Below are 81,625 nucleotides of genomic sequence, written 5' to 3' on the forward strand. Positions count from 1 at the left end.
GATATAGGTTTAATTTATTGACTGAGCAAATGGTTATCTTAGTTGCGATTTAACCATCCAATGAGAAAATTATGACAACGAAAATTTCATACCTTACCCTACTGGCACTGCTTTGCTCTCCCCTTACCAGTGCGCAGACAGAAAATAGTAACGCTGAGCAACCATCAAGCCATGTGACATGTCGCGCTCACAACCTGACTCTGAATTTAATCACCGATCAATATGCTTCTGAAACAAGTTGGGAAATAAAAAACAGCCTCTCACAGGTTATTTATGCGGGTAATAATTACTCAGACTCCACATCTTATAGCCAAGAAATATGCTTATCGGATGGTGAATATCAATTCACCATCCATGACAGTTATGGTGATGGTATTTGCTGTGGCTCTGGCAATGGTCTTTATTCCTTAGCCAAAGGCTCGGAAATACTGGCCTCTGGTGGAGAATTTCAATACAACCAATCAAACAGCTTATTACTTGGTGAATCAACACCTCCCGCTAACCATGACTATTATCAAGCCGCGATAGGAAAAACAGGTTTTGAACTAAAAACGGCCTTATACAACATCATAAAGAATCATAATAGCCGCGGTTATTCCGCAATTTGGACACTATTACAAAATGCAGACATAGATAACTACTATGAGAATGACGGTTCAATGTTAGATATCTATTCTGAGAAACCTGACAACAACGACAGTGTTAGTTTTACTAAAGTCAGCGATCAGTGTGGTCAGTATCGACGAGAAGGCGATTGTTACAATAGGGAACACTCATTTCCTAAAAGTTGGTTTGGGGGCAGCGTTGAGCCAATGAATTCCGACGGTCACCACTTGTTTGCCACTGATGGTTTTGTCAATGCAAAACGCAGTAACTGGCCATTTGGCGAAGTTGGTCATATCACTTATACCTCAAGTAATGGTTCAAAACTTGGCAGTGCAAGCAATACGCTAGGTTATAATGGCACCGTATTTGAGCCTATTGATGAATTTAAAGGCGATCTAGCGCGCGCCTATTTTTACATAGCAACCCGCTACGAGAACCGTATCGGCAGCTGGCAAGGAAATACTGACAACGCTGATGCCATACTTGATGGTACTAGTACCGTGGTTTTTGAAGCTTGGGCTCTGGCTATGCTAAAGCGTTGGCACCAAGAAGATCCTGTGAGTGCTAAAGAACGCCAGCGCAATGACGCCGTTTATCAATTTCAAGGTAACCGGAATCCCTATATCGATCATCCTGAATATGTAAGCCAAATTTGGGGTCATTAGGCTCTTTATATTGGGTAAGTAGATAGGCGCGATAGTAGTGCCTATCTACTTGTTATTTATTGTTTGTTGCTGGGAATGGGTCTGCTGGTATTAGCCTTTATAAATACAACCCGCCGTGCAGGTTTCTTTAATTTCAACTTTGCTGAGCAGTGGTAAGCTTGGCTTTAATTGTTGCCAAATCCATTTCGCAAGCACTTCACTGGTTGGGTTCTCTAACCCTTCAATGTCATTCAAGTAATAGTGATCTAAACGATCATAAATAGGTTTAAATATCGCTTTAATTTCAGAAAAATCAATCACCCAACCAGTATGAGGATCGACCTCACCTTCTACATACAGACGAACTAAAAAAGAGTGCCCATGTAAACGGCCGCACTTATGCCCTGCAGGTACATGAGGTAAACGATGCGCGGCTTCAAACATAAACTCTTTGTATAATTCTGTTTTCATCTTGGTTCTCAAGCTTTTAAAAGAGAGGCAATACTAAGGAATATAGACTCACGAAACAAGTTTCTAGACAGCTTTGTTTACATTGCAAGACAGATGAAGCAGTACAATTTATCACGGTGATACAACGGAAAATCCCACGCCTTTGAGTGATATTTTAAGCATTAATAGGGAATCATGACGTGCCACATCACATTTGTTAAACCTATAATATGTATAGGGTCACACTCCAAAGACTACAACTTTTGCACTAGTGCATATTAACGCTATATTTACACTGTCATCCTCTCAATAATAATAAAATTATCATGAACTCAACAATTACGTCTAAATTGCTACTTACGCTCATCACCGTTTTTGCTTTTGTATTAACGGTATCAACCAGCTATCAATATATACAACAACGTGACCTGCTCAATTCGGTGTTGAGCGAGCAGTTACACGATAAAGCGAGTAACTACTTTGATAGCCTCAATATGATGATGTTGACTGGTACCATGGCTCAGAAAGAGACCTTGCGCCAAAAGGCACTCGCGCAAGATGGTATTGAACAGGTGCGAGTGTTACGTTCAGAGGCGGTCAGTAAACTTTATGGTCCTGGAAAAGAAAATCAACAGCCAATGGACGAGATAGATAAACGCGCACTGGCCGGGGAAACCGTCATTGAACCATTCAATGCTTCCTGGGGGAAAGGATTGGTCGTCGCCTTACCGATGAAATCAAGCCTAGATTACCGAGGCACAAACTGCGTATCTTGTCATATGGCGGAAGAAGGAACCGTTTTAGGAGCTATTCGTCTTGAATATAACCTGAGCCATGTAAACCAAATGATCAGTACTCACACTGTCATTGCCGTTATTATTATGGCTTCCATTGCCTTTATCGGATTTATGATCACGCTTTTTTTGATCCGCAAGATGATTGTTCGCCCTATCCAGCATACGTCACGATTCATGTGTGAAATCAGTAAGAGCAAAGATTTATCAAAACGACTTATCAGCACCAAAAAAGATGAACTCGGACAACTCGCGGTCTCCATCAACTCTTTAATGGACACGGTTTCGGACAGTTTGGCAAAAGTGCAAGAGACCTCTCATTCGCTTGCCGATTCAGCAAACCAGTTAACCGACGTAGCACAAACAACTAACCAAGCGGCAAAAAATCAGCAGCGTGAAACCTCTGACGTCCAGCTAAATATTGAAGAGATGCAATCTCAACAACAGACGGTTAATCAAGCTACCGTTGATGCATCAAAGCTTATCAAACATACCGCTAACGTCGCTCAACAAAGTGCACAGCAAGCACATACAGCTAGCTCTGATATCAAAGGTTTAGTGAGCGATATCGAGTCCGTGAAAGATAAAATTTCTGAACTTAATAATCAGACAGGGCTGGTTTCCTCCATTCTTGAAACGATTAAAAGTATCGCCGAACAAACTAATTTGCTGGCTTTAAACGCGGCGATTGAAGCAGCACGAGCGGGTGAACAAGGAAGAGGCTTTGCGGTCGTGGCCGATGAAGTGCGAAAACTCGCCTCACGAACGGCAGAAGCGACTGGAAACATTGAGAAAATCATCGCTCAATTCCAACGTGACAGTTAAACATCGCTCACCTCAGTTGATTTGGTCTGCTCACATGCGCATCAACGTTCAAATGAAGTCGAAGTTTTATCTTCCGCAATGAGTAATGCCGTACAAGAGATGCAGCAGGTGCTTGATCATGCAAACAATATTCAAGATCAAACACGAACGACCACACAAGTCAGCCAAGAAATTCAAGGGAAGATCGAAGTCATTACTCGACATGCTGATGATACGTCTCAATCGGCAACGCAAACCCGAGAAATCAGCGTCAATTTAAAACAGCTATCGCAGCGCTTAGAAACATTGATGAATCAATTTACGCTTTCTGCTAAGAATTCGGCTACGAATCGACAATAAAGGTTGATGCGAACGAATTGACAGGTAATATGTGCCATTGAATTAAAAAGTAATAAGCAACCCAATGTTTCGCTTGTTTTTTGTCCACTTTATATAGTGAGAATACCTTTGAACATTGGGTTGAATTTTTACCTCAATGGAGACTATATCAAACATGACTTACGCGCCTGTAACAGACGTATTGAGCGGTAAGCTAGCCGTTGACAGTGAAGTGACTGTCCGAGGCTGGATTCGTTCTCGTCGTGATTCCAAAGCTGGGATCTCTTTTCTTGCCATTTATGACGGCTCTTGTTTCGACCCGATTCAGGCCGTGGTCCCTAATAATCTGAATAATTACAATGACGAAGTGCTAAAGCTCACTACTGGCTGCTCTGTCGAAGTAACAGGTAAGATTGTTGAGTCCCCTGCTTCTGGTCAAGCATTTGAACTTGCAGCAACTGAGGTGAAGGCTGTTGGCTGGGTTGAAGATGCTGAAACCTACCCAATGGCAAAAACTCGCCATTCAATTGAATATCTTCGTGAAGTGGCGCATCTTCGCCCACGTACCAACGTGATTGGCGCAGTGGCTCGTGTACGCAACTCCCTTTCTCAAGCCATCCACCGCTTTTACCACGAGCAAGGTTATTTCTGGATGTCAGCGCCGCTGATTACCGCTTCTGATGCAGAAGGTGCGGGTGAGATGTTCCGTGTTTCAACGCTGGATTTCGCTAACCTTCCTCGTACTGAGCAAGGCAATGTCGATTTCAATGAAGACTTCTTCGGCAAAGAGACATTTCTTACAGTTTCAGGACAGTTAAATGCCGAAGCGTATGCTTGTGCATTAAGCAAAGTGTACACTTTTGGCCCAACGTTCCGTGCTGAAAATTCAAACACGAGCCGCCACCTTGCAGAATTTTGGATGGTAGAGCCAGAAGTCGCGTTTGCTGATCTAAATGATGTCGCGAAACTGGCTGAAGATATGCTGAAGTATGTCTTCAAAGCCGTTCTTGAAGAACGTCGTGATGACCTTGAGTTTTTTGCTTCGCGTATCGACAAAGAGGCAATTACTCGTCTTGAGCAGTTCGTTAATTCAGATTTTGCGCAAGTAGACTATACCGATGCTGTGAAGATCCTAATCGATTCAGGCCGTAAGTTTGAATTTGATGTTGAATGGGGCATTGATCTTTCTTCTGAACACGAGCGCTTCCTTGCTGAAGAGCACTTCAAAGCGCCTGTGATCGTCAAGAACTACCCTAAAGACATTAAAGCATTTTACATGCGTCTAAACGACGATGGTAAAACTGTCGCTGCAATGGATGTTCTTGCCCCAGGTATTGGTGAAATCATCGGTGGCTCTCAACGTGAAGAACGTTTAGATGTTCTTGATGCTCGTATGATTGAAATGGGCATTGATCCTGAACACATGAGTTGGTATCGCGACTTACGTCGTTACGGTACTGTACCGCACGCGGGTTTCGGCCTTGGCTTTGAGCGCTTAGTATCCTATGTGACCGGTATGGGCAACGTGCGTGATGTGATTCCTTTCCCACGTACACCACGCTCTGCAAACTTCTAAAAATCAAACACGATTTTTGTAAAAACCACCGACGTTAAACTCGGTGGTTTTTTTATTTCCCCAACAATCAGTGTTCACTCTCAATAACAATAGAATGAATTTCAAATAAAAATGAGATCAAAATCACCTCAATTTCATCTTCCTTTGTTACATTTAGTTCAATTACATGATCATGTTCACTCTATTGTGCTATGCAACCGAGTTACATTAACCACGTATTCAGATCGATCCATGGCGAGAACTTATATGAAAAAAAATGATGTAGATAATTTGCAGTACAATGGTGAAACAAACGGTGTTCATGGCTGGATGACCCCTTCTGGTCAACCTTACTACTGGCATCCTGATTGGCTTCATATCGCAGAAGATGCTACTGGCTTAAAGCCTAAACAAGCGTTAGATGTGGCAGAAAATGAGCAAGCAACAAAAAAACATGCCGTGTCGGCTATTTTGAAGCATATCAATCAATGGGCTTCAGAAAAGCTCGCCGAACACCCTGAAATAGAAACCGAAGCCATCGAATCTCAAATTGGCTTAAAAAAGTAACTACTACGACTTGTGGGGAGCGTCTCAACAAGTCGGTTTCAACTAAAAATAAATGAAGATCTGATCTATAAGTGCCTTGATGAAGCTCGTTGCAATATTTCCTGCGCTATTTGATTGAGTGGTAGCACCGAACAAGCACCACCACGTTCGATTGCCTCTTTGGGCATACCAAAAACGATACAGCTTGCTTCATCTTGTGCAACTGTATAGGCACCGCTCTCTTTCAACTCATGCAAACCTCGTGCGCCATCATCTCCCATTCCCGTCAAAATAAAACCGACAGCGTTAGGGCCTACATGCTTTGCCGCTGAGCGAAAAAGTACATCGACTGATGGTTTATGCCTGTTAACTGCGGGGCCATCTTTGATTTCGACTTGATAATGCGCACCACTTCGATTCAGTTGCATGTGACGGCCACCTGGAGCGATCAATGCCAACCCCGGAAGAACTCGGTCGCCATTCTTTGCTTCCCTGACCTCTATTTGACAAAGCCCATTGAGCCGGTCAGCAAACATCGCGGTAAATTTTTCGGGCATATGTTGCACGATAACAATCCCCGGAGAGACTGCAGGCAATGCTGTTAAGATCGCTTCTAAAGCTTGTGTCCCACCTGTAGATGTGCCGATCACGACCACTTTTTGTGTGGTTTTCAATGTTAATGTCGAGTAATTCGGATTCGGCATTGTTTGCTGTACTTTCTTAAGTACATGAGGTTTGGGTTTAACAATATTTTCTAGCTTTGCTTGTGCAGCGGCGCGCACCGCACTTAACATTTCCTGCCGACTTTCTTGTAGAAAATCTTTCAACCCTGCTTTGGGTTTAGTGATAATCGTCAACGCACCCGCTTGCAATGCTTGCATAGTCACTTCCGCACCACGTTCCGTCAGTGTAGAACAAATGATGACAGGCGTCGGATGCTCCGCCATCAGTTGCTTAAGAAACGTAATACCATCCATACGAGGCATTTCTACATCTAAAATAATCACATCTGGCCATTGAACAGCCATTTTTTTTTGAGCGAATATGGGATCAGAAGCGGGAGTAAGCACTTCAATATCAGGTTCATTACTCAACAAAGCGCTGATCACTTGCCGAACAACCGCGGAGTCATCCACGATTAATACTTTTATTTTTTTCATGTAATGCCTCTATAAGTCGACACTCAATGGCTGATTAATAAGCTACCTCTCTTGCAGAAGATCGCCCATATTGAACCCAAACATCACCATTTTGGACATCAAAAAATACTTTACGATAACGCTTTCCACCCACATCATTGCGGCTTACTTGAAAACCGTGCTCTTTCAGTAACTGCATACCCAGTCGCACATTTTGTTGTGCAACATTTATCGAAGCGACTTTGCTGTAGTGACCTGCAAACATAGTGCTACCTCCAAATACTTTAACAACACATTCCTTAGGATTGATTTGATGTCGTCGACACTGAAGGGAAAAGTACGCCACAACATCGCTAGCATAATAGCCTTCAGGTTGTTTGGCCTCTTCACCTAGGGCGGATCGCTGGCTCAACAGATAATGGCACATACCCACTAACTGCGTTTTTGGATGCCATAACGTAATGGCAACGCACGAACCCAGCAGCGTATGAATCCAACCTCTGTTATGACCAAAGAATATCTCGCCAGGCATCAAGTTCAGAGCCTCTGTTTTAGGTAAAAATTCGTTCGCCATTAATCACGAATCCCTCGTTTTTGATAGATAGACGGCTGCAGTAATTGCAAGTCATCGCAGTTGAGTCCGTTTAATGTTTCAGAGTGGCCTATTAATAAAATACCGCCACTTTTTAATCGGTTCGTAACGTTACTGATGACTCTTTGTTTGGTATTTTGATCAAAATAAATCATAACATTACGTAAAAAAATAAGATCAAAGTGACCAAGTTCATCCAACTGATTTTGTAAGTTCGCTAATCCGAATTTTACTTTTTTCCTTAATGAATTAACAATTTTCAATGTGTCATGCTTGGTATCAATGCCTTTTCGGCAATACGTCTTGAGATAGGCTTTCGGTATATGTTCATGGCGTAGCATCGGATAAATACCCTGTGATGCAATTTGCAACACTTGACTATTGATATCGGTACCAACTATTTGCCATTCTCCTTGGTAACGGCTGTCTAATAACATTGCCAGAGAATAAGCCTCTTCACCTGTCGAGCTTGCTGCGCTCCAGCAACGGATCTGTTTTTTACCCCATACAGTGAAGAGATGGTGCTGGATATAAGCAAAATGGGCCTCTTCTCTGAAAAAGTACGTTTCATTGGTGGTCAGCAAATTGATGACTCGTTGCCGCTCAAGTTTGCGTACTTGCTGATCGCTAAATTTCGTCAAATACTCAAAATACTCCCGATATGAACTTATACCGAGCTCTCTTAAGCGCCCGCTTAAACGCCCAACCACTAACGCTTTCTTACTGGGTGTTAGTGCGATACCTGCAGATTGATATATCCAGCCACGATACAACTCAAAGTCTGCATCACTGATGATGGACATTTGCTCCATGGCTGAATTCCCAAGTTGCTGAGATTTGTGCTTAACTTGCAAGTTCATTCTGCTCTTTGACCTGTTCCATCATGGCCAACTCTTCAACAGATAGGACTTTATCCTCCGCTAAAATAATGACAAACTCTTCATCGAATTGAGCCATACCACAAATAAATTCGGTCCGGATCTTGGTACCAAAATTAGGGGCAGGTCTCATAAACTTACCTGATATTTCAATGACTTCAGAAACACTGTCAACCATAACACCTAGGTCTTGACGCTGTTCTTCATTCGTCACTTCGATAATGACAACACAAGTCTTTTTATTCACTTCTTGCGGTTTAAGATAAAAACGCCGAGCTAGATTGACGACAGGTACCACTTCACCACGCAAGTTAATAATGCCTTGAATGTAGTCAGGCATCATTGGCACCTGAGTTACTTTGCCATACTCTAATATTTCCTTAACATGCAAAATCGCAAAGGCGTACATTTCACCATTGAGCTGAAATGTTAAGTACTGTTGATCTTGTGCTAATTCTGTATTGGACTTAGCCAATATCATCGAGTTAGCCTCAACCGGGATAAGATTAGCCACATTCACCTCCAGCCACTAAAAGCGCACATACTCAGGTTCATCGTCCATAGAGACAAACTCAACATCTTTCTTCTGTTTAGGGCGTTGCTGCTCATGGTGAACTGAAGATTTATTTGCTGCTTCACGGCGATTATTTTCTGTTTTGAAGAAGGTCATTAGTTGCTGGAGCTGCTGTGCTTGGCTACTCATCTCTTCAGAGGTCGACGCAAGCTCTTCTGATGCGGAAGCACTTTGTTGCGTGATACTGTTGAGCTGTTCCATCGCTTGGTTAATTTGTGTTGCTCCGGTTGCTTGTTCCATTGAAGCTGCGTTGATCTCTTGTACTAAATCGGATGTTCTTTGAATAGAAGGCACCATTTCATCCAGCAGTTTTCCGGCTTGTTCCGCTAAACCAACGCTATTTTTAGCGACCTCACCAATTTCTTGAGAAGCAACCTGACTGCGCTCTGCCAATTTTCGGACTTCTGCAGCCACCACTGCAAAACCTTTACCATGCTCGCCAGCTCTAGCAGCTTCGATTGCGGCGTTGAGCGCAAGTAAGTTAGTTTGATAAGCGATATCATCAATAATACCAATTTTCTCAGCTATCGATTTCATCGCTAACACGGTTTTAGCTACCGCTTCTCCACCTTCTTTCGCTTCTTTAGCCGCTTTACCTGCCATGCTATCGGTCACTTTCGCATTTTCAGTGTTTTGCGCGATTGAGGCTGACATCTGCTCTACCGACGAGGTAGTCTGTTCAACACTGGCCGCTTGTTCACTCGCACCTTGACTTAAGTTCTGAGCGGTAGCTGAAACTTCTTCGGATGCCGAAGCCAATGCATTACTTGAGCTATTCACTTCACCTACGATGTCTGACAACTTGGCCACCATTTTTTGCATAGCTTCAAGCAAGCGACCCAATTCATCGCCTGACGTCGCTTCAATTTTACCTGTTAAATCACCCACAGCGAGTCGGTTAGCCAGCGACACTGCTTGCTCTAAAGGATTACAGATCCCGCGGATCAAGGTAACCGCAAATCCAATACCAAACAGTAGCCCCAATATAATTGATCCAATGGCTATCATTTGTAGGTTGTCATAAAGCTCAACCTCATGGTTATAAACATTCTGCGCTTCATTAGATTGCAGCTGAATTAATGCATTTACTGTTTTTTCAACGGGTGCATAGAGTGGGCGCACTTTATCAACCGCAAGGCGAGTCGCTTCATCAATGTCTAAACGTCGCAAAGCATCAATTGTTGGTTGCAGCGCTTGATCAACAAAGGCTTTGTTCTGTTCTTCAAACTGTTTGGCTAACTCAGCTTCCTCTTTAGTTAAGTTAGTTAATTTGTATTTGCTCCATTTTTCATCGATTACTTTGAGATGATTCTCGACGGTCTCGATTTGGGCACGAATAATATCCGCTTCTGGGTACAGTTGTGAGAAAGCCAGCGCTATACGATTGCTCAGAAGACGAGATTTAATGTCACCGATAGACAGTGCTGGTACGGTTCGGTCATAGTAGACCGTTTCTAGCCCATGCAGTGTTTTTTGCATGCCATAAAGCCCTAGTGATCCGACTACAATGAGTAACAAACTTAAGATACCAACTAGCATACTTAGTTTGAATTTAACTGAAATATTTTTAAACATAGCCTATTCCTTTCTGACGATGTAATTGAGCCAAGTTAGTGCATTGCCAATAAGCGATGCTTCGACTCTTCCTTCATAATATGTTGCGATAAACTGGCGATATCTAAGATAAGAGCAATATCCCCGCTGCCCAAAATAGTCGAACCGCTGATTCCTTTAACCCGTGAAAAAATCGGCCCAAGTGGCTTAATTACAGTTTGTAATTCCCCCAACAAATTATCCACGATCAAACCAGCACTTTGCCCTGCACTACTGACCACCACCACATTTTGGCGTTTTGAGCGACGCGCAGTGAGGTTAAATTGCACTCTTAAATCAATTAAAGGCAGCACTTGTCCCCTGAGATTAATATAAGGTTTGCCTTGGCCATCTTTGAGCCACTGGTCATCAAGTTCGACGCATTCTTGAACGGCATCCAATGGCACAACGAAGGTTTCGCTACTCACTTCAATTAGGAAACCATCAATGATCGCGAGTGTGAGCGGCAATACAATGCGGATAGTTGTTCCTCGATTAAGTAGGCTGTGAATCTCTACTCGACCTCGCAAATCAGTAATATTTCGCTTCACTACGTCCATACCGACACCGCGTCCTGAAATATTGGAAACCTGCTGGGCCGTTGAAAAGCCGGGCTCAAAAATGAGCTGAAAAATCTCGTCATCGCTCACGAGTTGGTTTTCATCAAGTAGCCCTTTTTCAATCGCTTTTGCGCGCAATTTTTCGCTGTTGAGCCCTTTCCCGTCATCGCTCACATCGATCACTATATTGCCTGAGTCATGGTAAGCATTGAGCGTGATGGTGCCGTGAGAAGGTTTACCATTTGCGACACGCTCTTCCTCTGTTTCAATGCCGTGGTCAATCGCATTGCGCACTAAATGCATTAAAGGATCGCCAATTTTTTCAATCACTGATTTATCTAATTCGGTATCCGCACCGGTAATCGTAAGATGAATACTTTTGTTTAGCTCCTTCGCCATATCACGAACAACGCGTTGAAAACGGGCAAATGTCGCACCGATAGCCACCATTCTAAGCTGTAGTGCCGCGTCTCTGACTTCTTCGAGAAGGCCATTGAGCCGTGCAACAGATTCAATCATTACATTTTCGCCAATTAGCTCCGCCTGTAATGCACTGCCGGCACCTGCGGTGACCAATTCCCCGACTAAATTAATTAAGGTATCTAACTTTTCAGCATCCACTCGCAAGCTTTTTTGCTCTTTGGTTAGCGCCTCTCGGGCTTTACTTTGTTTATCGACCGCCGCATTGAGTACGGGTGCTAATTGAGCATCAGCCTGAGTGATAATTTCGCCTATGGGTATCGCGTCCGAACTCGCTTCTCGCCGCTCACTTTGTTGCTGCAATGCACGCTTCAATTCAGTCTCAGTGAGCGCGCCACAACGAACTAATATTTCGCCAATTCTATAATTTTCATCGGGCATTGATTGAATGTGATCAATGAAGTCACCCACTTTGGCACTGGGTGGAAAGATGCGAACGTCACCTTCTTCACGAATGAATTCAAACACGTCTTCGATTTGTTGTTTAGATGCCGGCGAATAGAAACGCAGTTCAAAACCCAAATAACAACATTCCGGATCAAAGTTGTGCCAATCAGGTAATTTTCGGTCGACAGCCTCGATATAAATAACCTCTCCCAGCGTAGTTAAATAAGAAAGAAAAGAGAGCGGATCCATACCATCTTGGAATGCATGAAGCGGGAAAGTTAAAGAGATATGCCAGCAGAAATTGTCGAGTGCGGTGTGATCAGGTTCAGATTCCGTGGTTGGTGAATGACTTGCTGGTTCAGATTGACCTAAAAACTCAGACAATCGGGCTCCTAAGCGCTGTCCGGTAACGTCATCTTCTGATGACTCTTGCCCCGTTTGAGCATCATCAATCAAGCTCACCATGTGATCGCGGCACTCAAGCAACAAGGAAATATGTTTTTCATGCAACTTAAGTTGTTCTGAGCGCAATAAATCAAGCAAGCTTTCTACTTTATGAGTAAAACGAACGATCTCATTTAAGTTAAATATCCCTGCTGAGCCTTTTACAGTATGCGCTGCTCGGAAAATTGCGTTTAATCGCTCATTTAAGCCATCAAGATTCCCGCTATCCAGTTCAAGAAGGTCAGATTCCATCCCTTCAAGCAACTCCCTACTCTCATTAAAATAAGTTTGGAGCGCCGCAGCCATCATTTCGTCCATAGTATCTCCCTGGGGCTTCGTCATTAGCTTGTCACTTTGTCTTATTGTGAACTAGAAAGAACGATAGGGTCATGAAACCATCCCACTAGCCCCAGTTTACCCAGCACATCCACCACGACTTCACTGTGATGAATCAGTTCACATCCCTGTTCTATTCTTGCTTTTTTAAATGCCATCAATACTTGTACGCAACTGCTGTCCAGAGCAGTGACTTGGGAAAGTTCAATGGCGATCTTCTCGCTATGAGACACAAAAGGGGTCAGCTGCTCAAACAAATTTCGAGCCTCATAAATCGTCAGTTCACCGTCAAGTTTTAACATTAATTGCTCATCGGTTTGGTGTGGAGTCAGCATAATCCCCCCTTAGGCTTGGATCAGTTTTGCTACGGCGGCAAGCATCTGTTCAGGTGCAAACGGTTTTACAACCCAAGCTTTCGCACCCGCAGCACGACCCTGTTCTTTCTTCGATGCCTCAGATTCAGTTGTGAGCATAATCACCGGCGTAAATTTTGTGTCTGGCCTTTGCTTCAGCTCTTTAAGTAAGGTAATGCCATCCATATTCGGCATATTTACGTCGCTGATGACCAAATGAACACGATTCCCGGCCAATTTGGATAATGCATCTTTACCATCATGAGCTTCGATCGTCTGATAGCCTGCTCCTTTTAAGGTCATACTCACAACCTGCCGAATTGAAGCCGAATCATCTACAACAAGTACCGTTTTGTTCATCACAGAGTTCCTCATTTATTCATTTACGGTTCTCAAAAGAAAGTAATGTCCGTGCTAGTCACCTTGCTTTTCACCTCAGTAACCTTGCCTTTGTGGCTTTCATGTTGTTCTATCATGGTGTAGTTCTTGGTCATTTTTTCCAGCCATTTTTGCGGGGATAATTCGCCTGCGATCGCATGATTGCTATCTTGTTTGAGCAGCTCTAATGAGTCACTGAGTTCTTTGAGATTGGTGCTGATTTGCTCTAATATTTGGCTTACTCGGTCTTGAAATTGCAATTTCACAATCACACTACTGATTGTTTCCTTCACCGAAAATGCATCTTCTTTTAACCGCTCAGACTGTTGCTGTAAGGTTTGTGCCATATCTTGGAAGTGGTTAATGACATAATCGATACGCTGCTCGGTTTGTTCCATTTGTTCACTCTCAGCCGCAATAGCCATTTCAGCCGTCTTAAATGTAGTATTAATCGCATCACTGACAACGTTCACTTTCTCCGTCATGCTGCTAGCGATCTCCCTTGAACGCTGTGAAAGGTTACGCACTTCATCGGCCACCACTGCAAAACCTCGACCGGCCTCTCCTGCTCTGGCTGACTCAATGGCAGCATTAAGCGCTAATAAGTTGGTTTTTTCAGCAATGCCCACCACATCGGTTGCCATTTTTTTTAAATCGACTGTGTATTGATCAAGGCTGCGCATTTCATCAAGCATATGCTCTCTTGTCTTTTGGCTTTCTCTAAGCTCATCAACCGCTTTAGAAAGCATGGCTCGACAACGCTCAATTTCGCTCATTAAATTACGCTCATCTTTTAAGGTTGAGCCTTGCGAGAAGGAGAGTGCTTGTGAAAGCTGCGTGACAAGATCACCAAATTGCTGGCTCAGTTGAGTAACAGAATCGGTAAGTTGCACATTGGCTAAATCAATATGACGAGACCACACTGGCAGAGATTGAGCAAAGAGAGGCTCTAAAGAATGATATCCATCCAGTTGGATCTCTTGTGTTTGAGAAAGGTGTTCAATCGTCTTTTTTTGAGCTTTGACTTGGGAAATGAAGGATTCGTAATTCCAAATTGCATAGCTAACACTAGCAAAAGTAACAAATAATAGAGCCCAAACACCAAAATGTGTTGGCTGTGGCATAAGAGCAACTATCGACAATAGCACTAAGGGCACGTAAACACGTACCAGCCTAATGAGGAGCATGATTTATTATCCTTTAGCCATAAAACACTGACGAAAGCTATGACGTTATGTAAGAAGTTGTTATGCAACGCCTAGAGCTCATAACTAAAGATAGGAAAGCTTGGAGGAATCTGCAATGTAGTCGGTAGATGTAATTTTACTTTTGTTGTGTTAGGTAATTTTAAACAATCCACTCTTATCAGCCAGAGTAACGATTGACTTTCGTTAAGTTCGGCTCAGTTAGTAACTTGAACTAAATAATGGGTGTTCTATTTGCACGCTATTCCATTCGCAAACACTAGAACACCCGTTTAAATTTCACTTGATCTATACGTTGATTATTAGATACATCATAAAGTTACAGATTGCTTTTGGTGAAGTGCATTCATCACCAACGCTTTGTTTACTAAATAATCGTTTAAACCCGCTTTACGTAGCTCACATGATGGGCAATCGCCACAACCATCACCAATAATACCGTTATAACAAGTCAGTGTTTCGTGTCTTATGAGTTCGAGAGCATCATGTTGATCCGCCAATGCCCAAGTTTCTGCTTTGTTTAGCCACATTAAAGGAGTACGAATGTTGAATGGGCGACCCATCCCTTGCACCAAAGCACTGTTCATCGCTTTAACAAAGTCATTTCGGCAATCCGGATAACCAGAAAAATCGGTTTCACAAACACCGGTAATCACCTCATCTGCACCTATTTGATACGCGTAAATACCCGCAAGGGTCAAAAACAGAATGTTACGCCCCGGCACAAACGAGTTCGGTAACCCATTCTCTTGTAACTCATGTGATACTGGAATATCGTCACGAGTGAGTGAACTGATCGCCAACTCATTGAGTAAGCTGACATCCATGACTTTATGTGCAGCTACACCTAACTTTTTCGCTAAGGTGCTGGCAACCTCAATCTCGAGTTTATGGCGTTGGCCATAATCAAAGGTGATGGCGTGCACTTCATCAAACTCTTTTAATGCCTGAACCAAACAGGTTGTTGAATCTTGGCCACCACTAAATACCACAACGGCTTTTTTCATTTTCCTCTCCTCAGGCAATACTTAAATATTTATGCGTTTGAATCGATAAACGCCAGTTCCTCGCAATGCATGTTTCAATGCACAATTGGGTTGCCCGCTCTTTCTGACTTATAGGCTGTAAAGCAATCACTGTTGAATCAGGAACTTGCGCTCGCAGCAATAACGTATCTAGCTGTTCAATATCTTTAGCCGTTGCGACGGGGTGCTTGATCTCATTTGCTCTTAACAGAGCTGAATCGAGTACAGGCAGTTTGCCCTTCATTGCAATTTTTGGTGACACTGTCACCCATGTATTTGCTGAGGTTTGAACCGGGAATGTGCCGCTGGTTTCAATTTGAATGTGACATCCGATTGCCTCAAATGCTTGCGCAAGTGGACGCAGATCATAAATACACGGTTCACCGCCCGTAATTACAATATGTTTAGCATGATAACCCTGTGTTTTATAGAGCGACACCATCTCTTCTGCACTGACTGAGCACCAAGTTGGGCTATCTTGGGTTTTGGCTAGCACATCATTGATTGGGCGTTCATCTTGCGGCGTTGCATCCCACGTCTGCTTTGTATCGCACCAAGCGCATCCCACTGGGCATTCTTGCAAACGAATAAAAACCGCAGGAACGCCGGTATGCACGCCTTCACCTTGAATGGTCTCAAACATTTCATTAATTTTGTACAACGTAAACTCAGCCTAACTCAATATCAAAAAATGCAGGTCGCTGACCTTAATAGATGCCTTGCCTTAGGTCAAACTAAACCCATCACGTGCGTAAAAATTTGACTAAATCAGTGGCGATCACATCTCAACTTGCATAAGCTGCTGGCTTTCTTCTTCACTTAATTTAGGTAAGTCATGTATAAACTCATCGCTTTAGATATGGACGGTACTCTTCTCAATAGCCAAAAACAGATCACAGCCAGAACAAAACAGGCTATAGCCAAAGCTCGTGAAAAAGGAGTTAGAGTTGTGCTGGCGTCTGGACGTCCTATTGATGGCATGCGCGATAAGTTGCAAGAACTGCATTTAAACTCAAATGAGGATTTTGTCCTTTACTACAACGGCTCAATGGTTCAAAACATTGGCAGTGGTGAAATTATTCATCACAAAATTATCGATGGCCGCTCTGCAAAATTAGTCGCTAACCTTGCTAACCAACTTAACGTGAATACACACGCCTTTAGCCAAGTTCATGGTCTGATCACGCCTAAAATCAGTGAATATACCGAGCTTGAAGCAAGAATCAACGGACTGCCGATCACGGAAATGGATTTTGAACAGCTTGAAGATGATCATCCCATCATCAAAGCAATGATTGTGGCAGAGCCGAGCTTGCTACAAAAAGCCATTGAACAACTTCCTTCGGAACTCTATCAGCAGTTTACCATTGTACAAAGTGCACCATTCTTTCTTGAATTCTTAAACACACAGAGTAATAAAGGCGTCGGTGTCAAAGCGATTGCCGAGCACTTGGGGATCGAGGCTAAACACATTATTTGTATGGGAGATGCTGAAAATGATCATCACATGCTGCAATACGCAGGACTTGGAATTGCAATGGCAAATGCGATGGAACAAACTAAGCAGCTAGCCGACTATATTACACTCAGTAATGACAACGATGGTGTGGCAGTTGCTATAGAAAAATTTGTACTCGGTGAGTCTCACGAATAGGCATTAAAGACGCCTCAGTCGAGGCGTCTTTAATCGGAATGTTGACTAAACAACCAGGTTAAGCACGGCATTTTCGCATGAAGCATGCAAAGATGAGCATGAGTATTGGCAAGCGGAGCGTCTCAACCATTAAAGAGAAAATACTGCTGTATGAAACGAGCGTGGCACCAAATAACACCACTTGATTGAGTGCTAATAACAAAATGATCATCAGCCACATTCGTTGAAGAGTGATGTGTAGTGGTTCAGTGTTCTTTGTCATAACTAAAGCCGATGCCGTCAGCAAAATGGCTAACCAAGCGGTGAAACTAGGCAAGGGCCAGATCATAGCCAGCAGTGCAACCGTGATCGTTAAACCCCACCATACCCCACGCGAACCCAGCAGTGTCCTGACGTCGGTATAAGATTGTTCATCTAAACGAACAATATGCCACGCGACCAGAGCGCCCAACAATCCACCTATCACCATATCGCTGATGAAGGCTTCCCCAATATAGAATTTGGCCAACATTAATAGCCCCATCAACACGATAAAACCCACAAACATTCGGTTGAAATCGAGATGATCAAAAGCTCGCAATAGTGATATCCCTACACCAAACCAAACTGCAATCGGTAAACTTGGAAAACCGTACCCGTAACTTTGGCAAAGTTCCAACAATGGTATATAGGCATGGGGTCTTGGTAATGCAAATCCTTGCTGAGCCACCAATGACAATAATGAACTCACGGTAACCACAAAAAATATCTTATAAACAGATTCTTTACCTAGATAACAGGCAATCACTGGAAACAAAACTATCAGCAATAAAGGATCCGTCAATTTGGTGATCCATACTGCGATTTGATAAATCGACGAACTCAGCGCATACGGCCATTCCGCGACCGTATTCTGCAATTTCATCATCCAGCCTAATTCGATTTGGTGAAACCGAGGCGCAGCAGAAACCAGATTCTCTACATAAATCACGGGTTGACTATCCGCTTCTTGATACATGGTTTTGATCCGATCCCATTGCTCAGGGTAACGATACTGACTTGCATCAATACGATACGGATCGATCAGCATTGCGCTAGCAACCTCGACACCATAATGAGGAGCAAACCAAATAGGCAACTCATGTCCATTACGGCTATTTTTTGACTCAAAAGCAATCACATCGGAATCACTGCGACAGCTGTAAACGACAGCCGTATCCGTATACCCCAACGTGCGCCCTACCGTTACAACAAGGCCCGTTTCTTCCCATGTTTCTCTTTGCGCGGCCAATTCTGGAGATTCACCGGGAGATATCGTCCCTCCTGGCAATGAAATCTGCTTGGTGATCACCTCGTTAACGAGCACGATCTTATGATCGGCTTTAACTAGGCATAGGGCACCACGAATATTATCTGGTAGCGTTACCGGTTGTTGAGCAACACCAACACTTGACCAGAACAACGACAGCAAACAGACACTCAACAATGAAAACTGTTTTAACACATTAAAAATCCATGATTATTATTATCGAATTACTTGCTATCGATTGACTTTCTTAACCAATGTATATGCGATGAAAAACCAGAACGTTGATAAAAAGACTGCGCTCCTTGGTTAAAATCCCACACTTCGACAAAGACTTGGGTAATACCGTACTCTTTCAATGTCTGTTCCATTTTTTGAAACAGCTGCTGTGCGATATGCTGCTGACGATATTGTGGCTCAACGTAAAGCTCATCAATACTGCCCATTGGTACCGCTTTGCTCACGCTTGAAATTAACTCGCAAAAGTGACCCGATATAAATCCCACAATTTGACTGTCTATTTTGGCAACGTAAACCAAACATTCCGGATCATCTAAATAACGAGCAATACTTTTTTCTTGTTCAATCTCTTCTGCTGTTTTGAAATGCTCAGGGCAAGCAAGGTGATGCTCATGATGAAGGTCATACATCAACTGATTCAGTTGCGGTAAATCACGATCACAAGCAGGAGTTATGATAACTAACGACATATTTCGCGCTCTGAATGAATAAAGCTTTGGCCGTGATTCTATAAGATAGTGATTAAAAAATATATCTTCATGCGTAGCGTTTTTGGTCGATTGAGCGCTAATTTCGTCTTAGAACTAAGACAGATGAACTAAGAGAAACAAATAAAATGCGGATTGCAAATTGGCAATAAAAACGCCTCATTCATCTGAGGCGCCTCGATTAATCGTCAACTATAGGGTAGTCGCTAGTGATGGAGCGCTTTTTCTAACTCACTCAAGCTCATTGGGTCATCAATTGTTGAAGGGACAGCATACTCTTCTCCATCGGCAATTTGTCGAATGACTCGACGCAGAATTTTACCAGAGCGCGTTTTGGGTAAACGATCAACAATTAACGCATGCTTAAAGCACGCTACCGCACCAATTTCACTGCGCACTTTGTTAACAAGTTCTTGTTCCAACTCGCGCTCATCCACCTTAACGCCATCTTTAAGCACCACCAACCCTAGCGGCAACTGCCCTTTCAGCTCGTCATACACTCCGACGACAGCACATTCGGCAACCGCAGGATGAGCACCGACGATTTCTTCCATCTCCCCCGTAGATAAACGATGGCCTGCAACGTTTATCACATCATCAATTCGCCCCATGATGAAGAGATAACCTTCTTCATCCAAATAGCCACCATCACCAGAAACATAGTAACCGTCAAATTGAGCAAGGTAACCGGACTCAAATCGTTCGTGATCACGCCATACCGTCGCTAAACAACTTGGTGGTAAGGGGCGTTTCAACGCCACAAACCCTTGTTGATTGGCAGGCATCACTTCACCTAGCTCATTGAGAATCTCAACCTGATAGCCAGGAATCGGTTTCGTTGCTGACCCCGCTTTAATTGGCATAGACTCAAGCCCTATCGGATTACCAGCAATCGCCCAACCAGTTTCGGTTTGCCACCAATGGTCAACTACTGGCTTTTGAGTGTGCTGCTCTACCCATTCAAGTGTCGGCGGGTCAAGACGCTCTCCGGCCATAAAAATAGTGGTTAAAGTGGATAAATCATAATGTTTGAGTAGATCGCCATTGGGATCTTCTTTTTTGATGGCGCGAAAGGCGGTAGGCGCAGAAAAAAGTACGTCCACCTTATACTCTTGGCACACTCGCCAAAATGCAGCCGGATCGGGTGTGCGTACCGGTTTACCTTCATACAAAATAGTGGTGCAACCGTGAATCAAGGGCGCATAAACAATGTAAGAGTGACCGACTACCCACCCCACGTCCGACGCAGCCCAAAAAACACCTTGTTGAGGCATATTGTAGATGGTTGACATGGAGTACTTCATCGCGACTGCATGACCACCGTTGTCGCGCACCACCCCTTTGGGTTTGCCTGTCGTACCTGATGTGTAAAGAATATAAAGCGGATCGGTCGCCAAAACCGGCACACAATCATGCGACGGTGCTTCTTTAACGGCTCGATTCCACTCTAGATCTCGCTCATTATTTAAGTCAGCCACATGCTCCGAGCGTTGTAACACCACCACTTTTTCCGGCTTCCATTTGCTGTCTAAAATGGCACAGTCAACTAAGGGTTTGTAGGGTAAAATCTTATTGATTTCGATACCGCAAGATGCCGTCATAATCACTTTCGGTTCAGCATCTTCAATACGTACCGCTAATTCATTGGGTGCAAAACCGCCAAAAACGACAGAGTGAATCGCGCCAAGCCGTGCACAAGCGAGCATCGCCATCACTGCTTCCGGGATCATTGGCATATAAATGATCACCCGATCGCCTTTAGCAACACCTTGCATTGCCAGCATTCCCGCCACTTTCGCTACCTGCTCTCGTAATTGTGTATAGCTGTATTGACGCTTTCTTCCGGTCACTGGGGAATCATAAATCAGCGCGGTTTGTTCACCTCGCCCCTCTTCACAATGATAATCTAGCGCCAACCAACAGGTATTGAGTACACCATCGGTAAACCAGCGTTCAATGCCATGCTCATCTTTTTGTAAGATAGTTTGGGGAAACTCAAACCACTCAATCTGCCGAGCTTGAGCCTGCCAAAATGATTCAGGTTCAGATTGAGCCCATTGATATTCCTTTAAATATGCCGACATAACATTTCCCTTAACATGATTTGAGGCTTAACGATGGACTCGCACCCAACCTTCCATTAACACCCGCGCGCTGCGGCTCATACTAGCTTTCTCTATTCCCCAATGACCCTCTCGTAAAACGGCTTTAGCGCCCACTTTCAGCGTACCGGATGGATGACCAAAAGTGACCGATTCTTTTGCTCCACCGCTCGCCAACATATTCACTAACGTCCCAGGGACACTGGCCGCTGAAGCGATGGCCACGGCGGCCGTTCCCATCATCGCATGATGCAGTTTTCCCATAGACAGCGCGCGCACCACAATATCGACATCGTTCGCCGATACCGCTTTACCACTGGATGACAAATAGGATTGTGCTTTTGCCACAAACGCTACTTTAGGTGTATGTTGGCGCAGTTGGGCTTGTTCAATATGCTCAATCAAACCCATTTTCACAGCGCCATAAGCGCGAACCGCTTCAAACATCGCCAAGGCATGATCATCATTGTTGATCGCCTCTTGCAGCTCAGTACCTTGATAACCGATGTCGTGAGCATCGATAAAAATCGTCGGAATGCCCGCATTAATGAGCGTTGCATTCAAGGTTCCCACGCCGGGGATTTGCAGTTGGTCGAGCACATTTCCGGTTGGGAACATCACACCGCTATCATCGGCAGGATCGAGAAAATCAACCGCAATTTCAGCAGCGGGAAAGGTCACCCCATCAAGTTCGAAATCACCACACTCTTGCACTTCACCCTGCTCAATTGGCACATGGATGAGAATGGTTTTACCAATGTTGGCTTGCCAAACGCGAACCGCCACAACACCGTTATTAGGGATCCGTTCTGGGTCGATAAAACCGCTGTGAATCGCAAATGGCCCTACCGCCGCAGAAAGGTTACCGCAGTTGCCGCTCCAGTCTACAAACGCTTTGTCTATCGAAACTTGGCCGAACAAATAATCCACATCGTGATCGGCTTGCTCACTTTTGGAGAGAATCACGGCTTTGCTGGTGCTAGAACTTGCGCCGCCCATGCCATCAATTTGTTTGCCATAAGGATCGGGGCTACCAATGACTCGCAACAGCAGTTGATCTCGCGCCTCTCCCGCTTGCTGAGCCTCTTTGGGTAAATCTTCAAGCCGAAAAAACACGCCCTTACTGGTGCCGCCGCGCATATACATCGCCGGAATTTTTAATGAGTTACTCACGTGATACTCCTTTATCCTTAGCGTCATTGAGCCAGAAAATCTTGCGCAAAACGCTGCAATACGCCACCAGCCTGATACACACTGACTTCATCAGCCGTGTCTAAACGACAAGTCACCGTAACCTTCTGCTGTTCGCCCTTATTTGCGCCTTGCGTACGCGTGATCACCAAGGTTAAGTCGACGCTCGGCTTAATATCTCCCACCACATCATAAAGCTCAGTACCATCGAGTTGCAGTGTGTGGCGGTCTGTTCCCGTTTTAAATTGCAGTGGCAGAACACCCATCCCGACTAAATTCGTGCGATGGATCCGTTCAAACCCCTCGGCAACAATGGCTTCAACTCCCGCCAAACGTACACCTTTCGCCGCCCAATCACGTGACGAACCTTGCCCATAATCAGCCCCAGCAATAATGATCAATGGCTGCTTACGATCCATATAAGTCTCTATCACTTCCCACATGCGGGTAACCAAGCCTTCAGGTTCAATACGCGCTAACGAACCTTGCTTTACTTTGCCCTCCTCTTGCACCATCTCATTGAACAGTTTGGGGTTAGCAAAAGTGGCGCGTTGCGCGGTCAGATGGTCACCACGATGCGTGGCATAGGAGTTAAAATCTTGCTCCGGAACGCCCATTTTGAGCAAATATTCCCCAGCGGCACTGGTCGCTAAAATAGCGTTCGATGGCGATAAATGATCCGTAGTGATGTTGTCACCTAAAATCGCCAAAGGTCGCATGGCTGACAACCGACGTTCACCCGCTAACGCACCTTCCCAATAAGGCGGACGACGGATATAAGTGCTCATGGGGCGCCAATCATAAAGTGGCTTTTGTTTGGCCATGTGCTCATCTAATTTAAACATCTGAATGTAGATTTGTTTGAACTGTTCGGGCTTAACATGACGCGCCACCACATCATCGATCTCTTCATCGGTTGGCCATAAGTCATTGAGGTAAATCGGCTTGCCTTGCGCATCTATTCCCAACGCGTCTTTTTCAATATCAAAACGAATCGTACCCGCAAGTGCATACGCCACCACCAATGGCGGAGAGGCAAGAAAAGCCTGTTTCGCATAGGGATGAATGCGGCCATCAAAGTTTCGGTTACCTGATAGCACAGCCGTCGTATAGAGATCGCGTTCAATGATTTGCTGCTCAATCATTGGATCAAGCGCGCCACTCATACCATTACAGGTGGTGCATGCATAAGCGACGATGCCAAAACCGAGCTGTTCTAGTTCAGGCAGCAGGCCAGCTTCCTCTAAATAAAGTTTGGCTACTTTTGAGCCCGGTGCAAAGGAGGTTTTGACCCAAGGTTTGCGAACCAAACCCAATTGATTAGCCTTTTTCGCCAGCAACGCGGCGGCCACGACATTGCGCGGATTACTGGTATTGGTGCACGAAGTAATGGCGGCGATGATCACTGCGCCATCAGGTAATTCGCCTTCTTTGGTTTGCCACGCCCCCGCAATACCGCGCTCGGTCAGTTCGCTTGTCGGCAAGCGGCGATGAGGATTCGAAGGCCCGGCTAAATTGCGCTGTACACTTGAGAGATCAAACTCCAGCACCCGTTCGTATTGCGCTTCAATCAAATCATCGGCCCATAAGCCGGTTTGCTTAGCGTACTGTTCAACCAAGGCTACTTGCTGTCCGTCTCGACCCGTGAGTTTGAGATAGTTGATGGTTTGCTCATCAATATAGAACATGCCTGCGGTTGCACCATATTCAGGTGTCATATTGGAAAGCGTTGCGCGATCGCCAATCGTCAATGCGCGAGCGCCTTCTCCGAAAAACTCCAGATAACAAGACACCACGCGCTGATTTCGCAAGAACTCCGTAATGGCAAGCACAATGTCGGTCGCGGTGATCCCCGCTTGGCGTTGACCGGTTAGTTTAACGCCGACAATATCGGGCAGACGCATCATCGAAGGGCGACCTAACATCACTGTTTCGGCTTCTAACCCACCGACGCCAATCGCCAGCACGCCTAATGAATCGACATGAGGAGTATGGCTGTCAGTACCGACACAAGTATCTGGAAATGCTAAGCCGTTTTTCACTTGGATGACGGGCGACATTTTTTCTAAGTTAATCTGGTGCATGATGCCATTACCCGCCGGAATAACGCTGACATTTTCAAAGGCGGTTTTGCACCATTCGATAAAGTGAAAGCGATCTTCATTGCGGCGATCTTCAATCGCACGGTTTTTTTCAAACGCGTCAGCTTCGAAGCCGGCATGTTCAACCGCGAGTGAGTGATCGACAATCAGTTGCGTTTCCACCACAGGGTTTACTTTGGATGGATCACCGCCTTGCTGAGCGATCGCGTCTCTTAACCCCGCCAAGTCCACTAAAGCGGTTTGCCCTAAAATGTCGTGGCACACCACACGCGCCGGATACCACGGGAAGTCGAGATCGCGCTTACGCTCAATCAGCTGTTTCAGCGAATCAACCAATGTGTGCGGCTCACAGCGGCGGACTAAGTTTTCCGCCAGTATTCGTGAGGTATAAGGCAGCCGATCATACGCTCCGGCTTGGATATCATTGACCGCTTCTCGTGCATCAAAATACTCCAGCGCGGTCACTGGTAATACTTTTTTGTATTGGCTGTTGATCGTTTGATGACTCATCAATTCCACCCATAAAACTGTCTATTCGAAACATTGTCTATTCAAAACATCGTCTAGCGAGCTAGGTTTTACCTACCATCAAACCATACACCAAAGGAGCATGGCTTGATTTCATCCCATTAACGCTGCTCTATTGGTATCCACTCTTGATGTTCAGGGCCGTCATAATCGGCACTTGGGCGAATAATTCGGTTATTAGCGCGCTGCTCAAACACATGAGCGGCCCAGCCAGTTAATCGACTCATGACAAAAATAGGGGTAAATAATGGCGTAGGAATACCCATAAAATGGTAGGCCGAAGCGTGGAAGAAATCCGCATTACAAAATAGGCCTTTCTCACGTTTCATCACCGCTTCAACACGTTCTGATACCGCGTACAAATGCGTATCACCCACCGCTTCAGATAACGCTTTTGACCAACGTTTGATCAATGCGTTACGCGGGTCACTTTCACGATAAATGGCATGACCAAAGCCCATAATTTTGTCTTTATTAGCCAACATTTGCAGAATATTGGCCTCAGCTTCGTCCGGTGTTTGCCAGCGTTCGATCATCGCCATCGCCGCTTCATTGGCTCCACCATGCAACGGGCCACGCAGTGTGCCAATCGCCCCGGTTACGCAAGAGTGAATATCTGACAGCGTAGAAGCACAGACGCGCGCGGCAAACGTTGATGCATTAAACTCGTGCTCTGCGTACAGAATCAATGAGCAATGCATCACCTGCTTATGCAGCTCGCTCGGTGCTTTTCCTGTCAGCATTTTTAAGAAGTAGCCACCAATGCATGCTTCGCTTTGATCTTCAGTGTCAATCCGGATGCCTTGGTGGCTGAAACGATACCAATAACAGATAATAGCGGGGAAAAGTGCCAACATCCGTTCGGTCGCACTCAACTGCTCAGCAAAACTGTGCTCAGTTTCAAGGTTGCCTAAAACTGAACAGCCAGTGCGCATTACGTCCATTGGATGTGTACTGGCTGGCAGCAGCTCTAGCGCGGCTTTTAACGGCTGCGGTAAACCTCGTAATCCCATTAAGCGGGTTTTGTACTGGTCAAGTTCACTTTGATTAGGTAAATGGCCAATCAATAACAGATGAGCGACCTCTTCAAACTGTGCATGGTTGGCAAGATCGGTGATGTCATAACCTCGATAAGTTAGACCCGTCCCCGTTTTTCCGACAGTACATAAAGCGGTGACTCCCGCGCTTTGACCGCGCAGACCTGCGCCGCCCAGTGGTGCGTTTGACATGTTGAACTCCTTTTCCTTTGTTTTTATTATTCCTTTGATGAAAAAAGCTCGTCGAGCTTATCTTCGTAATCGTGGTAATTGAGATAGTCATACAGCTCGCTACGGGTTTGCATGCTATCGAGCAAAGCTTGTTGGTTGCCCTGCTCTAATAAATGACGATAGACATTCTCAGCCGCTTTATTCATCGCACGAAACGCACTCAATGGGTAAAGCACCATATCCACTTTCACTTGAGCAAGTTCTGCACATGGGTAGAGCGGCGTCTGCCCAAACTCAGTAATGTTGGCTAAAATCGGTACTGACTTACCACAAGCTGCGCTTAACGCGGTGGAGAAACGATCGTACTGCTCAAGAGTGGTCATCGCTTCGGGGAAAATCATATCGGCTCCGGCCTGCACGCAAGCAATGGCACGTTCAATGGCGCTATCAATGCCTTCCACCGCTAACGCATCGGTGCGCGCCATGATCACAAACTCTGGGTTCACTCGTGCATCTACCGCGGCTTTTACGCGATCAACCATCTCTTGCTGGCTGACGATCGCTTTATTAGGGCGATGCCCGCAGCGTTTCTGCGCAACTTGATCTTCCATATGCACGGCAGCAGCGCCCGCTTTTTCCATCGCTTTGATAGTGCGAGCAATGCTAAATGCGCCGCCAAAACCGGTATCAATATCCACCAACAAAGGCAAATCACACGCATTGGTGATGCGCTCAACATCCACCAGCACATCATTTAATGTGGTGATACCTAAATCGGGCAAACCATACGAAGCGTTAGCGATGCCACCACCCGACAGATAAATGGCTTGGTGGCCTAAACGTTTGGCCATCATTGCGCAATAGGGATTGATCGTGCCGACAATCTGCAGCGGATCATTTTGTTGAACAGCGAGTCTAAATTTCGCCCCCTGACTTAAGCTCATGAGATTCTCCTAATCAGTCGCTTGGTTATCGCCCTTATTCAAGGCCGCTTCTATGCGTGGTTCTTGGTTTGCTTCATTGCAGGCATGATTATTTTCTGCCCACCGCCCTGTGGCTTACTCTTTTACTATCTGCTGTTCAATCAAGATTCGACTGCCCGAAATATGGCGTCGCATCAACATCTCAGCCAGTTCTTCATCGCCGTTTTTGATCGCTTGTAGAATGTATTTGTGCTCATCCAACGCCTCCTTCGGGCGTGAATGTGAGCGTGGCGATTGATAACGATACATGCGCAGTAAGTGATAGAGCTCATCACACAATAAAGTCACTAATTTATGATTACGGCTGGCTTTGATGATGCGGTAATGAAAGTCAAAATCACCGTGTTGATGGAAATAGGAAGCCCCTTCGACTTGCTCAATATGATTCGAATGTGTCGACAATAATGCCTCTAGCCCTTGTAATTCAGAGGGCGAAATGTTGCGCGCCGCTAACCTTGCCGCCATACCCTCTAACGCTTCGCGTACTGCATAAAGCTCCACCAACTTAGCGGGTGACAACTCAATGACTCGCGCGCCCACATGTGAAACACGTTCGATCAACCCCAAGCCTTCCACACGCATTATCGCTTCACGCAGTGGCCCACGGCTGACTTGAAAACGTTTGGCGAGTTCGGGTTCTGAAATCTTGCTGCCCGGTGCTATACGCCCTTCAACAATCGCCTCAATCAGATACTCCGTAAGGTTTTCCGATTTGGTGTTCTCTTTTTCTCGTTCAACAGCGTGTGATTTTGTATCAGTACTGTTTAGTGTTAGTGCACTATTCATCTTGTTATCGCTCACAGGTTGGATTCATGCTGAGACGCAAAGCACTCACACACTTATATGTGTTAACAATTATTAAAACTTATTGTTAAAATAGACCATAAAACCATCGATAATCAATAAAATTGTCGACATATTAGACTAATGTATAAGAAACTTAATGATTAAATTTGAACCAGAAGAAGATAAAACTCTGTGAGCTTGAAAAGAGAAAAGTGTCGATTTCGCAGATAGAATAAGCAGTGCAACCCATTACCGATGACACGGCCGTCACTTATGAATCTTTGCAAGAGAATCACGCACTCTCCTTTTGGTTACGCTCTCGCCTGCTCGTTGCTCTTATCTGGATGCATTGCTTACAACAGTAAACCGAAAAATCCGCGCAGCTACCCACTACTGAGTGAGGCGATCTATTCTGAAGATGATCTTTCATTGGCAGACAACCCAAATATTATTCGCACGGCAATAGAGCAGAATCAATCGGTTACGATCAATGACCTCAACGCGCTAACAAGCCAGTTACCTATTGTTTTTCCTGAATTAAATTTACACCTTGAGCAAGAACACTCATTTGATGCTCGCTTATTTCAAAGCGCAGTACAGCAACTTGTTGCTCAATTTGCTTGTGAATTGTACAGCAGCCAGCAAATGCCCGATTCGGTTCAAATGTGTGCAAACGATGGCCGTGTAACACCGAACAACTTAGGTTATTTGCCTTTCCAGCAAGGCAAGTATTTGGGGGAGCGTTTAACGGTTCATCGACATTCTCAACCGCAAGGTTCTCAATCGCAAAGTGTAGCGGTTGATCTCTATCTTAAAAGCACATCGGAGCGACCACTGAGTTCAATATGGGGCTCGACGCATACTTTAGGGCGGTTCCATGGATCGCACTTTTCATCGGACAGTGTGGTACTCACCGTCTACTTCGAAGGGCATGTGTTAGATGAGCGCCATCAATGGCAAGCCCAATATCCCGAACCTTTGATCTTTTTCTTGCTGCTGCCCAGTATCACGACCTTACTTCAACAAGGTAATGACGCCTCAGCTGCGCAATTTGCAATGAATAACACCCGATTGCTGCTCGTAGATAGTGAGACAAGGCGCTAACGAAGACTCGTCACACAACGCAGCAAAATAACGCCGTGAACTTTATGAACAAAAACGTTTTTATGCCCTATATTGTTTTTATCTACGCATTAGAGACAAACCTGTAACAGGTTATTAACTTAACGTATCTGCATTGGATCATTGATGCAGTCATGATAACAATGATAAGCACCCTATCTCCGCCTGTAGCATTCAATCACAAACGCTCCAAGGTAAAGATGAAGATGCGCCCTACATAAGGAACGTGAATATGTTTAAGCAGTTCAAACCAACCCTCACTGCATCCATTCTGGCTGCAACCTTTTCTATTAGCAGCTTCGCCGCTGATATTGAGAAACTTCACATTTTAGTACCCGGTGGCGCGGGTGGTGGTTGGGACATGACGGCTCGTGGTACAGGTGATGTACTGATGAAAACCGACATTGTCGGCAATGTGTCTTACCAAAACTTATCCGGTGGTGGTGGTGGTAAAGCGATTGCACACCTAATTGAAACCGCAGACCGCCAAGAAGATACCTTGATGGTCAACTCTACACCGATTGTTGTTCGTTCTTTATCCGGTGTTTTTCCACAATCCTTCCGCGATTTAACACCGATTGCCGCCACCGTTTCTGATTATGGCGCTATCGTTGCTGCGGGCGATTCAAAATACAAAACGTGGGAAGATGCGGTTGCCGATTTCAAAGACAACCCGCGTAAAGTGAAAGTCGCTGGCGGTTCTGCTCGTGGCAGTATGGATCACTTAGTCGCCGCAGCCGCTTTCAAAGGGCAAGGGTTGGATCCAAAAGAAGTTCGCTACATCGCCTATGACGCGGGTGGCAAAGCCATGGCGGCACTACTTTCTGGTGAAACACAACTGCTTTCAACAGGCTTAGGTGAAGTGCTTGAAATGTCCAAGTCTGGCCAAGTGAAAATTTTGGCGATCACCGCCCCCAAACGTTTGGAATCTGCCCCGAATATTCCAACATTAACTGACTATGGCAACCCAACTGTATTTGCCAACTGGCGCGGCTTCTTCGCGGCCCCAGGGATCAGCCAAGAGAAGATTGATCAGTGGAACGCAGCATTAGCGAAAATGTACACCACCGATGAATGGAAAGTGGTACGCGACCGTAATGGTTGGATCGATAACTATCAAGCGGATAAAGAGTTTTACGCCTTCTTAGAAGCCCAAGAAAAAGAGATGGGTGATCTGATGCGTGAGCTCGGTTTCCTGAAGTAAGGTCGCTAAGGGGACAGTTCCTTGCCTTGTCCCCGCTAGCAACACTTTTGCCGTGTGCAGTTATGCTCAATACTCCTTTGTTTATCAGGCAAATATGGATAGGAAAACCTTCATATACCTATCCCTTTGCCCTTAGTTAATCAATTCATTAACTCGCTGCTACACGGCTCTTTTCTCCCCTATTTCTACCATGGAGTTGGATATGTCGGATCTGCCAACCAAATTTTTCAGCAAAGAATATTTACTGTGCCGCGATCGCGTTGGCGCGTTGATCTTCCTTGTTCTTAGCCTTTGCTACGGCTATCAAACGACTCAAATACCGATGTTTCCCGGTGATGAATATGAACCGTTTAACGCCCAAACCTTGCCGACTCTGCTGACTTACGCTGGAATTGGCCTCTCTTTGTTGATGCTGGTGTTAGGGCAGCCCGATAAACAAAGCGGCGCGGTATTGCACTTCAACTGGAAATTGTTGATTGGTTTTTTAGTATTGATGGCGCTGTATGGACTTGGTCTAACCTATTTAGGCTTCGTACTGGCCACCAGTTTCTTTCTACTCGCTGGCTTTTATATTTTGGGTGAAAGACGCAAATCAGTGTTATTTGGTGCTTCTTTTCCCTTTGTCATTGCGTTTTATCTGCTGCTTACTCAAGGTTTGGACATCTACCTTGAGCCCGGCGTTATTTTCACACTCTGGTAGGAACTGATTATGTTAGATGGAATTTTACAAGGGCTTTCTACCGCCATGATGCCAATGAACATCTTCATGGTGATTGTGGGCTGTTTCGTCGGTACTTTTATCGGCATGTTACCCGGGCTTGGCCCTATTTCGGCCATCGCGTTGATGATTCCGATCACCTATGGTCTTGAACCATCTTCAGGTTTGATTTTAATGGCTGGCGTTTATTACGGCGCTATTTTTGGCGGCTCCACTTCCTCCATTTTGATTAATGCTCCCGGATGCTCAGCAACCGTGGTCACCGCGTTTGATGGCTACCCCATGGCGCAAAAAGGCCAAGCTGGTAAAGCGTTAGCCATCGCCGCTTACGCCTCTTTTACAGGCGGAACCTTGTCAGCGATTATGCTCTTGGTCGCAGCGCCTGCACTGGCCAGCGTGTCACTGAGTTTTCAATCCTCCGACTATTTTGCGTTGATGCTACTCGGTCTATCGGCGGTCGCTGCCTTTGCTGGAAAAGGACAAGTCCTTAAAGCATGGATGATGGTTGTTCTTGGCTTGATGCTCTCTACTGTTGGTATTGATAAAGGCGTAGGCGTTGAACGTTTTACCTTTGGCTTAACTGATTTAATGGACGGTTTTAGCTTCCTCTTGCTAGCGATGGCGACATTTGCATTAGGCGAGACATTAATGGGAATTTTAAAACCCGATAGTGATACGCGCTCTGATGAACAAAATAAACTCAGTAATTTAGGCAGTATGAAAATCACCAAGGCAGAATTTAAAGAAGCGGCTCCCGTTTCAATTCGTGCTTCCATTTTAGGTTTTTTCACCGGCGTGTTGCCCGGCGCTGGCGCAACCATCGCCGCATTTTTGAGTTATGGTATGGAGCGCAGCTTAGCGCCCAAAGATAAAAAAGAAGAGTTCGGTAAAGGGTCTTTGCGTGGGCTTGTTGCACCAGAGTCTGCCAATAACGCCGCCTCTAGCGGATCTTTTGTTCCGCTGTTGACACTCGGCATTCCCGGCTCTGGCACCACAGCGATCATGCTTGGAGCCCTGCTCTCTTACGGCATTCAACCTGGCCCTCGTTTATTTGTTGATCATCCTGATGTCTTTTGGTCTGTTATCATCTCAATGTATCTCGGTAATATTGTACTGATCATCCTTAACTTACCGCTTATTCCTTATATTTCAAGGCTATTGGCGGTACCAAGAACCGTATTGCTGCCGATGATTTTGTTCTTCTCAATCACCGGTGTTTATTTGGTTTCGTTTAACACAATGGATGTTTACGTGATGCTGCTTGTCGCGATGGGAGCGATTGCTCTACGGTTAGCCAACTTCCCACTGGCACCACTGCTGCTTGGCTTTATTTTGGGTGGATTAATGGAAGAGAACCTTCGCCGCGCGTTGATGATCAGCGATGGGGAGTTAAGCTTCTTATGGGAACGTCCGATCACTTTCGTGTTTACCGTGCTTGCAGTGGTGATGTTGACTAGCCCACTTGTGGTGATGCTGGCGAACAAACTTCGCTCTTCACCGACCAAAGCCGTTGAATAACAAGAGATTGTATCAATAGAAACTCATCCAACCATACAAAGACCTAGCGAAAATGCTGGGTCTTTGCTTTACTATGCACTTCAAATTTTTCCAATGTCAGCGATTGTCATGTCGTTCATCGTACCTATCTAGGAGCCTCCATGACGGATAGACACTCTTTAATCATCGTTGAAGATGATCTAAAACTCAGAGAAATGTTAACAGAATACTTTGAAAGTCAAGATATTAGCGTCATTGCCCTTGCTGAAGGTGCCAAAGCGAGCGCGGTCATTTTAGAGCAACAACCAGATATCGTGTTACTGGATTTAATGCTACCCGGTGAAGATGGGCTGACAATTTGTAGACAGATCCGTCCTATGTACAACGGTAAGATATTGATGCTGACCGCCAGTGATGACGATTTTGATCACGTTGCAGCACTGGAAATTGGTGCCGATGATTTTGTGACAAAGCCGATTAAACCACGCGTCTTGCTTGCAAGAATGCGTATGCTACTGCGCAGAGTCGACAACGAGCCAATTCAAACCGCGAAAACCGTGCTTGAATTTGGGGCCTTGTCTCTCAATCAATCTCGACATCTTTGTGAAATGAATGGTGAGGCCGTAGCGATGACCGACAGCGAATTCGACTTGCTGTGGCTACTGGCATCAACACCAGATCAAGTCCTATCACGGGATGTATTAACCAAAGCGTTACGCGGGATTGAATACGATGGGCTTGATAGAACCGTCGATAACAAGATTGTCATTTTGCGTAAAAAACTCGGTGATGATTCTTCCACACCGAAACGCATTATTACGGTCCGAGGGAAAGGATACCTTTTTGTACCAGACACGTGGTAATGACCACGTATTTTAGAAGAAACCTGTATGCGTCGTATCTACGTTGAATCTTTTGTTGGTTTATTGCTCTTTTTTTTAGCGACACTCATTACCATTGAACTGGTCGTTTACCAGCTTGGTACTGACTACGATTACGTACTTGAAGATTATCAAGCTGAAGCATTTCATGACTTGGTCACTCGTATTTATCAGCATGAAGGTGAAGCCAACACCTTAAATGTACTAAAAGAATATGCCGATAAAACACGACAACTGATAGAGACGCATACTGAAAAGACCTTACCCTCAGATGTGCGAGCGTTTTTCTTTACCACCGCCCCCAGTGCCTACACCTACTACGATGATGACCGTTTTTTATGGCTGCGCCTTACGTCCACCTCACCAATTTACAGCTTTAAACCCGATGAAGAATCACCACTGAGGCAAGCCATTTTCTTCGCAGATAATCTCTCACTTTTGCTGCTTGTCGTTGGTTTTGCACTGTACTGTGTGTTGCTGATCTGGTTCATCAGTCGGCGAGTGCGTGAATTGGAAAAAGTGACCTTAGCCTTTGCCGCTGGTGATCTGACCGCTCGCGCCTCCATCAAAAGCGGCGATAAAGTCGGCTCTTTAAACAAAAGCTTTAACTACATGGCGAGCAAAATTTCCGCTTTGGTGCTCAGCAATAAAGCGCTGAGTAATGCCGTGGCTCATGAGTTACGCACTCCTATCTTTCGGATCCAATGGCAAGCAGAAATGTTGGCCGATGAATCTCTGACATCAAAACAAGCGGCGAAAGTCGCCAGTATCATCGAAGATACCGAAGAGATGGAAACGATGGTCGATGAACTTCTTTACTACGCGAAAGTTGAAAGGCCAGAAAACGAACTCAATATGCAGACAATTCAGCTCAATTACTGGCTCGAACCGATACTAGATAAATGGCGCAGCAACAGCGTAGTCGAGATCCAGTTGCTACCATTAGCACAAGTCGCCACTTTACAGGTCGATCCATACCTTCTCAAAAGAGCTCTGGATAATTTATTAGGTAATGCTCAGAAATACGCCAAAAGCAAAATAGCCGTTGAAACCTCCGTGATCAACGCAGGTCAAGCAGTGCAAATTGATATCCATGATGATGGAGAAGGGATTGACCCGCAGCACTGGCCATTCATTTTTGATGCTTTTTACAGCGCGGATCTCTCACGTGGAGAGCGACAATCAGGCTTCGGATTAGGCTTGGCCATCGTCAAACAGATCGTTTTACGCCACAGCGGCCAAGTATCGGTGGCTAAAAGTGTGTTCGGAGGCGCTTGCTTTACTCTTGTACTACCCGTGGTGGGCGTTTAAAATTCGGCCACTTAAGAGAATCCGTGAACCGACGTCATTGATTCTCTTTTTAACATGAGGGTGCGGGGCAAAGCTATTTTACGTCTACACGTAATTCACTCATGCCCATTGTCATAGTCATTCATTATTAGGTTGTTCATTTTATGAAACCAGGTCGTACGGGTATAAAGCGTCTGTTTTATGCCACAGGTTATTCAATACAAGGGCTGAAAGCCGCGTGGCTAAACGAAGCCGCTATTCGACAAGAAACTGTCACTTCAATTTTGTTGATTACCATTACTTTCTTTTTGCCTGTCACTAAAATTGAGCAAATCATGATGATTGGTTGCTTAGTCTTAGTTGTGATTGTGGAGTTGATGAATTCCGCCGTGGAAGCCGTGGTTGACCGCGTCGGTAGCGAATGGCACGAACTCAGTGGCCGCGCCAAAGACATCGGTTCAGCTGCCGTACTGATCGCGTTGATATTTTCAGCATTCACATGGATGTTTATTCTGTGGCCTTATTACTTTTAGCGTATCATTTTGGCGCGCGTTAATGGCTCATTGCTTTATAACGGCCAACCAGTTGTAAAAAAGCCAGCAGAATCATAGAACAAACGACTGCTGGCTATGTCGATTTAGGAATGGTTTGGATAATCTGTATATCCCTTAGTACCTCCACCAAATAAGCAACTTGGATCAAATGCCGATAATGTACGGTTCATTTTCAAACGCTCGACTAAGTCTGGATTCGCAATAAAGGGACGCCCAAATGCGACTAAGTCGGCGTAGCCATTTTCCAAGATTTGGTTTGCTCGCTCAACGTCATATCGGCCTGCAACAATAATGGTATTGGTGAACAGCTCACGTAAATGTCGGCGAAAATCTTCAGGGATTTGTGGAGCATCATCCCAATCAGCTTCTGACAAATGCAGATACGCAATACCGAGTTTCTGTAATTGCTCCGCCGCTTGTAAAATCGTTGGGACGATATCTGGGCAGTTCATATCTTTAAATGTGATGTAAGGCGCCAAGCGAACTCCAACTTTGTCAGCGCCAACCTTATCAATGATTGCACTCACAACTTCCATAAGAAAACGCAAGCGGTTTTCTCTGCTGCCACCATATTGATCAGTGCGATGATTCGAATTGGTTCGCAAAAACTGATCGATCAAATAGCCATTACCACCATGAATTTCGATGCCATCAAAGCCAGCCGCAATCGCATTGTGTGCAGCATTAGCAAAATCGCGTACCACTTGGTTAATCTCTTGCAATGTCATTGCTCTTGGTTCAACGCATTCCATCATCTCACCGGCACTCCCCGGCTGTGCAATCCAGACTTTGGTATCGACTGGAGCAATAGCTGAAGGAGCCATCGGCTTTTGACCTTGTTGAAAAACAGGATGCGATACTCGCCCTACATGCCATAGCTGATTCACTATTTTTCCTCCGCGATCATGCACGGCTTGAGTGACCTGCTGCCAACCCACTATTTGTTCTGGCGTGTATATGCCAGGAGTAAATGAGTATCCTTGGCTATCGTCTGATATTTGTGTTGCTTCAGTAATAATCAGACCAGCACTCGCTCGCTGAGCATAATATTGCGCCATGATGTCGTTGGGAACATTACCCGGTTGACTTGTCCGAGCCCGCGTCATCGGAGCCATTACCAGCCGGTTATTCAAAGAAAGTGGACCGATTTGTGTCGGGGAAAATAAGCTACTCATCATTCAATCGCTCTGTATTGGGTTGTTATCCATAGGCTATAACAAAAGAATCACTAAATAATCTAGCTATAATTAAAAAGAGTATTTAGGATTACTTAACAATAACTGCGATATAGAATCTTAATGAACAAATTATTGAACATGGAGGTCTTTGTTGCCATTGTTGAGCAACAAGGGTTGGCGGCCGCCGCAAAAGCCATCAATATGTCCGCCGCTTCAGTCACACTAAAACTGCAAGAGCTTGAACGCCACTATGGCGTGAAATTGCTGCAAAGAACCACACGTAAAATTGCATTGACGGAAGCCGGCGAACGTTTCTATCCATTATGTTTACAAACCTTAGCCAACATCACTGAAGTCGAGTCTTCGCTATTCGCCGAGAAAACACACTTGGAAGGCAATATAAAAATTTCGGCACCCAAAGATCTCGGGCGACAACATTTATTGCCACTGCTCGACTCCTTCTTAGCAAGGCATCCTAAAATTGTGCCTCAGATTACCTTTAGTGACAGTGTGTTAGGGATATATGAAACAAAACTTGATTTGGTATTGCGTTACGGCACACTCAAAGATAGTCAATTGGTTTCCAGAAAATTAGCAACAAGTCGCCGCGTTCTTTGTGCCTCACCCGCATATTTAGCGTGTCATGGTCAACCGACACACCCAGAGGATCTCAAACAGCATGCTTGCTTGGGTATGCTACGCAAAAGTGAATCATTAACGCGTTGGTCTTTTCTTAAAGGAGATGTCGTTCAAGATATCCTGATCAAACCATCACGTTTGTCTAATGATGGCGAAGTGATTCGTCAGTGGGCACTCGAAGGCGCAGGTATTGCACTCAAATCACAACTCGATATTCAACCCGACCTCAATGCTGGGAAACTCGTTCTTCTCTTGGAAGATTATCGGCAAAGTTTTAGTTCACACGATTTGGCCACAGGATCGGACTTGCATCTGCTCTATCCTAATCGTGATCACCAACCGTCACGTATCAAAATATTGATCGAGGAGATTGTGCGCTATTTTGAAAAACGTACGCTTCCTACTGGGCAATAGCAAAAGAGCACCGATAAAAGCGCTCTTTGTTTATTTTATTTCGACAATTTTCGGCGATTAAATGTCGAAAATTGTATTTCTGCTCTTAGGCGGCTATTTCTTATTCGCGTACTTCATTGAGTCCAACGCGACAGCGAAAATAATAATGCCGCCTTTAATGATGTACTGCCAGTAAGGGCTCACGCCAATGTAGGTCATACCATAGTTGATCACAGTGAAGATAAGCACACCCGTGACCACACCCGCAATGCTTCCGACACCGCCAGCAAATGACACGCCACCCACAACACAGGCTGCAATCGCATCCAACTCGTACAGGAAGCCAAGGTTATTGGTCGCACTGCCGATACGGCCAGCTTCCAACATACCGCCAAACGCATAGAACACACCCGATAAAGCATACACTTTCAGTAGCGTCAATGGCACATTAACACCAGAAACTTTTGCGGCTTCTGGGTTACCACCGACCGCGAAAATGTTCTTACCAAAAACGGTCTTATTCCACAAAATCCATGTAAAAATAATCGCGATAATGGCGTAGAAGGTTATGTACGAAAACCTAAAATCTCCAAATCGAATAAAACCTTGAGTGAATGAAGAGAAACGCTCATCAAAACCTGCAATTGGAGATGCACCCACCGAATCGTAGTAGAGAGAGTTAATCCCGTAGACGATGATCATGGTGCCTAATGTGGCGATAAACGGCGTTACTTTTAAATAAGCAACAATCACACCGTTCACTAAGCCGATGATCGCGCCGATCGCGCACACACAAAGAATCACAGCCACAATCGGTACGTCACCAATGCTGGGGAATACTTTGTTGACGTTATCAATTGATTGTAAAAGTGTTGCCGAAATTACAGCGGCTAAACCCACTTGACGCCCAGCAGAAAGGTCGGTTCCTTGCGTTACAATCAGCCCCGCCACACCCAATGCAATAATAACGCGTACTGAAGATTGCGTTAATATATTACTAAAGTTGCGTAAACTTAAAAATGATGGCTCCTGAATAATAATAATTGCCAGAAGAATAAATAGAACCGCATAGATCGCACCTTCCTTTAGGTGCTTCATTGCAAATGTTTTAACTGAATCCATAATAATTTCCCTAGAGGTAACGAGAGGCCAGCTCTAATATTTCATTCTGTGAAGTGTCTTTAGTATTAACGATTCCCGCAGCTCGGCCATTACTCATCACCAATATTCTGTCGGTAATGCCTAACAACTCTGGCATTTCGGAAGAGATAATAATAATCCCTTTATTCTTTTTCGCTAATTCCAATATCAATTGATAAATTTCAAACTTTGCTCCGACATCAATACCCCGAGTCGGCTCATCAAGCATTAATATTTCTGGCTGAGTTAACAACCAACGGCCAATAATGACTTTCTGCTGATTACCACCAGACAAAGAACCGATTGATGTTTCATGAGAAGGTGTTTTTACACTCATGGAGTCGATTACCCACTGTGTATCACTCCTCATTTTTTTATTACTCAGTAAACCTAATTTGGTTTTGTATTCATCCACATTGGCAACCAAAGAGTTAAAGGTAATATCTAAATTACTGTAAATGCCGGTTGAACGACGCTCTTCTGTCACCAACGCAAAACCACTATTGATCGCTTCATGTGCATCACGGTTTTTCATCTCTCGGCCATGTAACATAATGTGGCCGTTACTACGCTCACGAACCCCAAAAATGGTTTCCACAATATCAGTGCGTCTTGAACCGACGAGCCCAGCCACACCTAAGATTTCACCTTCTCTGAGATCAAACGAAATATCCTGAATAGAGGGTTGGTTCAGTGCTGTTAAATTTTTGATTTCGAGGATAATTTCTTTTGGCACATTGGTCTTTGTGGGAAAGCGCTGTGTTAATTCACGGCCAACCATCATCGAAATGATTTTGTCCATATCGAGCCCTTTCAACGGCCTCGTATCAACCCATTGCCCATCACGCAAGATGGTTATCTCATCACAAATAGTAAATATTTCTTCCATTTTGTGAGAGATGTACACCACGCCACAGCCTTTTTCTTTCAACTTGTTAATGATAGTAAAAAGATGCGATACCTCTTTTTCAGTCAAAGAGGACGTGGGTTCATCCATGATCACAATGCGCGCGTTATAAGAAAACGCTTTCGCTATTTCGACCATCTGCCTTTGTGATACCGATAATTTAGCCACTTTAATTTTCGGGTCTATATCAATATCGAGTTCATCAAAGATCTCTTTGGTATCGCGATACATTTTATCGTGATCGACAAAGAGTCCTTTCTTTGGGTAACGCCCTAGCCAAATATTATCCATTACAGAACATTGTAATACTTGGTTAAGCTCTTGGTGGACCATGGAAACACCCGCTTCCAAAGCTTGCTTAGACGATTGAAAATTCACATGTTCGCCTAAAAATATAATATCACCTTCGTTTTTATCATAAATTCCAAAAAGGCATTTTAATAGCGTCGACTTACCTGCACCATTCTCTCCCATTAACGCATGAATAGAGTGTGGTCGAACTTTCAAATTAACTTTATCTAATGCCTTAACCCCGGGAAACTCTTTACTCACTCCTGTCATTTCTAACAGAAATTCATGCTCTTGATTTACCATGGCATCACTTATTTATTCTTTGATTAATACCATTCAATATTAAATAAAATTTAATCAGCAATTATTTATTATTGATTGTATAAACACCCTATAAGTTAGGGAGTAAAGGGGGAATGACTTCCCCCTTGAACTTTAGGTTACTCGAGTGTCGATTTATCCACACCAACATAAGGAACACGAACAATCTTATTGGCCATTTCCCATTGAGTGCCTTCGGTTGCAGCTTTGCCGTTGGCTAAATTACGTGCAAGTTCAAATGTCGCTTTGGCTTGTGAATCTGCATCATTAAGCACAGTGCCTGCCATGTCGCCAGATTTAACTAATGCTAATGCTTCTGCTAACGCATCAACACCGAATACTGGTACTTTCGTACCCGCACCACGTAACGCTTCAATCGCACCCATCGCCATACCATCATTATTGGCAATCACAACTTCGATTTTGCTGCCGTTGGGGCCAGATAACCAAGCATCCATTTTATCTTTTGCCATGGCGGTATCCCACATACCAGTATCCATGTGTAGCTCTTCTGTTTTGATGCCATTTTCGTTAATCGTTTTCACAGAATAAGAAGTACGAGCTTCCGCATCTGGGTGACCTGGTTCGCCTTTCAGCATTACATATTGCAGTACACCGTCACCGTTTTTATCCCAAGCAGGATTGGCTTTCCAGTGTTGTGCAATGAGATCGCCTTGGATGATGCCCGACTCTTTTGAATCTGTACCCACATAATAGGCTTTGTCATATGAAGCGAGCGCTTTAGCACTCGGTTCTTTGTTGTAAAAAACGATAGGAACATCATCCATTTTCGCTTTTTGAATAATACTTGGTGCAGCTGCAGGGTCGACAAGGTTGATCGCCAGTGCTTTCACACCACGAGCCAACATGACATCCACTTGGTCATTTTGCATTGATTGGCTGTTTTGTGAGTCATTCATCAAAACCTTGGTGTTGCCGTCATTATTTGCCTGTTTTTCAATCGCTTGGCGAACAACTGACATAAAGTTATCATCGTACTTATAAACGGTCACACCGATCGTTGTGTCAGCCATGACTTGAGTGCCGAAACTCATACCAGCCGCAAGCATGGCTAAAGTAGTTAACTTTCTCATTGAACAAGTCCTATTTGTTAGTGTTGTTATTACGTTGTGTAGGGGGAGAAACGTTAACTCTGAGAAACAGCAGTGAAAACGTTTACCTTTCAAAGTATAGTAGTAAAACAAACAATTAATGTGAACCAGTTAAAATTTCAGTTTTGAAATCGCATTTTCATGCGGTTTCTTGTGAATAGTTTGATAACTATTGCAAAACTAAGTAATCATACGTAACGCAATGTAACATCGAGACCTATTTCTCTTTTTAAAAGTGCGATCCACCACGAAAGAGATCATACCTCTCAAAACACCAGATGTTAACGTTTACACTTGCGAGTTTCCAATATGCAATAGATTTAACTTTCATTTGACTGCTCACAAAGTGTAGATGAGGCTTGTTACATACGCCTGCAATTTATTCGCGTATTTTTACGCCATATCGGGTCTCGATTTACCAAACAGCACCACGACTTTTAATTAATGAACTCTTACATTGTCATTTTTATTATTGGCATATGCCAATAATAAGGTGTATTTTAAATACAAGAACCAGATAAACTTTAGGAGCCATGATGATTTATGCCATCCCTTGTGATCAAAACTCGCCTTTTAATCACTTTGCCAAAGCGCCTCAATTGATGATTGTGGACGATACCACCGCCACTAGCCAACGTATTGACGTTACTAAAACCGAGGGCAGTTGTGGCCACAAAAAACAGCTACTTGCACTGCTAAGAGAGAATAGAGTGGACGCTGTTATCGTCCGCAATATCGGACAAAATATGTTAGAAGCAATTTTAGAAAAGAAGATTGAGGTATATTACGCACCAAGAGGCAGCCAATTAACATCACTTCATCCAAACCATCTTCTGCCCGTCACCGACGTCTCTTTTGGCAAGCCTTCAGCCAATAAATCGAAGAAACGTTGTGCTAGTCAATGTGGATCGAAGAAAGTGGATAAACATAACAAACTGGCACCCAGAATGCTGTCACCAACTACCATAGAAGCGTTGAAGAAAGTGCTGAAAGTAAAAGCGATTGTCGAGGGAAAATAATGACTTATGTTATAACCTTTGCGTTTTTTATTGGCATTATTGTCTTGATGGCGATCGGTGTTTTGTTTCGCCGCCGCTCGCTGCAAGGCAGTTGTGGTGGGTTAGCAAATATCGATATTGAAAGAGAATGTAACTGCGTAGACGTTTGTGATGAGCATCAGAAGGTGTTGTATCAAATTCAAGAACCTGATCACGAGCGTTAGCGCTCAACCAACATCAACGCATGACCTTCCACCAAGCAAGTCGCGACTTTCGCTCTTGCTTGGTTAACGATATTACCAAAGGTTTGTCGCGATATGCCCATCTGCGTAGCCGCTTGTAATTGGCTAAGCCCCTCTTTATCAGCCAAACGCAACGCTTCAAGTTCTTCTGGCAGTAAATCTACTGTGTTCAATTCAGATAATTTGACACCGTTGGGTTTGAAGCATGCATACGCCACTTGACCACAAACACGACGAATTTTTTTGGGTCTTGCCATTTTCTTCTCCTAATCATTTAAAAACAGTTTGGTGAACTTATGAACATTCAGCCTCCCCTACAACATTGCCACTGCGCGGTGTGTTGTGCCCCGTTCTTTTCTGAAACGCACACACTGCAATTTAACCAAACAGAAACGGGGAGAGTATGCGCACAGATTGTAGCAACAGAAAAGATGCAAGGCTATCAAGGGGTCATGCAGGGTGGACTTATCAGCACCTTACATGATGCGGCCATGACACATTGTCTGTTTGCACAGTGCATTTATGCGATGACAGCAGAGCTAAACGTACGTTATCTGCACCCTATTCCACTGAATGTACCGTTGCAAGTCGAAGCGCATCTTATCAAACAAAAACGTCACATTTACTATCTGTGCAGCACCATTTTTTATGATGGGCTTCCCTATTCTACGGCCAGTGCAAAGTTTATGTGCAAAGCCGAGTAGCTTGAGTGCTACAGTCATTAGGGTGCTGGCTTAGCGTAAACTTCGGTTGAGTCACGCTTTCATCCTCCTTATACTCACTCATCATTTCTTTATTATCTTTCGTTATGAAAATTATCGCAGTAACTGCTTGTCCAACAGGCATCGCGCACACCTATATGGCCGCAGACGCACTCAAAAAAGAAGCGAATAAGCGTAATGTCTCAATTAAAGTCGAAACCCAAGGCGCAATGGGTGTCGAGAACCCACTGACAGTGGCAGATATTGTCAACGCGGATCTGATCCTCATCGCTTCAGATATCGACATTGAACAGCGTGAACGTTTTGTTGGTTGCAAAACGGTTCAGGTGTCCATTGAAGAAGTGTTGACGAACGTGCAATCTGTTTTAGATCGTTATTTGTAACCGCCGATGATCACAACGCGCATCACCTTTGTTTTAAAAGCAGGCGGTCTGGTCAGCTGGCAATTAAATGAATTGAAAGATCTCAACCGCCATTTTCGCTCGGTGGTGGTGCTGTTTAACATCACGCGTGACAACAAGGCAATGCTCAACCATATACTGCAAGTGTTAAGCCTTGGTTCAAACCCGGGAGATGTATGCCAAATTGCCATTGAAGGGCTCGACGCCGAGTTGGCCTGCATGGTGATGACAGAGTATTTGCGCGAGCACACACTGCTTATTTCAACATCGCACAAACAAAATGCCAAAGCGGAATTGGCGTTTGCCACCCACTCTGCTTTTCAACTGCCCTTTTCGCTACAGTGGCATTACGCCACATTAGGCTCAGTGGTTAGCAAATCAGAGGCACTCGACACGATTGCTAAGCAGATCATTCCCACGCATTGTCATGATATTTTGTATGCGCTGGAAAAAAGAGAAGCAATCTCTCCGACCATTATTGGCCGTGGAATAGCGCTACCCCATATCATTCACGCACGAGTTGCCCAGCCAACACTGGCGGTTCACTGGTTAACAAACCCGCTATCATGGTCAGAAAAATCCGGCGATGTGTCGCTGATCATCACCTTATTACTGCCGACATCAGCGCCGCGAACCGTAATTAAACCGGTCACGCAGTTAACTCGTTGGTTGCTGGAAGAGGAACATCGTCAATGGCTACTTACGGCAAAAAGAGAAGAAACCCTTAAAGCCATTTTGCTGCACGTGATGGCTAAGCCGTGCGACCCAATACAAAATGAATAGCTTTATTGCGACAGAGTTCGATATTCAGATGGAGTCATACCCGCTTTGCTTTTAAATACGCGGAAAAAATAATTCACATCTTGAAATCCACAGCGCGTGGCCACTTCGGCTAAACGAAAGGTGTATTTCTTCAACATAAATTTTGCCCGTTCAATTCTTACCCAAGTGATGTAATCAGCAAGAGTCATGTGTCCTTGTTGGCGAAACATGCGCGATAAATGGTTGGCAGAGATATTAAACCGCTGTGCGATGCTGTCACGGCAAATATTGCGATGAAAATTTTCTTGGATATAGATGCAGATGCCTTGATATAAATCTTCACTGCGCTTTTTAGGAGAAGCGGTCGGTTGATCAAGCATTGTGGCGCTGTAACTCAACAGAGCCAACAACAAATGTTCGTCCATTGGGCTTTTCTGAGGCTCACGTGCTAATGCATTTAGCCCTTCGAGCATGTGATCAATCGCGTGCCCAGTACGCGTTGGGATACTGTGTTTCTGAACATCATAAAAACCACTCTCGCCTTTGTGTTTACTGACCAAACTAAACCCCATTTGACGACGGCCAAATAGCAAACTCAAGACCGAACAGCTCTCTTGCCAATCGGGTTTATTCCAGCAGTTCGGGGGTATATAAAGCGCATCACCAGATAAGATGTTGACCTTACTAATACCGTGTTCAATCTCTTCGATTTCGTTGCTATACACGCCGCTTAAAACCAATTCTAGACGAGGGAAATTGACTTGGTAACTGAACGCTGGCGGCGTTATTTTGTCCCCAGCAAACCATATTCGATTAAAACTTTCTCGCTCCGAGAGCAGCACTTCAATCACATTTTTAAATACTGGGATCACAAAACTCACCCTATACCCATCAATAAAACGAGGCAACTATAATCCAATACTTCATGGATCACCAATTATTACGCATTCGATAACTCCGCTCGAAAAAGCAAAATAATCAATTTATCCAATTGAATTAAAATAAAAAATCAATCACAAATTAAAATTATCACCTTAAAACCAAAATAAGAGCCTGATCACGTTTGTAGCCACAGGTTACAATAATCCAGTAAATGCCAGTTTCGTACACTACCACTGTTCACCCGAGGCGCTCACAATATCTCCAACAAAAAGCGCGGTGCGCAATAACAATATCCCCAAACAGTTTGAAGTTGCAGCCAACATGGCTCAGTTCTAAGTGCGAAGGGGATAAAAACCATATAGGGGACGAAACATGATCACTCAACTCATTAATGAGAACTTGATCCGGCTTGATTTGAAAGCAACATCAAAAGATGGCGTTTTCTCAGAGCTGGTCGATGTACTGTTAGAACAAGGACGCATCAGCGATAAATCGCAGTTTTTAGCCGATATCTATGCTCGTGAAGAGCTTGGTAACACTGGATTTGAAGATGGTGTCGCACTGCCTCATGCCAAAAGTTCCGCCGTTATCTCGCCTGCAGTTGTGATAGGCATCAGCAAAAGCGGTATCGAATATGGCGCGGAAGATGGCTTGCCTTCTAAATTATTTTTCATGATAGCCTCTCCTGATGGTGGTTCAAATCATCATATTGAAGTGCTGGCAGAGCTCTCTTCCAAGCTGATTGAAGAAGGGTTCATTGAACGTTTCTTAGACGCAAAAACAGAGCAAGCAGCGCTAGATTTGTTGCTACAAAAAACCGAAAAAGCAACCGATGTTGAAGCCAATAAAGGCTTTTTGATTGGCGTAACGGGCTGCCCAGCCGGTGTTGCACACACTTATCTTGCCGCTGAAGCGCTGGAAAAAGGGGCCGCCGCGATGGGTTATCAAATTAAAGTCGAAACCAACGGTTCGATTGGGGTGAAAAATAGCCCAACGGATGAAGAGATCGCTAAAGCTGATGCGATCATCGTGGCTTGTGACAAGCAAGTTGACATGGTGCGCTTTGCGGGTAAAAAACTGATTGAAACTGGTGTTAAAGCGCCGATTCGTGATGCAAAAGGGTTGATTGAAAAAGCCCTCAGCGCACCAAAATATCAAGCCGATGCCAGTACCAAGACTTTAGATGGAAAAGGCAAAGCGGCGCAAGCTCGCTCCGATTTATACCGCTATTTGATGAATGGTGTATCGCATATGATCCCATTCGTTGTTACTGGCGGTTTGTTGATTGCTTTAGCACTCGCTATTGGCGGCGAGCCAACCGAAGCTGGTATGGCCATTCCTGACGGCAGTATGTGGAACCAAGTGCTGAACGTCGGTGTGGTTGCTTTTACGTTGATGATCCCCATTCTTGCAGGTTACATCGCGTATGCGATCGCCGATCGCCCCGCTCTGACTCCTGGCTTAATTGGTGGTTGGATCGCTAACAACGGGTCATTCTACGGCGCAGATGCCGGTACAGGTTTTATCGGTGCCATTATTGCAGGCCTTTTAGTCGGTTATTTCATCAAATGGTTAACAAGCATCCATTTTCACAAGTTTATTCAACCACTTGTGCCAATCATGATTGCACCCATCGCAGGCTCACTCTTTATCTCTGGGCTCTTTATTTTTGTCATCGGCGCGCCGATTGCAAGCTTGATGAATGGCTTAACCGCACTACTTACGAGCATGAGCTCAGGTAACGTGATACTGCTCGGTATTGTGCTCGGCGGCATGGCTGGCTTTGATATGGGTGGCCCATTTAACAAAGTGGCATTCCTCTTCTCTGTTGGTATGATTGCCAGCGGTCAAACTCAATTTATGGGTGCAATGGCGTGTGCCATTCCAGTCGCGCCACTCGGTATGGCTTTAGCAACCGTACTGGGCCGTAAACTGAACTTGTTTGAAGCCTCTGAAATTGAAGCAGGGAAAGCTTCCGGTGCAATGGGCTTGGTTGGTATCTCTGAAGGGGCGATTCCATTTGCCGCGCAAGATCCGATGTCAGTCATTCCAGCAAACATCTTGGGGTCGATGGTTGCAGCGGTTATGGCGTTCACTTTTGGCATTACAAACAGTGTTGCCCACGGCGGTCCTGTAGTAGCATTGCTCGGTGCCATGAATAAGCCTTTGCTAGCTTTGCTTTGCATGGCAACCGGTGCTGTAGTGACAGGTGTTGTTTGTATCACTCTGAAAAAAATGCGCCAAGCGAAATTACAACAAGCAACGGCTTAATGATCAAGCACTCTCCCCCGAGAGTGCTTAATGTTCATCAACGCTGAGCTTCTGACTTTATGTTGTACTCCCGCTTTAACTCGGGAGTTTTTTATTTCTCTTACTCTGTTTACTGCTACTTTGTTTTTATTTTGATTTTTTGTGAGATGTACTATGACCAATAACAAACAACCTTTCTTTTTGATGGACAATGTCATCCAAAACTATGCGTGGGGAAGCACGACTTCGATTCAGCACTTGTTTGATATTGCTAACCCAACCAAGGCTCCACAAGCAGAAATTTGGATGGGAGCACACCCAAATGGATGCTCACAAATTCATGTGAATGGAGAACCTGTTTCGTTGCTTGAGATAATCAACCAAGATAAAACAGCGTTTCTTTCTGCTGCTACTGCAACAACCTTTGGTGAGTTACCTTATCTTTTCAAAGTACTTGCCGCAGCGAATGCTCTTTCGATTCAAGTTCACCCAAGTAAGCAAGAAGCGGAAATTGGCTTTGAGAAAGAAAACCAAGCGGGGATCCCACTCAATGCCGGACATCGCAACTATAAAGATCCTAACCACAAGCCGGAATTGGTTTACGCCCTTACCCCTTATCAAGCGATGAATGGGTTTCGCCCAATCACAGAGATTGTTGAACAATTTCAAACGCTGAATATCAATGCGATTTCAACCCTAGTCGATGCTTTTGCACACAACCCAACATCACAAGGTTTAAAAACCTTTTTTAGTGCATTGCTATCATTAACTGGCGAGCAAAAAGAACATGCGGTGAATGCATTATTAGCGTATGCCCATCATCATTCAGATGATGATCTTTTTGGGCTCATTTTAGAGCTGGCACAACAGTACCCCGGTGATATCGGTCTATTTTCTCCATTAATGCTCAATGTACTCACTTTAGCTCCGGGTGAGGCCATGTTTTTAGACGCCAGAACGCCACACGCCTACTTGAAAGGTACCGGGCTTGAAATCATGGCCAATTCAGACAACGTGTTGCGCGCTGGCCTAACACCCAAACACATGGATATTGAAGAGCTCGCATCATGCACGCTATTTGAAGAAAAACCCGCTTCAAGCCTGTTATTGAAACCAATCGAAGAAAATGGAGCATTATTGTTCCCTGTCCCAGTCCGCGATTTTAAGTTTGCGATTTACCTCAATGCTGCGCAAGTTAACGTGAAAATCAACAGTGCCGAAATTATCTTTGCCGTTGATGCTGATGCAACCTTAACCCATGACAATGGTGAGTCTCTAACCGTGAAAAAAGGTCACTCAATCTTCATCCCCGCATACGCTGAACATTATCAACTGTCATCACTTGGACGTGTCGCACGCGCGTATAATTAACAGCCGACGTGATAAACAAAAAAAGCCAGCATCTGTTCTGCTGGCTTTTTATTTGGGATTATTACGAAAATTTGCGCTAATCAATTTGTGGGCAGTTAGATATTCTGCGACTGCTTCCAAACCGCCAGTTCAACCCACATTTGTTCGAGTTGTTGCAACTCTTCTTCTGTGAGCAGTGCTAAGGTCGTTTGAGATTCAGATGTCGGACCGTCTTTGAGAGAGCGAATCTGCGCATAAAAATCCTTCTTTAATTGCGATATCACAGGGTCCACAACCGATTCCTATAAAAATACTAAAATTCTCAAAAATAATACCATTTTTCATAGACATGTCTTATGTCGTGTTAAGTTATGGAATAGTTATCACATTTCTAATATCTAAGCCTAAAGTATCAAAATTACAATTTAAAATTGTTCACTAGGCTATCGAGTTGCTTAGAAACTTTTTTCAAATGTTCGCTACTGACAGTGAGCTCCTCAGCCACTGTTGTTGTTTCCATGGTGAGATGATTAATATCTTCAACGGTGCGGTTGATTTCACTGACCACACTTGATTGCTCTTCCGTTGCCGTCGCCACTTGAATGTTCTGATCACTAATATTCTCTATATAAACGCGGATCTGTTTTAGCGAGCTATTGGCATTTTCAGCTTGTTCAACCACCAACAAACTCTGCTCTCGGCCTTGGGACATTGCCCCAACCGCCCGTTTCGATTCTTCCTGTAAGTTATTAATGACTCTTTGAATTTCTTCGGTTGATGCAGCAGAACGGCTTGCTAAATTTCGCACCTCATCGGCAACGACCGCAAAGCCTCGACCTTGCTCTCCCGCTCGCGCCGCCTCAATCGCTGCGTTCAATGCAAGTAAGTTCGTTTGCTCGGAAATGCTACGAATAGTCTCAAGTATCGAGCTGATGTTAACCACTTGACCAGCCAAAGAGCCTACGACTTGTGCAGCTTGCTCTAATTCAGTGATCAAATCTGCAATTTGCACTTGTGCTTTCTCTACTACAGTGGTGCCATTTTCCGCCTGATGAGTGGCCTGTTTCGCAACGTCGGCAGCTTGAGCTGCGTTGTTTGCAATTTCGCCTACCGTTGCGCCTAATTCATGAATGGCAGTGGCCACTTGAACTGTTCTATCACGTTGCGAAGTGCAGTTGTTTTTGGTTAATAGTGCCCGAGCTGAAACTTGGTTAGCCGTATTCGCTAATTCATAAGAACTCGAAGCCACTTGCTTGATCGCTACATGTACTTTCTCAATGAAGTCGTTAAAACTGTCACTAATTTTCGATAACTCATCTTGACCACCTAAATCAATGCGAGCATCTAGCGCCATGTTTTCAGCTGCCAAAGCAATCGATTTTTGTAGGCTGGCCACTCTCGTTTTTAGGCCGATAACAATAAAGAATGAAGTGACAAACGAAATTAACACGCCAATACCAATAATGATAAACATGTGATTTTGCCCTTGGGCATAACTCTTTTGGCTATTGACGTTCTGCTGTTTGGCCTGCTCTAGTAGCGAATCGAGGATCACATTGGCTTTTTTACGCAGTTCACCATAGGTAACCGCATATTGATCTCGGTATATGTTGCGCGCCGTATCTAGATCGCCCTTTTCAAATGCCGCCAACATAGGATTAAGTTGAGTACTGACCATTTTTTCAAAGTCAGTCAACAGCTGCTGAACTTGTCTACGCTGTTCTGGATCCACTTGTGACTGAACTGCGTGCTCGACAGACTGCCTCATTTCAGGGATATCTTCGTCACGTGTCTCTTTCACGCGTGTGAGGACACCCTTTTTATCTCTTAACGACGTCTCTTGAAGTAACATCATATCGATACCAACCCGCATACGGGGAATTCGAGAGGCAACTTCAGCCATTGAACGCATTGGCGCGGCCGTATTGAGATAGAGCTGTTCTGCCTGTCGTTGAATCGTCGACATGCTATTGAAGCTCGCCATTCCAACAATAATCAACGCAACGCAAGGTAATAACACCGCAAAAATTAACCGCGATTGTAAGGTAAACCGATTAGCAAACATCTTTTATATCCTTTTTAGTTGTAGCGCCATTATGTTATGGGGACAGATCTTAACCAATGAATGGTTTCTTATTTATTAAAAAGTTATCTTTTCTAGAACGTTTAAAATTAAATTAATGACTTTTATGACGTTAACTCAATAGCTAAGTATAGGCAATTTTAGGTTGAATGAGAGATGTGGAGTCAGCCGTATTTGTGGCACAGATGATCTTTTCAAAAAGACCACCACGATTTCAACGCTGAATGGAAATCCTTCACTTGTTGGATGGGCTGCTCGCTAGAAGTAAAAAGCCGAAGCAATCAATGCTCCGGCTTTTATTCTTTATCACCTTAGAATAAAGGTGGATATGTGAAACGATTACTCGTCTTCAGAATCGCTGCTCGGTTCAGAGTCAGTCTCTTCGGCGTCACTTTGTACTTCTAAAATTGCAACGCTCGCTTCACCTTCTGGCAATTCCTCACCTTCTGGTAACTCAACATCTTCAATTTCTTCAATACGTTGTAAACCTACGACGTTTTCATCTTCAGCGGTGCGAATCAAGGTCACACCTTGAGTATTGCGTCCCACTTGGCTCACTTCCGCGACGCGAGTACGAACGAGCGTACCGGCATCGGTGATCATCATGAACTCATCGCCTTCTTCAGTTTGCACTGCGCCGACAACTTGACCATTACGCTCAGACACCTTGATTGAAACAACGCCTTGAGTTGCACGACCTTTAGTTGGATATTCCCCTAAGGTTGTACGTTTACCATAGCCGTTTTGTGTCACTGTTAAGATGTCGCCGTCATTTGAAGGAACAATCAGCGATACCACTTGGTCGCCTTCTGCTAGCTTCATACCACGAACACCGGACGCTGTGCGTCCCATGGCGCGAACACCTTTGAACTTAATTTCTGGCTGGCCATGTTCATCAAGAACAGGCTGACCATTTTCATCCAATACTGGCGTTTCTTCTGATTCTTTAAAGCGAACCACTTTACCAAATTTAGAAAACAGCATAATTTCACTGTTGCCATCGGTAATGTCCACACCAATCAAAGAGTCATCTTCACGCAAGTTAACCGCGATCAAACCGTTAGAACGCACGTTGGCAAAGCTTGAAAGTGATGTTTTCTTCACTGTACCATCACCGGTCGCCATAAAGATAAACTTATCATCACTAAACTCAGTGACTGGCAAAATCGCAGTAATACGTTCCCCTTCTTCCAGAGGAAGAATGTTAACGATAGGTTTACCACGCGCTGTACGGCTCGCTAGCGGTAATTGATAGACTTTCAAACGGTATGTCTTACCACGAGTCGAGAAGCAAAGAATATGGTCATGAGTATTCGCCACAAGAAGACGCTCAATGTAGTCTTCTTCTTTCATCTTCGTCGCGCTCTTACCTTTACCACCACGGCGTTGTGCTTCGTAATCGCTGAGGATCTGGTATTTCACATAACCTGCATGAGAAAGTGTAACTACCACATCTTCACGAGCAATCAGCTCTTCCATGTCGATATCGTGAGTTGCCGCGGTAATTTCAGTGCGTCGTGCGTCACCAAAAGCATCACGAACAGTTTCAAGCTCTTCGCGGATCACTTCCATCAAACGTTCAGTGCTGGCAAGGATATGCATCAGTTCAGCGATTTCTTCCAGAAGAGCTTTGTACTCATCAAGAATTTTTTCGTGCTCTAAACCTGTCAATCTGTGCAGACGAAGTTCAAGAATTGCTTGGGCTTGTTGCTCAGTTAAGAAATATTTGCCATCACGGATACCGTATTCTGGTTCAAGCCATTCAGGACGAGCGGCATCGGTTCCGGCACGTTCAAGCATTGACGCTACGTTGCCAAGATCCCAACCACGAGCAATCAAGCCTTCTTTTGCTTCTGCTGGCGTTGCTGCGCGGCGAATCAATTCAATGATTTCATCAATGTTGGCTAACGCAAGAGCAAGTGCTTCTAGAATGTGGGCACGATCACGAGCTTTACGCAGTTCAAAAATAGTACGACGCGTCACCACTTCACGGCGGTGATCAACAAAGCATTTCAACATTTCTTTCAAGTTGAATAGCTTAGGTTGACCATTATCCAGCGCAACCATGTTGATGCCGAATGTCGTTTGTAACTGTGTTTGAGCGTAAAGGTTGTTCAGTACTACTTCACCAACCGCATCACGTTTACATTCGATAACAATACGCATGCCGTCTTTATCAGACTCATCACGCAGTGCACTGATGCCTTCGACTTTTTTCTCTTTAACCAACTCAGCAATTTTTTCAATCAAGCGTGCTTTGTTCACTTGATAAGGGATTTCTCTGACGATAATGGTTTCTTTACCATTCTTCTCGACTTCGATATCCGCTTTAGAGCGCATGTAGACTTTACCGCGCCCTGTTTTATAAGCGTCGATAATTCCTTTGCGGCCACTGATTAATGCTGCTGTTGGGAAATCTGGGCCCGGAATGTAGTCCATCAACTCATCAATGGTGATGTCTTCATTATTTATATAGGCCAAGCAACCCTCAACCACTTCCGTTAGGTTATGGGGTGGAATGTTGGTTGCCATACCTACTGCAATACCGGATGAGCCATTCACCAGTAGGTTAGGAATTTTCGTAGGAAGAACCGCAGGGATCTGTTCTGTACCGTCATAGTTCGGTACATAATCGACCGTTTCTTTGTCGAGGTCGGCAAGCAGTTCGTGGGCAATTTTTGACATGCGCACTTCGGTGTAACGCATTGCTGCCGCAGAGTCACCATCGATCGAGCCAAAGTTACCTTGGCCATCGACCAACATGTAACGCAATGAGAACGGCTGCGCCATACGAACAATCGTATCGTATACAGCACTATCACCATGCGGGTGATATTTACCAATCACATCGCCCACAACACGGGCAGATTTTTTATATGGTTTATTCCAATCGTTACCAAGCACATTCATCGCGAATAGAACGCGACGGTGTACTGGTTTTAGGCCATCACGCACATCTGGAAGAGCACGACCCACGATAACGGACATCGCGTAGTCTAGGTATGAACCTCTTAGCTCATCTTCAATGTTTACGGGCGTGATCTCTCTAGCTAGATCGCTCATAGAGCCATTATCCCTCTATCTTTTGATCGTATATTCGATACGTACAAGGCCGAAAAATATAACACATAATTCACTACTTCGGCATCCCTTTCCCTTTCCTTTTATCAGGTTGTGACCTTTGTTGTGTATCAAGTGCCGAGAAATTGCACATTCATTCCATACCCGGCTGATTAATGGCTAAATTTTAGCCAAAAATTAATGAAATAAAGATAACCTGTAGCCTGTGATAATCAACTGGTTATAATACCCCACACAACTAAAGATGCCTATTTTGACAGCAAGAGCGAATCTAACATGACTAAAGCACAAAACGTTGATCTTAATGAAATTAAAAAGTTTGAAGAGATGGCGTCACGCTGGTGGGATCTGGATGGTGAATTTAAGCCACTGCATCAAATTAACCCGTTAAGATTGAACTATGTGTTGGTCAATGCCAACGGCCTATTTGGCAAGAAGGTGCTCGATGTTGGATGTGGTGGCGGAATTTTAGCCGAAAGCATGGCGCGAGAAGGTGCACAAGTGACTGGCTTAGACATGGGCAAAGAACCGCTTGAAGTCGCTCGTTTACATGCTTTAGAAACCGGAACAAAGCTCACTTATATTCAAAGTACGATTGAAGAGCACGCCGCTGACAACCCACACACATATGATGTTGTCACCTGCATGGAAATGCTTGAGCATGTTCCAGACCCATTGTCCGTTGTTCAAGCCTGCTCTGCGTTGGTCAAACCCGGCGGTCATGTTTTCTTTTCTACGCTCAATCGTAATTTTAAGTCTTACCTGTTTGCCATCGTGGGCGCAGAAAAGTTGCTACGCATTGTTCCAGAAGGCACACATGATCATGAAAAATTCATCCGCCCATCGGAACTGATTAAGATGATTGATAAAACAAACCTGCAAGAGCAAGGAATAACAGGCCTACTTTATAACCCGTTAACCGATACTTACCGTTTAGGGCGCAATGTTGATGTCAATTACATCGTTCATACTCAGCTTTTTTAAAGTCAGTGGTCATCTAATATGCCATTATCGATAGCGTATTGCTCACGTTAAAAATTAAGCCGAATAGCACATTTTTTCTCGGTTTCTAGGCTGTTTTTTGTGCTCTAGATTCCATTTTAACCACATCGAAAATCGCTCCCTTTTTTCCTCAAAGATCAAGAAGTTTTTTTTTGATTGTGGTTACATCTAAACCAAACTCAAAACGGTAATTTTCTACAATCAAATCGGCTCTTTGATCATCAGTAAGTGGGTACTAACTGTTTTTTTTATTTTTGCTAGTTATCCACAAGCTGTCCCAGATCTGTAACTTGAAATGAGCTTCAGATAGCACTATCTTGTAACTCGCAAAGCAAAGAACCCCTATATGTTGTGTTTGCACTACAATATATAGATAAATTCAGATCACAAAGCCGCGATGAAATTTACAACAATTCTACAAAAATACGGCCTTAATCAGTTTTGTTAGGGAAATGAAGCAGAATGAACCAAAAACTTACTGTCACCAAGCGTGATGGACGCAAAGAAACAATTGATCTTGAGAAAATCCACCGTGTAATCGCGTGGGCTGCGGAAGACCTGCACAATGTCTCTGTATCACAAGTAGAACTGAAAGCTCACATTCAGTTTTACGATGGTATTACGACCTCTGACATCCATGAGACTATCATCAAATCCGCTGCCGATTTGATTTCAGAAGAGACGCCAGATTACCAATATCTAGCTGCTCGTCTTTCGGTGTTCCATTTGCGTAAAAAAGCCTACGGACAATACGAGCCACCCACTTTGTACAACCATGTCTCTCGTTTGGTTGAAATGGGCAAATACGATAAGCACCTTATCGAAGATTATACTCGCGCAGAATTTGAAGAACTCGACACTTATATCGATCACGCACGTGACCTTAATTTTTCTTACGCCGCGGTAAAACAGCTTGAAGGTAAGTACTTCGTGCAAAACCGTGTGACGAAACAAATTTATGAGAGTGCCCAGTTCCTCTACATTTTGGTCGCCGCTTGCTTATTCGCGAAATATCCAAAAGAAAACCGTCTCGATTACATTAAGCGTTTTTACGACGCAACATCAATGTTCAAAATCTCGCTGCCAACGCCAATCATGTCGGGCGTGCGCACGCCTACCCGTCAATTTAGCTCATGTGTGTTGATTGAATGTGGTGACAGCTTAGATTCAATCAATGCCACAGCAAGCTCTATCGTACGTTATGTATCACAGCGTGCGGGTATTGGTATTAACGCGGGCCGCATTCGTGCATTAGGCTCGGAAATTCGCGGTGGTGAAGCATTCCACACGGGTTGTATTCCTTTTTATAAATATTTCCAAACCGCAGTGAAGTGCTGTTCTCAAGGTGGTGTACGTGGTGGCGCAGCCACTGTCTTCTACCCTTTGTGGCACGGTGAAGTGCAGTCGCTACTGGTATTGAAAAATAACCGCGGCGTTGAAGAGAACCGTGTTCGTCATATGGACTATGGTGTTCAGCTCAATAAGTTGATGTATTCTCGCTTAGTCCAAGGCGGTAATATTACCCTATTCTCCCCTTCTGATGTGCCTGGATTGTATGACGCATTCTTCGAAAACCAAGACGAATTCGAACGTTTGTATGTTCAATATGAGAATGACACTTCGATTAAAAAAGAGACGGTAAAAGCGGTAGAACTGTTCTCCCTATTGATGCAAGAACGTGCCTCTACTGGCCGTATCTACATCCAGAACGTTGACCACTGCAATACGCACAGCCCGTTTGATGCGTCTGTAGCGCCTGTTCGCCAATCCAATCTCTGTTTGGAGATCGCACTGCCGACGAAACCGCTGTCTAATGTTGAAGATAATGAAGGTGAGATTGCGCTATGTACGCTTTCGGCATTCAACTTAGGTTCAATTCAATCTCTGGATGATTTCGAAGAGTTGTCTGATCTTGTGGTTCGTGCGCTAGATGCACTGTTGGATTATCAAGATTACCCACTGCCTGCCGCTTATAAGTCAACCATGAATCGCCGTACATTGGGTGTGGGCGTGATTAACTACGCTTACTATCTGGCGAAAAATGGCGTGAAATATTCGGACGGTAGTGCAAATGGTTTGACACACCGCACTTTTGAAGCGATGCAATATTACCTGTTGAAGGCTTCAGTCGCGTTAGCCAAAGAACAAGGCCGATGCCCTCTATTCCATGAAACAAATTATGCCAAAGGCTTGCTGCCTATAGACACCTATAAAAAAGATGTCGACCAAATTTGCGCAGAACCTTTGCATTATGATTGGGATGCGCTGCGCGCAGAGATCATGGAATTTGGCTTACGTAACTCAACGTTAACAGCGTTAATGCCTTCAGAAACCTCTTCGCAAATTTCCAATGCCACCAACGGTATTGAGCCTCCTCGCGGTTATGTTTCAGTAAAAGCCTCAAAAGATGGCATCTTGAAACAAGTCGTGCCGGATTTCATTAATTTGAAAGAGAACTATGAGTTATTGTGGAATATTGGTTCTAACAACGGTTATCTGCACCTAGTCGGCATCATGCAGAAATTTGTTGACCAAGCGATTTCCGCTAATACCAACTACGACCCCAGCGCTTATGAAAGTGGCAAAGTGCCAATGAAACAGTTGCTACAAGATCTGCTGACGGCATATAAATTTGGTGTGAAAACCTTGTACTATCACAACACTCGTGATGGCGCGAAGGATGATCAAAAAGACGCAGTACAGGCACAAGATGATGATTGTGCGGGCGGCGGTTGTAAGATCTAACTCTATTTCACTCAACGTATTCAATAATGCTCCCCACGCAGGGGAGCTTAAAAGGGATTGAGGCATTTATGGCTTACAGTACTTTTTCTCAAAAAAAGAATGATCAACTCAAAGAACCGATGTTTCTTGGCCAATCGGTTAACGTGGCTCGTTACGACCAGCAAAAGTTTGAAATTTTTGAAAAACTGATAGAAAAACAGCTCTCGTTCTTCTGGCGTCCAGAAGAAGTCGACGTATCGAGTGATCGCATTGATTACAACAAGCTTCCAGATCATGAAAAGCACATTTTCATCTCGAACTTGAAATATCAAACGCTACTGGATTCAATCCAAGGTCGCAGCCCTAACGTGGCACTGCTACCGCTGGTTTCGCTTCCTGAAGTGGAAACATGGATTGAAACCTGGTCATTTTCAGAAACAATCCACTCACGCTCATACACTCATATTATTCGTAATATTGTGAATGATCCGGGTATTGTGTTTGATGACATCGTCGAAAATGAACACATATTGAAACGCGCAAAAGACATTGCACACTATTACGATGATCTGATCCAACTGTCTAATGACTACCACCGTTTTGGTGAAGGAACACATCAGATTAATGGTGAGAGCGTCAAAATTAGCTTGGGTGACCTGAAACGCAAACTTTATCTATGCTTGATGTCAGTCAATGCGTTGGAAGCGATTCGTTTCTATGTCAGCTTCGCCTGCTCATTTGCCTTTGCAGAGCGCGAATTGATGGAAGGCAACGCCAAAATCATCAAGTTGATTGCACGTGATGAAGCTTTGCACCTGACTGGTACACAGCATATGATCAACTTGCTGCGTAATGGACAAGACGATTTCGCTTTCTTACAAATCGCTGAAGAGTGCAAGCAAGAGTGTTTTGATTTGTTCAAAGCGGCTGCTGAACAAGAAAAAGAGTGGGCTGAATATCTGTTTAAAGATGGTTCGATGATTGGTTTAAACAAAGACATTCTGTGCCAATACGTTGAATACATCACCAACGTTCGTATGCAAGCGGTTGGTTTAGATATCGCCTACCCCGGCGCAACATCAAATCCAATTCCTTGGATTAATGCGTGGTTGTCTTCAGACAACGTACAAGTTGCACCTCAAGAAGCAGAAATCAGCTCCTACCTTGTAGGCCAAATTGACAATGAAGTTCGTGCCAATGACTTCGAGGACTTTGAGCTGTAATGGCGACCATTAAAATCAACAAAGTTACAACCATAGAATCAAACTCTTCCAATACTTTATTGGAAAGTATGGAGAGTGCGGGGCTAGAGCCAGAGTACAACTGTCGCGATGGTCACTGTGGTGCCTGTCGCTGCACGCTCGTTAAAGGCGAAGTGGAATACGTTGGTTTTGCGATGGCTTACACAGAGCGCAACGAAATATTGCCCTGTATTTGTAAAGCCAAAAGCCATGTGGAACTTGCTGGTGTTAATTATCGACCCAAAGCAAGGCGAGCCTAATCTCGATCTGCCAATAGTGCACTGTTAACGCATCACACATTGGCGCGTTAAAAAGGTAAAGCCAGAGCTATGCTCTGGCTTTATACATTCCTAGAAGAATGCCATCAGCCGTACCCATTGATACGGATTTGTTAGCGATTTCTCTGCCATCCCCATCAAACAATGAAAGTCTATATCCTTGATAGCTAGGCGTATCTAAGTCTGATGGAGCGTTGAGCCATAAAGAAACAACATCACTCATTTCATTACTCAATGCCTCACCTAAGATCACTTTTTGACTTGCAACTTTATACCAAACTAAAATTTTCGATTGGTTAAACATGTCAGCCTCCTGCTGAATTTCATCGAGCGGACTGACAGTGTACAGAGAAAAGATGTGTAAAAAAGACCCAATTTTGAAACAATTTTATCTGATGCGTGAAATCATGAGCTTAGTCTTTAGACGAAATAATCATAAGCTAAGCACCTCACCGAACCTACGGAATAAGCCAAAAAATCATGCAGTTACCACCCGATACAATTTAAATGCAAAGCACTTAATTATCAACAGCTTAGACTTAAAAATACGCTAACACATTGAGTTGATTAGCCAATGACGCTCGCAGGTAAAAACATCTCTTTGACGGAGATCAATGCCCCATACTGAGCAAAAATAGGCTTATTCGATAAATAGCGGCGTAACATATCAGCCGCGATGGTCCCCATTAACTCCCTCTGCTCATCGGCGCTGTAACGACGCTTGAATTTGAGGATCTGTCCCCACTCTCCCTGCGGAGCCGATAAAGCTAGGCTAAATTGATCATCATTTAATACACCAGTCACGAGCGATAACGAAGTAGAACACTTTTCCTTCGTTGCGCCAGCAAGCGCTAATGACGCCGCGAGTGGATCTTGATCGCCTAAGCCCGATTCAACGTTGCGGCTCAAAATCCAGCAGTGACCGCTCAACGCTTCCACTTGCTCGTTACTTAACAACCAACTGGCGAGCCAACCTTTGGTCGCTTGTTCTGCAATAGAGATCGATAATCCTTTGTCTTGCATTAAATGACCGATATGCGTGAGCATAGGTTCATCGACACTCACAACATATTGTTCCAAATGCTGGTAGATGATCTGTAGTAGTTTTACTCGGCGTTCTAAATCACTTTTCGGACCAAACAATTTCACCTCAATAAAAGGCAGATAAGAACGATACCCCAGCATATACCCTTCCGGTAAGACTAATTTATCCAACTTATCTGAAATGGCCGATTCCGATGAACCCAGAGTGAATAAACGGCTGCACTCTAATCCCGTTTGTTGTGGGTATGTCGCTAGCAAGTCAGGTAAAATCTGTTCAGAGACCATCAACTTAAACTCTTTGGGTACTCCGGGGGTGAAATAACAAACACAATCATTAATCTGAACTTTAAAGCCGCAAGCCGTCCCTATTGGGTTATCAATGATGTCAGAGAACTCCGGTAACATCGCTTGTTTGAGGTTACTTTCTGGCATCACAACACCACGCTGCGCAAAAAATTCGTCCAGTTTTTGCTTCCACAGCACAGACAACACCAACTTTTGGTCCGCCGCTTGAGCCGCCGCCGCCGCACTTAAATCATCAGACGTTGGGCCGAGCCCGCCATTCACGATCAATACATCATTATTGAAACTAAGCATCAGTAACTCTTCAACCAAGGCTTGCTGGCTATCGCCTACCGTTGATCGTTTTACTAACGAAAAACCCTGCTGGAAGAACTCACTGGATAACCAAGCAGCATTGGTATCGACAATATCGCCATGGAGCACTTCCTCACCCGTGCTTAACATTGCTATTTTCAACATATCATGGTGTCCTTTTGTGTACGCTTACAGGTGTGCTATCAATCAATACGGCAGAGAATAAAGTGCAATATATAACGCTTTGAATGCTATTTTTCTCATAAGTTTCCTTATTTACATAATTTGCTGTTTTCATCACCGCCGCTTTAATAGATAATTGTGATTCTGATCATTAAAAACAAAACTTTGGAGCCCTCCGTGTCAAAGAAAAGCATCATACCATTGATGTTATCGTTTTCGGCTTGTGCTAGTGCCACTGCATACGATTTCAACCAACACATTGAGTTTTCCTATACGGTCGACTGCAATCAAATTTCTTGTTTTAATGACGATCCGAATATTTACCAATCAAACTCTCCATTTTTAGCAAGCTTAGCAGAGTCGCAACCGCTAAACCTTGAAGAGCCCGCGCTGCCTAAGTATCTTACCGTGCAAGATACAAAAGACTGGGACTATCTCAAAGGCCAAACCTACACCATCTTAGGATTAAGCGTAGCAACCGTTGGTTTAATGACATTTTTGCCTGCATCCATTACCAAATGGGATGAAGAGGATCGCAGCATAAGCGGCATAGGCAGCAAATGGAAAGATAACGTATCATCCGGCCCCACTTGGGATAGAGATGAGCATTATCTCAACTACATTATGCACCCCTACTTTGGCGGCGTTTACTACACAGCCGCAAGACATGCTGGATTTAATGAGTTTGAATCTTTTCTTTACTCCGGTGTTATGTCGACTTTCTTTTGGGAATATGGCGTAGAATCGTTTGCCGAGATACCGTCATGGCAAGACTTGTTTATTACGCCCTTTTTCGGTGCGGTTGTCGGTGAGCTGATGTTTGAAGCGGAACAAGATATTGTTACCACAGGTGGTGAAGTGTTGGGTTCATCGACTCTGGGTGATGCCACACTTTTCTTCCTCAACCCTGTTGGACATATCCATGGCTGGGTATCAAATGCTTGGGGAGGCGATGCCGAAGTAGAATTTAATGGCACACCTTGGTTTGGCAACCAAGATGCCGCAAAGTTTGCTTTGGACTCAGGTGCTAGCTATGATTCGCAATTTTATGGCCTTAACCTCAAAGTCAGTTTCTAAAAAACAGGGCTAAACACAAGGCCAATACCTAAAGCCAAGGCTATTTTTGTGGCCCAAGTATGAATACTGACAAGCAAGAGACTGCGTAAATGTAAAAAATTGACTCTCATCAAGTCTTATCTAAGATAGGCCTCTACACTGAAGTGAAAGGAATTCAAGATCAACGATTTATCTTTCGTTAGCTTGCTATGGGAGGCCTATTATGAACAGTACTTTTATCGTCAATTTCGTCGGTAGTGCAACACCAGCCACAATTAAACATCTTGCCGCGATCACTCATGAAAATGGTGGAAAATGGTTAATAAGTAAAGTGAACTTTATTGAAAACCAAGTAGCTGCCGTCATTAAAATAGAGTTACCGACCTCAAATGCCGTTATCGTTCAACAAGCATTTAGAGAACAACCCGATCTTCTGGTGCAGATTGTTGATTCTGACGTACATCAACACGAAAAAGAAACGATTTACCAACTGCGGATTGATGCAAACGACCGTGCAGGCATCGTCAACGAAATCACCCATCTCCTTGATAATCAAGGTATCAATATTATAGATATGGATTGCCAACGCGTTTTTATTGCGGGTGGCGGTGGTGTCAGCTCAAGTTTATTTACCGCCAACCTAGCCATCAAGCTCCCTGCTGCGATACAAATTGAAGACGTAGCCGATGAGCTTGAAGCGCTCAGTGAAGATACGCGCGTGATATTAGAAGTGTAATCTCGTTTACGCCCCCGAAAAAAGGAAGCTGATGCTTCCTTTTTTATCGACCTCACTATCTATTAAGTAAGATTAAAGTTGTGATTCAGTTAACAAAATCAACTAATTGCATTCGCGAAATGACGACCATATTCCAATATTAAAGAGCGGGTAACCATAATTAATCTAAGCCTGCAAATCCTAGATGCCGAATAACTTGAAGACGCCGTCAGATGGATAAACGGATGATTACTAATGAGCATTAACAAACCTTGTGACTCTGGCAATCAACGTAACCAACATCACGGTAACCTCAAGTACAACAGGTAAACCAATATGCCCAGCAATAAGGTTGGGTTGTTTTAATGGTGGTAACGTCATGTTGAAGCTTGAAAATATTAAGGTCAGCTACAAGCTGACCGCTATTATCGCGGTTGCAATTGTTGGCTTATTGAGCTTACTGTTCATTGCAACTAGCGCGCTGAGAAGTAACTTAGTCGTAGAGCGTGAAGCGAGGTTGAACGCAGTTATCGATACTCTCCTCTCACAAATCTCACACCTTCAGAAAACACTCCCCGAAGACGAAGCTAAATCACAGGCGAAAATACTCATCAACAACACACGTTTTGACAGCAACAACTATCTTTTTGCTATCGATGAGTCTCGTTACACCATTGCCCATCCGATTCGCACTGATTTGGTTGGCAAACAGATGGGAAGCCCAGGAAAAGATACGCAAGGCGAGTTTTGGTTCACTATGGTTGAACTTGGCAAAAATGGTCAACAAGGCACGTTGACATATCCTTGGCAGACTAACAGTGGAACACCCGCAGAGAAATTATCGGCAGTCCAAGGGTTTGCGCCGTGGCATTGGATTATCGGCTCAGGCATGCTCATCAATGACATTGAAGAGGCGATCAACAAACAGATCCTCAAGATGGGAGGAGCGACATTGGCAGTTGTGTTTGTGATGGCAACGCTTGGGGTGGTCATCAGCCGAGCCATCATTATGCCGTTAGAGTCAATTAAAGAAGTCATGAAAAAAGTGGCAAGCGGCGATTTAACCGCACAAGTCCCAGTAATGGGAGAAGATGAGATTGGCATTGTGGCATGTCGTATCAATGACAGTGTAAGCGCAGTGCGTTTAGCATTAACCGAGTCGGTCACCTCAGCAAACCTGCTTGCAGAGGCCGCCATTCGCATCGCTTCTTCTGCGGAAGAAACTAGCCAAGCGGTGACCAGCCAACGTGACCAATTAAGCCAGCTCGCAACCGCGATGAATGAAATGAGTGCGACTGTTGCCGATGTTGCAGGCCATGCAGAAGAGACAGCAAGAGACACATTGGATGCCAGCAAAGAAGCCGGCTTAGGCGATAAAGACGTACATTCCAGTGTGGACAGCATTAAAGCGCTCTCAAAAGAGCTGGAAGTGGCCACTGAGCAAGTGCACAAACTCAAAGAAGGCGTGATGCAAATCAGTGAAGTTACCACAGTGATCAGCGGCATTTCTGAACAAACTAATTTACTTGCGCTAAATGCAGCGATTGAAGCCGCACGTGCTGGAGAACAAGGTAGAGGATTCGCAGTGGTCGCCGACGAGGTCAGAAATTTAGCTAGCCGTACTCATCATTCCACTGACCAAATCCAAACCACCATTAACCGCTTACAGCAACTGGCCGTTAGTACATCAAACGCGATGCAAAAAAGCCAAGATCTCGCTTATAACAGTGTGGAGCGGGCAGAAAATGCAGGCAGCGATCTTTCCTTGATCGTCAGTCATATTCAGCATGTGAGTGATAAAGCAATTCAAATCGCCACTGCGGCAGAAGAACAAAGTGCAGTGGCCGAAGAAATGAACCGTAACGTCAGTGGTATTAACGATTCGGCATTGGAGATGTCACAATCGGCAAACTATTTGGCAGAAGAGAGTGAAACCTTGGCCGCTCTTTCACGCCAATTAGACGAAAGAATGAAAAGCTTTAAACTCTAAGGTGTGATTTTACAAAAATAGGCCTCACCCACTGTATGGTGAGGCCTATTGTCATCAGTTTACCGACCATTGAGATAATGAACGTTTAAAGTCTTCATAGCCAAATTCATTCAGTTTCTGAAGCTCTCCTGTACTGCGTTGACAATACACGGAAGGCATTTTAAGGCCATTAAACCAATTCAATTTCACCATGGTATAGCCCGCGCTGTCCATGATATGCAACCGCTGGCCAATCGATAATGGCTGTTCAAATGAAGCCACACAAAATTGATCACCCGCTAAGCAAGAACACGAACCAATGACATACTCATGTTCACCGTCCGCACTCGCTTCTAAAATAGCCGCAGGCTCTTTGTAAATCAGTGTGTCTAAACGATGCGCTTCAGTTGCCGAATCAACAATCGCTGTTTTCATGCCATTTTCAACGATATCGACGACAGTCACCACTAAATCAGCCGTTTTCGTGATGATCGCCTCACCCGGTTCAAGATAAAGCTGAACCTGATGCTTTTCTGAAAAGGCCTTAAGCGCTAATGCTAATTTTTCTAGCGGATAACCAGGCCAAGTGAAGAACACACCACCGCCTAGGCTGACCCAATCTAACTTATCCAGATATTGGCCAAAACGCTCAGAGATCGAATCTAATAACGCAATGAACGCATCAGCATCTTTGTTCTCACAGTTCATATGGAACATCACGCCATTGATAGTATCGAACACTGAGTTATCAATGTGGTCTGTTTGAACACCTAAACGAGAAAACTGACGTGCGGGATTGGCAAGATCTTGCCCAGCGTAACTCACGCCGGGGTTTAAACGTAAACCCAATGACGCCTTGCCTTCAACTAAATGACGGTAAGCGGCCAACTGGGATTGCGAATTAAAAATCATTTTGTCGCAAATATCGGCCACTTCTTTAACATCAGCTTCACTGTAGCCAACGCTATAGGCGTGAGTTTCACCACCAAACGTTTCGTAACCTAATTTTACTTCAAATGGGCCACTGCTGGTGGTGCCATCTAAGTAAGGTTTGATGATGTCAAACACTCCCCAAGTAGAGAAGCATTTTAAAGCCAAGACGAGTTTGACGCCCGACATCTCTTTGAGCTGCTTCGCGATTTCTAGGTTCGCGATCAACTGTGATTCATCAATCATAAAATAGGGCGTTTGGAGTTCGCTTTTTTGCATCTATTTATCACTCTCAAATTGAAGAAAGCCGACACATCTGCATCGGCTTAACTATCGAAAACTCTTATTTTAGAATTTTAATCTCTGGTTGCCCGATATCGAGCTCTTGAACATGCCAATCCAAACCTAATTTCGGCATCGTTTCTAAAAACAGATCAGGGTCAAGCTGCTCTAGGTTAAACACGCCCGCTTGTGCCCAATGCCCTTGGAAATACTGCAATGCCGCAGTAATAGCAGGAACGCCCGTGGTGTAAGCGATGGCTTGGTGCTCTACATCATGGTATGCCACTTCATGGTCTGCATTGTTGTAGATAAAGACACTGCGCTGTTTACCGTCCTTCCAACCTTGCACCCAAGTACCAATACAAGTCAGGCCTTTGTAGCCTGGGGCCAAAGAGGTTGGGTCTGGCAGCATCGCTTTAAGCACTTGAAGTGGTTGAACCACAGTACCATCTTGCAGCGTCAATGGGTTTGGACTCAATAAACCAATATCACGCATGCAATTGAAATAGTTGAGATAACGATCGCCAAAACCCATCCAAAATTCAATACGTTTGGCCGGAATAAACTCTTTCATCGAACGCACTTCATCGTGCGACATGGAGTACACCTTGTGCTGGCCGCACTGAGGAAAATCAAATTCTAGCATTCGTGAATGGCAAGGAACACGCTGCCACTGCCCTTTTTCCCAATAGAAAGAGTCGCCTTGAATCTCTAACATATTGGTTTCTGGATCAAAGTTAGTCGCAAATTTCTTGCCGTGATCGCCTGCATTAATGTCCATCACATCAATACTGTCGATTTCGTCAAAGAGGTGCTTCACCGCATACGCGGCAAACACGCTAACCACGCCCGGATCAAAACCAGCACCGAGAATAGCGGTAATGCCTGCTTGCTTAAATTTTTCACGAAATGCCCATTGAGGATCATACGCTTCAGGCACTTGTTGACCTTCAGAGCAAAGGTCAACAGCAACCGATGTATCTAGATAGGAAACCTTGGCTTGATAACAGGCTTCCATGATTGGCACGTTTACCCAAGGAGGGCCAGCGTTGATCACAAGATCAGGCTGGACTTCTTTAATTAATGCAACTAACGAGGCTACGTCATCCGCCTTGACGGTGCGTGCCTCAAGTTTTTTAGTTGGATCTTTAAGGTTATTTTTTCCTTTGATCGATTCAATGATCTTCTCGCACTTTTCAAGAGTACGAGAAGCAAGAACAATATCACCGAGTATGTCGTTGTTTTGGGCCGCCTTATGTGCGACAACCCAGCCAACGCCTCCCGCGCCAATTTGTAAAATAGACATGGTTGTTTGTATTCCTTTATGCCTTGGCTAGCTCAGAGGCTAGTACTTCAATCTTATTAAGTAATGCTTTGAAATCTGACAGTTGTAAGCATGGGTTTAAAATGGTGAATTTAAGCGCTGTTTTGCCATCCACAATCGTCTCGCCCAACACCGCGACACCACGTGTCAATGCTTCTAAACGCAACGCTTTGTTCAACTCGTCAAAATCTACCGCTTGTTTATCCACGGAACGGAATAACACGGTGGAGAGAGCAGGCTCAGCCAAGAGTTCAAAAGCATCGTGATGCTGCACTAAATCTGCCACTTGCAGTGTTTGTTCTAGCAGATGATCGTACATTTCACCCAAAGCCTTAGGGCCTACGTTTTGCATTGTCATAAACACTTTCAATGCATCAAAACGCTTGGTCGTAGAAATAGATTTATCCACCAAGTTTGGCAGTTCATCATGTTCACGGTTAAGGTAATCCGCATGATGCAGTAGATACTTAAAGTGACTTTTATCTTTGAGCAACACCGCGCCACAACTGATCGTTTGGAAGAACAATTTATGGAAGTCGACGCTGACCGAGTGCGCACGCTCAACGCCTTGCAAACGTGCTTTATGGCTACTTAGAACCAATGCGCCGCCGTATGCTCCATCCACATGCATCCATAGATCATGTTGCTGTGCTACATCCGCGATCGTCGACAGATCATCAATCGCACCGTGATCCGTTGTGCCTGCCGTTCCAACAATAGCAAAAGGAATAAGACCTTCCGCTTTCGCTTGTGCAACAACCGCTTCCAGTTTGGTGACATCCATTGTGCCGTTTGGATTCGCATCAACCGCCAAAATGGCTTTCTCGCCCAACCCCATCCAAGAGGCCGATTTTTGCACGGTGAAATGCGATTTTTTCGAGCACACAATACGCAGCTTATCGGCATACTCAGGTAAGCCCAGCTTTTGAATAGAATGACCACTTAATTTATCGGCAATCCAGTCACGAGCTAACATTAAACCCATTTGGTTACTTTGCGTGCCACCACTGGTGAAAATACCATCCGCCTGAGCGCCGAGTTCGTATTTCTCACACATCCAATCAATCACTTTCTGTTCAACATAGGTAGCAGAAGACGATTGATCCCATGAGTCCATAGACTGGTTTAATGCACCAATCATCGCTTCAGCCACTACTGATGGCATCAAGGGTGGCGTGTGCAGGTGAGCAATACAATCTGGGTGTTGAACGATAATGGAATTTTTGGCTACCAGATCTGCCATTTCAGAGATCACATCCTTCAATGGCGCATTTTTGTTATCCAAATCTACTGCGTAAATCGCTTCTTCAAGCTGCTTTGGATCCAAACCTGAATAAGGCGCTTTGGCTTGTTCAAAAACAGCTTTCATCGCAGAAGTGGCATGGTTCATCACATCGGCAAATTCATTGCTGCCCATTTCACCGGTTTGGATAAAATGCTTCTTCCAGGCTTGATTTTCTGGCTCTGGATCTTTCTCGCCGCCACCTGCGGCTAAAATCGCCGCTTCAAGAGTGCGCAGAGCAAAATCGATCTGCTCGAATGAGATGATAATCGGTGGTAAGAAACGAATAACGGATCCTTCACGACCACCTTTTTCAACCATCAACCCACGCTCAAGTGCTGCGCGTTGGATAGCGAGTGTTAATTGACCATCGGCCATTGGCTCGCCAAATTTGTTCATTTCACCGTTTGGTTTACGAATCTCGAGGCCGAGCATCAAACCTTTGCCACGAACTTCAGCAATACAATTCACGCGGCGTTGAATGGCTTCAAGACCTTGGCGTAGGTACTGACCCGCGACATTAGCGTGTTCAACGAGGTTATCACGTAAAATAATTTCTAACGCTTTCGCACCAGAAACCATGGCCAATTGGTTACCACGGAACGTGCCTGTGTGCTCACCCGGTTTCCAAGTATCGATCTCTTTCTTGAACACAAGAATAGACATTGGTAGACCACCACCAATGGCTTTAGATAGGCAAAGAATATCAGGACAAATGCCAGACTCTTCAAATGCAAAGCGGTAACCCGATTTACCCACGCCACACTGAATTTCATCGAAAATTAATAAAATACCGTGTTCATCGCAGATACGGCGTAGTTCACGCAACCAGAATGCTGGAGCGGGAATGACGCCTCCTTCACCTTGAACAGGTTCAACAATAATGGCCGCCGGTTTCATGATACCAGCTTCGTCATCGTTCAGCAGACGTTCGATGTAGTGAATGCTCGCTTTGGCACCTTCATCGCCCCCTAAACCAAACGGGCAGCGCAAGTTGTATGGGAATGGCATAAAATGCACATCCGACATTAACCCTGTGCGACGAGCTTTAGTATTCAGGTTGCCCATCATGCCCATCGTTCCGTTGGTCATACCGTGGTAAGCACCGCGAAACGCAAACATAGTGTTACGACCCGTTGTCTGCTTCACCAGCTTGATAGCCGCTTCAACGGCATCCGCACCAGAAGGTCCACAAAATTGAATCGCGGAATTTTTTGCAAACTCTTCAGGCAAAAATGCTTTTACTTGCTTGATGAATTTGTCTTTAGCGTGCGTTGTCATATCCAATGTCTGATATGGCAGACCTGAATCTAACTGCTCTTTCAGTGCTTGATTGATCTCAGGATGGTTATACCCAAGCGCCAACGTTCCCGCGCCCGCTAAGCAGTCGAGGAAAATTTGTCCGCGCGTATCTTCTACTAACGCACCATAAGCTTGCTTGATGGCAATCGGTAGACGGCGTGGGTATGAACGAACTTCAGATTCATGCTCAATTTGATCGAGTAGAATTTGGTCCGGTGTGAGATCATAAATACCTTCAACAACAGGTACCTGAGATGAAAAAATGTTTGCGATAGTGTTATCGACTTCAAAGGCTGTGCTCATTTCCCTTCCCCTTGAATGTGAAAATTTCCGCCTATTTCCTTGGTTTGGTTTGAATATAAGGAAATATGACATAGCAATAAGCTCCGTATTAGCCAAAAGGCAAAAACGGAAATTGGTTCATCGTCTTCGATGAAAGATTACTAAATCAGAGAATCAAGGTTCGGTGATAGAACTGTCTTCAAGCACAGGGCATAGAGGAAGTACAAAGCTGATTAACGTCAGTGTGTTAAGTGATGATGAGTTCAATGTTGGGTTTCCCATTCACATGCAGCTCCCGCTGCAAGAGTATCCCGTCTATCAACAAAAGGACTTGCTGATACCTACCCTACGTAATGTCACAATCAGCCTGAATGGTCATTACGCGTGTCCCCCAGAAGCTACTGTCCGAGATTGGTGCGAAAAATATCAAAAAATAATTACGCTGGCAATAATTTTCAATAAATCGATAAAAACTTAAATTTTCTATTGATTAAGAATATTGATAAATCAAATGGTTAGTTTATAAAATGAATCGGCCCTCGTATTACGGAGGGCTGATTATTCTTATGCGTTTTTTGGCAAAGATAAACGAAGCAATATATAGCCTACAATCGCGGCAGTGGTTGAGCCCATTAATATACCGAGCCGTGCAAACGTATCAAATTCAGCATTGGTCGGTCCAAAAGCCAATGACGAGATAAAAATCGACATTGTAAAGCCAATACCACATAGCACTGACACGGCAAAAATATGCTTGAAATTGATCCCTTCAGGCAATTTAGCGACACCGAGTTTCACCGCAGCCCAACTGAAGGTAAAAATACCCAATGGCTTACCAATAAATAGGCCAAGAGCCACGCCCAAAGGCAACATTGACGTGAGGCTAGATACGGAGATCCCTTCCAGTGAAATCCCGGCATTGGCAAATGCGAACAATGGCAGAATACCAAAAGCGACATACGGGTGTAGCGCATGCTCAAGATGCTTTAGCGGAGAATATTCACCTTTATCACCTTTCAGCGGAATAGCAAAACCAATCACTACACCAGCCAAGGTTGCATGAACACCAGATTTGAGTACGGCAAACCATAAAATCGCACCGACAATTAAGTAAAGGCTGATTTTGGTAACATGCTTGTTGTTTAGTATAAAAAGCACACCAGTCATTAAGAAACCGACGGTTAACGCAATGGTAGAAAGATCACCGCTATAAAATAGCGCAATAATGACCACAACCCCTAAGTCATCAATAATCGCAAGCGCCAGCAAGAACACTTTTAAGCTGATCGGAACACGTTTACCCAATAACGCCATAATACCTAGCGCAAACGCAATATCAGTGGCCGCTGGGATCGCCCAACCTTGAATCGCTTGTGCATCACCAGCCGTAAACAGCACGTAAATTAATGCTGGAGCAAGCATGCCGCCGACGGCAGCAATGGCTGGGAAAATAGCCGTTTCTTTGGATTTAAGAGCACCTTCCAACAATTCACGTTTGACTTCTAAACCAATCAACAAAAAGAATACGGCCATTAAGCCATCATTGATCCAATGCGACACTGACATTCCAAACACGTAGGAATGTAAAAAAGATTGGTAAACATCATTTAGCGGTGAGTTAGCAATCATCATTGCAATTGCAGCAGCAATAACCAGCAAAATACCACCTGCTGATTCCATCTTGAAAAAGTCGCGAATCACATCACTCATGATATCGTCCTTATAGTTATGCATGTTAATAAACCATTAACAAATGAATATGACAGAGTTTATACAGTAGCTGATAGAAGTAAAAATCGCTTGTTCAGATATTAAGAATCGGAATTTCCGAGTCAAGCATAACAATACAACGTATATTCCTTGGTTTTTACTATTTTCCCATTGTTGATTAGTTTTCATGCGTAACAAATTTACAACAAAATAAAAAAGGTTCACAAAAACACAAAAGGCCAAGAACAACTTGACCTTTAGATTCCGCAAATATTTGAACTTAGTTGCTCGTTAGTTGCATGAAACCCGTCACCTTATGACTACCATCGGTGATAATGGGGCCTTCCCAATAAGGGATCAGAAAGGGTGACCACAGATCGCGATTCACCGCTTTCGTCACCAGATGAATATTATATTTAGGGATGTTTATCACCCATTGCAACGGGATGTCACGCTCATTCTCCGACGCGGCAGAAACGACAGGAACTAAATCAATTTCATCAGCAGATAGTGCGATCGTGGTGCCCGAATCTTTCACAATTGCCCCAAACAAATAGGGCTCTTGCTGAAAATAACGATAGCGATTAACCAATAAGGTTGTTTTGCTATCGAGTTTAACGAACAACTTATCCCATCCCTGTTTAGCGTTAGGCAGTAGATTATTACCCCACTCCTTGCTCAGCCATGCATTACCTGTGACTTGAATAGGTTGAGAGTTAACACCTAAGTTGAGCACACCTTTGACCTGCAAAAACGGTGCTTGGAGACTATATGAGGCTAAAGAAAGTGAATCATGCTTTTTTTGGTATCCCTGCTGACCAGGTAATACAAATAGCCCGGAAAGGTTATTTTTTAATGAGAGTGAAAACGTGTCCGTCGTTACATCTAATACTCCAGGAAATGGAGTCGTCCCCGGTGCGCGCCAGTTCCAATTATCAATCCACATTTTAAACGGTTTTAATTCTAAGCCGGCTTGACCAATTCCGCCCCGCGCAATCCGCTGTTCACGCCAGACTTCATTCTTTGAAGAGATCACCACATAAGCAAGATAAAGCTGAGGACTAAGCCATCCATTGGCATCTCGAGCTTCATTAGCGAGACGAAAATAACTCCACTGGATCCCATATTGCTGCCCATGTTCATCACTGACATTCGCAAAGTAATGCCACCACTCATGTTCAAAACCTTGATGAAAATTGAAATCTTGAGGAAGTCGTACCGAGCGATTAGGAAGCACGAACTCGAACGGGTGCTCTTTCGATATTGATGATGTATCCATTTGCTTAGAAGCTGTTTCAGAAACGGCATATTCTGAAATCGTTTGCTGTGCCTGCCAATACTGGTGCCACGAATAGAGGCTGAACAATACAGCAATCAACAAAGAGCACAAAAGTACGAGGTATCGTTTCATCATTTATAACGCGTCTCTAAATGAGCTAATCGGTGGCCTTCTGACCAAACGAATAACCGGGATTGCACCTGCGCACATCAAGGTCACCATCGCCCATGCTGCCGTTTTCAAATACTCCCCGGGGATCAACTGCAGTTGGATTGTCCAACCAAAGGATTGTTTAATCACGATGTCCACCACAAGACGAGCGAGTGCAAGCCCTAACGGCATTGCAATCACGAGCGCTATCGCCCCAAAAACACACAACTGCAAGCTGCCAATCACCACCAGCTCTTTACCAGAAACACCCAAACAACGCAGTAGCGAAACATGTCGCTGGCGGGAAACCTCTCCGGCTAACGTAGCAAAGAAAATACCACACACGGCAATCAACAAAGTAATACGCCCGAGCGTATCGGCGATGGCAAAGGTTCGGTCAAACACCCGCATCGCTTGAGTGTGGATGTGATTGTTATCAAAAATCCGCTCAGGGCCCAACCTAAATACCGATTCTAGTCGCTTCTTTAATCCTTGGTCATTCACACCTTCGTGCAAAACCACTCCTAGCGCCACATTTCCCGTACTGGCAAACGCAAATAACCAATTTTGGTGTGACAATAAGACTTGGTGGTAAGGGTTACCATAATCGTAATACACTCCCACGACTTGCCACTTTTGGCCCAAAGGCTCAGAAAGGTCAATAAAATCACCAGGCTTAATGCCTAATTTAAGCGCCATGGATTCACTGATCATCAAACTCTTTGAATGGTGTAAATCATACCAATAGTTAGGAACAGCGAGTTTAACCGTCAACGAGTCTAACTCACCATCGGAGATACCTGTGCTGACCACTTGCAATGCACCTTTGTCAGTGGCGAAATCTTTTTCCCAACGCCACCAAACATCATTGACCTCAGGCTGCGCTTTCAACCAACTGCTCATTCTTGATGCTGAACTATTGGTAGGATAGACATAAATATCGGCCGCTAAACGTTGGTTTAACCATTTTTCAGTAGTGTCTCTAAAGCTACCAACCATGGTTTCAATGCCAATATTCGCCGCCATAGCAATCATAAATGCCATAGTTGCAACACCGCGATAGCTCATACTGGCGGCTGCATCGGCAAAGAACCAACGCGCTTTTACCCAAGCGAGTGAGTAGGAAAAACTGTTGAACAGCGTCCAAATAAGATAAGGCGTAAACAGCGCAACACTGAGTAACATCAACGCAATAATTGCAAAACCAGAAAGTTGCGTTTGTGGAACTTGATACACGGCAATCGCCGCGACAGTCAATGCGCAAGCAACAAGGGCTTGCAGGCGAAATTCTGTGCCAGCAAATCGAAGCAAAGAGAGACGAGCCGAAAGACGAATAGGCTGCGATTTTAGCAACCGGACGAGGGGCCAAGCGCACGCCGCGAATGCACCAATCAACGCCATGGCTAAACTGTAACTACTCCACTGCCAATTCCAGCTAATCGATAAACCGACATTAGCATCATACAAGTCACCCAAACTGGCTGAAACCGCTGGAATAAGTTGATTGGCCAATAATAACCCCAATCCGTTACCGCATATCCAGCTAAGCAGGACCATGCCAAACAACTCAATCACCAATGCTTGGGTAAGCTGCCAGCCAGAAACGCCCGCTTGCCGTAATAACCCGACTAAAGGTTGGCGCTGGATTAAAGATAAAGACATGGCTTGGTAGAATATGAATAGCCCGACCAAAAATGCCAGCATACCCATTGCATTGAGATTGAGATGAAAAGCACGCGTGAGTGATTCCAGCTCAGTGCGAGAACTACGGACTAGCGTCAAACCATTAGGTAAATTATCTTTTAGTCTTTTCAGTTTCTCTGGCGGCATATCACCACAAGCAATAACAGATAAGCCCGAACTTTTCTTGAGTATACGCACCAAGGATAGATCCGCAATAACGCGTGTGCCGTTGATGAGATCTTGTTGATCGATCTGAATAGGACCTAACTTTGATTCATCATCAAGCACGATAAAATCACCCGTTTGCCAACCTTGGAGACGAGCGAGATCAACACTCACCAAAATAGGATACGGCGGATTCATCAATGATAATGTCGAAAATTCCGATAAAGGAAGGCCGCTATTGGTTGGCAACATCGCGACGGGATCAAGCCCAATCAGCGAAATATCCGTGCCATTTTTTGTCGTCAAACGATGGTTTTCAAAAGGAGCGCACTGAGAAAATCCATCACGGCGCAACTGAATATAGAAACCTTGGGGGATTTTATTGGCAATATGCTTGGAACGAATACGATAAGGTAATGGATTAGAAAACAGCTTTTCGCCATGTTCATAACTTTGACGAGCATGCTGGTTGATGGCCGTCACTCCCACCAACAATGAAACGCCAAGCGTTAAACCCAGCCATACTAGAATGATTTGTAAAGGATAACGCCGATAATGACCAAGTAGCGCCTTAACTACGGGCCATAACATGCAACAACCCTCCTTGTAAACGTACGCGACCATCCATATGCTGCGCGACTTTTTCACTGTGCGTCACCAATAATAACGTGCAATCCAGCTGGCGAGTTAAGGTCGTCAATAAACGCATCACCGCCTCGGCATTACGCTCATCAAGACTACCGGTTGGTTCATCTGCTAATAAAATCTTAGGCTCCATGTACAAGGAGCGCGCGATCGCAGCACGCTGCTGCTGCCCACCAGAAACCTCTTCAGGGTATCGGCCTAGCAACGGCATTAAATCAAGCGAAGAAAGAATTTGACGCAGTAAACCTTGGTCTTCCGGCATTCCTTTCAACTGACGACAAAAGCGAATATTATCCGCGAGATTGAGGGTGGGAAGAAGATTAAACTGCTGAAATATATGACCAATGTTATTTCGGCGATAAGCGGTACGCTTATTTTCTGACGTGTCATGCATGGCAAAACTTGGAAACCAAATTTCGCCAGAATCGACAATATCTAATCCAGCAATAAGGTTGAGTAATGTACTCTTACCCGAACCACTTTCACCCATCAATGCGATTTGGTCGCCTCGGTTTAATGTTAACTCTGCCCCCTGTAGCACGGGATGAAATTCATCGCCATCTAGATAGCCTTTACACAGGTTGGTCAGCTGTAACATCAAATCGCTCGCAATCGACTAAAATTGGATTGTGAATCTACACTAATTCTCCTGCAGTAGAAAGCATTTTGGATACCGGATCACATTATGTGCATCAAATTGCACCACCTAACTGCGTTGTGTCTAATTTTCAATCAAATTTCGCATCCACTTCTTGCTTTTCATTCGATAAAGAGAACCGCCCCATTTAATCAACTCTTCAACGAGAAACAATAAATAGATGGCTTCAGGCTTAGCCCCAAGCACAATCGCACAAAATGCGGCTAACGGAATACCGATCAGCCACTGCGCGACTAAATCTTGATAAAGACAAAACTTTACGTCACCGCCAGCTCGCAACACGCCAACAATCACCGTCATTGGAATGGAACGTAAAATGATGCCAAGGCTCAGTATCACGATAAACTCTTCAGATAAAGCACGGGTTTCATCCGTCAAGGCGGTGAAAGAGTTCAGGATAGGGATCTGCACCACATACAAAGCGGCAGCGACAACCACGCCCACAAGAAGGCTGATGATAGTTAGGCCCAAGGCTTGATAATAAACGGCATCGTACTGCTTAGCGCCAAGTTGGTTACCGACTAAAACCGCAGCCGCATTCGACATCCCAATCAGTAAACTCAATGAAATTGATTCTACTGGCGTCATCACCGATAACGCAGCTAAGCCTTGCACACCACTCTGCCCCATGATGGCATGATAGACAAATAAACCGCCTGCCCATGCTAGGAAATTAAAGGTAGTTGGCAACGAAAGCTTCAAAAAACGAGAAATGGTAGGCCATTCAATGATGGCTCGGATATCGTCAATTCCAAACGCTAACAGATGTTTCTTGGCATAGAGGTAACCGTATAAACACGCGACTTCAATAAAACCACTGAGCACGGTAGCAATCGCCGCACCTTCGATTCCCATCGCGGGAAAACCCAATTTGCCGAAAATCAGCACCCAGTTTAAAAACACGTTTGAAACAATACCAATACCGCTAAAAAACGTACTGAGCCCCGGTTTATGCATCGCTCGCAGCCCTACCGCCATACTACTGACGCAAGCTACAGCAAACATACTGAGTGAGGTAATAATCAAATATTGGCTACCTAGCGCATTAACGGTCTCGGAATCCGTGGTTAGTGCCATGATTTGACTTGGAAACAGTAAAAATAGTGCCACCGTCATTACAGCAAATAGGTTAGCGACTAACCACGTAAGTGCCGTACTTTCTCGCACGCCCTGTTTGTTTCCTGCGCCCCAATACTGAGCTGTTAAAAGTGCGCCTCCGGTTGTCACGCCCACTAGCATGATGGTGGTGACAAAAGTTGCTCTAGCGGCAACGCCTACCGCAGCAATTTCTGCCTCACCTAATTGCCCTAGCATCAAAACATCCACTAGACCACGGCTAGAAAACATAATACTTTGCAAGGTGATCGGCAGAGCGATAGCCATTAAGCGACGGAAAAAATCGCCTCTTGTATGTAACACGATTTGCGAAAAAACAGACAACCGATCACCTCAAATTCAACACATTGATAGCACAGGAAAAATGAAGTCGCTATTATACGTCTGTGAGCATAATCTAACCATCTTATTTGAAGGGACCGTCATGAAAAAAGTGTTAGTACTCGGCGCATCAGGCTATGTCGGCTCACAACTGTTACCTTTGCTATTAGCGCAAGGTTTTCAAGTAACGGCCGCAGCTAGGCACATTGACTATTTAACCTCACGTGCCATATCTCATCCCAGCCTTACCTTGCGTTATTTAGACCTTACCGATAAAGAGGCGACACTTGCGCTTATCCCACAATTTGAACTGGTTTATTTTTTAGTGCACGGTATGGCGCAAGGACATGATTTCGTCGACTATGAATTGTCGTTAGCGGAAAACGTTAAACAAGCCCTTGAGGTTAGCCAGGTCAAACACCTGATCTACTTAAGTGCGATTCAGCCACAAACCGGAAACTCAGAGCACCTCAAAGCACGGAAAATGACCGGCGATCTACTTAGGAAAAGTCCTGTACCAGTGACCGAATTAAGAGCCGGTGTCATTCTTGGACCGGGATCAGCCGCATTTGAAATCATGCGTGATTTTGTTTACAACTTACCGATGCTCATCACTCCCAAATGGGTTGATTCCAAAGCAAATCCGATAGCGCTGGAAAACCTCAATCATTATCTACTTGAATTAGCTAATGAGCAGCCCGTTGCACACCAATTGTTTGAAGTCGGTGGGCCTGACACCCTCTCCTACCGCGAACAATTTGCCATTATTTGTCAGGCAACGCAGAAACCTTTTCGGTTATGGTCTACCCCACTATTAACCCCCAAAATGGCTTCTTACTGGCTAGGTCTTGTCACCTCCGTCCCTTCTAATATTGGCAGAGCACTACTTGCCGGTTTAGATCATGATTACATTGCCGACTCACAAGCCATTGAAGCACGCTATCCTCAAAGACTGATCTTATATCGTGACGTTGTCACCAAAATAATCGAGCATGAAGGGGAATTTACACGCTCGCAAGTGTGGGGATTTGATCCAAGTGCTCTACAGCGTTGGCAACCCGGTTTTGGCTACTATCCTAAACAAGCAGGAGCAACGATTCAGACCAGCGCTTCTGCTGAGGCTTTATGGAATGTTATCCGAACCATAGGAAGCCGCCAAGAAGGCTATTTTTTTGCCAATGCACTATGGCGTACACGCGAATGGCTCGATCTTTTATTCGGTGGTGGCAAACCTGTGCGCCGCTCCCCTTGTGGCCTGGAACTGCAAGTTGGCGATTTTATTGATTCGTGGAAAGTGATCCGCTGCCAACCTCAACAGTTTTTGTCTCTTCTTTTTGGGATGAAAGGCCCAGGATTAGGGCGATTGGAATTTACCATTAAAGATCTAGGCGAAACGCGAGAACTCAATGTGACCGCATGGTGGCACCCCAAAGGATTCTTAGGGTTACTTTACTGGTTCGCGATGATGCCTGCCCACCTTTTTATTTTTAATGGCATGGTCAAAGCCATCGTCAAAAAGGCACAAAAAAAGAGCTAGCGAAATCGCTAGCTCTGCAACTTATTGGGTTTCAATTCCATACTAATCAATAGGAAAGCCTAATGGAATTTCAGCCAATTGCACGCCATGGTTGCTTGGGTATATCAAATACTCACCATGATATTTCACATTCGACTTATAATCGGTACGTTTGTGCACCATAAAGCCAGCACTGCTGGCCTTTTCGACGAAATCAGCATGATGGCCCCGCACAAACCAGTTCATCGGCTTCACGAGCAGTTCACCATCAAAGCATGATTCACACTGATTTGCGCACAAAGCCAATGAGTTTTGCCCATCGGTAAAAAGCTGTAATTTGCCTTCATTCACCAATGGATCACATGTTGTCACTTCCCAGTGAGCCGCTTCCATGAATTCCAAAAACGCGTCAATTTTCTTATCGGTAATGATGTTATCCGCGTCTTGCGCAAAAAACTTACCGTAAAATGCTGAGATGCGTTTGAAGATAAACAGTAATTCAGATTGGTTGCCTTTCGAACGTCCAGCTTTCTGCCAACGATTTAAATCATCCACCACACAGCGATGAAATCGTTGTGCTTTCAATGCCTTACTCACCCAATGCACCAAAAAGTGATTATTAGCTAAAGGCGCATTCACCAGCTTATTCGCTTGGTGTTCTGCTGTTAACTCTTGCAGCGCTGTATTCACTACACGTTGAATTTCGAGGTAATACTCTGACATTACGCCTTTCTTCCTAATGTCCAATAAAAAAGAGATGAAAGTACCGAGCACGCCGTCATGACCACAATCATCGGCCACTCAACATCACTAGGCATCATCGCGACAATCGCCGCAACCACTGAGCCTGTGCCAAAACGCAACGTTCCAGCCAGTGAAGAAGCGGTACCCGCCATTTTCGGATAACCACTTAACAATAATCCCATTGAATTACTGCCTATCGTTGACAATGTACCAATAAAAAGCACCACAAAAGGCACAATACCCCATAAACCAAGGTTGAGTAACCACGCGATAAATAGCCCGATACCTGCGCACAACTGAATCAATAAACCAAAGCGTAGCATGGCGTGGGAACCGACTCGTTTCACCATTCGACCATTCAAGCTGGTCATGATAATCATCGCGACGATATTGAGGCCAAACAGGTAACCAAATTGATCAGGATCGACTCCATAAATATCAATATAGACAAAAGAGCCTGCGGTCAAAAAGGCAAACATACCAGCGAACGAGAAAGCACCAGAAAAAACAAGCCCCATCGCGACTGGGTTACGGCTTAACTGCACATAGTTGCGAATGGTATTTCGAAAGCGTAGTGGTTGACGATTTTCTGCACTGAGTGTTTCTGGAATTTTCCAAACCACGAGAGCAATCACCACCGCGGCAAAAATAGCTAACACCCAAAATATCGAACGCCAACCAAACCAAATGGCCAAGTGTCCGCCAATCATCGGCGCAGCTAACGGGGCAACGGTCATCACTAAGGTGACAAAAGACATGGCGCGGGCAAAATCTTCGCGATCAAACATATCACGCACCACCGCTTGGATAACCACAGCCGCCGCTGCTCCAGCAAAACCTTGCGCAGCGCGAACATACGTTAACGCTTCAATACCCTGCGTAGTCGCACTCACAGTGGCAGCAATACCAAACAGTAATACGCCGATCAGCAACACTGGGCGACGGCCATAACTGTCGGCCAGCGGGCCATGCAATAGTTGGCCTATCGCAAAACCAGCGGTATAAGCAGTCAGCGTCATTTGTACCGCTCCAGCACTCACACCGAGATCTTTAGCAATCGCTGGCATGGCTGGCAGATACATATCAATCGCCAGCGGCGTTAATGCGCCAATCGCGCCTAAGACTAAGAAGAGTAAAAAACTAATGTGCGGCGTATTATT

Annotated in this window: 68 protein-coding genes and 1 pseudogene; 28 read left to right on the forward strand and 41 right to left on the reverse strand. The window is 44.6% G+C overall.

Translation table 11 applies throughout. The features are described from left to right. Positions 1–71: 71 nt before the first annotated feature. Positions 72–1,271, forward strand: coding sequence for an HNH endonuclease signature motif containing protein (locus AACR75_RS05660; RefSeq protein WP_047689127.1), 1,200 nt, complete (start codon positions 72–74; stop codon positions 1,269–1,271). Positions 1,272–1,361: 90 nt separating this feature from the next. Here AACR75_RS05660 and queD read toward each other — a convergent pair whose 3' ends face one another. Continuing rightward, positions 1,362–1,721, reverse strand: a complete 360-nt coding sequence (gene queD / locus AACR75_RS05665) for a 6-carboxytetrahydropterin synthase QueD (protein ID WP_010320709.1) — start codon at positions 1,719–1,721, stop codon at positions 1,362–1,364. Between the two features lie 305 nt (positions 1,722–2,026). Here queD and AACR75_RS05670 point away from each other — a divergent pair. The 3 genes and pseudogenes from AACR75_RS05670 (at position 2,027) to AACR75_RS05680 (ending at position 5,759) form a co-directional block, all read left to right on the forward strand. Beyond that, positions 2,027–3,658: pseudogene (locus AACR75_RS05670) on the forward strand (methyl-accepting chemotaxis protein). Positions 3,659–3,812: 154 nt separating this feature from the next. Further along, positions 3,813–5,213: an asparagine--tRNA ligase gene (gene asnS / locus AACR75_RS05675; protein ID WP_047689129.1), complete on the forward strand. Its 1,401-nt coding sequence runs from the start codon at positions 3,813–3,815 to the stop codon at positions 5,211–5,213. 246 nt (positions 5,214–5,459) lie between these two features. Next, on the forward strand, positions 5,460–5,759 hold the full coding sequence (locus AACR75_RS05680) for a hypothetical protein (RefSeq protein WP_017043621.1): 300 nt from the start codon (positions 5,460–5,462) through the stop codon (positions 5,757–5,759). 65 nt (positions 5,760–5,824) lie between these two features. Here AACR75_RS05680 and AACR75_RS05685 read toward each other — a convergent pair whose 3' ends face one another. From AACR75_RS05685 to queE, 11 genes are all read right to left on the reverse strand, one after another. Continuing rightward, a complete protein-coding gene (locus tag AACR75_RS05685; RefSeq protein ID WP_047689130.1) occupies positions 5,825–6,898 on the reverse strand; it encodes a protein-glutamate methylesterase/protein-glutamine glutaminase in 1,074 nt (357 codons plus the stop codon). A gap of 34 nt (positions 6,899–6,932) precedes the next feature. After that, positions 6,933–7,451 carry a chemotaxis protein CheD gene (locus tag AACR75_RS05690; RefSeq protein WP_047689131.1) on the reverse strand — a complete coding sequence of 173 codons (519 nt, stop codon included), beginning with the start codon at positions 7,449–7,451 and terminating at the stop codon, positions 6,933–6,935. Next, a complete protein-coding gene (locus tag AACR75_RS05695; RefSeq protein ID WP_047689133.1) occupies positions 7,451–8,329 on the reverse strand; it encodes a CheR family methyltransferase in 879 nt (292 codons plus the stop codon). The genes AACR75_RS05690 and AACR75_RS05695 overlap by 1 nt, the downstream gene beginning before the upstream one ends. Then, complete coding sequence (locus AACR75_RS05700; RefSeq protein ID WP_231564188.1) at positions 8,313–8,861, reverse strand: chemotaxis protein CheW; 549 nt, start codon at positions 8,859–8,861, stop codon at positions 8,313–8,315. Before AACR75_RS05700 ends, AACR75_RS05695 begins: the two co-directional genes overlap by 17 nt. A 15-nt stretch (positions 8,862–8,876) precedes the next feature. Beyond that, positions 8,877–10,496, reverse strand: a complete 1,620-nt coding sequence (locus tag AACR75_RS05705; RefSeq protein ID WP_017050555.1) for a methyl-accepting chemotaxis protein — start codon at positions 10,494–10,496, stop codon at positions 8,877–8,879. A 35-nt stretch (positions 10,497–10,531) separates the two neighbouring features. Then, positions 10,532–12,727 (reverse strand): chemotaxis protein CheA, encoded by a 2,196-nt coding sequence (locus AACR75_RS05710; protein ID WP_081989737.1) that lies wholly within the window; start codon positions 12,725–12,727, stop codon positions 10,532–10,534. 17 nt (positions 12,728–12,744) lie between these two features. Continuing rightward, a complete protein-coding gene (locus tag AACR75_RS05715; RefSeq protein WP_013856760.1) occupies positions 12,745–13,056 on the reverse strand; it encodes an STAS domain-containing protein in 312 nt (103 codons plus the stop codon). A gap of 9 nt (positions 13,057–13,065) precedes the next feature. Further along, complete coding sequence (locus AACR75_RS05720) at positions 13,066–13,449, reverse strand: response regulator (RefSeq protein WP_013856759.1); 384 nt, start codon at positions 13,447–13,449, stop codon at positions 13,066–13,068. A 17-nt stretch (positions 13,450–13,466) separates the two neighbouring features. Then, positions 13,467–14,639 (reverse strand): methyl-accepting chemotaxis protein, encoded by a 1,173-nt coding sequence (locus AACR75_RS05725; RefSeq protein WP_013856758.1) that lies wholly within the window; start codon positions 14,637–14,639, stop codon positions 13,467–13,469. Between the two features lie 329 nt (positions 14,640–14,968). After that, complete coding sequence (gene queC / locus AACR75_RS05730; RefSeq protein ID WP_197056795.1) at positions 14,969–15,664, reverse strand: 7-cyano-7-deazaguanine synthase QueC; 696 nt, start codon at positions 15,662–15,664, stop codon at positions 14,969–14,971. 10 nt (positions 15,665–15,674) lie between these two features. After that, positions 15,675–16,343 carry a 7-carboxy-7-deazaguanine synthase QueE gene (gene queE, locus AACR75_RS05735; protein ID WP_081265485.1) on the reverse strand — a complete coding sequence of 223 codons (669 nt, stop codon included), beginning with the start codon at positions 16,341–16,343 and terminating at the stop codon, positions 15,675–15,677. A 174-nt stretch (positions 16,344–16,517) separates the two neighbouring features. Between queE and yidA the strand changes: the two genes are divergently transcribed. Beyond that, the gene (yidA, locus tag AACR75_RS05740) at positions 16,518–17,336 is read left to right on the forward strand and encodes a sugar-phosphatase (RefSeq protein WP_047689143.1); all 819 of its coding nucleotides are present in this window, start codon (positions 16,518–16,520) and stop codon (positions 17,334–17,336) included. Between the two features lie 58 nt (positions 17,337–17,394). On the opposite strand, the gene AACR75_RS05745 is transcribed toward yidA, so the two are convergent. From AACR75_RS05745 to AACR75_RS05780, 8 genes are all read right to left on the reverse strand, one after another. Further along, positions 17,395–18,819, reverse strand: a complete 1,425-nt coding sequence (locus AACR75_RS05745; RefSeq protein WP_047689145.1) for a bifunctional NUDIX hydrolase/phosphatase PAP2 family protein — start codon at positions 18,817–18,819, stop codon at positions 17,395–17,397. A gap of 29 nt (positions 18,820–18,848) precedes the next feature. Further along, a complete protein-coding gene (locus AACR75_RS05750; RefSeq protein WP_017046144.1) occupies positions 18,849–19,331 on the reverse strand; it encodes a GNAT family N-acetyltransferase in 483 nt (160 codons plus the stop codon). A gap of 224 nt (positions 19,332–19,555) precedes the next feature. After that, positions 19,556–21,433 (reverse strand): propionyl-CoA synthetase, encoded by a 1,878-nt coding sequence (locus tag AACR75_RS05755; RefSeq protein ID WP_047689149.1) that lies wholly within the window; start codon positions 21,431–21,433, stop codon positions 19,556–19,558. 27 nt (positions 21,434–21,460) lie between these two features. Beyond that, positions 21,461–22,651: a 2-methylaconitate cis-trans isomerase PrpF gene (prpF, locus tag AACR75_RS05760; protein ID WP_047689151.1), complete on the reverse strand. Its 1,191-nt coding sequence runs from the start codon at positions 22,649–22,651 to the stop codon at positions 21,461–21,463. Beyond that, entirely contained in the window at positions 22,648–25,254 is a 2,607-nt protein-coding gene (gene acnD / locus AACR75_RS05765; RefSeq protein WP_047689154.1) for a Fe/S-dependent 2-methylisocitrate dehydratase AcnD, read from the reverse strand. The genes prpF and acnD overlap by 4 nt, the downstream gene beginning before the upstream one ends. 119 nt (positions 25,255–25,373) lie before the next feature. Beyond that, the gene (gene prpC, locus AACR75_RS05770; protein ID WP_013856951.1) at positions 25,374–26,501 is read right to left on the reverse strand and encodes a bifunctional 2-methylcitrate synthase/citrate synthase; all 1,128 of its coding nucleotides are present in this window, start codon (positions 26,499–26,501) and stop codon (positions 25,374–25,376) included. A 26-nt stretch (positions 26,502–26,527) separates the two neighbouring features. After that, complete coding sequence (prpB, locus tag AACR75_RS05775; protein WP_017046149.1) at positions 26,528–27,424, reverse strand: methylisocitrate lyase; 897 nt, start codon at positions 27,422–27,424, stop codon at positions 26,528–26,530. A gap of 114 nt (positions 27,425–27,538) precedes the next feature. Then, positions 27,539–28,249 (reverse strand): GntR family transcriptional regulator, encoded by a 711-nt coding sequence (locus AACR75_RS05780; RefSeq protein ID WP_047689159.1) that lies wholly within the window; start codon positions 28,247–28,249, stop codon positions 27,539–27,541. A gap of 273 nt (positions 28,250–28,522) precedes the next feature. On the opposite strand from AACR75_RS05780, the gene AACR75_RS05785 reads away from it, so the two are divergent. The 7 genes from AACR75_RS05785 to AACR75_RS05815 all read left to right on the forward strand — a co-directional run bounded on the left by AACR75_RS05785 (position 28,523) and on the right by AACR75_RS05815 (position 35,494). Further along, positions 28,523–29,353: a hypothetical protein gene (locus AACR75_RS05785; RefSeq protein WP_047689161.1), complete on the forward strand. Its 831-nt coding sequence runs from the start codon at positions 28,523–28,525 to the stop codon at positions 29,351–29,353. Between the two features lie 250 nt (positions 29,354–29,603). Then, positions 29,604–30,575: a tripartite tricarboxylate transporter substrate binding protein gene (locus AACR75_RS05790; RefSeq protein WP_047689163.1), complete on the forward strand. Its 972-nt coding sequence runs from the start codon at positions 29,604–29,606 to the stop codon at positions 30,573–30,575. 202 nt (positions 30,576–30,777) lie between these two features. After that, positions 30,778–31,275 carry a tripartite tricarboxylate transporter TctB family protein gene (locus AACR75_RS05795; protein WP_010318351.1) on the forward strand — a complete coding sequence of 166 codons (498 nt, stop codon included), beginning with the start codon at positions 30,778–30,780 and terminating at the stop codon, positions 31,273–31,275. A 9-nt stretch (positions 31,276–31,284) separates the two neighbouring features. After that, positions 31,285–32,811: a tripartite tricarboxylate transporter permease gene (locus AACR75_RS05800; protein ID WP_047689166.1), complete on the forward strand. Its 1,527-nt coding sequence runs from the start codon at positions 31,285–31,287 to the stop codon at positions 32,809–32,811. 140 nt (positions 32,812–32,951) lie between these two features. Further along, a complete protein-coding gene (locus AACR75_RS05805) occupies positions 32,952–33,653 on the forward strand; it encodes a response regulator (RefSeq protein WP_013856957.1) in 702 nt (233 codons plus the stop codon). A gap of 27 nt (positions 33,654–33,680) precedes the next feature. Then, entirely contained in the window at positions 33,681–34,982 is a 1,302-nt protein-coding gene (locus AACR75_RS05810) for an ATP-binding protein (protein WP_047689168.1), read from the forward strand. Between the two features lie 143 nt (positions 34,983–35,125). Further along, entirely contained in the window at positions 35,126–35,494 is a 369-nt protein-coding gene (locus AACR75_RS05815; RefSeq protein WP_017046154.1) for a diacylglycerol kinase, read from the forward strand. A 104-nt stretch (positions 35,495–35,598) separates the two neighbouring features. Here the strand turns inward: AACR75_RS05815 and AACR75_RS05820 are convergent, their stop codons facing one another. Then, complete coding sequence (locus AACR75_RS05820; protein ID WP_047689220.1) at positions 35,599–36,690, reverse strand: alkene reductase; 1,092 nt, start codon at positions 36,688–36,690, stop codon at positions 35,599–35,601. Positions 36,691–36,813: 123 nt separating this feature from the next. Between AACR75_RS05820 and AACR75_RS05825 the strand changes: the two genes are divergently transcribed. Further along, entirely contained in the window at positions 36,814–37,746 is a 933-nt protein-coding gene (locus AACR75_RS05825; protein ID WP_047689171.1) for a LysR family transcriptional regulator, read from the forward strand. 93 nt (positions 37,747–37,839) lie between these two features. Here the strand turns inward: AACR75_RS05825 and mglC are convergent, their stop codons facing one another. The 3 genes from mglC to mglB form a co-directional block, all read right to left on the reverse strand. Continuing rightward, on the reverse strand, positions 37,840–38,847 hold the full coding sequence (gene mglC / locus AACR75_RS05830; protein ID WP_013856962.1) for a galactose/methyl galactoside ABC transporter permease MglC: 1,008 nt from the start codon (positions 38,845–38,847) through the stop codon (positions 37,840–37,842). 10 nt (positions 38,848–38,857) lie between these two features. Then, positions 38,858–40,366: a galactose/methyl galactoside ABC transporter ATP-binding protein MglA gene (mglA, locus tag AACR75_RS05835; RefSeq protein WP_013856963.1), complete on the reverse strand. Its 1,509-nt coding sequence runs from the start codon at positions 40,364–40,366 to the stop codon at positions 38,858–38,860. Positions 40,367–40,503: 137 nt separating this feature from the next. Then, on the reverse strand, positions 40,504–41,478 hold the full coding sequence (gene mglB / locus AACR75_RS05840) for a galactose/glucose ABC transporter substrate-binding protein MglB (protein ID WP_026029085.1): 975 nt from the start codon (positions 41,476–41,478) through the stop codon (positions 40,504–40,506). A 551-nt stretch (positions 41,479–42,029) separates the two neighbouring features. Here mglB and AACR75_RS05845 point away from each other — a divergent pair. Together AACR75_RS05845 and nqrM are read left to right on the forward strand one after the other, a co-directional pair. After that, entirely contained in the window at positions 42,030–42,515 is a 486-nt protein-coding gene (locus AACR75_RS05845; RefSeq protein ID WP_231564189.1) for a NifB/NifX family molybdenum-iron cluster-binding protein, read from the forward strand. Further along, positions 42,515–42,718: a (Na+)-NQR maturation NqrM gene (gene nqrM, locus AACR75_RS05850; protein ID WP_013856966.1), complete on the forward strand. Its 204-nt coding sequence runs from the start codon at positions 42,515–42,517 to the stop codon at positions 42,716–42,718. The genes AACR75_RS05845 and nqrM overlap by 1 nt, the downstream gene beginning before the upstream one ends. Here the strand turns inward: nqrM and AACR75_RS05855 are convergent. Beyond that, positions 42,715–42,993 carry a DUF134 domain-containing protein gene (locus tag AACR75_RS05855; RefSeq protein WP_047689176.1) on the reverse strand — a complete coding sequence of 93 codons (279 nt, stop codon included), beginning with the start codon at positions 42,991–42,993 and terminating at the stop codon, positions 42,715–42,717. The two genes, nqrM and AACR75_RS05855, sit on opposite strands and share 4 nt — an antisense overlap. A 39-nt stretch (positions 42,994–43,032) precedes the next feature. Between AACR75_RS05855 and AACR75_RS05860 the strand changes: the two genes are divergently transcribed. From AACR75_RS05860 to AACR75_RS05870, 3 genes are all read left to right on the forward strand, one after another. Next, positions 43,033–43,440: a PaaI family thioesterase gene (locus AACR75_RS05860; protein WP_017042460.1), complete on the forward strand. Its 408-nt coding sequence runs from the start codon at positions 43,033–43,035 to the stop codon at positions 43,438–43,440. A gap of 104 nt (positions 43,441–43,544) precedes the next feature. After that, positions 43,545–43,841, forward strand: a complete 297-nt coding sequence (locus AACR75_RS05865; protein WP_047689178.1) for a PTS fructose transporter subunit IIB — start codon at positions 43,545–43,547, stop codon at positions 43,839–43,841. Positions 43,842–43,847: 6 nt separating this feature from the next. Beyond that, positions 43,848–44,642 (forward strand): PTS sugar transporter subunit IIA, encoded by a 795-nt coding sequence (locus AACR75_RS05870; protein WP_047689181.1) that lies wholly within the window; start codon positions 43,848–43,850, stop codon positions 44,640–44,642. Positions 44,643–44,644: 2 nt separating this feature from the next. On the opposite strand, the gene AACR75_RS05875 is transcribed toward AACR75_RS05870, so the two are convergent. After that, positions 44,645–45,502, reverse strand: coding sequence for a helix-turn-helix transcriptional regulator (locus AACR75_RS05875; RefSeq protein ID WP_029189991.1), 858 nt, complete (start codon positions 45,500–45,502; stop codon positions 44,645–44,647). Between the two features lie 373 nt (positions 45,503–45,875). On the opposite strand from AACR75_RS05875, the gene AACR75_RS05880 reads away from it, so the two are divergent. Both AACR75_RS05880 and manA read left to right on the forward strand, forming a co-directional pair. Further along, positions 45,876–47,774 carry a PTS fructose transporter subunit IIABC gene (locus AACR75_RS05880; RefSeq protein WP_047689183.1) on the forward strand — a complete coding sequence of 633 codons (1,899 nt, stop codon included), beginning with the start codon at positions 45,876–45,878 and terminating at the stop codon, positions 47,772–47,774. Positions 47,775–47,915: 141 nt separating this feature from the next. After that, positions 47,916–49,124: a mannose-6-phosphate isomerase, class I gene (manA, locus tag AACR75_RS05885; protein ID WP_081989741.1), complete on the forward strand. Its 1,209-nt coding sequence runs from the start codon at positions 47,916–47,918 to the stop codon at positions 49,122–49,124. A 95-nt stretch (positions 49,125–49,219) separates the two neighbouring features. Here manA and AACR75_RS05890 read toward each other — a convergent pair whose 3' ends face one another. The 3 genes from AACR75_RS05890 to gyrA form a co-directional block, all read right to left on the reverse strand. Further along, positions 49,220–49,396, reverse strand: coding sequence for a hypothetical protein (locus AACR75_RS05890; RefSeq protein WP_017042466.1), 177 nt, complete (start codon positions 49,394–49,396; stop codon positions 49,220–49,222). A 125-nt stretch (positions 49,397–49,521) separates the two neighbouring features. Beyond that, on the reverse strand, positions 49,522–51,168 hold the full coding sequence (locus AACR75_RS05895) for a methyl-accepting chemotaxis protein (RefSeq protein ID WP_017046166.1): 1,647 nt from the start codon (positions 51,166–51,168) through the stop codon (positions 49,522–49,524). 357 nt (positions 51,169–51,525) lie between these two features. Next, positions 51,526–54,249, reverse strand: a complete 2,724-nt coding sequence (gene gyrA, locus AACR75_RS05900) for a DNA topoisomerase (ATP-hydrolyzing) subunit A (RefSeq protein WP_017049834.1) — start codon at positions 54,247–54,249, stop codon at positions 51,526–51,528. Positions 54,250–54,543: 294 nt separating this feature from the next. On the opposite strand from gyrA, the gene ubiG reads away from it, so the two are divergent. From ubiG to yfaE, 4 genes are all read left to right on the forward strand, one after another. Next, positions 54,544–55,251, forward strand: a complete 708-nt coding sequence (gene ubiG, locus AACR75_RS05905) for a bifunctional 2-polyprenyl-6-hydroxyphenol methylase/3-demethylubiquinol 3-O-methyltransferase UbiG (protein WP_047689188.1) — start codon at positions 54,544–54,546, stop codon at positions 55,249–55,251. A 480-nt stretch (positions 55,252–55,731) separates the two neighbouring features. Then, complete coding sequence (gene nrdA / locus AACR75_RS05910; protein ID WP_017046168.1) at positions 55,732–58,014, forward strand: class 1a ribonucleoside-diphosphate reductase subunit alpha; 2,283 nt, start codon at positions 55,732–55,734, stop codon at positions 58,012–58,014. A 68-nt stretch (positions 58,015–58,082) separates the two neighbouring features. Next, complete coding sequence (gene nrdB / locus AACR75_RS05915; RefSeq protein WP_010318364.1) at positions 58,083–59,216, forward strand: class Ia ribonucleoside-diphosphate reductase subunit beta; 1,134 nt, start codon at positions 58,083–58,085, stop codon at positions 59,214–59,216. Then, a complete protein-coding gene (gene yfaE / locus AACR75_RS05920; RefSeq protein ID WP_013857000.1) occupies positions 59,216–59,494 on the forward strand; it encodes a class I ribonucleotide reductase maintenance protein YfaE in 279 nt (92 codons plus the stop codon). Before nrdB ends, yfaE begins: the two co-directional genes overlap by 1 nt. 67 nt (positions 59,495–59,561) lie before the next feature. Here yfaE and AACR75_RS05925 read toward each other — a convergent pair whose 3' ends face one another. Then, entirely contained in the window at positions 59,562–59,816 is a 255-nt protein-coding gene (locus AACR75_RS05925) for a hypothetical protein (protein WP_013857001.1), read from the reverse strand. Between the two features lie 263 nt (positions 59,817–60,079). Next, positions 60,080–61,318: a CinA family nicotinamide mononucleotide deamidase-related protein gene (locus AACR75_RS05930; protein ID WP_047689190.1), complete on the reverse strand. Its 1,239-nt coding sequence runs from the start codon at positions 61,316–61,318 to the stop codon at positions 60,080–60,082. A 156-nt stretch (positions 61,319–61,474) separates the two neighbouring features. Here AACR75_RS05930 and AACR75_RS05935 point away from each other — a divergent pair, with 156 nt between their 5' ends. The 3 genes from AACR75_RS05935 to AACR75_RS05945 all read left to right on the forward strand — a co-directional run bounded on the left by AACR75_RS05935 (position 61,475) and on the right by AACR75_RS05945 (position 65,097). Beyond that, a complete protein-coding gene (locus AACR75_RS05935; RefSeq protein WP_231564190.1) occupies positions 61,475–62,413 on the forward strand; it encodes a DUF3943 domain-containing protein in 939 nt (312 codons plus the stop codon). A 202-nt stretch (positions 62,414–62,615) separates the two neighbouring features. Beyond that, complete coding sequence (locus tag AACR75_RS05940; RefSeq protein ID WP_047689194.1) at positions 62,616–63,128, forward strand: glycine cleavage system protein R; 513 nt, start codon at positions 62,616–62,618, stop codon at positions 63,126–63,128. Between the two features lie 358 nt (positions 63,129–63,486). Then, complete coding sequence (locus AACR75_RS05945; RefSeq protein ID WP_047689196.1) at positions 63,487–65,097, forward strand: methyl-accepting chemotaxis protein; 1,611 nt, start codon at positions 63,487–63,489, stop codon at positions 65,095–65,097. 54 nt (positions 65,098–65,151) lie between these two features. Here the strand turns inward: AACR75_RS05945 and nspC are convergent, their stop codons facing one another. The 8 genes from nspC to AACR75_RS05985 all read right to left on the reverse strand — a co-directional run bounded on the left by nspC (position 65,152) and on the right by AACR75_RS05985 (position 78,208). Then, complete coding sequence (gene nspC / locus AACR75_RS05950) at positions 65,152–66,285, reverse strand: carboxynorspermidine decarboxylase (protein WP_017047688.1); 1,134 nt, start codon at positions 66,283–66,285, stop codon at positions 65,152–65,154. A 64-nt stretch (positions 66,286–66,349) separates the two neighbouring features. Continuing rightward, a complete protein-coding gene (locus AACR75_RS05955; protein ID WP_047689199.1) occupies positions 66,350–67,594 on the reverse strand; it encodes a carboxynorspermidine synthase in 1,245 nt (414 codons plus the stop codon). Positions 67,595–67,610: 16 nt separating this feature from the next. Then, complete coding sequence (locus tag AACR75_RS05960; protein WP_047689201.1) at positions 67,611–70,499, reverse strand: pyridoxal phosphate-dependent class III aminotransferase; 2,889 nt, start codon at positions 70,497–70,499, stop codon at positions 67,611–67,613. 543 nt (positions 70,500–71,042) lie between these two features. Continuing rightward, positions 71,043–72,188, reverse strand: a complete 1,146-nt coding sequence (nhaA, locus tag AACR75_RS05965) for a Na+/H+ antiporter NhaA (protein ID WP_026027720.1) — start codon at positions 72,186–72,188, stop codon at positions 71,043–71,045. A 280-nt stretch (positions 72,189–72,468) separates the two neighbouring features. Further along, positions 72,469–73,602: a lipocalin-like domain-containing protein gene (locus tag AACR75_RS05970; RefSeq protein ID WP_047689203.1), complete on the reverse strand. Its 1,134-nt coding sequence runs from the start codon at positions 73,600–73,602 to the stop codon at positions 72,469–72,471. Further along, on the reverse strand, positions 73,603–76,056 hold the full coding sequence (locus AACR75_RS05975) for an FtsX-like permease family protein (protein WP_047689205.1): 2,454 nt from the start codon (positions 76,054–76,056) through the stop codon (positions 73,603–73,605). Beyond that, positions 76,037–76,708 carry an ABC transporter ATP-binding protein gene (locus AACR75_RS05980; protein ID WP_013857013.1) on the reverse strand — a complete coding sequence of 224 codons (672 nt, stop codon included), beginning with the start codon at positions 76,706–76,708 and terminating at the stop codon, positions 76,037–76,039. Before AACR75_RS05980 ends, AACR75_RS05975 begins: the two co-directional genes overlap by 20 nt. 123 nt (positions 76,709–76,831) lie before the next feature. Further along, entirely contained in the window at positions 76,832–78,208 is a 1,377-nt protein-coding gene (locus AACR75_RS05985) for an MATE family efflux transporter (RefSeq protein ID WP_047689207.1), read from the reverse strand. A 40-nt stretch (positions 78,209–78,248) separates the two neighbouring features. On the opposite strand from AACR75_RS05985, the gene AACR75_RS05990 reads away from it, so the two are divergent. Further along, positions 78,249–79,742, forward strand: coding sequence for a DUF2867 domain-containing protein (locus tag AACR75_RS05990; RefSeq protein ID WP_047689209.1), 1,494 nt, complete (start codon positions 78,249–78,251; stop codon positions 79,740–79,742). 42 nt (positions 79,743–79,784) lie between these two features. On the opposite strand, the gene AACR75_RS05995 is transcribed toward AACR75_RS05990, so the two are convergent. Together AACR75_RS05995 and AACR75_RS06000 are read right to left on the reverse strand one after the other, a co-directional pair. Continuing rightward, on the reverse strand, positions 79,785–80,444 hold the full coding sequence (locus AACR75_RS05995; RefSeq protein WP_017049847.1) for a DUF2913 family protein: 660 nt from the start codon (positions 80,442–80,444) through the stop codon (positions 79,785–79,787). Continuing rightward, positions 80,444–81,625 (reverse strand): Bcr/CflA family multidrug efflux MFS transporter (locus tag AACR75_RS06000; protein WP_047689212.1); only part of this gene is annotated, 1,182 nt, incomplete at its 5' end. The genes AACR75_RS06000 and AACR75_RS05995, both read right to left, overlap by 1 nt.

Source organism: Vibrio sp. ZOR0018 (genome assembly GCF_963865925.1).
Lineage (GTDB): Bacteria > Pseudomonadota > Gammaproteobacteria > Enterobacterales > Vibrionaceae > Vibrio > Vibrio anguillarum.

Coding starts and splice junctions, on each gene's coding strand:
- acnD (WP_047689154.1), bottom strand. CDS start 25,254: ATGAGTCATCAAACGATCAACAGCCAATACAAAAAAGTATTACCAGTG.
- mglB (WP_026029085.1), bottom strand. CDS start 41,478: ATGAGAAAGTTAACTACTTTAGCCATGCTTGCGGCTGGTATGAGTTTC.
- asnS (WP_047689129.1), top strand. CDS start 3,813: ATGACTTACGCGCCTGTAACAGACGTATTGAGCGGTAAGCTAGCCGTT.
- AACR75_RS05930 (WP_047689190.1), bottom strand. CDS start 61,318: ATGTTGAAAATAGCAATGTTAAGCACGGGTGAGGAAGTGCTCCATGGC.
- AACR75_RS05855 (WP_047689176.1), bottom strand. CDS start 42,993: ATGGCAAGACCCAAAAAAATTCGTCGTGTTTGTGGTCAAGTGGCGTAT.
- AACR75_RS05705 (WP_017050555.1), bottom strand. CDS start 10,496: ATGTTTAAAAATATTTCAGTTAAATTCAAACTAAGTATGCTAGTTGGT.
- AACR75_RS05995 (WP_017049847.1), bottom strand. CDS start 80,444: ATGTCAGAGTATTACCTCGAAATTCAACGTGTAGTGAATACAGCGCTG.
- AACR75_RS05825 (WP_047689171.1), top strand. CDS start 36,814: ATGAACAAATTATTGAACATGGAGGTCTTTGTTGCCATTGTTGAGCAA.
- AACR75_RS05870 (WP_047689181.1), top strand. CDS start 43,848: ATGATCACAACGCGCATCACCTTTGTTTTAAAAGCAGGCGGTCTGGTC.
- AACR75_RS05820 (WP_047689220.1), bottom strand. CDS start 36,690: ATGAGTAGCTTATTTTCCCCGACACAAATCGGTCCACTTTCTTTGAAT.
- AACR75_RS05750 (WP_017046144.1), bottom strand. CDS start 19,331: ATGTCGTTAGTTATCATAACTCCTGCTTGTGATCGTGATTTACCGCAA.
- AACR75_RS05980 (WP_013857013.1), bottom strand. CDS start 76,708: ATGTTACAGCTGACCAACCTGTGTAAAGGCTATCTAGATGGCGATGAA.
- AACR75_RS05925 (WP_013857001.1), bottom strand. CDS start 59,816: ATGTTTAACCAATCGAAAATTTTAGTTTGGTATAAAGTTGCAAGTCAA.
- AACR75_RS05800 (WP_047689166.1), top strand. CDS start 31,285: ATGTTAGATGGAATTTTACAAGGGCTTTCTACCGCCATGATGCCAATG.
- AACR75_RS05755 (WP_047689149.1), bottom strand. CDS start 21,433: ATGTCGGCATATTTAAAGGAATATCAATGGGCTCAATCTGAACCTGAA.
- prpF (WP_047689151.1), bottom strand. CDS start 22,651: ATGACGCTAAGGATAAAGGAGTATCACGTGAGTAACTCATTAAAAATT.
- nhaA (WP_026027720.1), bottom strand. CDS start 72,188: ATGAGTGATGTGATTCGCGACTTTTTCAAGATGGAATCAGCAGGTGGT.
- AACR75_RS05680 (WP_017043621.1), top strand. CDS start 5,460: ATGAAAAAAAATGATGTAGATAATTTGCAGTACAATGGTGAAACAAAC.
- AACR75_RS05955 (WP_047689199.1), bottom strand. CDS start 67,594: ATGTCTATTTTACAAATTGGCGCGGGAGGCGTTGGCTGGGTTGTCGCA.
- yidA (WP_047689143.1), top strand. CDS start 16,518: ATGTATAAACTCATCGCTTTAGATATGGACGGTACTCTTCTCAATAGC.
- AACR75_RS05725 (WP_013856758.1), bottom strand. CDS start 14,639: ATGCTCCTCATTAGGCTGGTACGTGTTTACGTGCCCTTAGTGCTATTG.
- nrdB (WP_010318364.1), top strand. CDS start 58,083: ATGGCTTACAGTACTTTTTCTCAAAAAAAGAATGATCAACTCAAAGAA.
- mglA (WP_013856963.1), bottom strand. CDS start 40,366: ATGGTAAATCAAGAGCATGAATTTCTGTTAGAAATGACAGGAGTGAGT.
- AACR75_RS05710 (WP_081989737.1), bottom strand. CDS start 12,727: ATGACGAAGCCCCAGGGAGATACTATGGACGAAATGATGGCTGCGGCG.
- AACR75_RS05975 (WP_047689205.1), bottom strand. CDS start 76,056: ATGTTATGGCCCGTAGTTAAGGCGCTACTTGGTCATTATCGGCGTTAT.
- AACR75_RS05690 (WP_047689131.1), bottom strand. CDS start 7,451: ATGGCGAACGAATTTTTACCTAAAACAGAGGCTCTGAACTTGATGCCT.
- AACR75_RS05780 (WP_047689159.1), bottom strand. CDS start 28,249: ATGAATAGTGCACTAACACTAAACAGTACTGATACAAAATCACACGCT.
- AACR75_RS05945 (WP_047689196.1), top strand. CDS start 63,487: ATGTTGAAGCTTGAAAATATTAAGGTCAGCTACAAGCTGACCGCTATT.
- AACR75_RS05815 (WP_017046154.1), top strand. CDS start 35,126: ATGAAACCAGGTCGTACGGGTATAAAGCGTCTGTTTTATGCCACAGGT.
- AACR75_RS05810 (WP_047689168.1), top strand. CDS start 33,681: ATGCGTCGTATCTACGTTGAATCTTTTGTTGGTTTATTGCTCTTTTTT.
- AACR75_RS05845 (WP_231564189.1), top strand. CDS start 42,030: ATGATGATTTATGCCATCCCTTGTGATCAAAACTCGCCTTTTAATCAC.
- AACR75_RS05865 (WP_047689178.1), top strand. CDS start 43,545: ATGAAAATTATCGCAGTAACTGCTTGTCCAACAGGCATCGCGCACACC.
- AACR75_RS05660 (WP_047689127.1), top strand. CDS start 72: ATGACAACGAAAATTTCATACCTTACCCTACTGGCACTGCTTTGCTCT.
- AACR75_RS05860 (WP_017042460.1), top strand. CDS start 43,033: ATGAACATTCAGCCTCCCCTACAACATTGCCACTGCGCGGTGTGTTGT.
- AACR75_RS05805 (WP_013856957.1), top strand. CDS start 32,952: ATGACGGATAGACACTCTTTAATCATCGTTGAAGATGATCTAAAACTC.
- AACR75_RS05795 (WP_010318351.1), top strand. CDS start 30,778: ATGTCGGATCTGCCAACCAAATTTTTCAGCAAAGAATATTTACTGTGC.
- nrdA (WP_017046168.1), top strand. CDS start 55,732: ATGAACCAAAAACTTACTGTCACCAAGCGTGATGGACGCAAAGAAACA.
- ubiG (WP_047689188.1), top strand. CDS start 54,544: ATGACTAAAGCACAAAACGTTGATCTTAATGAAATTAAAAAGTTTGAA.
- mglC (WP_013856962.1), bottom strand. CDS start 38,847: ATGGATTCAGTTAAAACATTTGCAATGAAGCACCTAAAGGAAGGTGCG.
- AACR75_RS05895 (WP_017046166.1), bottom strand. CDS start 51,168: ATGTTTGCTAATCGGTTTACCTTACAATCGCGGTTAATTTTTGCGGTG.
- AACR75_RS05960 (WP_047689201.1), bottom strand. CDS start 70,499: ATGAGCACAGCCTTTGAAGTCGATAACACTATCGCAAACATTTTTTCA.
- AACR75_RS05715 (WP_013856760.1), bottom strand. CDS start 13,056: ATGCTGACTCCACACCAAACCGATGAGCAATTAATGTTAAAACTTGAC.
- AACR75_RS05685 (WP_047689130.1), bottom strand. CDS start 6,898: ATGAAAAAAATAAAAGTATTAATCGTGGATGACTCCGCGGTTGTTCGG.
- queC (WP_197056795.1), bottom strand. CDS start 15,664: ATGAAAAAAGCCGTTGTGGTATTTAGTGGTGGCCAAGATTCAACAACC.
- AACR75_RS05940 (WP_047689194.1), top strand. CDS start 62,616: ATGAACAGTACTTTTATCGTCAATTTCGTCGGTAGTGCAACACCAGCC.
- AACR75_RS05790 (WP_047689163.1), top strand. CDS start 29,604: ATGTTTAAGCAGTTCAAACCAACCCTCACTGCATCCATTCTGGCTGCA.
- AACR75_RS05785 (WP_047689161.1), top strand. CDS start 28,523: ATGAATCTTTGCAAGAGAATCACGCACTCTCCTTTTGGTTACGCTCTC.
- prpC (WP_013856951.1), bottom strand. CDS start 26,501: ATGTCAAACGCACCACTGGGCGGCGCAGGTCTGCGCGGTCAAAGCGCG.
- prpB (WP_017046149.1), bottom strand. CDS start 27,424: ATGAGCTTAAGTCAGGGGGCGAAATTTAGACTCGCTGTTCAACAAAAT.
- AACR75_RS05990 (WP_047689209.1), top strand. CDS start 78,249: ATGAAGTCGCTATTATACGTCTGTGAGCATAATCTAACCATCTTATTT.
- gyrA (WP_017049834.1), bottom strand. CDS start 54,249: ATGAGCGATCTAGCTAGAGAGATCACGCCCGTAAACATTGAAGATGAG.
- nspC (WP_017047688.1), bottom strand. CDS start 66,285: ATGCAAAAAAGCGAACTCCAAACGCCCTATTTTATGATTGATGAATCA.
- AACR75_RS05695 (WP_047689133.1), bottom strand. CDS start 8,329: ATGAACTTGCAAGTTAAGCACAAATCTCAGCAACTTGGGAATTCAGCC.
- yfaE (WP_013857000.1), top strand. CDS start 59,216: ATGGCGACCATTAAAATCAACAAAGTTACAACCATAGAATCAAACTCT.
- nqrM (WP_013856966.1), top strand. CDS start 42,515: ATGACTTATGTTATAACCTTTGCGTTTTTTATTGGCATTATTGTCTTG.
- AACR75_RS05720 (WP_013856759.1), bottom strand. CDS start 13,449: ATGAGGAACTCTGTGATGAACAAAACGGTACTTGTTGTAGATGATTCG.
- AACR75_RS05880 (WP_047689183.1), top strand. CDS start 45,876: ATGATCACTCAACTCATTAATGAGAACTTGATCCGGCTTGATTTGAAA.
- AACR75_RS05970 (WP_047689203.1), bottom strand. CDS start 73,602: ATGATGAAACGATACCTCGTACTTTTGTGCTCTTTGTTGATTGCTGTA.
- queD (WP_010320709.1), bottom strand. CDS start 1,721: ATGAAAACAGAATTATACAAAGAGTTTATGTTTGAAGCCGCGCATCGT.